Source organism: Streptomyces lavendulae subsp. lavendulae (genome assembly GCF_002803845.1).
In the GTDB taxonomy this organism is placed as follows: domain Bacteria; phylum Actinomycetota; class Actinomycetes; order Streptomycetales; family Streptomycetaceae; genus Streptomyces; species Streptomyces lavendulae.
The window spans coordinates 3376791-3488285 of the sequence record NZ_CP024985.1; the positions used below are offsets into that span (position 1 = coordinate 3376791).

Below are 111495 nucleotides of genomic sequence, written 5' to 3' on the forward strand. Positions count from 1 at the left end.
CTGCGCGATCGCTTCCCGCTCCCCGCGCGTCCTGCGCGAGCTGGAGCCGGAGGCGAAGGCGGCCCTGTCGCCCGAGGCGTACACCGCCGCCAAGTCCGCCGCGGCGATCATGGCGATGAACAACGTCTTCTACCGCACGCGCCACCTGCTCTCCGACCCGGAGTACGGGACGCTGCGCGCGGGCCTGCGGATGAACGTCATCGGCAACCCCGGCGTGGAGAAGATCGACTTCGAGCTGTGGTCGCTCGCGGTCTCCGCGGTCAACGGCTGCGGCCAGTGCCTGGACTCGCACGAGCAGGTCCTGCGCAAGGCCGGCGTCGACCGCGAGACCGTCCAGGAGGCCTTCAAGATCGCCTCGGTGATCCAGGCCGTCGCCGTCACCCTCGACGCCGAAGCGGCCCTGGCCGCCGAGTAGTCACCCGCGCGTAGTCACCCGCGCGAACGACAGGGCCCCCACAGCCGTCACCGGCCGTGGGGGCCCTCCGCGTTCACCTGCGCAGCCGGGCCATCAGGGCGCGCATGTCCTCGATCATCGCGGCCTTGACCGCGTCCTCGTCCGGCTCCTGCGCGCTGTCCGGACCGTCCACGCCGTACCAGCGGGTGGTCAGGGTGAAGACCGCCCCGCCGTCGAGCACCTGGAGCTGGGGCCAGCCCACCGCCGTGCTCATCAGCGCCCGTTCCCCGAGCCCGGGGACCTGCTCCACCTCGGCGCTCACCGGCCGCATGCCGGGCTCCAGCCCCGGACCGGCGCCGAACTCCGGCTCCGGATCGAGCTTCTTGTGGAGCTCGACCAGGACCTGGTGCTCGTAGGCGAGCCGTCCCTCGCCGCCGCTCGTGCCGATCGAGCAGTAGGCCCAGTCCTGCGCGGGGCTCTCGCCGTGCTTGGGCCTGCGCCCGTCGATCGAGCCGCCCATCGCGGCGAGCATCTTCAGGGGCGTCTCGTCGCAGAGGTTCTCGGCGTGCCGGTAGCGGACCGGCGGACCGGCCGCGGCGGAACGGTCCTGCACCGCCAGGGCGCCCGCCCACACCACCGAGGCCAGCGCCGCCCCGCCCAGCGCCCACCACCACGGCGCGCGCCCGCCGCCCCGGGACGGGGGCGGGGGCGCGGGGTCCGGTCCGGCCTCCTCGGCGGGCCGGCCCGCGGACCACTCCCCCACGAGCTCAGGCTCGCTGATCATCGCCCGCCCCCGGCCCCGTCACGGCCACGGACGTCGCCGTGGCGCCGTGCGGAGCCGGACCCATCGCGACGGACGGCAGGTGCCGCTCGCGGGCGTGGGCCCGCAGGTAGCCGACGACCGTGTTCGTGACGGCGACCAGCGGTACGGCGACCACCGCGCCGCCGATCCCCGCGATCAGGCCGCCGGCCGCGACCGAGAGCACCACCGCGAGCGGGTGGACCCGTACCGCGCGGCCCAGGATGAAGGGCTGGAGCACGTGCCCCTCGATCTGCTGCACCGCCAGCACCACCAGCAGCACCATCAGGGCGATGAACGGCCCCTGCGTCACCAGCGCCACGACCACGGCCAGCGCCCCGGAGACCACGGCACCGACCAGCGGGATGAAGGCGAACAGGAAGATGAACACGGCCAGCGGCACGGCCATCGTCACGTCGAGGAAGTACAGCCCGAGGCCGATGAAGACGGCGTCGATGAGCGCGACCAGGACGGTGCCGCGCACGTACGCGGTGAGCGTGCGCCAGGCGCGCGGACCGGCGCCCGCGAGCCCGGGGCGGGCTGCGGCCGGGACCAGGCCGAGCACCCAGTTCCAGATCTTCGCGCCGTCGTAGAGCAGGAAGAGCGTCGAGAACATCGCGAGCAGCATGCCCGTCAGCACCTCGACGAGGACCGTCACGCCCTGGAGCCCGGCGGAGGTGATCTCCTCGGTGTTGGTGCCGATCGTCTCGCTGAGGTTCTTCGCGATGTCGTTGATCTGCTTCTCGGTCACGTGGAACGGACTGTCCAGCGCCCAGCTCTTGAGCTCGTTGATGCCCTCGCGCAGCCGGTTGGAGAGGTCGTCGAGGTTCTCCATGACCTGCCAGACCACGAACCAGCCGACCAGTCCGATGACGACGAAGCCGAGGATCGCCGTGACGGCGGTGGCCAGCCCCCTCGGCAGCCCGAGCCTGCGCAGCCGGACCACGAAGGGCTGGAGCAGTGCGGTCACCAGCAGGGCGGCCGCGAAGGCGAGGACGACCAGCCGGACTTCACTGATCACCTTCATCAGCACCCAGAGCATCCCGGCGAGCAGCAGCAGCCGCCAGGAGGCCTCGGCGGCCACGCGCATGCCCCAAGGGATGACGGTCACCGGATCGGGCCTGCCCGGGGCCGGCAACGCCCCTGCGGGGGCCTGCGGTACGGGGAGCGGCGCCTCGACGGCGGCGGGCGCCACCGGCTCCCCGGTGGCCTCGGCCTCGACTTCGGCCCGCCGTTCGTCGAGGCGCGCCTCCATCCGGCTCAGTCTGCTGCCGAGCCGGCCGAGCCAGCCTGCCCTCTTCGACATCTCGTTCCCTTCCCCCGCCCTGCGGTCACACCTCTCACGACCGTACACGCGAGGGGCCCCGCACCGTAGGACGGTGCGGGGCCCCTCAAGGTTGAACCGGCCCGGAGGCGGATCCGCTAGTACCAGCCGTTGGCCTGGTGGAAGCTCCAGGCGCTGCACGGGCTGCCGTAGCGCTCGTTCATGTAGCCCAGGCCCCACTTGATCTGGGTGGCCGGGTTGGTGCGCCAGTCCGAGCCGGCCGAGGCCATCTTCGAACCGGGGAGCGCCTGGACCAGGCCGTAGGCGCCCGAGGAGGAGTTGACCGCCTGGTAGTTCCAGGTGGACTCCTCGTTGATGATGTTCGAGAAGCACTGGAACTGGCCCGAGGGGACCAGCTGCTGGGCGATCGCCTTGACCTGGGAGACCGTGTAGGAGCCCTGGAGCGGGAAGTCGCCGGCGTCGCGCGTGGCGGACCGGCTCGCGACCTCGTCCTTCTCCTCGCGCTCCTTCTTGAGCTTGGCGTCGGCCTCGTCCTTCTTGGCCTTCTCCGCCTTCTCGGCGTCGGCCTTCTTGGACTTGGCGTCCTCGGCGGCCTGGATGCGGGCAGCCTCTTCCGCCGAGCGCTTGGCGTCGGTGTCGGCGGCGTGGGCGATGGCGTCGGCCTGCTGCGTCAGGGACGCGCTCTGGACCTGGGCCTGCTCGCCGACCGGGATTTCGCTGAGGAGAGTCGCACCCGATGCGGTGGTCTCGATGTCGTTCGAGGTGGCGGCGTCGCCGGTGGCGACTCCGACGACTGCGCCGACGGTGGTGACCGCGGTGGCCGAAGCCACTGCGAACCCCCGGACCGAGATCCGGCTCACACGGTGTCCTTCCAGCAGCGTCCGCAGTGACCGCACGGGCGCGAGAGTGCCCCCTCGACACTGGTCTCCGTGGTGGTGCGGTCACTGGAGACGCGGGCCCGTGGGCAACTCCCCTGCGGGAGCTGCCGCGTGAAACCGGGCGGCATACGGACATCGGCTGTGGAGTTGTGGTGCTGCGCGTATCCCGCGAGAGATACAGGTGTGCCGTATGCGGGGCCTGACGGAAAACAGACTCTGCCGGACCGCGACGCCGCAGGGCAATTCCACGTTGCGTGGGAAAGGTCACACCTGGCATGTTGCCGTTGTTTTCGACAAAGCCCTGTGCAGCACGGCGCCGCCCGGCTAGGCTCCTGGGCCTTTGCCGGGCGGCGCCAACTCGCCTTCCCGCTATGGGGTTTTTGACCCTTTCGGGCCGGGTGGGCGATCGGTGCCGGTCAGAGCGTTTCGAGCATCTCGGTGACCAGGGCCGCGATCGGGGAGCGCTCGGAACGGGTCAGCGTGACGTGGGCGAAGAGCGGATGCCCCTTCAGCTTCTCAACGACGGCGACCACTCCGTCGTACCGGCCGACCCGCAGATTGTCCCGCTGGGCCACGTCGTGGGTCAGGACCACCCGCGAATTGGCCCCGATCCGGGACAGAACGGTCAGCAGGACGTTGCGCTCCAGCGACTGCGCCTCGTCCACGATCACGAAGGAGTCGTGGAGCGAGCGTCCGCGGATGTGCGTGAGCGGCAGGACCTCCAGCATCCCGCGGCCCAGCACCTCCTCGATGACCTCGCGCCCGGCCACCGCCGAGAGGGTGTCGAAGACCGCCTGCGCCCAGGGGCTCATCTTCTCGGACGCGTCGCCGGGCAGGTACCCGAGGTCCTGGCCGCCGACCGCGTACAGCGGCCGGAAGACCATCACCTTCTTGTGCTGCCTGCGCTCCAGGACCGCCTCCAGGCCCGCGCAGAGGGCCAGCGCCGACTTGCCGGTGCCGGCCCGGCCGCCCATCGACATGATCCCGATCTCCGGGTCGAGGAGCAGGTCGAGGGCGATGCGCTGTTCGGCGCTGCGGCCGTGCAGCCCGAAGGCCTCCCGGTCGCCCCGGACGAGCTTCACGTTCCCGTCGGCCGTGACCCGGCCGAGGGCCTTGCCCCGCTCGGACTGGAGGACCAGTCCGGTGTGCACGGGCAGCTCCGCGGCCTCCGGTACGTAGAGCCGCTCCTCCGAGTAGAGGAGGTCCACCTGCTCCCCGGAGAGGGCGAGCTCGCTCATGCCGGTCCAGCCGGCGCCGGTGATCGCGAGTTCCGCGCGGTACTCCTCCGCGAGCAGCCCCACGGAGGAGGCCTTGATGCGTAGGGGAAGGTCCTTCGAGACGACCGTGACGTCGTAGCCCTCGGCCTGGAGGTTGCGGGCGACCGCGAGGATGCGCGAGTCGTTGTCCCCCAGCCGGAAGCCGGCGGGCAGGACGCCCGGGTCGGAGTGGTTGAGCTCGACGCGCAGGGTGCCGCCCAGATCGCCCAGCGGGATGGGGGCGTCGAGGCGACCGTAGCGGACCCGGAAGTCGTCGAGCAGGCGCAGGGCCTGACGCGCGAAGTAGCCGAGTTCGGGATGGTGCCTCTTTGCCTCCAGCTCGGTGATCACCACGATCGGGAGCACGACCTCGTGCTCGTCGAAGCGGGAGAACGCGTTGGGGTCTGCCAGCAGGACGCTGGTGTCGAGGACGTAGGTCCGCCTGTCGGGCAGGCGGCGCTTTGTGCTGGTCACCACGGAAGGACGTACCCCCTCGGAAGAGGTCGGGCCATGAAGACCGGACCGGTCAACGGCACCCATGCCAGGGCCGAATTCCGGCCCTCCAATCCGTCCGTGCGAACCGCACGCGCGTCCTGGTGCAAAGGGCCTCCCGGGCGGACGGCCCTGTGCCGTCCGCTGAGACTCGACACCCGTGGATCGGGCGTCGACCTGCCTGGCTTATGCCCTCGAACGTGCGCCGTCATGCCATGGCATATGACGGACGCTCGGTGAATCCCTGGTGAAGGCTGCGCGAGGGGGCGGGAGGGGCCGAAGGGGCGTCAGATCCGCGGGGTCAGGTGCCGTAGCGCCGGTGGCGGGCGGCGTAGTCGCGCAGGGCGCGCAGGAAGTCGACCTTGCGGAAGGCCGGCCAGAAGACCTCGCAGAAGTAGTACTCCGAGTGGGCGCTCTGCCACAGCATGAATCCGGACAGCCGCTGCTCGCCGCTGGTGCGGATCACGAGGTCCGGATCGGGCTGGCCGCGCGTGTAGAGGTGCTCGGCGATGTGGTCGATGTCGAGGACCTCGGCGAGCTCCTCGAAGGAGGTGCCCTTCTCGGCGTGCTCCAGGAGCAGCGAGCGCACGGCGTCGGCGATCTCCTGGCGGCCGCCGTAGCCCACGGCGACGTTGACGAGTATCCCGTCGACGTCGTGCGTGGCCTGCTCGGCCTCCTTGAGCACGGACTGGGTCTGTGCGGGCAGGATGTCGAGGTTGCCCACGTGGTGGACGCGCCAGCGGCCGTCCGCGGCGAGGCCCCGGACCGTGTTCTCGATGATGTTGAGCAGTGGGCGGAGTTCCACCTCCGGCCGGTCCAGGTTGTCCGTGGACAGCATCCACAGGGTGACGACCTCGACGTCCGTCTCGGTGCACCAGCCCAGCATCTCGGAGATCTTGTCGGCGCCGGCCTGATGGCCCTGCACCGTGGAGCTCCCCGACGCCTTGGCCCAGCGCCGGTTCCCGTCCAGGATGACGCCGATGTGCTTGGGCGACGCGTCGTGGTCCAGACGGCCTTCCACCCGGCGTGCATAGAGCCTGTACACCAGGTCGCGCAGCTTCACGATCTTCCAGCCCCTCCGTGCAATGCCCCCGTGCGGATTGCGGTCTCCCCCGAGGCGGCCACATTACTGCGCGGCGGGATCGGGTACCCAACTCGGTCGGTCACAAGTCCGTGATAGGGAGGACATCGTGACTGATAACAATCCCTATCGGGCAGAGCCCTCGCGCTACGACTCCATGCAGTACCGGCGCACCGGCCACAGCGGCCTCAAGCTTCCGGCCATCTCCCTCGGCCTCTGGCACAACTTCGGCGACGACAGGTCCCTGGAGTCCCAGCGGGCCATCCTCCGCCGCGCCTTCGACCTCGGCGTCACCCACTTCGACCTGGCCAACAACTACGGCCCGCCGCCCGGCTCGGCCGAGCTGAACTTCGGCAAGATCTTCGCGCAGGACTTCGCGTCCTACCGCGAGGAGCTGGTGCTCTCCACCAAGGCCGGCTACCTGATGCACCCGGGCCCCTACGGTGAGTGGGGCAGCCGCAAGTACCTCCTCGGCTCGCTCGACGCCTCGCTGAAGCGGATGGGCGTGGACTACGTCGACGTCTTCTACTCGCACCGCTTCGACCCGGAGACCCCGCTGGAGGAGACCATGGGCGCGCTCGCGTCCGCGGTCCAGCAGGGCAAGGCGCTCTACGTCGGCGTGTCCTCGTACACGGCGGAGCAGACGGCCGAGGCCGCGCGGATCCTGCGCGGGATGGGCGTGCGGCCGCTGATCCACCAGCCCTCGTACTCCATGATCAACCGCTGGACGGAGGAGGACGGGCTGCTGGACACCCTGGAGGAGGCCGGCATGGGCTGCATCTCCTTCGCGCCGCTCGCGCAGGGCCTGCTGACCGGCAAGTACCTGGGCGGCATCCCGGAGGGCTCGCGGGCCTCCCAGGGCAAGTCCCTCAACCCGGACCTGCTCTCCGAGGACGTGCGCGGCCGCCTCGCCGGCCTGAACGAGATCGCCGCGCGGCGCGGGCAGTCGCTGGCGCAGCTGGCGCTGACGTGGGTGCTGCGCGACGAGCGGATGACCTCCGCGCTGATCGGCGCGTCGAGCGTCCGGCAGCTGGAGGAGAACGTGGCCGCACTGGCCGGGGCGCCGCTGTCCGCGGAGGAGCTGAAGGAGATCGACTCCTTCGCCGTCTCCACCCCCGGCACCAACATCTGGGCCCAGCGCGGCTGACCTGCGCTTTTGCCCGGAAGGGGCTGAAAGAAAAAAACGGGCCGGTCCGTGGGGGGGATACGGACCGGCCCGAGGGGGGGGTTCCACCATAACCCTTCGTAAAGCGTGATGCGTGCATTGCCGCGAAACGATTACGCTCCGAATCCGCCCAGCAGCACTCCGGTGAGGGCTCCGGCGGCCATGAAGGGGCCGAAGGCGAAGCCCGTCGTACGGGTCGCCCGGCCCCTGAGCAGCAGGCCGAGGCCGTACAGGGCCCCGTAGAGCAGCCCCAGGAAGGCTCCGGCGAGCCATACCCCCCACCCGTACCACCCAAGAGCGACCCCGAGCGGGAGCGCCAGCTTGACGTCGCCCAGGCCCATCCCGGCGGGGTTGATCAGGAACAGCAGGAGGTACGCGGCCCCGAGCGCGCCCCCGCCCAGGAGCGCGAGCCGCCACGACCCGGCGGCGCCGGGCAGCAGCGCGGCGGCGCCGAGGAGCGCGGCGGTGGCGGCGGCCAGCGGCAGGGTGAGCACGTCGGGCAGCCGGTGCACGGCGAGGTCGACGAGGGCCAGCAGCACCAGCGCCGGGGCGAGCAGTACGTACGCCGCCGCCTCGGGGCGCGGGCCCACGGCGGCGGCGAGCGCCCCGCAGACGGCTCCGGAGGCCGCCCAGGCCCCCGCGGGCCCGTAGCGGCGCCCGGCGCAGCGGGCGGGGCCGAGCCACCCGGCGAGCGGATGCCCCCGGGGGCAGCTGCGCCGCCAGGGCTCCCCGGGCTCCACGGACAGCCGGTACGCGGCGCGCGGCAGCCCCAGCCCGGCGGCGGCGCCGTACGCGACGGCGAGCAGGACGATCACGGCGTGACCCATCCGCCGACGGTAGACCGCGGCGCACCGGCCCCGCGGCCGTTTCCCCTTCCCCGGTTCCCCCGGGCCGAGGGCTGGAGGGCCGTGCGCGTGACCCCTAGGGTGGCCGCCATGACGCGGTGGGAGGACGGGTACGGGATCCTGCGGGTCGGCGGGGTGGAGGTGCCGCTGGAGGTGGCCGCCTCGTACCGGGCCCGGACGCGCGGGCTCCTGGGGCGGGACGGCGTCGAGGGGGCCCTGCTGCTGACCCCGGCGGCGAGCGTGCACACCTTCCGGATGCGGTTCGCGATCGACGTGGCCTACCTGGACCGGAGCCTGCGGGTCCGGGCCGTGGTGACGATGCCGCCGGGCCGTCTGGGCCTGCCCCGCCCGCTGTCCCGGCACGTCCTGGAGGCGGAGGCGGGCGCGATGGCGGGCTGGGGGCTGCGCCCCGGGGTCCTGGTCGGGGTGCTGCCGCGGGGCCGTCTCGACAGCCCTTAGGTCCGCGGGCGCTCGGGCGGTAGGTTGAGGCGGTTGAGCTGGGGCGCGCAGGGGAGCGGCATGACGGAGAACGCGCGGATCAAGGCGCTGGAGCAGATCATGCCGGCGACGCACGGCGCCGACGAGGACGTCGACTGGCAGGCGGCCGAGGCCGTCTGGGGCACCCGGTTCCCGGCCGACTTCGTGGCCTTCATGGGGCGTTACGGGGCCGGTTCCATCAACGGCGAGGCCAGCATCCTGCTGCCGCTGCCCAAGCCCGGACTCCAGTGGGACCCGGCGGAGATGTCGGAGGAGACCGCCAACGCCCGGCAGGCCTGGGAGGACGGGGGCGGCCGGGCCGCCTTCGACGTGGACCCGGAGTCGATCGTCGCGTGGGGCGTCACCGGCGGCGCCGACATCCTGTGCTGGCTGACCACCGACCCGGACCCGGACCGGTGGCCGGTCCTCGTCGTCGGACGGCACACCGCCGACGCCTTCGCGGTGTACCCGTACGGCATGGCGGAGTTCCTGCTGCTGCTGTGCTCCGACGAGTTCGACGTGAGCCCCGTCGGCATCACCTTCTGGGACGGCGGCCACCTCAGCTTCGTGCACTGGCGCAAGGCCCAGCGCCGCTGGCAGGAGGGCCGCAACCCCGAGACGGGCGAGCCCGACCCCTACGCGGGCGAGTTCGCCGACTAGCCGGCCGGCCGCCCGCCACCCGCACCGCCCTTCAGCCCGTTTCCCCACCGGAAACGGGCTTTTCGGCATGTCTACGCAGGTCTACGCGCGTCCGATTCACGGACCCCACATCGGAAAACACGAATGGGAATTGCTGAATTTGGAGCATTGAACACAACTGCCCACCCAATGGAATCGACCCCGCCACCCTCAGGAGAGAATTCCGGCCAACGGGCCACGGAGGGACACCCCAGCCCGGAGCAACTCATAAGTAATATCCGGCCTCAAAAGAAAATCAGGGGTACCCACCCGTGCGACGAAGAATGTTCGGCGCTGCCGCCACGGCGGCCGTGTTCGGCCTGTTGATACCGCTGTCCGGCTGCGGAAGTTCCGCGGCCGGGTCGAGTGGCAGCGGAACCCTGCGCCTGGTCGCGGCCGAATACGGCGACAATGCGGGCAACAGTTCCAAGGCTTTCTGGGACCAGGTGACGAAGGATTTCACCGCGGCCAACCCGGACATCAAGGTCGAGGTCCAGCTGCTTCCCTGGGCCGACATCGACCGCGAGGTCTCCCGTATGGTCAAGGCCGGCAAGGCCCCCGACATGGCCCTGATGGGCTCGTACTCGGACTTCGCGGCCCAGGGCAAGCTGTATTCCGCGGACGAGCTCCTCTCCATCACCGCCGAATCGAACTTCCTCCAGCCCCTCGCCGAGGCGGGCTCGGTCGGGAACACCCTCTACGGCCTGCCCTTCGTGGCGAGCAGCCGTCTGCTCTTCTACAACCAGAAGCTGCTCGCCGACGCCGGGGTCATCCCCAAGGACCCCACGGCGACCTGGCAGCCGAAGAACTGGTCCGACCTGAAGGCCGCCGCCAAAGCGCTCAAGGACAAGGGCGTGAAGTACCCCTACGCCCTTCCGCTGGGTCCCGAGGAGGCGCACGCCGAGACGCTGATCTGGGAGCTGAGCAACGGCGGCGGCTACGCCGACAGCAGCGGCAACTACGCCCTGGCCTCCGACGCGAACATCTACACCCTGCGCTGGCTCAGGGACCAGCTGGTCGCCCCCGGCCTGACCGGCCCGACGCCGCCCTCGCAGTTCAACCGCGCGGACGCCTTCGCCGCCTTCCTGCGCGGCGAGGTCGGGATGCTCAACGGCTACCCCTCGCTCTCCCACGAGGCCCGGGCCAAGGGCATCACCGTCGGCGCCGTGGCCATGCCGGTCTCGGACAGCCTGGGTGCGGGCGAGACCCCGCCGACCGTGGGCGTGGCCGACTGGATGATCGCCTTCAAGCAGAACGACCACCGCGTCGAGATCGGCAAGTTCCTCGACTTCGTCTACGCGGACAAGTACCTGTCGGACTTCGCGGGCCGCTACCACCTGCTGCCCTCGACGGTCTCGGCCTCCCGCACCCCCTCGGGCGGGGGTCTCGACAGGACCGACGAGCAGTTCCTGACCGCCCTGCGCGGCGCCCAGCTCTACCCCGTCAACGACCCGACGTGGGTGACGGTCAGCGACACCATCAAGCGCGGCATCGGGCGGGCCGTGGAACCGGGCGGCGACCCGAAGGCCGTCCTGGAGGGCATGGCCGCGAAGGCCGCCGAGGCCGGGAAGAAGCACTGAAGCACCTCCCGATCCGGGACCTTCGACCCACCGCCCGCACCCATCCCGTGCGGCACAATGACCGTGACGGCCTTGATCAAAGGCCCCGGCCCGGTCGCCCGCCGAGCACCCACAAGGTGCCGGGGCGCCAGGCCTCCCCTCACCTCCCCCCCTCCGCCCCCTCCGCTCCGCTCCGCGCGGCTAGTGCGCCCCGTTCTCCGCGGCGAACGCCGTCCGGTACTGCTCGCAGCTGGAGTCCCAGGGCAGGCTGCCCGTCAGCGTCCCGTAGCCGGTCCGGGTGACCGACCACTCCACCGTGTACCGACCGGTGTCGCACGCGATCCGCTTGTTCCCCGCCACCTTCTGACGCCCGGTCGCCGGCTGCCCCGACAGCTCCTTGCGCACCTCGCCCGCCACGGCCCCCTTCGCGTCGCGCAGCACCGCGTGGAGCACGATCGGCTGGTTGCCGTCCTTGGTGGTCAGGGCCTTCTTCACGAGCGCCGAGTCGGAGACCGCCCAGGCGAACTCGTACGAGGGCTGCCAGGCCAGCGTCTTGGGGTCGCCCACCTGGCGCTTCCACTCGGGTGCCTCCGGCGGACCGGAGCGGGTCACCGTCTTGTACTGCACTCCCGGGTGGAACCGGAGCTGTCCCTCCACCTTGTGCATGTCGTCCTTGGTCCACATGGACTTCATCGCGTGCTCGTCCCCTGCCGGGTCCTGGAGGTAGGCCGTGCCCGGCGCGGCGGTGGCGGCGGCCTGCCCGAGGGCGGGCGCGAGGGCCGCGACGGTGGCGGCGAGGCTGAGGGCGACGGTGCGGGTGCGGTTCATGCACGGTCCAACGGGGGCCCGCGGCGGGCCGGAACGACGCCGCGGGCGCGTTCACCCGTAAGGGAGCGGACCGGGTCCGCGCAGGTGACACATTCCCGGATACGACAGGAATACGATCCCACCGCCTCTGGTTGGCTGCCACGGACACGGCGGAAAGATCCGCGTGCCGACCAAACGGGGGATGTCATGAGCGTGACCGTGAACGGAACGGTGGCGGCGGGCTGGGAGCCGGTGCGGGAGGAGTTCGAGGCCTTCGTGACCGGCGAACACGTCTCGCCCGAGGCACAGCTGTCGGTGCGTCACCACGGGCGCGTCGTCGTCGACCTGTGGGGTGGCGAGGACACCGAGGGGGACACCCTGACCGGGGTCTACTCGATCACCAAGGGTGCGGCGCACCTGGTGGTGGCCCTGCTGGCGCAGGAGGGCGTACTGGACCTGGAGCGTCCGGTGTCCTCGTACTGGCCGGAGTTCACGGGGCACGGCAAGGAGCGGCTGACGGTGCGGCAGCTGGTCGCGCACGGCTCCGGGCTGATCAACACCCCGGAGGGCTTCTCGTACGAGGAGATCGCGGACGACGCCCTGGTCGCGGCGCGGCTGGCGGAGGCGAAGCCCTACTGGGAGCCCGGGACGGCGTACGGCTACCACGCCTTCGTGATCGGCGCCCTGACGGGCGAGGTGGTGCGGCGGGTGACCGGCCGCTCCCTGCAGGAGGTCTACGAGGAGCGGGTGCGGGCCCCGTACGGGCTGGACCTGTACATGGGGCTGCCGGCCTCCGAGGAGGGCCGCTGGAAGCCGGTGCTGGAGATGGTGCCGACCCCGGCCCAGCTGGAGCTGCTGGCCGCGGGCGAGCCGCTGCCGGAGCTGATGAAGATCGCCTTCAACTGGCACCGGGAGCCCGCCATGGACCTGGTCGCCTACGCCAACCACCCGCAGGTCAAGGGCCGGGGCCCGGCCTCCGCGGGCGGCGTCGGCACGGCGCGCGCGGTGGCGGACCTGTACGCGGCGGCGATCGGCGGGCTGGGCGGCCTCCCGGCGCTGCTGAAGCCGGACACGCTGGCGGACGTGGCGCGGCCGCACACCCCGGGCGCGGACTCGGTCGTCCCGGAGGCCGACCACTTCGGCCTGGGCTTCGAGCGGCAGCACGCGGTGGGCCCGGAGGCCTTCGGGCACTGCGCCGCGTCGGGCGGGCTGGGCTTCGCCGACCCGGTCACGGGCATCGCGTACGGGTACACGCGCCGCCGCTTCGGCTTCCCGGGCGGCACGGCCCCGGAGAACGGCCCGCTGACGGCGGCGGTGCTGAAGGTGGCGCGGGGGCTGTAGCCCCGCGGCCCGGGGGCTCCGGGCCCCGGGATCAGGCCTGGCCGGTCTCGAAACGGACGACGTGGCCGTCGGCGACCTCGAACCGCCAGGCGGTGCGCATCTCGCCCCAGGTGTCGTTGCGGTAGTCGACGACCAGGGAGCGGCCCCCGTCGGCTTCGGAGTCGACCGACATGTGGCCGTGGCAGGACCAGATCTCCCGCTCCGTCCAGTCGTCGACGTCGCGGTCCGAGCCGTCGTCGGACATGGTCGCGCCGGGGGTCAGGACCGCGTGGAAGGCGGTGCGGTCCCCGGCGTTGACGGCGGTGACGAAGGCGCGGACGGTGGGGTCGGTCAGCTGGGTGGGGTCGATCACGGGGGCTCCTGGGCGGGTGCGGGCGGCGTACGGTGCTGCGTGCGCGACCAGGGAACACCGTGGCGGCCGCGGACGCGGCGACCCTCACCCGTTCGCCGCCGGGCGGCGTGTCAGGGGCGGTTCCAGGGGGCGGTTCCAGGGCGCGGTCTCAGGGCGCGGTGCGGACCGGGAAGCCGGTCGGCCGGCCCTGCTCCTTCAGCCAGGTCAGCACCTGGTCCAAGGCCTCGACGGTCTGCCGGCGGTCGCCGCCCCCGTCGTGGAAGAGCACCGTGGGGCCGTTGCCGATCTCGCGCTTGACGGCGTCGACGATGGCGGCGGTCCCGGGCCTGCCGAAGTCCTTGGTGTCGACGTTCCAGCCGAGCGGGCGCATGCCGTGGGCGGCGGCGATCCGCCGGCTGTCGGGGGTGAAGGCCCCGCCGGGGGCCCGGTAGTACTCGACCTTCGCGCCGCCGCCCGCCGCCTCCTCGATCAGCTTCTTCGCGTCGAGGATCTGCGCCTCCTGGTACGCGGCGGGCTTCTTGTCCATGGCCGTGTCGTGGTTCATGGTGTGGTCGCAGAGCCGGTGACCGGCCGCGACGACCTGCCTGACCAGCTCGGGGTGGGCCTTGGCCTGCGGGCCGATCATACAGAAGACGGCCTTCACGCCGTGGCGGGCCAGGACGTCGAGGACCTGGGGGGTCCAGCGGGGGTCGGGGCCGTCGTCGATGGTGATGTTGACGGTGTTGCCGCCGCCCTCCGAGGCGTGGGCGATGGTGTCGGGCAGTCCCGCCGGTGCGGCGGGCGCGCCCCCGGCACCGGCACCGGTGGGGGCTCCGGCACCGCCGCCCTCGTCCGGCCCGCCGCCCCCCTCGTCCGGCCCTCCGCCCGCTTCGCCCGGGCGCGCGGCGTTCTCCTGCCGGTGGGTGGTGTGGTCGTCCGTGGCGACCAGGGCCGTCACGCCCCAGATGGTCGCGGCGACGGCCACGGCCGAGGCCCCGACCGCCATCCGGGCCCGCAGGCCCGGCTTCTGCGTACGCGTCATGTGTCCACTCCCCATCCGGACCCGCGGGGGTCCTTGTGGGTCATGACGCCTTGGAACCGGGCCGGGTTCCGCCCGATTGCCCTATAAATTCCAGGTAATAAGGACTTTGGTCCTTTATTGCCCCCTACGCCCCTCCTGCCTCACGGCATACGGAACGGGTCCGGCCCGGGGATCGCTCCCCGGGCCGGACCCGTGCGTGGTGTGCGTACCTGCGCCGCGCGGCTCAGTGCGCGAGGGAGTCCTGCGGAGCCGGGGCGGCCTTGGCGCCCTCGCCTCCTGCCTGGGCCGGACCGGCGCCCCGCAGCGGGACCTCCTTGACGAACCAGGCGAGCGCGAAGCCCAGTACGGCGACGCACGCGCCCAGCAGGAACGCCGAGTGCGTACCGGCGGCCACCGCGTGCTGGTAGGCGTCGCGGACGGCCTCGGGCAGCTTCTCCAGGCTCGCGGCGTCCAGCTGGGCGGAGCCCGCGGCCTTCGCGGCCTGCGGGCCGAGCCGCTCCGCCATGGTGTCCGTGACCTGGGTGGTGAAGAGCGAGCCCATCAGGGCCACGCCGAAGGAGCCGCCCAGGGTGCGGAAGAGGGTCGCCGAGGAGGAGGCGACGCCCATGTCCTTCATGTCGACGCTGTTCTGCGCGACCAGCATGGTGATCTGCATCAGGAAGCCGAGACCGGCGCCGAGGACGGCCATGTAGAGGCCGGAGACCAGGCGGGTGGTGCCGGTGTCCATGGAGGCGAGCAGGAAGAGCCCGACGACCATCAGCGCGCCGCCGATGATCGGGAACATCTTGTACTTGCCGCTGCTGGTGGTGATCCGGCCCGCGATGAGGGAGACGACCATCATCGAGAGCAGCATCGGCAGCAGGAGCAGGCCCGAGTTGGTGGCGGAGGCGCCCTGCACCGACTGCTGGAAGAGCGGCAGGTAGAGCACGCCGCCGAACATCGCGAAGCCGACCAGGAAGCCGATCACGGACATCAGCGTGAAGTTGCGGCTGCGGAAGATGTGCAGCGGCATGACCGGCTCGGCGGCCTTGGTCTCGGCGTAGAGGAAGGCGGCGAGCGAGAGCACGCCGACGACGATCAGGCCGATGATCTCACCGGAACCCCAGGCGTACTCGGTGCCGCCCCAGGTGGTGACGAGGACGGTCGAGGTGATGGCGACGGTCAGCAGGGCCGCGCCCAGGTAGTCGATCTTCCCCTTGGCCTTCTTCTTGGGGAGGTGCAGCACGGCGGTGACCATCGCGAGGGCGACGGCGCCGAGCGGGAGGTTGATGTAGAAGGCCCAGCGCCAGCCGAGGTGGTCGGTGATGGTGCCGCCGACGAGCGGGCCGCCGATCATGGCGAGGGCCATCACGCCGGCCATCATGCCCTGGTACTTGCCGCGCTCGCGGGGCGGGATCAGGTCGCCGATGATCGCCATGACGCCGACCATCAGACCGCCGGCGCCCAGACCCTGGATCGCGCGGAAGCCGATGAGCTGGCCCATGTCCTGGGCCATGCCGCTGAGCACGGAGCCGATGAGGAAGATGACGATCGAGGTGAGGAACGAGCCCTTGCGCCCGTACATGTCACCGATCTTGCCCCAGATCGGCGTGGAGGCCGCGGTCGCCAGGGTGTAGGCGGTGACCACCCAGGAGAGGTGTTCGAGACCACCGAGCTCACCGACGATGGTCGGCATCGCGGTCCCGATGATCATGTTGTCTAGCATGGCGAGCAGCATGGCGATCATGAGTGCCATGAGCACGACGCGCACGCTGCGCGGCTTCACCTCCCCCGAGGCGTCCGCCTGCTTGACCGTCTCACTCATGTCCACTCCCCTGGTACTGACACTTCTTCATTCGGTCGGGCACTTACTTGCCGCCCGGCTAGTTCACTACACTGGGGAAGGTAGCCCTGCCACTAGCCGGGCGTCAAGTAAGTTCTCGTGGGGAGAGTCATGTCCAGCAGTTCCAGCGGAAGCGCTCCGCAGGCCAAGCGCGGAAACACGCGCCAGCGCATCCAGGACGTCGCGCTGGAACTCTTCGCCGAGCAGGGGTACGAGAAGACCTCCCTGCGGGAGATCGCTGAGCGGCTGGACGTCACCAAGGCGGCGCTCTACTACCACTTCAAGACCAAGGAAGACATCATCATCAGTGTCTTCGAGGACTCGACGCGGCCCATCGACGAGCTGATCGAGTGGGCGCAGGGGCAGCCCCGGACGCTGGAGACCAAGCGGGAGGTGCTGCGCCGCTACAGCGAGGCGATGGCCTCGGGCGCGCAGCTGTACCGCTTCATGCAGGAGAACCAGGCCACGATGCGGGAGCTCAGCATCGGCGAGACCGTCAAGAAGCGGCTCTTCACCCTGGTGGAACTGCTGCGCACGGAAGAGGGGCCGCTGGCGGACCAGGTGCGCTGCGTGAGCGCCCTGTTCACCCTGCACGCGGGGATGATGTTCCTCCAGCACGTGGAGGGCGACCCGGAGGAGACCCGCCAGGCCGCCCTGGAGGTGGCCACCGATCTGATCACCCGCGCCCACCAGGCGCAGTAGCCGTCGCGGGGGCGGCCGGCTCCACGACGTCCGTACCCGCGACCGGCGCGCCGGGGGCGATGCGGAAGCCGAGGTCGCAGGGCAGGAGCGGGGCGAGGTGGCGGGCCGCGTCGGCGGCGAGGGCGGCCAGCGGCTGCGCGCTGCCGGGCGGCACCCCCTCGCCCGCCACCGGGCTCTCCCTCCGGTACACGGTGACCGCGAGCCAGCGGGCCTCGGCACCGGCGGGGGCCCGGCAGGGCAGGTAGAGGACCCCCGCATAAGCGTTCGCGTACCCCTCGACCTCCGCCAGCCGGACGGGGGCGTTGCCCCGCACCCGGCTGCGGGCGTCGTCGGGGGTGAGCCAGTAGTGGCCGACCGAGAGGGCGCCGCCCCCGGCGGTCATCCGGCACCAGGTACCGCTGTCGGCGGGCTCCCGGGACTCCGCGTACCCCTCGCCCCGCGTCTTCGACGGCAACAGCACGGCGACCTCCCTGCCCGGCAGCACACCCCCACAGGTCCGTGCGGGCACCCGCACGGCATCGGGGAGCGACACCCACCAGAGCGCGGCCCCCATCAGCACGACGGCGAAGACCGCACCGGCGAGGTTCCGTCTGACATCCACCACCATGCCCGCATCCTGACCGGCCACCGGAGCCCCCACACCCCGAACAGCCGTCCCGTCAGGGGATGTTCACCCACCGGAGACCCGCATCCCCCTCACCACTTGAGCAGCACGCCCCGCCAGGTCCACCCGGCGGCGAGGACGGCGTCCCGCAGGGGGTCCTTCATGTCCCGCGAGCTGTACCGAAACGTCTCGACGAACCGGCGACGGCCGTCGGGGCCCTTCTCGAACTTCCACTCCCTGGCGACCAGGGTCGCGCCCCCACGGCCGTACTGCCAGTCGGAGTACTCGTGCGACACGTTGCCCCACTGCTCTTCGAGCACACGCACCTCACGGGCCGCCGGAACCAACCGCATCCGGATCTTGACGGTCAGCTTCAGCTCCGGAATCCGACGCTCCGCCACCAGATCGGCCTTCTCCTTCGGAAAGCCGTGGCGCAACTGGAACGGCACGTCGGGCCCGTTGAGTGCGAGCAGCGCCTCCCGCACCTCCATGGTCGGCAGGGGCCTGACCCCGGCGGCGGGATGCTTCGTACCGGTCCACCTGTCCCAAAGACGCCCCATCGTCAGACCCCCGCTCAGGACTTCGGGCGCACGATGCACACGAAGTCCTGAGATTCAACCAGGACGCCGAGGCAACTCCCCACGACGGAGGTCAGGGCAGGTCGGACCCTTGGCAACGGAGATACCCGGCGGCCCCGGCGTGGGGCAGGGTCGCCCAGGTTCGGGTGCCGCCTCCGGGTTCCCGGGACTCCCCGAACCCCCACGCCCCGCCGCAGTCCCGCACGACGGCCGCCATCACCCGCAGCCCCGCACGCCGCCGGGCCTCGCAGTGGGCGGCCAGGCGGGGGTGGGAGTGGGGGGCGTGGCCGTCGTAGACGCTGAGGCGCAGCGCGTCCTCGCGGTAGCGGACGGAGAGGTAGAGGCTCCGGCCGGGCTCCAAGTGCCAGGTGGCGGCGATGAGTTCCCCGGTGACCTGTACGGCGGCGGGGGCGAGGGGGTCGAGCCGGTAGGTGTGCAGCACGGCCCGTACGGCGCCGCGCGCGATCTGGGCGCTGTACGGGGCCCCGGGCACGGTGAGGCTGCACGCGAGCCCATCGGGCTCGGGCGGCCGGCACTCACCCTCGACAGGCCGGGGCGGAGGGCAGGAGGGAAAGGGGCTGGACATGACGGACTCCCTGAAGTCGGCTGTGACAGAGGCGAGTTCGACGCGCACGGATGGCTGACGCGGAGTGGGGGGCGTGGCTCGTCGCCGAGGCCCGAGGCATGCTGCGGCGATGCACTTCAACTCCCCTGCGTGAGCGGTGCAGTACTAAACGTAGCGCGCTCGGGGGTCTTTTCACCACCCGCCCGTGGTGATTACACCCCCGGTAGATCGGGCGCCTGTTGCACGGCAGACTGCACCCATGCCGCCACGCACCGCACCGACCGAACGGCAGAAGCGACTTGGCACCGAGCTGCGTCGCATGAGGCTCGCCGCTGACGTCTCGGCCGAGTCCGCGGCCGGGCTCCTCGGAGTCGACCGTTCCAAGGTCTCAGCCATCGAGCAGGGCATCCGCGCCATCAGCGAAGAGCGGCTGCGCTCCCTCGCCTGCCATTGCGACTGCGCCGACGAGAAATACGTCGAAGCGCTCGTCGCCATGACCCAAACACGCAAGCGTGGCTGGTGGGAGCGCTACCGGGGTTCGTTGTCGGCCCCGATACTCGACATCGCCGAGCTGGAGGCGCACGCGACACGCATGCGATGCGCCCACTCGGTCCACATCCCCGGGCTGTTGCAGACAAGCGATCACGCGCTGGCCCTCTTCCGGTTCGTCGTACCGGCCCTGCCGGAAGCGGAGGTCGCCCTGCGACTGGCCTATCGCCTGGAGCGCCAGCAGGTACTGGCGCACGACTCGGCGCCCGAATACGTCGCGATCGTCCACGAGGCGGCGCTGCGTATGCAGTTCGGCGGAGCCGAGGTCTCCAGGGCGCAGCTGGAACACCTGAACCACATGTCCGAGCGCGACAACGTCATCCTGCGCGTGCTTACCTTTGAGGCGGGCGGATTCCCGGGCGCCGGCCAGACCGTCAACTACTCGGAAGGGCCGGTCCCCCAGCTCGACACCGTGCAGGTGGACAGCACGCACGGCCCGGACTTCCTGCACACCGAAGCCCAACTGGCCAAGTACCGGGCCCAGCTGGACTGGATGGAGAGCCTCAGCCTCTCCCCCGAGGCCTCTCGGGACTTCATCCATCGCCTGGCCCGCCACGTCTGAGAGGACGACCGATGCCCGACATCACCTGGGAAGACGCCTTCTGCGGCGAGGGCGCGAGCTGCTACCGGATCGGGGTCGACGGGGAAGGCAACAGCTACATCGCCGTCGCCGGGGCCGAAGCCGCCTACCTCACCGACTCGGCCGAGTCGCTGCGCCAGCTGATCCGCGACATCAAGGCCGGGAAGGCGGACCATCTGCTGGGCGGCGGGTGAGGCGACCCGGGCGGCCTAGGCCTCGGACTGTCGTTCGCCCCCGATAACTCCGGGTGTCGTACTCTGCACGTAGTGATTCAGAGGGTGGAACCGCATGGAGTGGTGTCAATGGTGAGACGGAACGACCAGCGCAGGACGGCCCTCGTCGACGCCGCGATCGAGGTGCTGGCCAAGGAGGGCGCGCGGGGCCTGACCTTCCGTGCGGTGGACAACGAGGCCGCCGTACCGATCGGGACCGCGTCCAACTACTTCCGCAACCGCGACGAACTGCTCACGCAGGCCGGCGCCCGGGTGTACGAACGCCTCCGGCCCGACGAGGAGACGATCGCCCGCCAGCAGACGGCCGGGCGCGACCGCGAGACGTACGTGACGCTGATGCGCGAACTCGTCGGCCGCGTCGCCTCCTTCCGCACCGGCTACCTCGCGCTGCTCGAACTCCGCCTCGAAGCCACCCGCCGCCCCGAACTGCGCGAGATCCTCACCACCCGGGTCCGGGCCGACGTCGACGCCAACGTCTCCTACCACGAGGCCTCCGGCCTGCCCGGCGACGCCATGGCCGTGAAGCTGCTCATCCTGACGCTGAACTGGCTGATCGTGGAGCAGCTCACCCTCCCCGACGTCTTCTCCGAGGCGGAGCGCGAGGAGCTGGTGACGGCGGCGGTCGAGCGCATCGTGGGGGCCCGGTAGCGGGCGCAGGGGTCAGGCGAGGCGGCGCTCGGCGGCGGTGATCGGGACGTCGTTGATGCTGGCCTCGCGGCGGCGCATCAGGCCGTCGGGGTCGAACTCCCACTGCTCGTTGCCGTGGCTGCGCCACCACTGACCTGCGGCGTCGTGCCACTCGTACTCGAAGCGGACGGAAATGCGGTTGCCGGTGTACGCCCACAGCTCCTTGCGGAGCCGGTAGTCCAGCTCGCGCTCCCACTTGTCGGCGAGGAAGGCGCGGATCTCGGTGCGCCCGGTGAGGAAGCGGTCGCGGTTGCGCCAGACGGAATTCTCCGTGTAGGCGAGGGCGACGCGTTCGGGGTCGCGGCTGTTCCAGGCGTCCTCGGCGGCCTGGACCTTGGCGCGGGCGGATTCCTCGGTGAAGGGCGGAAGCGGCGGTCGGACGGAAGCGGACATGCGGGGACCTCACGATCGGTCTGAAACGATGGAGAACGGTCGTTCTCAACCTTAGAGAACGACCGTTCTCACGGCAAGGCCGACTGAGCTACGCTGCCCCCATGGACGAGGAAGAGGCCCGCACCCGACTGCTCGACGCGGCGGAGGAGCTGTTCTACGCACACGGCATCCAGGCCGTCGGCATGGACCGCATCCGCGCGGGCTCGGGGGTGCCGCTGAAGCGGCTGTACCGGATCTTCCCGGCGAAGGAAGCGCTGGTCACGGCCTACCTGGAGCGGCGGGACCGGCGCTGGACCGGGAGCCTGCGGGAGGCGGTCACGGGGGCCCCGGAGCCGGTCGGCGCGGTCTTCGACTGGCTGGAACGGTGGTTCTCGGAGCCGGACTTCCGGGGCTGCGCCTTCCAGAACGCGTACGGGGAACTGGGCGCCGGGGGCCCGGCCGGGGTCCTCGACGCCGTACGCCGCCACAAGGCGGAACTGCGCGCACTGCTGGCGGAACTCGTCCCGGACTCCCCCGCCACGGCCGACGAGCTGCTGATCCTGGTCGAGGGCGCGATCACGGTGGCCACCCTCTCCCCGGGCCCGGAGCCGGCGCGCAGGGCGCGCGCGATGGCGGAACGCCTGACCGGCGACGGGCCGCCGCCCGGCTAGCCGCCGGTGCTGCGGGGGAAGGTGATCTCGACGCGCCGGTTCTTCTTGCGGCCCTCCTCGGTGCTGTTGTCGGCGATCGGGTAGTCCTCGCTGTAGCCGCGGACGTCGTAGGTGACCCCGGGGGCGGTGACGGTCTTGGCCAGCTCCGCCTGCACGGCGTCGGCGCGCTGCTTGCTGAGCTCCTTGCCGTGCTCGTAGCTGCCCTGGTCGTCGGTGAAGCCGAAGACGCGGACGCGGGTGGCCTTCTGGGTGTTGATCTCGTTGGCGATGGCCTGGATGCGGGCGGCGGCCTGGGCGTTGAAGACGGCGCTGTTCTCGGGGAAGAGCACCTCGGACTGCAGGGCCATCATCACGGTCTGATTGGTCTCCTGCCGCCGCTGCTCCCCGCCGAGGTCCTCGACGACCTCGGCGATGTCGAGCACCTTGGCGGGGGCGAGGGTGCCGCCCTGGGGGATCTTGAGCCCGGGCGAGGCGGAGTCGATCGGCACGGGCGCCGAGGCGGACGGCTCGGTACCGGGCGGCGTGGACGGCTTGACGTCGTCGGCGTGGGCGGCGGTGGCACCGATCAGATGGGCCCCGGCGATGATCAGGGCCGAGACGGCTGTGGCGGCGGCTGCGCGGTGGCGTGTGGTCATGGCGTCACCCGGAGAGTTTGACGGTGGCCGTGGCGAAGGTGGGGAGGCTGAAGTCCACCTCGGTGGTCGAAGCGGGAGGTGCGGGGAATTGTGCGAAGAACGGCACCGTGGCGCCCGCGGCGATGCCGGCCACCCCCGTGGTGCACAGGCACCTGCCGTCCGTATCGCGCAGCACGTAGTAGCGTTTCTTGCCGACCTTGTCGACGAGTGTCGCACCGGCCACGGACTCGCCGCTTCCGTTGAGATCGCGCTCGCTGCCGCGCCAGGCCGATGTCTTGACGAACTGCTGGCCGGTGGTGTTCTTGATCTGGCCGTTGATCGTCACGAAGCCGCCCGCGTCACGGGTGACGGAGTTGATCGTCAGAACGATCCCGGTCTCGCCGTTCACCGACGCCAGGATCTGGGGCGGCGCGGAGCTGCCGCCGCCCGCGGGGGCCGAAGCGGATGAGCCGCCCTGCGGCTGCGGTGACGAGGAGGTGTGCACGTCCTTCGCCTTCGGCTTCTCCCCGCCGCCGCCACAGCCGGCCAGCGCGAGTGCCAGGACCGCCACGACCGCCGTGGCCGCTCCCCCGCGGACCTTCACCGTGTGCCGAATGCTCATGTATGCCGCTTCCTTGTCTCTCATTCGCTCTCACTCGACCAATCGCACACTGAACAGGGACCGCGCCAGATCGCGCAGGGATCCCGGATTCAACGGGTCGATGTCAATGGACTTTCCCCCTTTGCACCGCAACTTGACCCGGGCCGGCACCGGCGTGGCGGTCGGCCCCGGAGACGCGGTGGCGGTGGGGTCGGGCCGGGGCGTCGCAGTGGGGGCGGGGGCGGGGGCGGATCCCAACGTGCAGAGGGGCTCGATGACGGCTGCGGCGCGCGCCTCGCCATGCATGCCGTCCGTGCCCGGAACCACCGACTTGCCCACCGTACGGTTCGTCTCCACCGTGACGGCGAAGCGCGGAGGCGACGCCTCGCACGTGGCACTGGAATCGTTCCTCGCCGCGAAGTCGACCGCGGCGTCGCACGCCCCCTTGCCGATGAGGAGGTCACCCGCCAGGAACTTCACCCATTCCTCCGGCTTCAGGGAGACGAGGTCCAGAGCCCCCAGGCTCCCCTCCCCCGCTTCTCGGGCCGCTGCCAGCGCGGCTGCGTCCGCCGCACCCTGCGCGTCGCTGCGTGTCACCGAGGCCTGTCCGACGACGAAGAAGACGAACGCCGCGAAGAGCAGGCCCACCACCGCCACGACGTAGATGGGGAAGGCCTGCCCTCGGTCAGTCGACCCGCTGCTGCGCACGCGCCGTATCAGCCCGCCTTGATCAGGCCGACCTGCTCCTTGATCTTGTCGACGATCGACTGGCCGATCCCTGTGCCGATCATCGCCCCGATGATCACCACGACCACCAGGATGATGCCCAGGTACTCGAACGCCGTCTGCCCTCGGTCCTGATGCTCGTAGCGCTTGCGGATGCGGATGACTGCCGTCTCCGCCCAGCCGTTGATCCGGATCTTGGCGTCCACTGCGGTCTTCAGTAGCGGGTTCTGTGACATGGAGGTCCCCTCCCGGGCCGGTGTCACCGTTGATGGCCGGACGGTACGGGGAGTTACCGGTGATAACCAAGGGTCCCGGGGCCCAAATACGGACCCACTGCGTACTGCGTCTACCCATGGCCGGTCACCCCTGGACGGGCGGTTCCCAGCCAGCGGGCTATTGCCTCGCTGCGGGAGGTGCTGCGGAGTTTGGCGAAGATGCGGTTGATGTGGTTCTTGACCGTCTTCTCGCTGATGAAGCAGGCGCCGGCGATCTGCTGGTTGTTCATGCCGGACGCGATCAGGTCCATGATCTCCACCTCCCGCGAACTCAGCCCGAAAGCAACGGAGTTGTGCACGCGCTCCGTAGACTGTCCCACACTTCGTTGCTGTTGCGAAGAGGACCGGAGTTCCGTGAGCACCGCCGTCGCCGCCGTCGGGGTGAAGTGGGCGCGGCCGGCGCGGGTGTCGCGGACCGCGCGCAGGAGGTCGTCGGGCGTGAACTCGCCGTGGACGAGGTAGCCGCCCGCGCCCAGCAGCAGCGCCTCGCGGACGACCTCGGCCTCCTGGCTGTACGTCAGCATCAGCACCGGCGCCAGGCACACCAGGTGCGGCAGGGCCGAGATGCCGTCGACCCCCGGCATGCGGACGTCCAGCAGGATCACGTCCGGGCGGTGCAGCCGGGTCAGGTGGAGGGCCTCGTGGCCGTCCCGGGCCTCCGCCACCACCACGAGGTCCTCGGTGGTGGCCAGCAGGCTGCTCAGGCCCGCGCGGACGACCGGGTTGTCGTCGGCGATCAGGACGCGCAGGGCGGTCACGGACGGCCCCCCGTCGGCAGGGTCAGGCGGACCCGGGTGCCGGGGCCCGTGGTGCGGGGGCCGAGTTCGAAGGCGGCGCCGATGGCCTGCGCGCGTTCCCTCATGCCGAGGAGCCCGTAGTGCCCGGCGGGCAGTACGGGGGGCAGGCCGACGCCGTCGTCCTCGACCGTCACCGTGAGGGTGGACGGCCCCGCACACACCGACATCTCCACGCGCGAGGCCCCCGCGTGGCGGCGGGCGTTCTCCACCGCCTCCCCGGCAACGGCAAGGAGCTGGTGGACCACCCCCGGGGGAAGGACGGGCAGCGTGCCCGTGGTGCGCAGCTCCGCGTCCAGGGCGCGCAGGCCCGGCAGCAGGGCGGCGCCGGGCACGCGCAGCTCCGTCAGCAGGGCCCGGGACTCCGCGGAGGCGCGACGGGCCGCGTCCGCGACCAGTTCGGCCTGGCGGCGGATGGCCGCCGGGTCGGAGGTCCGGGCCAGGGCGTCGGCCGCCAGGGCCAGGCCGTGCAGGGTCTTGGCCACCGAGTCGTGCATCTCCCGGGCCATCCGCTCCCGCTCCGCCCGGACCGCCTCGGCCGCCGCCAGGCTCCGTACGGCCGTCCCGAAGCGCAGCAGCAGCTCCCGCAGCCCGGATCCGGCGGCCCCCGCCACCACGCACAGCAGGCACAGCACGAAGCCGCCGCCCAGCGCGGCCACCGCCACCGCCTGCGCGGCCGCGTACACCGCCGAGCCCCGCCATCCGTAGACCAGCCCGGCCAGCAGCGGGGTGCACAGGGCCACCAGAGCGACCGGGGAGGTGGGGGTGGCCACGATCAGGAGGAGCCCGCTCAGGACCATGTCCACCGCCAGCAGCCAGCGGTGGCGCAGCAGCAGCGGCCCGAAGCGCTCCCAGTCGCGGAAGAGGACGTAGGACAGCATGAAGGTGGCCAGCAGCGCGCCGGACACCAGGTACGTGGGTCCCCCGGCCGCCGTCCGGCCCAGGGAGAAGGGGGCGCCGAGGCCGGTCATCACCAGCCGGAAGGCCATGACCTGCCGGCACAGGCTCTGGAGGGCGTTCGCCTGGACCGCGAGGGAGGGGGCGGGAGCCGTGTCCCGTCCGGGTGCGGTGTCGCGTGCGGGAGCCGTGTCCCGTCCCCGGGCCGTGCGCAGTAACGGCAGGTGCAGTGCGGTCATGGCGGCTCACCCGCCCCCGAGCAGGGCGCCGAAGTCCACGTTGGCCCCGTAGACGAACCCGCAGACGAGCAGGATCAGGGTGCCCGGCAGCATGAACATGGTGACGGCGAAGGTGGCCTTCGGGACGGCGCGGGCCGCGCGGCGGCGGGCGTTCTGCGCGTCGGTGCGGCGCATGTCCTCGGCGATGGCGATGAGGGTGTCCACGATCGGGGAGCCGAGTTCCTCGCCCTGCTGGAGGGCGGTGACGAACTGGGCGACCTGTTCGGAGTCGTTGCGCCTGCGCAGTTCGTCGAAGGCCTGGCGGCGGCTGACGCCCATGTCCATCTGCTGCAGGGTGATCCGGATCTCGTCGGACCAGGGGCCGGTGTACTTGTCCGCGACGCGTTCCAGGGCCTGGCGGAAGCCGAGTCCGGCGCTGACCACGACGGCGAGGACGTCGAGGAAGTCGGGGAGGATCCGCTCGATGTGGTCGCGGCGGACCCTGATGGCCGACCACAGGCCGGCCTCGATCCAGAACAGGCCGAAGGCCACCATGAGGAGGGCGAGGACGAGCTGCCCGTTCATCAGCATCGACAGGGCCCCGAGCCCGCCCAGGAACCCGTAGACCGCCCGCCGGGCGGCGTAGCGGTCTATGGTCAGGCCCGCCGGGTTGCCCGCCATGTCGATCTGGCGGCGCTTGCGGGCCACCTGCTTGGGGCCCATCAGGCGCAGGACGAGCGGCGCCCAGCGGATGCCGAGGCGGTCCACGAGGGAGCCGACGGCGGTGGTGCGGGTGGCGCCGACCTCCAGGGCGAGGGCGAGGTCGGTCGGGAGTTTGACGTCGGCGCGGTAGAGGCGGATGCCGTGCAGGATGCCCAGCACCGACAGGGCCAGGCCCAGGGCCAGCAGGAACGGGAGGTAGGGGGTCACCGGGGCCTCACACGTCGATCTTCGACAGCCGGCGGATCAGGACGAAGCCCAGCGCGAAGAGCCCCAGTGCCACGATCACCGCGACCTGGCCCACCAGCGCGCCGGTCATCCGGTCCAGGGCGCCCGGCATCATCGTGTTCACCAGGAGCAGCGAGCCCAGTCCGATGGCCGGGACCAGGTACGCCGTCACCGTCACCTGGGAGAGCTGCGTACGGATCTCCCGGCGCGTCTCCTTGCGCTGCTCCAGGGTCACCGTGAGGTTGCGCAGGCTGCCCACGATGGCGCCGCCCGCGCGGGCGGAGAGGACCAGGGTGGAGACGAGGACGACCAGTTCCCGGGAGGGGAGCCGGTCGACGATCTCCCCGAGGGACTCCTCGATGGAGTGTCCGACGGCGAGGCGGTCCGCGACCCGGGCCAGTTCCTCGCCCGCCGGGGCCTCCAGTTCCTCCGCCGCCATGCCGATGGCGGTGCGCAGGGCCAGGCCGGCCTGGGTGGCGTTGGCGAGGATCCGGGCCAGTTCGGGGAGCTGGTTGATGAACCGTTCGGTGCGGCGGGCGCGCTGCCAGTTCAGGAAGGCGTTGGCGGCCCAGAGGCCGATCAGTCCGGCCACCGGGCCGAAGAACGGGGCCAGCAGGGAGGAGCAGACCAGCCAGGTCCCGGCGACGGCCAGCAGCATGTAGACGAAGAACTCGCCCGGGGTCAGGTCGAGTCCCGTGGTCGCCAGTTTCATTTCGATGCGGCGGCCCAGGGCGGTCCTGCGCAGGCGGCGGTCGACGCCGCGGAAGCGGCGCCTGCGGCCGGTCGGCGGGGGTTCGCCGCTCGCCGAGAGGCGTTCGATGAGGGCGGCGCGCTGGGCGAGCCCGGCCGAGTACGCGTGCACCCCGAGGGCCGTGAACAGCCCGGCGAGCAGGGTGGCACCGAGGGTGAGGAGGACGAGGTCGTTCACAGGACGGTCCGGGGGGTGAGCGGGTCGAGGAGGGCGTCGGGCTGCGCGACGCCGAAGGCCTGGGGGATCGGCTGGCTGTTCATGTAGAGGCGCTCCGCGATCCGGCGGGGCAGGGGGGCGTACGCGAAGTAGCCGTGCACGCGCCCGTCGGGCCCCATCGGCTGGGCCACGTAGCGGCAGACGGTGGTGATCCGGAAGGGCTCGCGGCCGTGGGATTCGAGGATGGAGATCTCCGTGATGCGGCGCGAGCCGTCGCCGAAGCGGGTGAGCTGCACGATGACGTTGACGGCGCTGTTGATCTGGTCCTGGAGCGCCTCGAAGGGGATCTCCACCTCCGACATGGAGGCGAGGGTCTGCAGGCGGGTGAGCGCGTCCGAGGAGCTGTTGGCGTGGACGGTGGCGAGGGAGCCGTCGTGGCCGGTGGACATGGCCTGGAGCATGTCGAGGGTCTCGCCGCCGCGGACCTCGCCGACGATGATCCGGTCGGGGCGCATGCGCAGGGAGTTGCGCACGAGGTCGCGGATGGTGATCTGGCCCTTGCCCTCCACGTTCGCGGGGCGGGATTCGAGGCGGATCACGTGTGCCTGCTGGAGCTGGAGTTCGGCGGAGTCCTCGATGGTGATGATGCGCTCGCCCTCCGGGATGAGTCCGGAGAGGGCGTTGAGGAGGGTGGTCTTGCCGGTGCCGGTGGCGCCGGACACGATCAGGTTCAGCTTCGCCTGGACCAGCCCCGACAGGAGCAGCAGCATCTGCTCGTCGAGGGAGCCGAGGGCGATCATCTCGGGCAGGGTGAAGGCGCGCGGGAACCGGCGGATGGTGAGGGTGGCGCCGGTGAGGGAGAGCGGCGGGATGATGACGTTGACGCGCTCGCCGCTGGGCAGGCGGGCGTCGACCATCGGATTGGCCTCGTCCACGCGGCGGTTGACGGTGGAGACGATGCGCTCGATGGTCTGCATCAGCTGCTCGTGCGAGGCGAAGCGGAGGGGGAGCTGCTCCACCCGGCCGGAGCGCTCGACGAAGATCTGGTCGGGGCCGTTGACCATGATCTCGGAGATCGAGGCGTCTTCGAGGAGCGGTTCGAGGACGCCGAGCCCGAGGGCCTCGTCGACGACGCGGCGGATCAGCTGGGCGCGCTCGGCGGTGGACAGGACCGGGCCCTCGCGGCTGATGATGTGCCCGAGTACGCGCTCCAGGCGGGCGCGGCGCTCGGCGGGCGCGAGCGCGGACATCTCGGCGAGGTCGATCTCTTCGAGGAGTTTGGCCCGGTACGAGGAGACCAGGCGGCCGTCCTCGCGGGGGCCGTGGCGGTCGTCGGGGGTGGTGACCCGGGAACGCAGGCTCATGGTCGGGCTCCGTCCGGGTCGGTGTTGGGCATGACGGCCGTTGCGGTGGCGTCCGGGAGGTCGAGGCCGGGGATGATGGAGTTGACCTTGATGGTCACGGTCGCGGTGATCGCGTCCCCGCCGCCGGGCACGGAGACCGTCGCCGGAAGGCCCGACCGGATCGCGGCGAGCCCCGCCGCCTCGCCCCGGCCGCGGTGCTGGGCCTCCACGCGCGCCGCCGTCCGCGCGGCGGTGTCGGCCTGCTCGTGGACGTACGCGATCCAGCCCAGCTGGATCCCGCAGAGCGCGACGAACAGCAGGATCGGGACGAAGCCGATGTATTCGATGGCCACTTGGCCGCGGTCGGAGCGGATGCGACGCCTTCTCATGTCACTCCTCCCGTTCCATCGCCGCGCCGGCCGTGCCGTCGATCCCCCCGAAGCCGAGACCGGGGAAGAGGACGGGGATCTGCAGGCTGACCTTCGCCTTGTAGAGGTCCCCGGCCGGACCGCAGTCGACGGTCATGTTCCAGGCATCCCCCACGTACTTGCGGGCCGCCGTGTCGCACTCCCCGCCCCCCTTCACCGCCCCCGCCCGCGCCCCCTGGTCCGCCGCGTTCCCGGCCAGGGAGAAGGCGTAGCCGATCAGTACGCACTCCCACACCGCCGCCACGAGCAGCAGGATCAGCGGGACCATGCCGACGAACTCGACGGCCACCTGCCCCCGGTCCCGCGACCGCGATGGCGGCCGCCCCCCGCCTACGGATCCCCGCCCGGCCACGGTTCAGCCCTCCCGGCCGCGCCGCAGCCGGGCCACCGGGCCGGCCGCGCGCAGGGCGAGGGCCGAGCCGGATCCGGAGCCGGAGGCGGGGGCCGGGGATCCCGCCGGGGCGTCGGGGGCGGCGAGGAGGCCCAGTTCGCCGGCCAGGGTCCACAGGGCCTGCTTGACCGTCGAGCGGTTGTCGAGGTCCTGCACCCGGCCCGCGTCCACCACCGCCTGGAGTTCCTTGAATGCGGCGGGGACCGGGGTGCGGGTGGGCCGGGTCTTGGTGATCTTCTCGATGAGGGAGGGCTGTATCTCGGTGTGCCTGCTCCAGCGGTTCACCACCATCGTGGTGTCCTCGGCCTTGCGCACCTGGAGCCGCTCCCACATGCGGACCGTCCGCTTCGCCGCCCGCACGGCGACCACGTCCGGGGTGGTGACCATGACGGCCAGGTCCGCGAGTTCCACGGCGGTGGCGTTCGCGCCCGTCACCTGGCTGCCGCAGTCGATGACGACGAGCTCGTAGCGTGCGCGCAGGGCGCCGATGACGTGCCGGGCGGCCCGTTCGTCGACCTCCTCGCCCCGCTCCCCCTCCGCCGGGGCCAGCAGCAGGGCCAGGCCGGTGCGGTCCTCGTAGACGGCGTCCTGGAGGACGCGCGGGGAGATGTCCTGGATGCCGGCGAGGTCGGCGATGGAGCGCCGGAACTGCACGTCGAGGTACGAGCCCACGTCCCCGGCCTGGAGGTCCAGGTCCACCAGGGCGGTGCGCCGGCCCGCCGCGGCGGCGGCCAGCGCGAACTGGACCGCGGTGAAGGTGGCGCCCACGCCCCCCTTGGCGCCGGTGACGGTGACCACCCGGCCGCCCGGCCCGGCGGGCGCCTCGGGGCCGCGGCCCAGGTGGCGGCGTACGCCCGCGGACCACTGGGCGGCGGCCTGGACGCGGGCGGCGAGTTCCTCGTAGGCGAGGGGGAGGCCGATCAGGCCGCGCGCGCCGGAGTCCATGGCGGCGGAGAAGAGGGCGGGCCCGGCGTCGGAGGAGATCAGCACCACGCCGACCGCGGGGAAGCGCAGGGCGACCTCGCGGATCAGCTCCAGGGCGGGGACGGGTCCGATCCGCTCGTGGACGAGGACCACCTCGGGCAGTTCGTCGAGGGAGTCCGCGGCGAGGCGGAACAGGGTGTCGAGGAGGGTCGTGGAATCGGGGACGGGAGCGGCGGGCTCGGCGTCCGGGAGCTGGCTGAGCAGCGCCACGATGGCGCGGGCGGCGTCCGGGTCGCCGGCCGCGGGGAGGATTCGGGTGGTCATCCGGGCCTCACTTGTCCCCGTCGAGGGTGTACGTGCGGTCGCTCGGTCCGGGGGTCGAGTCGGTGCCGGGGGCCACCAGGGCCAGGCGGACGTGCTCGGCGAAGGACTCGGCGTACGCGACGCGCTGGGTGTCCTTGGTGTTCAGGGCGAAGGTGATCGGGACGGCCTCGGCGGGGCCCTTCTTGTCGCTGTCCTTGTCGAGGGCGGTGAGCTTGCCGACGCCCAGAACGCGGGCGTTGGCGACGATGATGACCGAGCGGGCGGGGTCGCCCTCCTTGGCGCCCTTGAAGGTGGCCAGGATGTTGACCTTGGCGCCGGAGGTGATCTTGCCGGCCACGCCCGTGGCCGCGTCGATCATGATGGCGATCTCCTGCTCCCCGGCCTGGAGCTGCGGCTTGTCGACGAACATGTCGCTCTGGAGCAGCGAGCCCCGCTTCAGGGTGGTGAGCGCGATCTTGCCCTGGAGTGCGCCCAGGTCGGTGACGGCGGTGTCGGAGAGCCACCGTTTGGGGACCTTGGTCTCCTCGAACTGGCCGGCCGTGAGCGGGCTGTACGGGGCGATGTCGCCCTTGACGCGGTAGGCGACGACCTCGGCCCCGACCTTGGAGTTGACGTCGCCGATCACGACCAGGACCCCGGCGAAGGCCGCGAGGGCGCACAGGACCGACAGGAGCAGCAGGATGACGCCGCGGCGCTGGCGTGAGTTCATGGGCCGTACTACCTCGCCGTTCTTCGTTCGGTCGGGCCGGTCAGGTTCTGGAGCGGGAGCGGGTGCCGGTACGGGCGGGGGCCTCGGGCGGGGGTGCGGCCAGTGGCGCGGCGCAGAATCCGCAGCGGTCGCCGATGAGCTCGAAGCCGCACCAGCGGCACTCCTCCCGGCGGACCGAGGCGACCAGCTGGTAGAGCACGGACAGGTCGGGGATGGCGGCGGCGAACTCGACGAGCTTCGGGGTCGCCCACCAGCCGGCGGAGTCGGCGGGCAGCGGGTTCTCCATGACGCCCTGCACCTGCCAGGCGGGGGCCAGTTCGGCCGTCACCCAGTCGGAGGACAGGGATCCGCGCGCGAAGGTGAGGTGGGTGGCGAAGCCGGGTCCCGGCGGCAGCGCGCCCCTGCCCCCCGCCGAGCCGGCGGGGCCGAGCCTGGCCAGGTGCGGCGTCGGGTGGGCCAGTACGGCGAACTGGGCGCTCGGTGACCAGGACCGGGCGTGGGCCTTGAGCCCGACGGGGACCCGGTCCAGCTTTGCGACCGTACCCAGCAGCGCGCCGGCGTGGATGTAGTGGGACAGCAGCCGCGCGGCGGAGGCGATCACGCCGGGGCTGAAGTCGGTGACGGTGAGCTGGCGCAGCTGACGGACCAGCACGGCGGTTCCCAGGGGCGGCAGATCGACGTCGAGGAGCGCGATCCGGTCGGTTTCCAGGATGGCCCGGACGGTGTGCAGCCGGCGCACGGTGGCGGGCGGGAGCCAGGGCGGTACGACGGCCACGAGGTGGCCGTGCCGCTCCAGCAGGGCGGAGGTCTCGGCGAGCGCGCCCTCCAGGTCGGCCTCGCCGGGCGGGCGCAGGACGGCGGCGCCGGGGGTGTGCCGGTCGGGGGCGGGCAGCACCAGGTCGGCGCTGGTGACAGCGATGGCGGTCGGCACGCGAATCCCCCCGTTCAGCCTGTACGCGACGCCTGTTCGCACGGCCGTCACGTACGCGCACATGCTGCGCGACCGCAAACGACCGACGCGCTCCCCCCTTGCCCCAGCACCATAACCGCGCCGCCCCTGGCTGGTCAGGGGCTTGGTGATTCCCGTGCCGGACGGGCCTGTCACAGGTGGCGGAAAACCCGGACAACAGGGATCGGAAGTCCGAACAGTTCAAGCCACTTCGCAAAGACCCTTGACACGGGGATTGGTCTGGACCAACTTGGCTGCGCCGGCAGTTCGTTGCGGGGGACCCCCACTCCCCCTCCTTCCGCTTCCCCCCTTCCTCCCCCCACGGAGCCCACGTGAACCGCATACGCTCCCTCGCCCTGCTGGGCGCCGCCACCCTCGCCGCGGGCGGGCTGACCGCCCTCGCCACGGGCACCGCACAGGCCGCCGACGTCAACGTCGCCCGCAACGGCGGCTTCGAGTCCGGCCTCGCCAACTGGTCCTGCACCGGCGGCAGCGGGGCCGTCGTCTCCTCTCCGGTCTACTCCGGTGCGGGCGCCCTGCGCGCCACCCCGGCGGGCTCGGACAACGCGCAGTGCAGCCAGACCGTCACGGTCAAGCCGAATTCCACGTACACGCTGAGCACCCAGGTGCAGGGCTCGTACGTCTACCTCGGCGCGACCGGCACCGGCACCCAGGACGTCTCCACCTGGACCCCCGGCTCGGGCTCCGGCTGGCAGAAGCTGTCGACCACCTTCACCACCGGCCCGAACACCACCCAGGTCACCGTCTGGACCCACGGCTGGTACGGCCAGCCCGCCTACACGGTCGACGAGTTCAGCGTCTTCGGCCCGGACGGGGGCGGCGGCACCGATCCCGGCCCGAGCGTGCCGGGCGCCCCCTCGGGGACCGCCGTTTCCGGCCAGAGCGCGAGCGGGCTCACCCTTTCGTGGAACGCGGTCAGCGGTGCCACGGGCTACTACGTCTACCAGGACGGCGTCCGCGTCCAGACGGTGTCCGGCGCCTCCGCCCAGATCACCGGACTGGCCGCCGCCACCTCGTACGCCTTCCAGGTGAGCGCGTACAACGCGGCGGGCGAGGGGCCGAAGTCGGCGGCGGTCACCGGTACCACGACCGGGGGCGGCGGCCCGAACCCCAACCCGTCGGTGCCCAAGCACGCCCTGACCGGCTACTGGCAGAACTTCAACAACGGCGCGACCGTCCAGAAGCTCTCCGACGTCTCCCCGCAGTACGACATCATCGCCGTCTCCTTCGCCGACGCCACGACCACGCCCGGGGCCATCGCCTTCAACCTCGACTCGGCGGGGCTGGGCGGGTACACGGTGGACCGGTTCAAGGCCGACGTCGCGGCGAAGAAGGCGGCCGGGAAGTCCGTCATCCTCTCCGTCGGCGGCGAGAAGGGCACCATCTCGGTGAACGACTCCGCCTCCGCCAACAACCTGGCGAACTCGGCGTACGCGCTGATGCAGGAGTACGGCTTCAGCGGCATCGACATCGACCTGGAGAACGGCCTCAACCCGACGTACATGACCCAGGCGCTGCGCGCCCTGGCGGCCAAGGCGGGTCCCTCGCTCGTCCTGACGATGGCTCCGCAGACCATCGACATGCAGTCCACCCAGGGTGGCTACTTCAAGACGGCGCTGGCGGTCAAGGACATCCTGACCGTGGTGAACATGCAGTACTACAACAGCGGCGCGATGAACGGCTGCGACGGCAAGGTCTACTCCCAGGGCTCGGTGGACTTCCTGACCGCCCTGGCCTGCATCCAGCTGGAGGGCGGGCTCGACCCCTCGCAGGTGGGCATCGGCGTCCCGGCCTCCCCCAGCGGCGCGGGCAGCGGCTACGTCTCCCCGACGGTCGTCAACAACGCCCTGGACTGCCTGACCCGGGGCACGGGCTGCGGCTCCTTCAAGCCGTCGAAGACGTACCCGGGACTGCGCGGCGCGATGACCTGGTCGACCAACTGGGACGCCAAGGCGGGTAGTGCCTGGTCCAACGCGGTGGGTCCCAAGGTCCACGGGCTCCCGTAGGCGGTAGGTGTGGGGGTGGCCGGTTCGGGTTCCCCGGAAAGACGGGGTTCTTGACCGGAACATGCCATGAGAGCACGCTGTGCGCGTCCGCACGGCTACCCCCACACTCCCACCCAGGAGAACGCATGCGGCTCCACCACCGCGGAAGGGCCGCCGTCACGGCGGCCCTCCTGGCGCTCGCGCTCGGCGCGCCCGCCTACGGCATGAGCGCGACGGCGGCACCGCCGCCCACCCCGTCCACCGCGACACAGGACGAGGCGATCGTCCAGTACGAGATCCGGGGCCCGTCCACCGCCGCCGAACGCACCGCCCTGCTGAGCTCGGGCGTCTCGATCGACGAGGTGGACGCCCGCTCGGTCGTGGTCAGCGCCGACCCCGCGCAGGCCAAGGACCTGCGGGCCCGCGGCTACCGGCTCACCGCCCTGCCCGGCCCGCCGGACCGGAACGAGCGCGGCGCGGCGGCGAAGCCGATGGACTTCCCCTCGGCGGACTCCAACTACCACAACTACGCCGAGGCGAACGCGGAGATCGACCAGCGCATCGCCCAGTACCCCGGGATCATGAGCAAGCAGGTCATCGGGAAGTCGTACGAGGGCCGCAACCTCTACGCCATCAAGATCAGTGACAACGTCGGCACCGACGAGGCCGAGCCCGAGGTCCTCTTCACCGCCCACCAGCACGCCCGTGAGCACCTCACGGTGGAGATGGCCCTCTACCTGCTCAAGGAGTTCGGCTCCAAGTACGGCACCGAACCCCGGATCACCAACATGGTCGACAACCGCGAGATCTGGATCGTCCCGGACCTCAACCCGGACGGCGGCGAGTACGACATCGCCACCGGCTCCTACCGCTCCTGGCGCAAGAACCGGCAGCCCAACAGCGGCTCCTCCGCCGTCGGCACCGACCTCAACCGCAACTGGGACTACAAGTGGGGCTGCTGCGGCGGCTCCAGCTCCAGCAAGAGCTCCGAGACCTACCGCGGCCCCGCCGCCGCCTCCGCCCCCGAGGTCAAGGTGGTCTCCGACTTCGTCCGCAGCCGCGTCGTCGGCGGCAAGCAGCAGATCAAGGCCGCCATCGACTTCCACACGTACAGCCAGCTGGTCCTGTGGCCCTTCGGCTGGACGTACAACGACACGGCGCCCGGCATGACCGCCGACGACCTCGCCGCCTACAAGAAGATCGGCACGGGCATGGCGGCCAGCAACGGCTACACGCCCGAGCAGTCGAGCGACCTGTACATCACCGACGGCACGATCGACGACTGGCTGTGGGGCAACCAGAAGGTCTTCGCCTACACCTTCGAGATGTACCCGTCCGAATCCGGCAGCGGCGGCGGCTTCTACCCGCCCGACGAGGTCATCGACCGCGAGACCTCGCGCAACAAGGAGGCCGTGCTCCAGCTCCTGGAGAACGCCGACTGCATGTACCGCTCGATCGGCAAGGAAGCCCAGTACTGCTCCTAGCCCGACCGGACGCGCGGCCCGGCCGGACGCGGCCCGCGCGGCCGCGCGAGGGGGTCGCCCCACCGCCAGGGGGGCGCCCCGCCCGTCCGCTCAGCCCAGGACGGCGAGCGCGTCGATCTCGATCAGCAGCCCGGCCGGCAGCCCCACGTACACCGTGGTGCGGGCGGCCGGGGCCTCCTTGAGGCCCTGCTCCTCGAAGTAGGTGTTGTAGATCCCGTTCATCTCGGCGAAGTGGGCGGTGTCGGTCAGGTACACGCGGATCATCATCACGTCGTCCCAGCCCGCGCCGCCCGCCTCCAGTACGGAGCGGACGTTCTCCAGCGTCTGCAGGGTCTGCTCGCGCAGCGTCGGCCCGGCCGGCGTCGGCGGCTGCCCCTCCACGTGCGGGAGGAAGCCGACCTGGCCGGCGACCTGGAGGATGTTGCCCTTGCGCACGCCGTGCGAGAACCTCGCGGGCGGCGCGGTGTGGGTGTCGGGGGTGATGGCGGTCTTCTCGCTCACGGAAGGTCCTCGTCTTCTGGCTCTCGGTCCGGCTCCGGCGCGGTGCCGGAGTACTCCCGGCTGATGATGTCGGCAGTACGGCGCACGAGGGGCAACAGCTCCAGCAGTTCTCCGGCGCCCACCACCACGGCGGGCGCCGAGACGGACATCGCCGCCACCACCCGGCCGTCCGCCCCGCGCACCGGCGCGCCCACGCAGTTCAGGGCCTCCTCGTGACCGCCCAGGTCGGCGGCCCAGCCCTGCTCCCGTACGAGGGCCAGCTCGGCCAGGAACGCCTGTGCGTCCGGGGTCGAGCGGGAGGTGTAGCGCGGGTAGTCGATCCGCCCCGCGAGCGCGCGCCGGTCGTCCTCCGGCAGGTCGGCCAGGAGCAGCTTGGCGACGGCGGCGACGGTGAGGGGGACGGGGCGGCCGATGCGCGAGTACATCCGCACCGGGTAGCGGCTGTCGACCTTGTCCACGTAGACGACCTCGTCGTCCTGGTGGAGGGCGAGGTGGACGGTGTGCCCGGTGCGCCGGTTCAGCTCGACCAGGTGCGGATGGGCGACGTCACGGACGTCGAGGTTCTCGACGGCCTCGGCGGCCAGCGCGAACAGGCGGGCCCCCAGCCGGTAGCGGCCGTCCGGCTGCCGGTAGGCGAGGCCGTGCGCCTGGAGGGTGCGCAGCAGGCGCAGGGCGGTGCTCTTGTGCACGCCGAGTCCGTCGGCCACCTCGCCGAGGCCCGCCGGTCCCTTCGCCAGCGCGGGCAGGATCCGCAGCGCCCGTTCCACCGACTGGCTCATGCCGCGCCCCCGTCCGCCCGTCCGCCGGTGCGTCGCCCCGCTCCGGAACCGGGCGCCGTTGACCCGTCGTCATCGGGGATGTTAGACACCACAAGCACCACCCGCAACGCTCGTTGCGCATCACGCAACGATACGAGGAGGCACCCGCATGGCCAGCGACGCAGTCCGACGGCTCGCCGACGAACCGGTCGACCACCGGTTCAAGGGGCTCCCCCCGGACGCCCAGACCGCGGGCCTCACCGTCGGCGGACTCGCCACCCAGGCCCGCGGCCTGTACGACGGCGGATTCACCACCCCCGTCCTGACCCTGGACGCGGACGCCCTGGAGCACAACCTCACCGCCCTCGGCGAGTACGCCCGCCGCCACGACCTGGCCTTCGCGCCCCACGGCAAGACCTGCATGGCCCCGCAGCTCTTCGAGCGCCAGCTGGAACACGGCGCGTGGGGCATCACCGCCGCCGTCCCGCACCAGGCCCGCGTCTACCGCGCCTTCGGCATCGGGCGGATCTTCCTCGCCAACGAGCTCGTCGACCCCGCGGCCCTGCACTGGGTCGCCGACGAACTCGCCGCCGACCCCGGCTTCCGCTTCGTCTGCTACGTCGACTCCGTCCGCGGGGTCCAGCTCATGGACCGCGCCCTCCAGGGCCGCGGCGCCGTCGTCGACGTGGTCGTCGAACTCGGTGCCGGCGAGGGCGCCCGCACCGGCGCCCGCACCGACGAGGACTGCCGCGCCGTCGCCGACGCCGTCGCCGCCACCACCACCCTGCGCCTGACCGGCATCGCCGGCTACGAGGCCGAGGTGCCCGGCGCCGACCCGGACTCCGTCCACGCCTACCTGCGCCGCCTCACCGGCCTCGCCGTCGAGTTCGACAAGGCCGGACGGTTCGCCCCCGACCTGGAGGAGATCGTCGTCAGCGCGGGCGGCTCCGCCTGGTTCGACGCCGTCGCCGACGTCTTCGCCGCGATCCCGCCGCTGTCCCGCCCCGTACTGCGGCTGCTGCGCTCCGGCGCGTACGTCTCCCACGACCACGGCTGGTACACCCGGCTGACCCCCTTCAACCGGGTCCCCGAGGAGGGCGGCCTGCGCCCCGCCTTCCGGCTGTGGACCCAGGTCGTCTCCCGCCCCTCCCCCACCCAGGCCTTCGTCAACGCCGGCAAGCGCGACATCGCCTACGACCTCGGCCTGCCCGAGGCCGAACTGGTCCGTGACGCGCTCACCGGCGAGGAGCGCCCCGCCACCGGGATCCGCGTCGTCAAACTGTCCGACCAGCACGCCTGGCTGGAGACCGGCTCCGCCGACGACGTGCAGGTCGGCGACTGGGTGGCCCTCGGCATGTCGCACCCCTGCACCATCTTCGAGAAGTGGCCGCTGATCCCGCTGGTGCAGTCCGACGGCACCGTCACCGACTTCGTCCGCACCTTCTTCTGACGGTGGACCTCGTCATCCGCGGCGCCCGCGTCGCCGACGGCACCGGCGGACCCTCCTACACCGCCGACGTCGCCGTGCACGAGGGCCGCATCGCCGCGATCGGCAAGGTCCCGGGCGGCGGACGGCGCACGCTCGACGCCCGGGGGCTGGTCCTGGCCCCCGGGTTCGTCGACATGCACGCCCACAGCGACCTCGCGCTGCTGCGCGACCCCGACCACAGCGCGAAGGCCGCCCAGGGCGTCACCCTCGAAGTCCTGGGCCAGGACGGGCTCTCGTACGCCCCCGCCGACGAGCGGACCCTCACCGGGGTGCGCACCGCCATCGCCGGCTGGAACGGCACCGGCGAGGACGTCGACTTCGACTGGCGCACCGTCGGCGGCTACCTCGACCGCCTCGACCACGGCTTCGACGGACGGGGCATCGCCGTCAACGCCGCCTACCTCGTCCCCCAGGGCACCGTCCGCGCGTACGCCCTCGGCTGGGACGACCGTCCCGCCACCCCCGCCGAACTCGACCGGATGCGCTCCCTCGTCGCCGAGGGCCTGGAGCAGGGCGCCGTCGGTCTGTCCTCGGGGCTCACCTACACCCCCGGCATGTACGCCTCCGGGTCCGAACTCACCGAACTGTGCCGGGTCGTGGCCCGCTACGGTGGCTACTACTGCCCGCACCACCGCTCGTACGGCCGCGGCGCCCTCGACGCCTACGCCGAGATGCTCGACCTGACCCGCGAGGCCGGCTGCGCCCTCCACCTCGCCCACGCCACCATGAACTTCGCCGAGAACGAGGGCCGGGCCGGCGAACTGCTGGACCTCCTCGACACCGCCCTCGCCGGGGGCGCCGACCTCACGCTCGACAGCTACCCGTACACCCCCGGCTGCACCACCCTGGTCGCCCTGCTGCCGAGCTGGGCCAACGAGGGCGGCCCCGAGGCGGTCCTGGCCCGGCTGCGCGACGACGCCACCGCCGAGCGGATCCGCCACGCCCTGGAGGTGGAGGGCGCCGACGGCTGTCACGGGGTGCCGGTGGACTGGTCGGCGATCGAGGTGTCCGGCACCGCCTCGGCCGCCCTCGCCGGCCACGTCGGCACCCGCCTCGACGGCTGGGACACCGCCCGGCGGCTGCTGCTGGCGGACGGGCTCGGGCCGACCGTCCTGCAGCACGTCGGCCACGAGGACAACGTCCGCGCGATCATGCGCCACCGGGCCCACACCGGCGGCTCCGACGGCATCCTGCACGGCGCCAAGCCCCACCCCCGCGCGTACGGCACCTTCCCGCACTACCTCGGCCGCTACGTCCGCGAACTCGGCGTGCTCTCCCTGGAGGAATGCGTCGCCCACCTCTCCGGCCGCCCCGCGGCACGGCTGCGCCTGCCCGACCGGGGCCTGGTGCGCGAGGGGTTCCGGGCCGACCTTGTTCTCTTCGACCCGGAGACGGTCGCGGCCGGATCCACCTTCGAGGCACCGCGCGCACTGCCGCACGGCATCCCGCACGTACTGATCGGCGGCCTTCCCGTCATCCGCGACGGGCGCCGCACGGACGTCCTGGCGGGCCGCTCCGTGCGCCGGACTCCCGTTCACCGTCGGCCCATACGATGAACGCCATGGTCGCCGCCTTCGTCCTCCCCGCCCTCCTCTTCCTCGTCTTCTGCGTCAGCGCCTGGAAGGACCGCCGCCGCTTCCGCAACGCGGTCCTGCTCGGACTGACCTTCGTCTCCCTCTCGTTCGTGATGCTCCTGCAGCTGACGGCGCTGCCGCCGTGGGCCGCGCTGACCCTGTTCGCGCTCGTCTTCTTCGTGCCCGCGGTCGGCGTGGTGGCCCTCGGCGTCTTCCTCGTCCGCAACGGCGTGACCATGGTCCGCAAGGAGGGCGGCCGGCCGGCCAACCTGCTGTCCCTGCTGGCGGGACTCGGGATCTTCGCGATGATCGCCCTGCTGGTCGCGGTCGCCTGGACCGGCTCCAAGACCCTCGCCGGCATCGCGGCGACCCTCACCCTGGTCGTCGGCTACGTCTCCTTCATCTTCGTGTGCTTCTTCGGCTACGCCTTCCTCTACGGCCGCATCAAGGTGCGCGGCGACGTCGACCACGTGGTCATGCTGGGCTCCGGCCTGATCGGCGGCGAGCGGGTGCCGCCCCTGCTGGCCTCGCGCCTGCGCAAGGGCCAGGAGATCTACGCGGCCCAGATCGCCCGGGGCAGCCGCCCGCCGGTGCTGCTCCCCTCGGGCGGCAAGGGCACCGACGAGAAGGTCGCCGAGGCGCGGGCGATGGCGGACTGGCTGATCGCCGAGGGGGTTCCGGCGGAGCACATCGTGCTGGAGGACCGGTCCACCACCACCGAGGAGAACATGCTGTTCTCCCGGCAGATCATGGAGGCGGCCGACCCGGGCTACCGGTGCGTGGTCGTCACCAACAACTTCCACGCCTTCCGCGCCGCGATGATGGCCCGCAAGGCCGGGGTCAACGGACAGGTGCTGGGCTCGCCGACGGCGCGGTACTTCCTGCCCAGCGCGACGCTGCGCGAGTTCGTCGCGGTGTTCTGGGAGCACCGGGTGGTCAACCTGTGGATCTGCGGACTGCTGACCGCCCTCGGCGCCCTGGCCACCCTCACCGCCGCCGCCTGATCCGGGGCCTCGTCCGGGGCCCGGCACCGCGTCCCCGTCCCGACGTGCGTTCATGGGGCCGGGGCCGGAGTATGGGGGCCTGAGGGGGCACGAGGAGGTACCGATGGACAGTGAAGCGGACCAGCAGCCCACCCGGTCGGACCGGCTCTTCACGGGCGGGGAGCGACCGTACGACCCCGAGGACCTGGTGATGGCGACCGGGCAGGACGTGACACCGGAGCGGGTCGAGAAGGCGCGCCAACTGATGGAGAAGGAGGGGCCGCAGGTCATCGAGCGCTATCTGCCCTAGCGGCCGCTCGAAGCACCTGCCGACGGTCCGGCCCGGGGCCGCACCCCGGGCCGTGGTCCCCCGGTGACCCTCTGCGAAGCTGACAGGCACGTTTCAGCGCCGGAAGGGACCGGAACCGCCATGCCACAGGTGAAGCTGACCACCAGCCTCGGCACCATCGTCATCGACCTCCACGAGGAGCAGGCCCCGGCATCGGTGGCCAACTTCCTCGGCTACGTGGAGAGCGGCCACTACGACGGCACCGTCTTCCACCGGGTGATCCCCGGCTTCATGAACCAGGGCGGCGGCTTCACCGCCGACATGCGCCAGAAGCCCACCCGGGAGCCGGTCCGCAACGAGGCGGACAACGGGCTGAAGAACACCCGGTACGCGGTGGCGATGGCCCGGACCAGCGTGCCGCACTCGGCGACCTCGCAGTTCTTCGTGAACACCGCCGACAACCCGGCCCTGGACCACACGGCCCCGACGCCCGCCGGGTACGGGTACGCGGTCTTCGGCGTGGTCAGCGACGGCCGGGACGTGGTCGACTCCATCGCCGCCGTCCGCACCGGCCGGGCGGGCGGGCACGGAGACGTGCCGCTGGTTCCCGTCGTGATCGAGCGGGCCGCCGTGGTGGTGGCGGACTCGGACTGACCGCCCGGGCCCGGTGCGCGGGCGGTGCGCCGCATCCAGAACCGACGGGGGTCGTTAGCCGTCCGGGGGCCGCGCCACGGAGGTCAGATGAACAGCGTCGTCGTCACCGTCGACTGGGACCGCCCCACGGACCCGCACCCCGGACCGCGCCTGGACCACGTCCGGACGTATGTCGCGAGCGAGGGTGCCGACGGCCACCTGTGGCACGGCGTCCCCACCCTGCTGCTCACCACCCTCGACCGGGCGACCGGCCGTACGGTGCGTACGCCGCTGATCTACGGGCGGGACGCCGGCCGCCACCTGGTGGTGGCCGTCGGCTCGGGCGGCCCCCGCCACCCGGCCTGGTACCGCAACCTCACCGCCCACCCGGAGGTCCGCCTCCAGGTGGGCGCCGACGTCTTCCCGGCCCGGGCACGTACGGCGACGGCGCTGGAGCGGGAAACGTACTGGGAGGCCATGACGGCCCTGTGGCCGCCGTTCGACGACTACCGGGAGGCGTCCCGGCCGCGGGAGGTCCCGCTGGTGATCATCGAGGCATGAGGCGGAGGCTGGGGCGCTCGGTGGTGAACTTCACCGAGCGGACCTTCATGTCGTCCGTGGCGCGCTGGCCCTCGGGCTTCAGGACCTCCGTGGGGCTGTCCTCGTTGCAGTCGGCGCCGAGGTAGAGGATCACGTAGGAGTCGGTGGAGTTCTGCGGACCGTAGCCGGCCGGGATCTCGTCGGCGCCGGCGCCGAAGAGGTTGACGCACGTGTCGTTGGCCGGGTTGCTGAGGGCGCCCTCGCGCACCTGCCCGTCCTCCTCCTTGTACGTGTAGTGGAACTCGCCTTCGGCGGCGAAGGCCGAGCCGGACATCGACAGCGTGAGCGCGAGGGCGCCGAGGGTGGCGGCGACGGCGTTGCGGAGCTTCATGCGGGGAGTGATCCCTTCTCGAAGATGATCAAGTGGGACTGCGGGGCCGACCCTAGGAGGCCCGCGCGGGGCGAATCGATCCTGCACGGACCGCCGATCCGGCGTGTCCGGCACGATCACCCCTTCGGCCGTCCGCGGCGGACTGTTCGTGGGGTCCGAACCCCCTGGCGATCAGCCATCCGGCGAACCCCAGCTCCCAGGCGAACACCGGGAGCGCGGCGAGGGAGCCGGGCACCGAGAGCTGCGCGTAGAGCCCGAACATCACGGCGACGGCCGAAGCGCAGATCAGCGGCCCCCCGACCAGCCCGAGCAGGGCGAGCGGGCGGGGCACGAGCCGCGCCCGGTAGGCCAGCCAGGCGAGCAGGACGGTGTTCGCCCCGAGGGCGATGTTCGGCCCGAGCAGGAACGTCCAGTCGTGGACGGCCACCAACGCGGCGTCGGCCGCGCCGCCCGCCGCGCCCGCGGACACCCGCCGCAGGGTGACGAGCCCCAGCACGGCGACGATCCCGACGGCGATGAGGGCCGCCTCCAGCAGCCTCCCGCAGACGTACCCCAGCGCCATCCCCTCGCCGCGCCGCCGCAGCACGGGGAACAGCGCCGCCCCGGTACCGGTCACCGCCGCCACCAGGACGAGCTCGCACAGGGCCCCGAGCAGCGCCCTCGTGTCGGCGCCCGGCGCGAGCCGGCCCTCCGCCGCGCCCAGCAGCGGGCGGTACAGCACGGCCCCCGCGATCGCGGCGACCTCGGTCAGCAGGAACAGCACCCCGGCGGCCACCGCGGTTCTCCGGTCCGGACCCCTCATCGATTCCCCTTCCCCGGTGTACGCCGTACACCTGTTGATGGGTGTACGCCGTACACCTGTCGCTGACCATAGGTGTACGGCGTACACTCGTCAAGGCCGAACGAGGGAAGGGGCCTGGAATGACACGGCAGGAAGCCACGCAGCGCGCCACGCAGCGATCCACGCAACGGACGCCCCTGAACAGGGAGCGCGTCCTGCGGGCCGCCGTCGCGCTGGCCGACACCACCGGCATCGACGCGCTCAGCATGCGCAGGCTCGCGCAGGAGCTCGACGTCGTGCCGATGGCGCTCTACAAGCACGTGGCCAACAAGGAGGAGTTGCTCGACGGCATGACCGACGCCGTCGTCGGCGAGATCGACCCGCCGGGCGCGGGCCCCGACTGGCGGCACGTGGTCCGCGCCCGGATCCTCTCGGCCCGGCGGGTCCTGCTGCGCCACCCCTGGGCGGCCCGGGTCATCGAGTCACGGACCGGGCCGACCCCGGCGGTGCTGGAGTACCTGGACTCGACGGCGGGGATCTTCCGGGAGGGCGGCCTCTCCGCCGACCTCACGCACCACGTCATGCACGCGATGGGCAGCCGGCTGCTGGGCTTCAGCCAGGAACTGTTCGCCACGCCGGGGTCGGGGGGGTCGGGGGAGTCGGCGGATCCTGCGGGGTCGGCGGATTCCGTGGCGGCGTCCGGCCCGCCGGACCCGGGGCTCGCGGAGCGCTACCCGTACATCGCGGAGCTGGCGGCCGCGTCGCACGACGGGGACTCCGTCGTCGGCGGCGGCTGCGACGACCAGTTCGAGTTCGAGTTCGCGCTGGACCTCCTCCTCGACGGCTTCGAGAGGCTCCGCGACCAGGGCTGGACGTCCGCGCGGTGAGCGCGGGTGCGTGTGGCGGGGAGCTGTTCTAGCGTCGAAGGGGGGAAGGGAGCGCGAGGGAGCGCGCGGGGGAACCCTCGCATCCGCCCGTTCCCGACCTTCCTCCGCGGATCCGGGACACCCGGTTCCCCGGCCGCGCGATTCCGGAGAGCAGGTGCCTCCCATGCGCACGTCGACCCGTATCGCCGCCGTCCTCACCGGCCTCACCCTCAGCCTCGGCGGCGCCGCCCTGGCCGCCCCCACCGCGCACGCGGACATCCCGGCCTGCACGAGCACGGTCGAGATGTCCGGCGTCACGGTCACCGACGCCGTCAGGGCCGCGTGCGCCCGTGGCGTGGTCAACGACCTGGCGGGATGCGTGAACGGGCTGACCGCGGCCGGCGTCGCCGGCGGCGCCGCGAACGGCGCCTGCCGTCAGGCGGCGCACGAGCCGCGGTAGCCGCTGGAGCGGCGGTAGCCGCGTCGGCCGCCCCGAGCGCGCTCCGCCCTACGGAGCGGCCGGCACCGCGACCGCCACCGCCGTGTAGGTCCGGCCCGCGACGACGTACTCCCCGAGCGGGGTCATCCCGAAGGCATCGACGTGCACCTTCCACGAAGGGGCGTTCCCGGCTTCGATGAAGGCCACCAGCAGCTCGGCCCGCCCCACCGCCGCGTCGAGCGCCGTCCCGAACAGCCCCCGGGCCACCCCGTGTCCACGGAACGCGGCGTCGACCACGACCGGCCCGTACAGCAGCCACGGGACCCCGCCGAGCGGGCGGCCCTGCCAGTCGAGGCCGTCCTGCGCGTGCAGCAGTCCGAGTACCGCGGCCGGCGGATCGCCCATGTCCCGGGCCACCGACAGCGCGAGCAGGCCGGCGATCCGCCCCTGCCCGGCATCGGCGACCAACAGCTCCCGGTCCCGGGCCATCCCGCGCAGGGTCTCGGCCCCGAAGGCCCCCTGCACGAAGCCCTGGCCGGCCCGCTGCTCCTCGGTCAGGGCGTCGTGGTGGTTGGCGGCGAACAGCCCGGCGAGGGCGGGCGCGTCGGCTTCGACGGCGTATCGGTAGCGCATGACCCCGATGCTGCCACGGGGGTACCGGTGCGGGGCTCAACTCCGGTCGTAGACCGTCACCTCCACGTCCTTGGCGCACAGGTTGTCGCTGATCAGCGGTTCGATACGGGACCACTTGCCGCCGGCGAGCCCGCAGCCTATCCGGGGCATGTGGACGCCGGCCCCCAACTCGACGGCGTGGTCGGCCAGGGCCGCGAGGCAGCGCGCGACGGCGTCGTACCGGATCGGCGGCCCGCCGCTGCCGGTCCGGATCCCGCGCTGGCCGACCATGTTGGCCACCCACACGTCGGGCCGTACCCGCACCACCTGCACGGCCCCGAGCCCGAAGTCGTTCCCGCTCCTGCCCCGGTGCCAGGCCCGGAACTCGGCCTCCGGCTCCGGCCACCGCCGCGACACGGCGACCACGAAGCCCTTGCCCCAGCCCCCGATGTCGTTGCAGACGTGGGCGATCAGCTTCGGACCTTTGGCCTGCGGACTCGTGGCATCTCCGGCGATGATCCTGAGCGGCTTCATGCCTCCACGCTAGGCGGTGGCACCGACAGCCTCACTGGATGCTCCAGCGGTGCGGGTGGCGGGGGTCCGACGCGCAGGCGAAGACGTTGAGTTCGCCCCAGCGGCCCACGACGGCCTCGGTGGGCGTGGAGGACACCCCGACGCCGGGGACCCGGTCCTCCAGCGGCCGCCAACCGGCGCTTGCGCCGGCCACAGCATCGGCCCGACTGACGGAACTGTCCCCCACCCCCGGGTCGCCGGGCCTCGGATGCAGCCGGGTGGTCGTCCCCCGGTGGGCGGTGGGCGGTGCACCCTTGGTCGGGATCGGGGGAGGGCCGGGGGCGGCCAGACCGCCCGACACGGCGACGAGAGCGTCCGGCGGACGCCCTGCGCGTCAGATCGCTACGCGCTTCACTCGGCTTGGCGTCCGGCGGCCGTCTGGGGCTGGGAATGGCGGGCTGGAGGCTTACGGAGTGAGGGAGTTCAGGAGGGCGCGTTCGCGGGCGGCGCTCAGGCCCGCTCGGCGCGGCCGGGTCAGGCCTGCTTCCCGCTCCCAGCGCAGGGTGTCCTTCAGCAGGTCGGCCCGGGGGCGGTGGTGGAGGCCGGCCGCGATCGCTGCTGCTCCGCTGCGGGCTCCGAAGCCGGCCCATTCCCGGTCGGGCATCCACATGGCCAGTGATTCCGGCCCCATGAACCGCTCCACGCCCTGCGCGAGCAGCCAGTCGGGGTCGGCCTGCACGACCGGACCGGTATGCCCGCCCACTTCCCGGGACAGGGCGACCCACTCGGCGAAGGGGACGACCGGGCCCACCGCGTCGTAGGTGCCGGTCGTGCCGTTCTCGGCGCAGTCCAGCAGCCAGGCCGCGAGGTCCCGGGCGTCGATCGCCTGCGTCAGGAGGTCCGGGGAGTCCGGGACCAGGAGGGGCGCCAGCGGGTCGCGGGCGGCGCGGGCCACCCAGTAGCCGGTGCGGCCGCTCCCGTCGCCGGGACCGCCGATCAGCCCGGCCCGCGCGATCAGCAGCCGGTCCCCCACCGCGGTCGTGGAGGCCTCCTCGCAGGCCACCTTCGCCTCCCCGTACAGCTCACGGCCGACCTCGGCCTCCTCGGCCGCCGGAAGCAGCGTGGTCGACTCGTCCGCGCCCGGCCGCCCGTGATCGGCGTACGCGCTGACCGACGACACGTACGACCAGTGCCGGGCGCGGCCGCCGAGGGCCGCCAGCGCGTCGCGCACGAAGCCGGGCTGCCAGGACACTTCCACCACCGCGTCCCAGTCGCGGCCCGCCAGGGCCTCGTACGCCGTGGGGTCGCGCCGGTCGGCGGCCACCAGGCGCGCGCCCTCGGCCACCCCGCCGCTCTCCCCGCGGGCCAGGCAGGTCACCTGGTGCCCCCGCCCGTATGCCTGCCGCGAGATCTCGCGGCCCACCCATGCCGTTCCACCCAGTACCAAGATCTCCATCGGCCCACTGGACCACGGCCCGCGGGTCCGGTGCAGGCCCCTTCGCCCAGAGCGGAGCGCCCCGTGTGGTGGGCCTCACGGTCTTGGGTGGTGGACGCGGATTGACGGAGAAGAGCCTTTAGGTAAGCCTTACCTTGCCTCACGCGGCAGCTGGTGCCGTGGCTTTTTTTCCGGAGTCCGCTCATGTCGTCCCCTGCCGTCAGACTTCCCGCACGCCCTGTCCGCCTGTTCGATTCCTGGTGGACGGTGGCGGCGGGAGCGCTGTGCGCGATGGTCGTGCTGGCGGGCGGCCTGTGGTTCTCGCTCCACGTGCAGACCGACGAGACGCTGCATTCCGCCGTGCTCTTCGCGCACCTCGCCTCCCTCGTGCTCGGCTTCGGAGCGGTCCTGTCGGCCGACTACTACGGGCTCCTCTGGGCCACCGGGCGCTGCACCCTCGCCGAGGTGATCGGCGCGACCGCGCGGCTGCACGTGCCCATCTGGGCCGGCCTCGGGGGGCTCGTGGCGAGCGGCATGATGCTGCACCCCGACGTGCACTCCCCGCTGACCCTCACGAAGCTCGGGCTGGTCGCCGCACTCACCCTCAACGGGCTCCAGGCGGGCCTGCTGGGCCGTCGCATGGAGGAGGCGTCCCAGCCGGTCGGCGGCCGGCTCCTGCTCTGGGGCGGCGCGACCGCCCTCGTGTCGCAGGCGTGCTGGTGGGGCTCCGTCGTCATCGGCTTCCTCAACACCAACAGCTGATTCAGCGCGGTGCGACCGCTTCCAGCTCGTCGACGGTGCCGGACATGATGACGCGGACGTGCGCGGTGATGTGCTCGACCGGCCAGTCCCACCAGGCCACCCCCAGCAGGCGGGCGACGTCGGCCTCGTCGTGGCGCGTGCGGATGAGGCGCGCCGGGTTCCCGCCGACGATGCCGTAGTCGGGAACGTCGTCGACGACGACGGCCCCCGAACCGATGACCGCCCCGTGACCGATGCGCACCCCGGGCATCACCGTCGTGTCGTACCCGAACCAGACGTCGTTGCCGACCACGGTGTCCCCCCGGCCGGGCAGCCCGGTGAGCAGGTCGAAGTGCGCGGCCCAGGACCCGCCCATGATGGGGAACGGGAAGGTCGAGGGCCCGTCCATCCGGTGGTTGGCGCCGTTCATGATGAACCGGACCCCGGTGCCGAGGGCGCAGAACTTCCCGATCACCAGCTTCTCCGGCCCGTAGTGGTAGAGCACGTTGCGGGTCTCGAAGGCGGTCGGATCGTCCGGATCGTCGTAGTACGAGTACTCCCCGACCTCGATCAGCGCGGACGTCACGAGCGGCTTGAGCAGCACCACGCGCGGCTGATCGGGAAACGGGTGCAACACCGTCGGATCCGCAGGCAACAGGTTCATGGTGGAAACCAAGCTAGTTGATGCCTATGTCCAGCCCCAGACGGCCGCCGGACGCCAAGCCGAGTGAAGCGCGTAGCGATCCGATGCGCAGGGCGTCCGCCGGACGCTCTCGTCGCCGTGTCGGGCGGTCTGGCCGCCCCCGGCCCGGAATCCGATGAAAGTGGGCCCGCATCTCGGGTCCACCCAGACGGGGACGGCGTGGACGTCTCTGAGACACCCCCATCCGCTCGGTTTCCTCCCGGCCGTTTCCCTGGGGGCTTCCCGACAGTCTTTGGCATTCCGTGGCGGGACGGTCGGTCAAGGGTGGCCGAAGGCCATCGCGAAGCGACGCGACGAAGGAGCGCCCTTGAGGGACCGGCCCGACACGGAAGGACAGTGGACTGGCGGGACGCCCCCAGCCCTCCCCCGATCCCGACCAAGGGTGCACCGCCCACCGCCCACCCCCGACCCCGCCCAACACCCCCCACCCCCCACCCCCCACCCCCCAAGTGACGAGCGCAACACCCCCCCGCCCCGACCCGGCACCCACTCATTCCGCAGGTCACGGTGGCGGCGGGCCGCCGTTTCAAAGGGTGGACGGGGTTGCCACCCACCCATCGCGCGAAACGGGGCATTTCATCCACCATGTTCAGCCGAAATGACCAGGCGGCCGGTCCCCGGGGCCCGTAAGCTCCCGTCATGCAGGTGATCCAGTCAACGAAACTCGCCAATGTCTGCTACGAGATCCGCGGCCCCGTCCTCGAAGAGGCGATGCGGCTCGAAGCTGCAGGTCATCGCATCCTCAAGCTCAACACCGGCAACCCCGCGGCCTTCGGCTTCGAGTGCCCGCCGGAGATCCTTGAGGACATGCTCCGCAACCTGGGCAACGCCCACGGCTACGGGGACGCGAAGGGGCTGCTGTCGGCGCGCCGCGCGGTCATGCAGCACTACCAGACCAAGGGCATCGAGCTGGACGTCGAGGACATCTACCTCGGCAACGGCGTCTCCGAGCTGATCCAGATGTCGATGCAGGCGCTGCTCGACGACGGCGACGAGGTGCTGGTCCCGGCACCGGACTACCCGCTGTGGACCGCCTCCGTCAGCCTGGCCGGCGGTACCGCCGTGCACTACCGCTGCGACGAGCAGTCCGACTGGATGCCCGACCTCGCCGACATCGAGCGCAAGATCACCGACCGCACCCGTGCCATCGTGATCATCAACCCGAACAACCCGACCGGCGCCGTCTACGACGACGAGATGCTCCGCGGGCTGACGGACATCGCGCGCCGCCACAACCTGGTCGTCTGCTCCGACGAGATCTACGACCGGATCCTGTACGACGGCACCACCCACACCAACACCGCCGCGATCGCCCCCGACCTGCTGACGCTGACCTTCAACGGGCTGTCGAAGAACTACCGCGTCGCGGGCTACCGGGCCGGCTGGATGGCCGTCTGCGGCCCGAAGAAGCAGGCCGCCTCGTACATCGAGGGCCTGACGATCCTCGCCAACATGCGCCTGTGCGCGAACATGCCCTCGCAGCACGCCGTCGCCACCGCGCTCGGCGGCCGGCAGTCGATCGAGGACCTGGTGCTGCCGGGCGGCCGGATCCTGGAGCAGCGCAACGTCGCGTACGACCTGCTCACCCAGATCCCGGGCGTCACCTGCGTGAAGCCGAAGGGTGCGCTCTACGCCTTCCCGCGGCTCGACCCGTCGGTCTACAAGATCAAGGACGACCGGCAGATGGTCCTCGACCTGCTGCGCGCCGAGAAGATCATGGTCGTGCACGGCACGGGCTTCAACTGGCCCGAGCCCGATCACTTCCGCATCGTGACGCTGCCCAACGCGAAGGACCTCGCGGACGCGGTCACCCGGATCGGCAACTTCCTGGACGGCTACAGCCAGCCCTGAGCAGGCGGGGCGCACCCGGCGGAACCCCACCCGGGGGCCGTTCCAGTCGCACTCCACCAGGATTCAACTCAACTTTAGACCGGTTCCAATGTAGGATGGTCTCCTGACCCAGCAGGAGGCCTCCTCATGTACGAGCCGATCCGCACGAAGCCGGTCGTCCACCATCGCGAGGGCGGCCACCACGGCGCATCCGACTACCCGCGCCGCAGCCGCGGCGAGGAGCTGGACATCCAGCTCGCCGGGCACCTGTCGGCCCTGCTCACCCTGACCGACGAGCTCGGGCTCGACGAGGCCGCCGAGCAGATCGCCGCCCAGGTGACCCGGCTGCGCGGGGTCCGCCCGGCCCGCGCCGCGGGACGCTCGGACGAGGACCCGGCGGCGCTGCACCGCCGCGCCCACGACCTCGCCGCCCGCGCCCTCCTCGTCGCCGCGTCCCGCGCCGACACCGCCGCCGCGATCCTCGCCGCCGAGCGCATGGACGCGCACGCCGCCGCCCTCGACTCCGTCGACCTGGCCGGCGCCCACTGACGGCCCCGGTCCGGGGCCGCGGAGGCTCCGGACCGGGTGCCACGAACCTACGACGGGCCCGCACCGCGCACACGCGCGGTGCGGGCCCGTCGTTTCGGTGCTCGTCGCCCGGGCCGCCGGCCGGTCGGTTCAGCCGGTCCCGCGGAGGTTCCAGGTCGTCAGTTCGCCTTCGATCAGCCCGTAGGTGCCGTCGTCGTAATGGGTCGCGGTGACCTTCAGGACGGCGATCGGAGACTTCTCGTTCACCAGGCAGACGCTGTCGCCCTCGGCCACGACGACCTCGGAGCGGGACTGCGTGGCCAGGAGGTCCCGGCAGCCCTGCGGTGTCGGCGCCGAGGCGTCCGTCCAGAGGGCGGCGGTGCCCTTGACCGTCATCGAGCTGGACCCGCTGCGGGCGGCCGCCGGGCGGTAGCCGAAAGTGGAGCCGTCGCCCCTCCGGGGCGGGTTCTGGGTCAGGTCGACCCCTTCCAGGCCGAGGACGATCTTGCCCGACCAGCGGACGGAGGCCGGGGCCGCACCCGTGCCGGTGCCCGTACCCGCACTCGATCCCGCACCCGCACCCGCACCCGGAGTCGAAGCGGCCTGCGGAGCCGGGAGGGTGACCGCGGTGGGGGGTGGAACGGCCGCAGGGGAGGGCGAGTTGTTGGAGAAGGCGGCGATGGCGCTCGCCACACCTGCGATGGCGCTCACCACGGCGGCCCCGGCCGCCCAGAGCTTGGCCCGGGAAGGTCCCGCGGGAGCCGGCGGTACGGCCGCCGGCGGTACGGGCGGTGGCGAGGCCGGCTGCTGCAACGGGTCCGACATGTTTCCCCCTGGTCTCCCTCAACGACCCCGAGACGATAGCAATCACGGGGCAAGGGGAGGAACACGATCCGGCCCGCCCGCGGCTCAGCGGGGCGGGGGCGCCGACGCCGCGCCGGCGATGCCGCACCAGGGGGTCGTGGACGGGGGCCAGACCGGGCCGATGGCCTCCGCCTGGGCCGGGGCGGCCGGGGTGAGGCCCGGCACGGCGATCAGGGCGCGGGCCGTGCGGGCGCCGGGGGCGGGGGGTTCGCGGTCGCGGAACTCGACGGTGACCACGTACGAGCCCGTGCCCCGCGCCTCCACCGCCGCCACCACGCGCCGGCTCGCCGGGTCGACGCGGCAGGCGGTGACCCGTACGTCCGGCGGGGGCGGGGTCGCCGCGGGGCCGTCGCCGCCGCTGGCCCATACGTAGAGGCCCAGGGGGGCGAACACCAGCAGGCCCGCCACTCCCACCAGGCCGACGAGCCAGCCCTGCCACTTCAACGCGCTCACGCCCATGGCACGATCCTCCTCGGCCCCCGCCCGGCCCACCAGCACCCACGGGCCCACACAGCATTTCGAAGTGGGACCGCCTGGCCACCCGGCGTTCACCGGACGCGCCGCGGAATGTGGGTTTCCGCGAGCACGCTGCACCCGTGAGACGCATCCTGGGAATCGCTCTGGCGGTCCTCCTGATCGGCGGCGTGATCGCCGTCATCGTCATCGGGGGCCAAGGGCCAGACCACACGCCAACGAAGAGCGTGCGCGGCGTCATCGGGTCGGAGAAGTCCGAGTTCTTCCGCGACCCCGACGTCACCAAGGCCCTCGCGGCCAAGGGCTACACCGTGAAGACCGAAACATCGGGTTCCTGGGCCATGGACCAGCTCGCCCTCAAGGAGTACGACTTCGCCTTCCCCAGCAGCAGTGAGCCGGCGCAGGAGATCGAGACCGCCGCCGGGGTCAAGGGCGCACAGACCACCAAGCCCTTCTTCTCCCCGCTCGTCGTGATCGCCCGCGCCAACGCGGCCAAGGTGCTCGCCGACAACGGGCTCGTGAGGATGTCGGGGAAGAACTCCGGCACCCTGCTGATGGGGCCCTACCTCAAGGCCGCCGAGGAGGACCGCAACTGGCAGCAGCTGACGGGGGCGAACGCCTTCACCGAGCTGGCCGGACGGGTCTTCATCAAGACCACCGACCCCGCCACCTCCAACTCCGGCGCCCTGTTCATCGCCGCCACCTCCAACGTCGCCAACAGCGGCACCGTCGTCTCCGACGACGCCGGCATCGCCCGTACCGCTCCCCTGCTCCGCAAGCTGATCTCGGTCCAGGGGGCGCTGGAGCCCAGCACCGACGACCCCTTCCGGGCGTTCATCAGCGGCAGCGGCGAACCGCTGATCCTCGCCTACGAGTCCCAGGTGGCCTCGCTCCTGATCCAGAAGCAGGCCACCGGGGAGGCCGCCGACATGGTCGTGCTGTACCCGGACACCACCGTCAACTCCCCGCACACCTTCGTACCGATCAGCGAGAAGGCCAGGGAGCTCGGCACCCTCCTCGCCACCGATCCGAAGCTGCGCGAGCTGGCCGTACGCCACGGCTTCCGCCCGCAGGAGGGCGTCGCCGAGTTCACCGCCGCCACCGCGCCGTACCCGGGCTACCTCAATCCCGGGCTGACCGGGATCCGCCAGGTCGGCGCACCGACCGTCAAGGTCCTGATGGCGCTGGCCGCACGCGCCAAGGGGCAGGGGGACACGCCATGACACCGACACCGCCCGAGGACGCCCCGCTCATCCTCACCGCACCGGAGCCCGTCGCCCCCGTCCGCCGGGAGCAGGCCTCCGGGCTGGTCCCGCTGGAGGACGGGGTACGGGAGGAGATGAACCGCCGGGCCGGGGAGTACGTGGGACAGCTCGCCGGGATCGACGTCCGCTCGCCCGAGTTCGCCACCCGGATCGGCGAGATCGCCGCGCTGGGGTCGTCCGACATGCGCGAGGCCTCCCAGCAGTCGAACCGGATGCTGGACCGGGCCGTGCGCTCGCTGGGCACCGGGGGCGGCGACGCGCAGGACCGGGTCGCCGGCTCGCTCGTCGAGCTGCGGCGCACCGTCGAGGACCTCGATCCGCGGGACGCGCCCGCCAAGGGGGCGCGCCGGCTGCTCGCGAAGCTGCCCGGCGGGAACCGGCTGCGCGACCACGTGGCCCGGTACGCCTCCTCGCAGGCCACCCTCAACCGGATCGTCGGCGCGCTGCGCGGCGGTCAGGACGAGCTGCGCCGCGACAACGCCGCCCTGCACACCGAACGGGCCCGCCTGTGGGAGACCATGGGCCGGCTCCAGGAGTACGCGGTGCTCACGGAGGCGCTGGACGGCGCCGTCGGGCAGCGGATCGCCGAGGCGGAGCGGACGGATCCGCAGGCGGCGGACGCGATGCGCGCGGACGTGCTGTTCCCGGTGCGGCAGAAGCACCAGGACCTGCTGACGCAGCTGGCGGTCTGCGCCCAGGGCTATCTGGCGATGGACGTGGTGCGCCGCAACAACGACGAGCTGATCAAGGGCGTCGACCGGGCCGCGACGACCACGGTGTCGGCGCTGCGGATCGCGGTGATGCTGGCCTCGGCGCTGGACCACCAGCGCAAGGTGGTCGAGCAGGTCAACGCGCTGAAGGGGACCACGGAGGAGCTGATCCGGGGGAACGCGCAGATGCTGGCCACCCAGAGCGGGGAGATCCAGCGGATCGCGGCGGACCCGGCGGTGGGGGCGGAGACGCTGCGGACGGCGTTCGCGCAGATCTACGAGACCCTCGACGCGATCGACTCCTTCAAGGTGCAGGCCACGGAGAACATGGCGGCCACGGTGGAGTCCCTGACGGGCGAGCTGCGGTCGGCCTCGGCCCACCTGGCCCGGACGCGGACCGCGGGCGCGCTGGAAGGCGGGGAGCGATGAGCCCGCGTACGGCGCGCACGCGCGCGCGGCTGATGGCGGCCGTGGCCCTGGCCGCGACCCTGCTGGGGGCCGCCGGCTGCACCTCCGACGGCCCGTCGGCGGCTTCCGGCGGTTCGGGGGCGTCGGGATCCTCGGGATCCTCGGGATCCTCGGGCGGCGGGCCCAAGCAGCAGGAGTACAAGGAGGGCAGGCTGCGGGTGCTGGCCTCCAGTGAGCTCACCGACATGGAGCCGGTGCTGAAGGCGGCGAAGGCCGCGACCGGAGTCTCGGTCGACTTCACCTGGTCGGGAACGCTGGACGCGGCGGAGCAGGTGGCCTCGGGCAAGGCCGACGGCCGGTACGACGCGATCTGGCTGTCGTCCAACGACTACCTGCGGCTGCGCCCGGAAGCGGCGTCGAAGCTGGCCAACGAGACGCCGGTGATGTCCTCGCCGGTGGCCGTCGGGGTGAAGCCGCAGGCGCTGGCCCGGCTGGGCTGGAAGCCGCAGGAGGTGACCTGGTCGGCGGTCGAGGAGGCCGTCGCCGCCGGGAAGCTGACGTACGGGATGACGGACCCGGTGCACTCCAACTCCGGTTTCTCCGCACTGGTGTCGGTGGCCTCGGGCCTGTCGGGCGCACAGTCGGCGCTGACCGACGCCGACGTGCGCACGGCGCAGCCGCGGCTGCGGGAGTTCTTCAAGGGGCAGAAGCTGACCTCGGGTTCCTCGGGCTGGCTGGTGACGGCGTACGCGAAGCGCGGCGACGTGGACGCGCTGGTCAACTACGAGTCGGTGCTGCTGTCGATGAACGACCGGGCGAAGGAGCCGCTGACGGTGATCCGGCCGAAGGACGGGGTGGTGACGGCGCACTATCCGCTGACGCTGCTGACCTCGGCCCCGGCCGGTGCGCGCGAGTCGGGCCGGCTGCTGACGGAGTACCTGCGCGGTGACGCCGCGCAGAAGGCCATCACGGAGAAGACCTTCCGGCGGCCGGTGGCTGCCGGGGTGGCCCCGGCGGCCGGGCTGGACGGGGAGCGGCGGCGCGAGCTTCCGTTCCCGGGCTCGCGGTCGGTGGCGGACGGTCTGCTGGCCTCGTACGAGAACGAGCTGCGCCGGCCGTCGCGCACGGTGTACGTGCTGGACACCTCGGGTTCGATGGCGGAGCAGGATCGGATCGGCCGGCTGAAGTCGGCGCTCACCGACCTTACGGGGAGCGGGAGTTCGGGGACGGGCGAGCGGTTCAGGGACCGCGAGGAGGTGACTCTGCTGCCCTTCGGTGACAAGGTGAAGCAGGTGCTGACGCACGTCGTCGAACCGGGGAATCCCGGGCCGGCCCTGGAGGCGATCCGGGGTGACGTGGGGTCCCTCCGACCGGAGGGGGGCACGGCCGTGTACGGGAGTCTGAAGGCCGCGTACCAGCACCTGGGGCAGGGGAACGCCGATGCGTTCACCTCGATCGTGCTCATGACGGACGGGCAGAGCGGGGACAAGGTGCAGGACTTCGATTCCTTCTACGCGGGGCTGCCGGAAGGGCAGAAGCACACTCCGGTCTTCGCGGTGCTGTTCGGGGACTCGGACCGCAAGGAGCTCACGCACATCACGGAGCTGACCGGCGGCCGTCTCTTCGACGCCACCGACGGGAACGGTTCGCTGGACGGGGCCTTCGAGGAGATCCGTGGCTACCAGTAGGGCGTCCGGGGGCGCGGGGGCCGGGTCCAGGGTGCTCGGGTACCTGGAGTCGCGCAAGAACCTGGCGGGCAGCGCCGGCGGGCTGCTCGGGCTGGGGCTGACGCTGGCCGGGGCGGCGGGTGCGTACTGGCCGGCGGTGGTCGCGGGCCTGTACGCGGCGGGCGCGCTGATCGCTCCGCCGGAGCGGGCGGACACCCCGTACTTCCCTGATCCGGCGGAGCAGTTGGGCGTCGTACGGGAGGACCTGGGCCGGCTGCGGGAGTACGTGGCGGAGGTGGAGCTGCCGCCGGCCGCCGAGGGCAAGCTGAGCGAGCTGCTGGACCTGTACGCGGCGCTGCTCGATCCGGGCTGGGTGGCGGACGTGCTGGCCACGGAGCCGGAGGCGGTGCACACGCTGTCGCGGGCGATCCGGCTGGACGTGCCGGAGTGCGTGGACACGTACAACCGGACCCGCTGGTGGACCCGGCTGACGCCGGGCGGGGAATCACCGGAGCGGCACCTGGAGCGGCAGCTGTCGGTGCTGTTCGAGGAGGCGGAACGCGTGACGGCGGGCCTCCACGATGTGGAGGCCCGCCGTCAGCAGACGCACACGACCTATTTGGAAGGTCGCAGGGAGTCCTAGGTCGGGGAATCCCGCGTCAGCCCTCGGCCGGGGACAGCCGGCCTCGGTTCTTGGGGGTGGTGCCGGGGACTAGCCCAGGCGCTCGACGAGCGCGTGGTACTGGTCCCACAGCTCCTTGGGGGTGTGGTCGCCGTAGGTGTTCAGGTGCTCGGGGACCAGGGCGGCCTCCTCGCGCCAGACCTCCTTGTCGACCGTGAGGAGGAAGTCGAGGTCCTCGGCCGGGAGGTCGAGGCCGTCCAGGTCGAGGGAGTCCTTGGTCGGCAGGACGCCGATGGGGGTCTCCACGCCCTCGGCAGTGCCGTCGAGGCGGCCGACGATCCACTTCAGGACGCGGCTGTTCTCGCCGAAGCCGGGCCACACGAACTTGCCCGCGTCGTTCTTGCGGAACCAGTTCACGTAGTAGATCTTCGGGAGCTTGGTCTGGTCCTTGTCGGCCGCGACCTTGACCCAGTGGGCCATGTAGTCGCCCATGTTGTAGCCGCAGAAGGGCAGCATGGCGAAGGGGTCGCGGCGCAGCTCGCCGACCTTGCCCTCGGCGGCGGCGGTCTTCTCGGAGGCGATGTTCGAACCGATGAAGACGCCGTGGTTCCAGTCGAAGGACTCGGTGACCAGCGGGACCGCGGAGGCGCGGCGGCCGCCGAAGAGGATCGCGGAGATCGGGACGCCCTTGGGGTCCTCCCACTCGGGGGCGATCGTCGGGCACTGCGAGGCCGGGACGGCGAAGCGGGCGTTGGGGTGCGCGGCCGGGGTCCCGGACTCCGGGGTCCAGGCGTTGCCCTTCCAGTCGATCAGGTGCGCGGGCGCCTCTTCGGTCATGCCCTCCCACCAGACGTCGGAGCCGTCGGGGGTGAGCGCGACGTTGGTGAAGACGGTGTTGGCGTACATGGTCTTCATGGCGTTGGCGTTGGTGTGCTCGCCGGTGCCGGGGGCGACGCCGAAGAAGCCGGCCTCGGGGTTGATCGCGTAGAGGCGGCCGTCCTCGCCGAAGCGCATCCAGGCGATGTCGTCGCCGATGGTCTCGACCGTCCAGCCGGGGATCGTGGGCTCCAGCATGGCGAGGTTGGTCTTGCCGCAGGCCGACGGGAACGCCGCCGCCACGTACTTCGCCTCGCCCTCGCCCTGCGGCGGGGTGAGCTTGAGCACGAGCATGTGCTCGGCGAGCCAGCCCTCGTCACGCGCCATGACGGAGGCGATGCGCAGCGCGTAGCACTTCTTGCCGAGCAGGGCGTTGCCGCCGTAGCCGGAGCCGAAGGACCAGATCTCGCGGGTCTCGGGGAAGTGCGAGATGTACTTGGTGGTGTTGCACGGCCACGGCACGTCCTCCTGGCCCTCGGCGAGCGGAGCGCCGAGGGTGTGGACGGCCTTGACGAAGAAGCCGTCGGTGCCGAGCTCGTCGAGGACGGCCTTGCCCATGCGGGTCATGGTGCGCATGGCGACCGCGACGTAGGCGGAGTCGGTGATCTCGACGCCGATCGCGGAGAGCTCGGAGCCGAGGGGGCCCATGCAGAAGGGGACGACGTACATCGTGCGGCCCTTCATGGAGCCGCGGAATATGCCCTGCTCGCCCGAGAAGATCTCCTTCATCTCGGAAGGAGCCTTCCAGTGGTTCGTCGGGCCCGCGTCCTCGGCCTTCTCGGAGCAGATGAAGGTCCGGTCCTCGACGCGCGCGACGTCGGAGGGGTCGGAGGCGGCGTAGTAGGAGTTCGGGCGCTTGGCCTCGTCCAGCTTCTTGAACGTTCCCTTGGAGACGAGCTCCTCGCACAGGCGCTCGTACTCGGCCTCGGAGCCGTCGCACCAGACGACGCGGTCCGGCTGGGTGAGGGCTGCGATCTCGTCCACCCAGGAGACGAGCTCCGCATGCTGGGTGGGGACGGTCGATCCGGAAGTGGGAGCCGCGTTGTCGCGCGCCACGATTGCTCCTTGTTGAGGGGTTTGTTTGGTGTTGGCCCCGTGGGGGCTGCGACCCGGATGCTTCGCGCTCCGCTCATCCGGTGTCGACCGCACTCATCTGATCATCCGGTGGATGTGCGCATATGTCCAGAGGGCCTCTCACGTGAGCATCGACACGTCCGTCAATCTTCCGTAAAGAGGGCTGACCGAAACTTACGGACCCGTAGGTAGCATGTCGCTCATGACTTCTGACGCCGCCGCCGTAGCGGCCTCACCGGCAGCGCCGGGGGTGGAGACCGAGGCCAAGCCGCTGATGCGCGGCTGGCTGCACACCGGAATGTTCCCCGCCGTGGTGATCGCGGGCCTGGTGCTGATGGCCTTCACCGACTCCACCCGGGCACGCGTGGCCTGCGGCGTGTACGTCCTCACGGCCTGCCTGCTCTTCGGCGTCAGCGCCGTCTACCACCGCGGCACCTGGGGGCCGCGCGGCGAAGCGATCCTGCGCCGCCTCGACCACGCCAACATCTTCCTGATCATCGCGGGCACCTACACCCCGCTCACCGTCCTGCTGCTGCCGGCCTCCACCGGGCGGACCCTGCTGTGGGCGGTGTGGATCGCGGCGGCGGCCGGGATCGCCTTCCGCGTCTTCTGGGTCGGCGCCCCGCGCTGGCTCTACACCCCCTGCTACATCGCGATGGGCTGGGCCGCGGTCTTCTTCCTGCCCGACTTCCTGCACACCGGCGGCATCGCGGTCCTGGTACTGGTGATCGTGGGCGGCCTGCTCTACAGCGTGGGCGGTGTGATCTACGGCATCAAGCGGCCCAACCCCTCCCCGCGCTTCTTCGGTTTCCACGAGGTCTTCCACTCCCTGACGCTGGCGGCCTTCGTGGCCCACTACGTCGGCATCTCCCTGGCCGCCTACTCGCACCGGGGCTGACGGCGCGGAGGGTCAGCGCAGCAGCTCGCGGGCGAGGGCGGTCAGTACGGCCCGGGTCTTCGTGTCGCCCGCCTGCGGCGGGGTGAGGCCCCGGTCGCGCAGGCCCTGCCCGAGCAGGTCCTGGACCCGGGGCGCATCGGCGGCGTCCGCGCGGACCGACACCTCCAGGAACCGCAGTCCGCCGTCGGTGGTCCACTCCTCGATCGCCACGGATCCGGGCAGCCCGTCCCAGTCCTGCTTCCACTTGACGGCGTGCACGGGGCCCAGCGCCGTCAGGGCGTCGAGGTCCTCCCCGTCCGCGTCGGCCGCCTCCAGCAGTTCCAGCTGCGGCTTGGTGACCAGGTCGCCCAGGGAGCCCCGCTCGGCGTCGAGGGCCTCGTCGAACTTCCGGTCGACCTCCAGCGAGGCCGCCAGGACCGCGGCGAAGTCGGGCCCGGCCCGGTCCTCCTCGATCCGGTACTCCCAGTTCTCCTCCTCGCGCTCCTCCTGCCAGGGCCCCGGGAGCGGGGTGCACGGGCGCAGCTTGACCGTCAGGTCCGCCTTGTGTTTGGAGCCGGGTCCGGCCTCGTCCCGGCGCAGGCGCAGGATGAGCCCGTGCTTCAGCAGGGGGAGCCCGATCGCGCCGTCGGCCGACTTCACCGGCCGGTCCCAGAAGTGGACGACCCGGGCGCGGCCCTCCTCGCGGTCCAGCTCCAGCGCGTCGAACGCGGTCCCGGCCTCCGCTCCGACGAAGCTGATCTTGAGTTCTGCGGCCGTGGCCGTCGGGAGCTGCTTCATGGTGCCGTTATCGCACGGCGGACCGGGACCCGCATTCCGGGCGACGGGCCCGCCCCGCCCCCGTACCGGGCGGGTACGGGGGCGGGGCGGGCGGGCGAAGACGGGTGGCGGGGACCGCTAGCAGGTGCGGCCGTCGCCGTCGGGGTCGAGGCGCAGCGGGTCGCTGCCGTTGACCTTCATCCCCTTCGGGAACCGGTGGGAGGCCAGCCAGTCGCAGCGCGCCCGGGTGGTCCTGTCGACCTCCGCCGGGAAGTTCGCCGGGACGCACAGGCTCGCCGTCCCGTAGTGGCGGTCGCAGCCGGCCACGGTCGGGGCGACCGGGGCGGCGTCGCGCTGCTGCGGGTTGGGCTTCGGGGCGGCCAGCGCGTCCGCGAAGGCGTGCTCGTGGGCCGTCGGCTGCTGCCCCTGGGCGGCCGCGAGCGCGGGGGCTCCGCCGAGGTGGACCCAGGTGGCGACCGAGGGGACGCCGTTGGCGTCGACGCCGAAGAGCATGTACCAGCCGGGCGGCGCCAGGTTGGGGTTGCTGGTGACGTTGAGGTCGATGGTGGTGTTGTTGACGACGGTCATGGGCAGGTCCACGAACCGCTGGTTGGGGTCGGAGGAGTGGGTGACGGCCGCCGGGCGGATCAGTTCCGCCTTGGCGATCGGCCGGTCGACGGTGATCCGCTGCGTGTCGCCGTAGATCCACTCGGTGTCGATCACCGAGGTGAGCCGGGGGCGCGGGCCCTTGAACAGGTACGGCGGGGTGTAGATCGACACCGCGTGGTTGTACGTGCCGTTGCCCGGGTTGTCCCCGACCGACATGACCCGGCCGTCGGGCAGCAGGAAGGCGCCCGAGTGGTAGGTGCGCGGGATCGGGTCGGTGGCCAGGCCCGGCTGGTAGCTGTTGTTCGCGGGGTCGAAGAAGGAGGCCTCGAAGACCGGGTCGGCCCGGTCGTGCAGCCCGCCGCCCGTCTCCAGGACCTTGCCGTCGGGCAGCAGTACGGCGGACACGTACATCTTGCCCTCGGCGCCGGTCTGCGGGCGCTTGCCCGCACCGACGTCGACGAGGCCCTGCGGGAGGTCGGGGCCCGCGGTGTAGCCGGGGCTCGGCTTCTTGAGGTCGATGATGTCGGTGAGGCGGTTCGCGGCCGGGTTGCTCTCGTTGTTGCCGCCGCCGACGGTCAGCACCCGCTGGTCCTGGGCCGGGGGCAGCAGCACGCTCGCCGACTCGTCGCGCTCGTCCTTCCTGCGCAGTCCGGGCACGTCGGTGACGGTGTTGGCGGCGTAGTCGTAGACCGAGGAGCCGGATCCGGCCGTGCCGTTGCCGAAGGTGTGGCTGCCGGAGTAGAAGAGCCGGCCGTCCTGCATCAGGATCATCGAGGGGTACAGGCCCCAGTACGACCAGGTCTGGTTGACCTGGTTCATCGGCAGCCACCGGCCCTGCGCCGCCGAGAACTTCTCCGCCGTGACGTTGCCGGTGGAGTCCTCCTTCAGACCGCCGAAGGAGATCACGTCGCCGTTGCCGAGGACGGTGGCGGACGGGTACCAGTGGCCGCCGTTCATGTCGTTGGTCTTCGTGTACGTCTCGGTCGCCGGGTCGAAGACGTACGAGTCCTTCAGCCCCTGGTAGCCGATCTTGCCGTCGGCGGACGGGTAGCCCTTGTTCCCGCTCATCACCAGCACCCGGCCGTCGGCCAGTTGCACGTGCCCGGAGCAGAACATGTCCACCGGCGTCGGGATCGTCCTGACCGAACCGGCCACCGGGTCGTACACGGCGGAGGTGAAGGTCCCCGCGTTGAACTGGGATATGTCGTTGCCCGAGCCCGCGATCAGCAGCACCTTGCCGTTCCTGAGGACCACGGCGTGCATCGAGCGGACCGGGTTCTGGGCGGCCATCACCTCCCACGCGCCCTTGGCGCACTGGTCGGGCGTGCCCGTGCAGGCGGGCTGGGGCGGGACGGCCCCGACCTCCTCCACCGCGTAGTCGTCGGTGGTGAGGGTGCCGACGCCGTAGACCGACAGCCCCCAGGTGATCTTGTCGGTGTTCGGCGGGACGGCGGGCGTACGGACCTCCGTACGCGCCCACGCGGCGCTGACCGGCGGGTTCTGCAGGTCGGTCCAGTACTGCCAGCCGGCGGTGGTGTCGTGGCGGAAGACGGTCACGGAGACGTCGGGGGTGTTCGACCTGTACCAGGCGGACAGGTCGTACTGCCGGCCCGGTGTGACGGTGGGGGCGCAGGTGGCGTTCTCGGTGATCAGGGCCTTGCGGTCGCCGTCGACGCGGCGGGTGACGGAGACCTTCATGGCCTTGGTGCCGCCGTGCGCGTCGGCGACGGTGGCGAAGGTGAAGTCGTTGTCGCCCCAGCCGGACTTCTCCCAGCAGGCGGGCATGTCGGCGCCGGCCGGACCGGCGGTCTCGAAACCGGGGTTGGTGAGCAGGTTGGGCGGTCCGGCCGTGGCCTGCTGCGGTGCGGTGAGCAGCAGGCCGGCGGTCATCGCCCCGACGGCGAGGAGGGCGGCCCGGCGCCCCGCCCTCCGTCGGATCTTCCTCTGCATGCGGGGTGTCCTTTCGGTGCGGCTCAACTCCTGCGTGAGGTCGCCGCACGTGGCCCGCGCGGCAGGTAGACGAGGGCTTCGGTGGCGGCGAAGCGAAGGACGAAGGTGGTCACGAGCGCGAGGGCCGTCGCGGGCAGGACGCCGAGGCCGAGCCGGGCGACGAACAGCGCGATGAGCGGGATCCGCAGGAGCAGGTCGGCGTTGGCGAGGAGCGCGAAACGGCCGATCCGGTCCGCCCAGTGCCGGTGGCGGCGCCGGTCGCGGAAGAGCAGGGTCTCGATGAGGAGGAAGTTCCACAGCACGCCGGCCTGGTTGGCGAGGACCTCGGCGGCCAGGTACTGCACCCCGGCGTGCGTCAGCAGCCACAGGGCCAGCAGGTTCGGGGCGAAGCCGGACAGGCCGATCAGGCCGAAGCCGATCATCCGGGCGAGCGGGCTCGCGGAGCGCAGGGCGGCCAGGTGCGCGAGGAAGCGGATCCCCTCGCGGGCACCGGACTTGGACTCCCCGGCGAAGCGGTCCTGGAAGACGAAGGGGACCTCGGCGGTCTTCGCGGGGCGGCAGCGGACGGCCAGCTCCAGCAGGATCTTGTAGCCGAGGGGTTTGAGGGCGTCGGCGCTCACCGCCGAGCGGCGCATCGCGAAGAAGCCGCTCATCGGGTCGCTGATGCCGCGCAGGGCGCGCGGGAAGAGGCCTTTGGCCAGCCAGGTGGCGCCGCGCGAGACGGCGACGCGGTAGCTCCCGGCGAGGCCCGCCCGGCTGCCGCCGGCGATGTAGCGGGACGCGACGACCAGGTCGGCGCCGGTGCGGGTGCTCTCGCCGACCAGTTCGGGGACGAGGTGGGGAGGGTGCTGGAGGTCGGCGTCCATGACGACGATCCACTCGGAGCCGGCCCGCTTGACCCCCTCGACGACGGCCCCGCCCAGGCCGCCCTCGGCCACCTGCCGGTGCAGGACGGCCACCGGGAAGGGGCAGTCCGCGGCGGCCTTCTCGATCACGGCCGGGGTGTCGTCGGTGGAGTCGTCGACGAAGAGCACCTCACAGGGCGCTGCGGCGGGCAGCGAGGTACGGAGCCGGCTCAGCAACTCCCCCACGTTCGCCGCCTCGTTGAAGGTCGGGATGATCACGGTGACGCTGCCGGGGGCGGGCGCCCGCCCCGCGGCGGCCTCCGGCGCGTCCAGGGCGCGCGGGGGCCACAGGTCCTCGCTCATGGTGGTTCAGCTCCCACTCTCGCGGTCGGTGCGGCGGATCTCGACACGGTCCTCGCCCGTACCGAAGACGGCGACCGCGGTCGAATGCTCAAGTGCAGCCTTCACGTTGGGCAGGTCCGCCGCATCACGACGCACGGTGGGCGAGGAGACGACGTAGTCGATGTCCCGCCACCCGCGCGGCAGGGTCTTGGTGACGGCCGGGTCGAGGTCCGCCTTGTAGAACCAGATGGCGCCCGTTCCGGGTGCAAAACCGTGGTGAACAGCGTCGAGCCACAGTGCGTCGTCCACGAGGACGCGGGTGTTCGCCGGTTCGGGGACCGTGCCGAGCCAGGCGGCGGCCTGCCGGTAGGGGGCGTTCGCGTCGACGGTGAGGGCGGTGCGGTTGCCGTCGTACCAGCGCGGCAGGACGTAGACGGCGGCGGAGGCGGCGAGGACGACGGTCAGCGCCCAGCGCGCGCACACCAGGGCGCGGCGCTCCCCCGGGGTGCGGCGGCGGCGCAGGACGGCGTGGGTGACACTGGCCGCGGCGGCGGCGAGGACCAGGGCGAGGAAGGGCAGGGCCTGGATCACGTACATGGCGGGCAGGTAGCCGGAGGGCCGCAGGGCGACGAGCGCGAGGATCACGGCGGCCAGGGCCGGTCCGGCCAGGGCCCGTGCGGTGACCGACCAGCGGGTGGTGGCCAGCAGCAGGACGGCGCCCGCGAGCCCGCCGAGCGGCAGGACGGTGTCGTAGTAGAGCCAGGACCGGAACACGCCGTACGAGCCGGAGCCGGGGTCGAGGATGAATCCGGAGCCGGGGCGGCCCATCTGGTAGGTGATGCCGTCGATGAGGGAGACGTGCCCGGCGCCGGGCAGCAGTTCGCCGTTGAGCAGGGCGTACAGCGGGTACGAGAGCCCGATCAGGGCGCAGGCGGTGATGGCCCCGGTGACGGCGAACTTACGGGTGTCGCGGTGGCTGTGGCGCCACATCGTCACCAGCAGCGCCGGGAGCACCACCAGCATCGTCTCCTTGGTCAGGACGGCGGTGGCGGCGGCCAGGCCGGAGCCGAAGTGGTGCCAGAGGTGGCGGCTGGGCGACGCGGCGAGGCAGAAGGCCAGCAGCATCCACATCACGGCGAGGTTGTCGAGGAAGATCTCCCGCTGGAGCACGACGGAGAGCGGGGAGAGCCCGAAGAGGGCCATCGCGAGTCCGGCCGCCCAGCGCGGCAGCCAGAGCCGGCGGGCGAGCACGTAGATCAGCACCGAGCTGACGCCGGAGACGGCGAGCATCGAGAACCGCATCGGCGCGACCGTCATCCAGTCGGGCACGAAGAGGGAGGGCAGGTACGTCAGCCCGGCCACCTGGATCCAGCCGAGCGGCGGGTGGTCGTACCAGTAGGTGTAGTGGGCGAGGCCCTTGCCCTGCTGGACGGCCCAGGCCTGCGCGAGGTACGTGCCCTCGTCGTCGCTCAGGGTGGGGAAGTGGGTGATGTTCCAGCCCTGGACGAGGAGGATCGCCAGCAGCAGGGTGGCGCAGAGCAGCAGGTCGGGGCGGGAGGAACGGAAGCGGACCAAGGGCCGGGCGGGCGCGGGCGGACGGACGCCGAGGCCGCCGGTGGTTCCACCGGGGCCGCCGGGGCCGCCGGGGCCGCCGGGGCTGCCGGGGCTGCCGGGGCTGCCGGGGCGGCGTTGGGCGGGGACTCTGGGCTCGGTGTCGGTGGCGGTGTCGGTGGCGGTGCCCGCGCCGGCCCGGGGGCGGACGGGCAGGGTGGCGGAGGCCGTAATGGCGGTGGCTTCGCCGGGTCCGGGCTGGGGCTGGGGATCAGTGGCCGTGGGCAGGGTGGCGGTCACCGGTGGCTGTCCTCTCGGATCGCGGTGGAAGCGGTGGAGGCCGTCGCCCCGGAGAGGTGGGCGCCGGTGTGGCTGGTCAGTTCCCACTCGTTGCGGCCGCGCTGCTCGCGCCAGACCGCGCGGATCGCGGCGCCCGCCAGCATCACCTGGTAGAAGGGGCCGCCGACGACGAGCTTGACGTAGTGCACGAAACGGACCCGCAGGCCGTACTGGCGGCCGAAGTCGTGCAGGCCGACGATCTCGAAGACGAAGGTCACCAGCGCCGTGATCATGGGCAGGAAGGTGATGATCGCGATGCCGACGGGGACGTCGAGGAAGACGGCCACGGCGCAGTTGACCGGGATGATCACCCCGGAGGCCGCCTGCATGAAGGGGGTCATCAGCGTGTAGCGGGCCAGCCAGCGCTGGCCGCGGCCCGGCAGCTGCCGCCAGTCCTTCTTCCGGTAGACCTGCAGGAAGCCCTGGTTCCAGCGGGTGCGCTGCTTGAGCAGGCTCATCAGCGAGCCGGGCGTCTCCTCGCGGGTGACCATGTCGGAGTCGTAGGCGACGACCACCTTCTTGCCGACGGAGGAGAGCCGCACGCCCAGGTCGCAGTCCTCGGCGAGGCAGTTCTGGTCCCAGCCGCCCGCCTCGCGCAGCACCTCGGTGCGCACGAAGACGGTGTTGCCGCCGAGCGGGATGAAGCCCTTCTCCGCGTGCAGGTGGAGCCGGGAGCGGAACCAGAAGAAGTACTCCAGGCAGTTGCGCAGGCTGTACCAGCTGGAGTGGAAGTTGATCAGCTGTACGCCGCCCTGCACCACGTCCGCGCCGGTGGCCCGGAAGGCGTGGTCGACGTGGGCGAGGAGCTCCGGGTGGACCTGGTCCTCGGCGTCGAAGACGCCCACGATGTCGCCCCGGCAGTGCGGGAGCGCGGTGTTGAGGGCCTTCGGCTTGTTCTTCGCCTCGTGGTGGTCGGTGACGACGCGGACCCGCTCGGGCGCACGGGCGGCGGCGCGTTCGGCGACGGCCGCCGTCCCGGGGTCGTCGTGACCGACGATCACGATGATCTCGTAGTCGGTGTGGCTCGATTCGAGGAGCCGGTCGATCGTGTGCTCCAGGACGGCCTGCTCGTGGCGGGCGGGCAGGAGCAGCGAGAAGGCCAGCCGACCGCCGCCGTCGGGGCGGTCGAACCGGGTCGACGCGAGCGTCTCCGGTGTGCGCCACGCGTGCATCTGCCACCACAGGGTGAAGGCGGCCATCCAGAAGAGCGCCAGCGAAATGGCAGCAATGAACACAGAAGTGTACAAACTGTCCCCCACAGACATGCCGCAACCCCAGGCGGCGATCGAAACCCCCCGGAGGCGGACCACGGGCCCCCCGGCCCACCGCCTCCGCTTCCCCCTCGTGCGCACCCCCCAGTGCGCGGCTCGGCGAATCCCGAAGCCATGAGATTAGGCAGGCAACGTGAAGCGGAGGCGCCGCCCAGATAAAAACCACGTTTCGGAGTTGATGTACAACAACCGGAACTGACGGTACTCCGGGTACTTCAGGGACGAACCACACCCAACTGATCGGCCAACTCGACGAGTTCGGTCGTAGGCCGCGCGCAGACGAAGTGCCGGCACACGTACGCCGTCGGAAGGTCGCGAACAAGTGTGCGCTCGGCCAGAAGGGGGAACTCCCCGCCGCTCCCGTCCTCCGCACGCGGCAGGCCCACCGCCACGACCGCCCCGGGAGCCGTCCCCAGCAACGCCGTCCGGTGCAGCGCGGCCGTCGCCGGGTCGTCCGGATGCCCTACGACGGCCACTTCGCGCGGCCCGTCCACGAGCGCCTCCGCCACCGCCAGACCGTGCCCGATGAAGCGCGGGGCGCGCGGCCCGAGGGCCTGCACCACGCCCAGCGCCCGCTCGGCCGCCGTACGGTGGGGCTCGGAACCGGTGTGCGCGGCGTACGAGAGCAACGCCCCGGCGGCGGCCGTCCAGCCGGAGGGAGCGGCCGTGTCGGTCGGGTCCTGCGGCCGCCTGATCAGCTGCTCGGCGTCGTGCGCGGTGTCGTAGAGCGAGCCGTCCTCGGCGGTGAAGCGGGTCATCACCAGGTCCACCAGGAACCCGGCGAACTCCAGCCACACTCCCTCACCGGTGACGGAGGCCAGCGCCAGGAAGCCCTCGGCGACGTCACCGTAGTCCTCCAGCACCCCGGCGTTGGGGCCGACCCGGCCGTCGCGGCTGGTGCGGGCCAGGCGGGCGGAACCGTCCATGTGGACCCGGACGAGCAGGTCGGCGGCCTCGGTGGCCCGCTCGACCAGGTCCGGGCGCTCGAAGTACGCCCCGCACTCGGCGAGCGCCGCGATGGCCAGCCCGTTCCAGGCGGCGACCACCTTGTCGTCCCGGCCGGGCGCCGGACGCCGCCCGCGCGCGGCGAGCAGCCGCTCCTTGATCCCGGCGAGGCGCTCGGCGTCGAGGGCGGGGCCGTCCTGGGGCAGTTGCAGCACCGAGGTGCCGTGCTCGAAGGTGCCCTCCCGGGTCACCCCGAAGTACGCCTGCGCCAAGGCCCCGTCGGCCTCGCCGAGCACCTCGGCGAACTGCTCCGGGGTCCACGCGTAGTAGGCCCCCTCGACGTGCTTCCCGCTGACCGGGTCCTCACTGTCGGCGTCGAGGGCGGAGGCGAACCCGCCCTGCTCGGTGCGCAGTTCACGGACCATGAAGTCGGCGGTCTCCAGCGCGACCCGGCGCGCGAGGTCCGATCCGGTGGTCCGCCACAGGTGGGCGTAGACCCGGCAGAGCAGCGCGTTGTCGTAGAGCATCTTCTCGAAGTGGGGTACCACCCACTCCCGGTCCACGGAGTACCGGGCGAACCCGCCGCCCAGCTGGTCGTAGATCCCGCCCCGGGCCATCGCCTCGCAGGTGTCGACGGCCATCTGGAGGGCACCCTCGGAGCCGGTGCGGGCGTGGTGGCGCAGCAGGAACTCCAGCACCATGGACGGCGGGAACTTCGGCGCCCCGCCGAAGCCGCCGCGCACGGCGTCGTACTCCCGCGTCAGCCCGAGCAGCGCCCCGGCCAGCTCCTCGGGCCCGGGCACGCCGGCCTTGCCGTAGTCCAACTGCCGCCCGGCCAGGTCCCGCACGATCCGCTGCGCGACCTCGGCGACCTCCTCGGGCCGCCCGACCCAGGCGGTCCGCACGCCTTCGAGCACCTGCATGAAGGAGGGCATCCCGTGGCGGGGCTCGGGCGGGAAGTAGGTCCCGAAGTAGAAGGGCTCGGCGTCCGGCGTCAGGAACACGGTCATGGGCCATCCACCCTGCCCGGTCGCGGCCTGCACGGCCTCCATGTACACGGCGTCGATGTCGGGCCGCTCCTCGCGGTCCACCTTGACGTTGACGAAGTGCTCGTTCATGAAGGCGGCGGTCGCTTCCCCCTCGAAGGACTCGTGCGCCATGACGTGGCACCAGTGGCAACTCGAATACCCCACGCTGAGCAGCACCGGCACCCCCCGCTCCCGCGCCTCGGCGAAGGCCTCCGGGGACCAGGGCCACCAGTCGACGGGGTTGTCCGCGTGCTGGAGGAGGTAGGGGGAGGTCTCGTTCGCGAGGTGGTTCGGCATACGCCCATCCTGCCGCACCACCCGGCTCCCGCCCCGCGACTGGGCCATCGGACCGCCGGTTCGGCCGATCGGAACCCGCCCGGCCCGGCGTCGGCGGAGGAAGGGGGTGAGGGCGGGCGGGGCGTGAGGAGGGCGGCGGCACCAGGGCCGCGGGGCGGAGGGGGCCGGGCGGCGGTGTGGGGGGGGGCGGCCGGGCGGCGGTGTGGGGGCATCCGTCGAGGCGGGGGCGGGGTGGTCGGGGGGTGCATTTATGCGTGGTCGTGACCGGGGAGTCGTCAACTCCCTCTGAAATAGCTCAGATTCCTCGCGCGCGCGGTGGTGCCGCCGCACACTTGGGCCACGTTGCACGGAACGCTCCGAGGAGGACGCCGATGCGGGACAGCCATCGTGTCGAGGCCGAGCGGCTGCTGGTGCGGGCCGTCGAGGAGGAGGTCCGGCGGGCGGGCGCCCCGGTCGGCCGGGAGGCCCTGCTGGCGCGGGGACGGGAGGCCCTGGACGGGCTCGCGGCGGCGGCAGCCGAGGAGTACGGGGCGTACGTGGCGGCCCTGGACGAGGCCGCGGCCGGGCAGGAGTCGCTCGGCGAGGCGTTCCGGCGCGGTAACACCTCGACGGCCCTGCTGGTGACGGCGGTCGCGGCCGCCGCCGCGGCCGGGGCGGACCTGGCGCTGGGCGTCCCCGTCGGTACGGCGCTCAGCGCGGGCGTCGTCGTCGGCATCGCGGGGGCGGCGGCGACGGTGGCCAAGGTGACCGCCGTGCACCTGCCCGCGGCGAACCGCCGGGCCGGGGCCGCTGGGCGCCCGGGCGGCCCGGAGCAGCTGAGGCTCCAGTGGCTGACGGCGCTGGAGGTGCGGGGGATACGGCCCTTCCTGGAGCAGCAGCGTGCAGTGCGCACGCCGCCGCGCGGCATCCGCAACGGGACGGCGGCCGGGGGCACGGGCGCCGGGGGCGGTGCCGGGGCCGGGGCGGCGCAGCAGCTGCGCGGGGCGGACCGCAGCGCGGAGGCCCGGCGGCGCAGCATGCTGGAGCAGTCGTTCGCGCAACTCCCGGACGCCGGGGAGCAGTTCACGGGGAGGCGGACGGAGTTGACCCGGATCGCCCAGTGGGTGCAGGCCGCCCGGGCCAGCACCGAGACGCGTCCCGTGGTCGTGGTGCTGCACGGCGAGCCGGGGGTGGGCCGCACCGCCCTGGCGCTGCGGGCGGCGCACGCGCTGCGCGACCAGTTCCGCGGGGCCTGCCTGGTCGACCTGCGCGGTGGTTCCGCTCCGGGTGAGCCCTTGCTGTCGACGCGGGAGGCTCTGTTGCACCTGCTGAACCGGCTGGGTGCCCCGCGCGAGCAGCTCCTCTTCCGGGAGGGGGCCACGGCGGAGCAGCAGGTGCGCCGGCTCGGGGAGCTGTACCACCAGCACCTCCAGGGGTTCCCGGTGACGGTGGTGCTGGACGACGCGGTGGACGTGGCGCAGGTGCGCGCGCTGGTGCCGGAGCGGACCGAGAGCCTGGTGCTGGTGACGGCCCGGGAGCCGCTGGAGCTGCCCGGCGAGCTGCAGGCGTGGGTGCACCAGCTGCCGGTGGTGCGGCTGGCCGGTGCGGAGGCGGCCGAGGTGCTGGCCGCCGGGGCGCGGGCGGCGGGCGGGGCGGCGCCGGCGGCCGGGGCGGCGGCCGGGCTGCTGGAGCTCGGCGCGGGGCTGCCGCTGGCGCTGCGGGTGCTGGCGCCGCTGGGGTCGGCGCGGGCCTCGGACGCGGGGGACGGCTCGCTGGAGCACGCCCTGGACCTGGCGTACGCCCGTCTGCCGGAGGAGCGGCGGCGGCTGCTGCGGCTGCTGCCGCTGGCGGGGCGGGCCTCGCTGGGCGCCGCGGCGGCGGCGGCGCTGGCGGGCGCGGACCGGGTGGAGGCCGGGCGGCTGCTGCGCGAGCTGGCCGGGGCGGGGCTGCTGGACCTCGTACGCGGGGAGCGGTACCGGATGCACGACGCGGTGCGCGCGTACGCGGCGGCGCGGCTGGCGGCGGACGAGGACCGGGCGGAGGTGGCGGCCGCTCACGAGCGGCTGGTGCGTGACTACGCGCAGCTCGCGGACTCGGTGATCCGGATGGTCGACGGGAAGATGTCGACGCGCGCCCACCACTTCGGCGGGCACGGTTTCGGCTCGCTCGACGCGGCGCTGCGCTGGCTGGACGAGGAGTCGAGCTTCATCACGGCGGCGCTGCGGCATTCGGACGGGGTGGACCAGCAGGCGGTGCTGGACCTGCTGGGGGCGCTGTGCGACTTCTGTCTGCTGCGCGGGGACCTGTACCGGCTCGGTGAGATCAACGAGCTGACGCGGGCGGTGGACCAGGGGCGGCTGAACCGTTCGGTGCAGTGGCGTACGGGGATCGCGGCGCGCCAGCTCGGTGAGCTGGACAAGTCGCGTACGACGCTGACCTCGCTGGTGGACCAGTACAAGGAGGCGGAGCAGGAGGCGGGGGCGGGGATGGCGCTGGTGTCGCTCGGCATCACGCTGCACCACCAGGGGAACCTGCCGGAGGCGGCGGCGCGGATCCGGGAGGCGCTGGCGCTCCAGGGGTCGCCGGAGCTGGCGGGTGACCGGGCGTGGGGGCTGCACGCGCTGGCGGCGGTGGAGCGGGACCGGGCGCGGCTGGCGGAAGCGCTGGAGCTGCTGGAGGAGTCCTTGGCGCTGCACCGGGAGAGCGAGAGCGTGCACGGTGAGGCGTGGGCGCACTTCCAGCTGGGGCAGGTCCACCTGCGGCTGGGGGACGTGCCGGGGGCGGAGGCGGAGCTGGGGCTGGCGCTGGAGCTGTACGGGCGTACGCGGGACGACCGGGGTCAGGCGTGGGCGCTGACGCAGCTGGGCCGGGCGCGGGTGGTGGACGGGGATCCGGAGCCGGCGCTGGAGCGGCTGCGGGACGCGCTGGCGCGGCACCGGCTGGCGGAGGACGCGCGTGGTGAGGCGTGGACGCTGTACTACCTGGGGCAGGCGCTGGAGGAGAACGGGGAGCGGGACCGGGCGGTGCGGGAGCTGGAGCGGGCGCGGACGATGTTCTCGCGGATGCGGGACGTGTACGGGCTGGCGCACGCCCGCTACCAGTCGGGGCGGGTCACGCGTGACCAGCGGGCGGCGCAGACGGGGAACCTGCGGAATTCGGGTTTCGCCCGTCAGCTGCTGGTGGACGCGCGGGCGGATTTCCGGCGGATCGGGCTGGCCCACGGGGAGGGGTGGACCTGCCTGGAGCTGGCGGTGGTCGACGCGGGGAACGGGCGGGTGCCGCAGGCGGTGGGGCTGTGCGAGGAGGCGGCCGGGCTGTTCGTCTCGTACGGGGACCGGCGCGGCGAGGACTGGGCGCGGTTCCTGCGCTGCACGCTCCTGCCGTATGCCGTGCCGGCGGCCGCGGAGGAGGCGGGGGTCGAGCTGGCCCGGCTGGCGGCCGCCGGGCACCCGCTGCGGGACGCGCGGCTGGCGGACTGCCTGGAGACGTACGCGGTGGTCCTGGCGCGGGGCGTGGACCCGGCGGAGGGCTGGCAGGCGTGGCGCCTGGGCATGATCCCGGACCTCCGGGCCCGCGAAATCATGGGCGTACCGACTCCGGCGCCCACACCGGAGTAACCCCCACCACCCCACGCGCGACCGACGCCTACGCATCCCGCCCGCGGGCCCGGGGGCCGGGAAGCCCATGGGCCCGCGGGGCCCGGAAACTCGGGCCCCCGCGAGGCCCGGGGGCCCGTGTGCTCGTTAGCGTCCGGGAACCTGCGGGGCCCGGAAGCCCGTGGGCCCGGAAACCCGCCGGGGCCTGGGGCCCGCCGGGGCCCGGAAACCCGTCGGGGGCTACGGGGTGGTCGGGGCCTCCGTGGCCGGGGTGGCCAGGGCCGGGTCCGGGGCTTCCTGGAAGTTGACCCGGCCCATGTGCCGGCTCATGGACTTCATCAGGCCCCACACGCCGATGGCGAGGGCCGCGAACACGATGAAGCCCAGGATTCCGGGGGTCACCTTGTTCTTGTCGAAGGTGTCGGCGGCCAGCGGAAGGAGCTGGGTGACTGCTGCCTGCGTAGCGCTCATAGCTACGCATTCTCCCGGATGCCCGCGAAGAGGTCGGACTCGGGGAGGGAAGTGTCGACGAGCGACTTCGCCAGCTCGTACTCCTCCGTGGGCCAGACCTCCTTCTGGATCTCCATGGGCACGCGGAACCAGCCGCCGTCGGGGTCGATCTGCGTGGCGTGCGCGATGAGCGCCTTGTCGCGGATCTCGAAGAAGTCGGCGCAGGGCACGTGGGTGGTCAGGGTCCGCTCCTTGCGCTCGAACTCCTTCCACCGCTCCAGCCACTCGCCGTAGGGGGATTCCAGGCCGCGCGCGAGGAGCGCCTCGTGCAGGGCGATGGTGCGCGGCTTGTTGAAGCCCTGGTTGTAGTAGAGCTTCTGCGGCTGGTACGCGGCGCCGTACTCGGCCTCCGGGAACTTCTCGGTGTCGGCCGCGCCGTCGAAGGCGACCATCGTGACCTTGTGGGTCATGATGTGGTCGGGGTGCGGGTAGCCGCCGTTCTCGTCGTAGGTGGTGATGACCTGCGGCTTGAAGGCGCGGATCTTCTTCACCAGCTCACCGGCGGCCTCCTCGACGTCCGCGAGCGCGAAGCAGCCCTCGGGCAGCGGGGGCAGCGGGTCGCCCTCGGGCAGGCCGGAGTCGACGTAGCCGAGCCACTCCTGCTCGATGCCGAGGATCTCGCGGGCCTCGTCCATCTCCTTGGCGCGGACCTCGTGGATGTTCTCCTCGATGTACTTGTCCCCCTGGAGCTTGGGGTTCAGCACGGAGCCGCGCTCACCGCCGGTGCAGGTCACCACCAGCACGGGGACGCCCTCGGACACGTACTTGGCCATGGTGGCCGCGCCCTTGCTCGACTCGTCGTCGGGGTGGGCGTGGACGGCCATCAGTCGAAGCTGCTCGGTCAAGACAGGATCCTCTGTGATTCGGCGCGGCGGACAACTTCTATAGTGACCGAATCGGGGGACGGAAAATTCCAGGGTGCCTCACCCTCCCCAGCGAGAGGAACGATCATGAGCGCGGTGCGCGAAGGGCTCCCCGAGGGCCGGTACGGCCGGTCGGCGGACGAGCGTGCGGACCGGAAGCTCAAGGTCGTCGGGTCGGTGCTCGGGGTCGGGCTGCTGGCCGTCGTCGGCTGGATCGGCTGGGACTACGTCGGCGGGCAGGCCGTCAGCGCCGAGGTGATCAAGTTCCAGATCGTGTCGGACTCCGAGGTCAAGGTGCACCTGGAGGTCCGCAAGGACGCCTCGGTCACCGGTGTCTGCACCCTCAGCTCCCAGGACAAGGAGCACGGCGAGGTGGGCCGGGCGGACTTCACCTTCGCGCAGCGCGCCGGGCGGGTGGACGAGATGGTGACGCTGAAGACCACCGGCCGGGCCACGATGATCGAGCTCGTCGGCTGCCAGGCGACGGCCTCCGCCGGCTGAACCGCTCCCGCGCCGTCCCGGCGACGCGCGGTGCAGGTCCCAGGGCATGATCGCCTGTCTGTTTAGCATGTGCACGCCACCCCCCGTGCCCTGTTGAGCCGACGGAAGAACCCCATGCGCTTCAAGCGGATCCTGACCGCGACCGCAGCCCTCGTCCCCCTGATCACCCTCGCCACCGCCTGCGAGGACCCGGACCGGGCGGCCCCGCGCCCCGCCGGTCCCGCCGCGGCCGGAGCGGCCCCGGCCCCGGCCGCTCCCGGGGGTACCGACCGCGCGCCGGCCTCACTGGCCGAGGTGCAGGCCTACCTCCAGAAGTTCACCTCCTGCGAACGCCTGGGCACGGACCCGAACGACTCCCGGCTGCCGGCCACCGACGACACGAAGGACGGGGACTGGGCCGTCACCGGCCGCGGCGTCTGCACGGACGTCAAACGGCACGGCGAGATCCTCATCTACCTGGTCTCGGACATGAAGACCTTCCAGCAGGCCTACTACGACCACACCATGAAGGAGATCGGCGAGGGCAACGGCGAGTTCGGGATCTTCAGCCGGACGATCGTCGGCAAGGGCTTCGTGGCCGTGCCGGCGAAGACCGGGACCGCCGTGGACCTGGTCGCCTCCGACCTGCGCGTCCTGACCTGCAACCCGGGCTTCTCCGTGCCGGCCGGCTACAAGAAGGAGAAGCCCCTGGTCGACCACTGCGGGCTCACCGACTTCGTCAGCAGCAAGGACGGCGAGGGCAGCCGAAACCTGGAGGTCCCGCACGACCCCTCCACCGAGGGCGCCGAGAAGCCGGGCCAGCCGGCCACCGGCAGCCTGGGCCTGGCCTCCGCGGGCAGCCTCGCCGAGCTGAAGAAGCTCGTCAGCCCGCACACGGTGGACTGCACGAGCATGGCCGTCACCGACGAGCACGTGGAGTCGATCGACTACCAGCCGGTCGTCGGACGCGAGGGCCCGCGCGCCTGGGGGGTCCGGGAGCGGGCGGTCTGCGGGCAGCTCGGCGGGGCGCAGCGCGCGCACGACCTGAACTGGCTGGACACCGTCAGTGACATGAAGACCCTCCAGAGCAGGGCCAAGGCGGCGCAGCTGGCCGACCTGGCGGACGACGGACGGCTGCGGGCCACCGCGAGCAAGCTGCTGGTGGGAACGGACGTGGCCGTGGAGTCCAACAACAAGGACGTGCGGTTCGGGCTCTACCAGCTGCAGTTCCTGTACCTGAACTGCGAGACCGGTTTCACCGCCCCGGCGGGCTACCGGCTGGAGCGGGCGCAGGTCGAGGGGTGCGTCCTGACCAATTTCGAACGCTGACACCACGGCGCCCCCGGCGGCGGCCACGGCCGGGCCGTCCGGACGGCGCATGACTCCCACGGGGTCAATGACACACTTCATACACAGGGTGTCCTCCCCCTTTTCTTCCCGAATTGTTAGGCTCGTGGTTTCGCCCGCCGCTGGCGGCCTTGTAGTCCCCTGTACCAACGAGGAGCACCCGTGACCCAGACGAGCGAGAGCGTCACCTGGCTGACCCAGGCGGCGTACGACCAGCTGAAGGCGGAGCTGGACTACCTCTCTGGTCCTGCCCGCACGGAGATCGCGATGAAGATCGCGGCCGCCCGGGAAGAGGGGGACCTCCGCGAGAACGGTGGTTACCACGCGGCCAAGGAGGAGCAGGGCAAGCAGGAGCTGCGCGTCCGCCAGCTCACCCAGCTCCTGGAGAACGCGAAGGTCGGGACCGCGCCCGCCGCGGAGGGTGTGGTCGCCCCCGGCACGCTGGTGACGATCGCGTTCGACGGCGACGAGGACGACACGCTGGAGTTCCTGCTGGCCTCCCGCGAGTACGCGTCCTCGGACTTCGAGACCTACTCGCCGCAGTCCCCGCTGGGCAGCGGCGTGATGGGCAAGAAGGTCGGCGAGGACGCCGAGTACGAGCTCCCGAACGGCAAGAAGGCGGCGGTCAGGATCCTGGCCGTCAAGCCCTTCACCGGCTGATCCGGCCCCTGCGCGCACGTGAGCCCCCTGCGGACCCGGTCCGCAGGGGGCTCACGCGTGTACGGGGCCGGGCGGGCGCCCGCCACCGCGGCTCCGGCGGTCGCCGAGCGGTACGTGCGGACCGGCACCGCGCTGCGCCGCGGGCGTGACCGCACCGCCTCGCGGCGCCCGCCCGCCCGCCTGCCCGCCCGCTGCCCCGGGCCCGCCCGCTGCCCCGGCCCGGCGCGTCAGCCGATGACCGTGTAGCCCGCGCCGTGCAGGGTGCGGGCGACCTGTGTGCAGTGCTCGGGCCCCTTGGTCTCCAGGTGCAGTTCCACCTCGACCTCGGTGAGCCCCAGGCGCGGGTCGGTGCGCACGTGGCTGACGTCCAGGACGTTGGCGTCCACCGTGGTCAGCACCCCCAGCAGGCCCGCCAGGGCGCCCGGCCGGTCGCTGACGCGCAGCCGCAGCGACAGGTACCGTCCGGCCGCCGCCATCCCGAACTGCAGGATCCGCTGGAGCAGCAGCGGGTCGATGTTGCCGCCCGACAGGACGGCGACGACCGGGCCGCCCCCGTAGCGCTCGGGCTCGCTCAGCAGGGCGGCCACCGGGCTGCAGCCGGCCGGCTCGACGACCAGCTTGGCCCGCTCCAGACAGAGCAGCAGGGCCGAGGAGAGGGCGTCCTCCGACACCGTCCGCACGTCGTCCAGCAGTTCCCCGATGATCGCGAAGGGGACGTCGCCGGGGCGGCCGACCTTGATGCCGTCCGCCATCGTCGTCGGGTGGTCGATGGACACCGGGTGCCCGGCCCGCAGCGAGGGCGGGTAGGCGGCCGCGCCCGCCGCCTGCACCCCGATGACCTTCACGTCCGGGCGCAGGGCCTTGACCGCGACGGCGACGCCGGCGGCGAGCCCGCCGCCGCCGATGCCGACGAGGATGGTGCGCACCTCGGGGCACTGCTCCAGGATCTCCAGGCCGACCGTGCCCTGGCCCGCGATGATGTCGCGGTGGTCGAAGGGGTGGATGAACACCGCCCCGGTGCGGTCCGCGTACTCCTGCGCCGCGGCGAGGGTCTCGTCGACGACCTGGCCGTGCAGGCGCACCTCCGCGCCGTACTCCTCGGTCGCGGCCACCTTCGGCAGCGGGGCGCCGACCGGCATGAACACGGTGGAGCGGACCCCGAGCAGGGAGGAGGCGAGGGCCACGCCCTGCGCGTGGTTGCCCGCGCTGGCGGCGACGACGCCCGCCGCGCGCTGTTCGGGGCGCAGGCCCGCGATGCGCACGTACGCGCCGCGCAGTTTGAAGGACCCGGTCCGCTGGAGGTTCTCGCACTTGAGGTGGACCGGGGAGCCGGTGAGGGCCGAGAGGTGCCGGCTGCCCTCCATCGCGGTCACCCGGGAGACGCCCGAGAGCATCTTCTGGGCCCCCCTGACGTCGTCGAGGATGACCTGCGGGACGGGACGGGGCACGCGGTAGTTCATGCGGCCAGTCTCGCAGCCCGCGGTCCTCCCGGCGCATGGGCGAAATCTCGCCATCCGGGACGACCGCGGGGCGCCCGGAGCCACGGGCCGTATCAGTTCTCGTACGCGGCGTACGAGCCGCCGTACAGCCGGTTACTCTGTCCCCCAACCTTGTCGGACCCAGCGAAGAGAGCCCACGGCCATGCCCTCCATCCCGGCCAGTTCCGACCTGCCCGCGGCGGCCGAAGCGCCCGCCGGATCCGGTCTCCTCGACGCGCTCCAGCACCAGGTGGCCGTCTTCGCCCGGCGGGCCGAGCAGACCCGCCTGGGCGGCGTCGGCCAGGCCCGCAACTCGATGGACCGGGCCGCGTACCTGCTGCTGAACCGGCTCGACCTGGAGGGCCCGATGGGCGTGAAGGCGCTGGCGGGCGGGATGGGCATCGACTCGTCCACCGTGACCCGGCAGGTCGCCCCGCTCGTCGACACCGGCCTGGTCAAGCGGACCTCGCACCCCGAGGACGGCCGGGCCGTCGTGCTCGCGCTGTCGGCGCGGGGCCTGGCGCGGCTGGAGGAGGTCCGCTCCTCGCGGCGCGAGCTGATGGCGCGGGTGACCGAGGGGTGGGCGGAGGAGGAGCGCGAGGCCTTCACCACGCTGCTGACCCGCTTCAACCTGTCGCTGTCGGAGCTGATGGCCGCGGCGGCCGAGGGCGGCCCGGCCTCCTGAACCGGCGCCCGAGCACCGCCGGGGCCGCCCGCGCGGCGGACTCCCCGATCCGGCGGCGTCCGACCCCTTGACCGGGGTGGTGGCACCGGCCCCACCATGGGTGCCGTGGACCGGCGTTCGGGGCGCGACCCGGAGTTCGAGGCCTTCGTCGCGGGCGCGGCGGGGCGGCTCCTGCACGTCGCGGTCCTGCTGACGGCCGAACCCCTGTACGGAGCACCGGCCGGGGCCTCCGGCGGGGCGTCCGGCCCGACGCCCGCGTCCACGGCCGCGCCCGCCGCCCGCCGGATCCTGGCCGGCGCGCTGGCCCGTACGTACGCGCACTGGGAGCGGCTGCGCGGCGACGACCCGTACGACCACACCCGCCAGGAGCTGTGCGCCGCGTACGCCCGCACCGCCCGGCGGCTGCCCCCGGGCACGGGGGTGCTCGCCCGCCTGGGCCCGCTGGAGCGGCTCGTCCTGGTGATGCGGGTCTACGAGGGCGTCGCCGAGGAGGTCACGGCCGCGCAGCTGGGGCTGACGCCGGAGCGGGTCGAGGCCGTCTGCAACCGGGCGGTGGCCACCATGCGGGCCCCCGCGCAGGAGGCCGCATGAGCCCCTTCGACCGTAAGGAAGCCCAGGTCAGGGCGCTGCTGGAGGGACCGCACCCGGCGGTCCCGGCCGGTCTGGCGGCGGCTGCGGCGGCGCACGGCCGGCGGATGCTGCGCCGCCGCCGGGCGCTGCGCCGGTTCGGCTGGACGGTGCTCTGCGCGGCGGCGCTGGCCTTCGCGGTGTGGGCGGCGCTCACCCACCCCTGGGTCACTCCGCCCGCCGACGTGTCGCCGCCCCTGGAGGGCTGGTAGGCCTCCGGGGGCGGCGGGCAGCGACGGCACCGGGGCCGGGGGCCCCGGGACGGGCCTAGCCCAGGGCCTGGGTGAGGTCCGCGATGAGGTCGTCGGCGTTCTCGATGCCGACGGAGACGCGGATCAGGTCCGCCGGGACCTCCAGGGCCGAGCCGGCCACCGAGGCGTGGGTCATCCGGCCCGGGTGCTCGATGAGGGACTCGACGCCGCCGAGGGACTCCGCCAGGGTGAAGATCCTGGTCCGGCCGCAGACCGCGACGGCCTCCTCCTCGCCGCCGGCGACCTGGAAGGAGACCATGCCGCCGAAGTTGCGCATCTGCTTGGCGGCGATCTCGTGGCCCGGGTGCTCGGGCAGGCCCGGGTAGAGGACCTTGGTGACCTTCGGGTGGCGCTTGAGCACCTCGACGATCTTCGCGGCGTTCTCCGCGTGCCGGTCCATGCGCACGGCGAGGGTCTTGATGCCGCGCAGCACGACCCAGGAGTCGAAGGGCCCGGCGACCGCGCCCATCGCGTTCTGGTGGTAGGCGAGTTCCTCGCCGAGGGCCTCGTCGGCGGTGACGAGGGCGCCGCCGACGACGTCGGAGTGGCCGCCCATGTACTTGGTCAGCGAGTGCACGACCACGTCGGCGCCGAGCGCCAGGGGCTGCTGGAGGTAGGGGGACGCGAAGGTGTTGTCCACGACCAGCTTGGCGCCCGCCGAGCGCGCGATGTCGGCGATCATCGCGATGTCGGTGATGCCGAGCAGCGGGTTCGAGGGGGTCTCGACCCAGATGAGCTTGGTCTTGGGGGTCAGGGCCGCCCGCACGGAGTCCGCGTCGGAGGTGTCGGCCACCGACCACTCCACGCCCCAGCGGGAGACGACCTTCGCGAAGAGGCGGAAGGTGCCGCCGTAGGCGTCGTTGGGGATGACCACGTGGTCGCCCGGGGAGAGGAGCGTGCGCAGCAGGCAGTCCTCGGCGGCGAGCCCGGACGCGAAGGCGAGGCCGCGCCGGCCGCCCTCCAGCGCCGCGAGGTTCTCCTCCAGGGCGGTACGGGTGGGGTTGCCGCTGCGGCTGTACTCGTAGCCTTCGCGCAGTCCGCCCACACCGTCCTGCTTGTACGTGGACACCTGGTAGATCGGGGGCACGACCGCGCCGGTCCGCGGGTCCGCCGTGTTGCCCGCGTGGATCGCGCGGGTCTCGAAGCTCTGGTGCTCGTGGCTGTCGTCGCTCATGGGGCAGATGCTATGCCCCGTCCGGGCCGCGGTCCTCTTCCGGCCTGACGGTGCGCCGACGGGACGCTGACCGCGGCGGGCCCGGGGGCATTCGCGTTTCCCCCGCCCCGTCTGGTTCGCTGGAGGACATGCAGATGATCTGGGTCCTGATGGGGCTCGCCCTGGTTGCGGCCATGACGTTCCAGTTCGTACGGGCCAGGCGCGGCGGTGGCGGCCCGCGGCTGGTCGCGCCCGGCAGCCCCGACGCCGCCGACCCCGCGGACTACGGCTTCGCGCGCCAGGAGGACCTGGACATCCGGGTGCCGGGGCCGGACCGGGACCTGATGGACGCGCTGGAGAACGTCCAGCGCACCGGCAGCTGGAAGGCCGCCTCGGCGCTGCTCGGCGGCACCCCCAAGGACGGCGAACGGCGCTGGCAGCGGGTGCAGGCCTTCGGCGGGGCCGCGGCGCTGGAGCTCGTGCGCCAGCCCGGGACCGGCGCGATGTGGCTCAAGGCGTGGCGGCTGGAGCAGGAGAAGGACCCGGGCGGCGCGCAGGTGCACGCGGAGCTGCTGGTGCAGCAGGCGTGGCGGCATTCGGGCGGGGTGGGCGCCGACGACCACCGGATCATCCTGGAGGAGGCCCGCGACGCCTGCCGCAAGGCGGCCCTGCTGGCCCCGGGCGACCCGGTCCCCTTCATCACGGAGCTGGCGGTCGCGCGGGCGCTGGGCTACTCGGAGGCCGAGTTCGACGCGCTGTGGGCCAAGGTGATGGACGTGGCCCCCACGCACATGGGCGCGCACCTGGCGGCCCTGCACTACTGGTGCGAGAAGTGGCACGGTTCGCGCGAGAAGGCCGACGCCTTCTCCCACGCGGCGGCGGCCCGCGCGCCGCAGGGCTCGCTCCTGGCGGCGCTCCCGCTGTTCGCGGTGTACGAGCACCTGCCCGAGGTGGTCCTGGTGAACAGCTTCTGGCAGAGCGCCGTCGTCACGCGGGCGGTGGAGGGCGCGCTGTACGCGGTGCACTCGGCGCGGCCCGACGACCCGATGCTGGCGCACGTACGGCACCTGCTGCTGCTGTTCCTGGTGAACATGGAGCGGTGGGCGGAGGCGATGGAGCAGGTCCGGCACGTGGACGGCTGCGTGGGCGCGCTGCCCTGGTCGGCCTCCCCCGACCCGGCGGCCTCGTACGCGGTCTGCCGGGCGATGGCGGTGGCCGGCTACGAGGCCAACGGCGGCTCCCCGGCGACGCTCCCGCACTGAGCGGGCGGGCCGCCCACCCCCGTCACCAGGAAGGATCCCCCGACAATAAGGTTGCCGTAAGTGAGCACCGGGCCGCATGATGCGGCGGTGGTGGCGCGGGGACGCATGCGCGCCAGGCACTTCTGCACCGCTTTTCATCCCGTGGGGGGATCTGTCCATATGGGCGCTTCACTGCGCGCCTTGCGCGCGCTCGTCCTGCTGTCCGGCTTCTATCTGCTCGGCGTGGTCCTGCTGGCCGTCCTGGCCGGCCTCGACTACGCCGCCTTCACGGCCGGCCTGCACGGCCCGGCCCTGTTCAAGCTCGCCATCGTCTCCGTGGTCCTCGCCGTCCCGATCGTGCGCGGCATGCTCATGCTGCGCACCCCCAAGGGCGAGCCGCCGGCCGGCGTACCGGTCACCGAGGCGCAGGAGCCGCAGCTCTGGCAGACGGTCCGTGACACGGCACGGCAGGTGGGCACCCGCGCCCCGGACGAGATCGTGCTGATCGGCGAGGTCAACGCCGCCGTCAGCGAGGACGCCCGCCTGCTCGGGCTGCGGGCCGGCACCCGCCGCCTCTACGTCGGCCTGCCCCTGATGGCCGGCCTGGACGAGATGCAGCTGCGCGCCGTACTCGCCCACGAGATGGGCCACTACGCCAACCTCGACACCCGCCTCACCCCGCTGATCGCCCGCGGCCGCGCCCAACTGATCCGCACGATCGGCCACTTCCACGAGCGCGCGGACCACAAGGTGGCCACCGAGCGCGCGAAGCAGGAGAAGAAGGCCGAGGTGCGGATCGCCAAGGGCAAGAAAGCCAAGGCCGTCGACACCACGGGCCAGGGCGCGCTGTACCGCGGCATGGCCAGGATCTACACGGCGTACGGCAAGCTCTACATGCGCGCCACCCTCTCCTCGGCCCGCCGCCAGGAGCTCGCCGCCGACCTCGCCTCGGTGCGGGTCGCCGGCCGCGACTCCACCGCCTCCGCGCTGCGCGAACTGAACGCCCTCGACTCGGCGCACGACTTCTACATGGGCTCCTACGCCACCCTCGGCGTCGGCGCCGGGCTGCTGCCCCGCCCCGGCGAGGTCTTCGGCGGCCTGCGCAGGCTGCTCGACGCCCGCTCGGACGAGCTGGAGGACCTGCGCCGGGAGCTGTCCACCGAGCCCACCTCCCCGTACGACTCCCACCCGGCGCTCGCCGAGCGCGTGGCCCGCATCGAGGCCCTGCCGGACGACGGCCGCGCCGGCCAGGCGGCCCGTCCGGCCCTGGAACTGCTCTCCGCCCCCGGGGACGCGCTGGCCACCCTGGAACAGGCGGTCCTCACCCCGCAGGCCCTCGCGCTGGAGCGGGTGGACTGGGACGACCTCGTCCACACGTCGATGACCCACTACGTCGGCCAGGGCGCGCAGGACGTCCGCGAGGCCCTCACCGCCGAGGGCGCGGGCCCGGAGCTCGCCACCCTGCTGGACGCCGTCGACGCCGACCCGGCGGTGCGCTGGCGGATCACCGACCGCTTCCCGAAGTCGGAGCAGGCGAGTGCCGCCACCGGCCGCGCGGCCCGCGAGTTCGCCCGCCCGGTCCTGCGGCGCGCCCTGAGCCAGCTGGTCACCGCCGACCTGACGGCCCGCGGCGCCGCACGCTGGCAGCTGTCCTGGTCGGAGTCGGCCACCCTGCGCTACGCCTCGGAAGACTTCGAGGAGCGCCTCGGCCTGGCCCTGGACGCGGCCGTGGCGGACCTGCCCGATACCGAACCCCTGCGGAAGCTGGTGCTCGCCCCGTGATCGGACTCGTCATCCTCGCCGTCATGCTGCTCGGCGGCGGCTTCAAGTGGGCCAAGGCCCGCCGGGGCGCCGGCAAGCGGGAGGAGAGCGGCCACGGCGGCGCCGCCGCCCGGGCCGCCGTCGAGCGGGGCTTCGTACCCGCCGACCGGCTGGACACGGAACACCGGGCCCCGGTGACCGCCGACGAGCGGGCCGCCGTGGCCGCCGCCGGGACGGGCGACTGGCAGGCCTGCGCCGCCTGGCTGGAGGCGGCCGGAAAGGACTGGGACGAGCGCATCCGGCGCGTCCAGGTCCTGTCCGAACTGGCCGCGGTCGAGGACCAGTGGCTGCTCGCCTGGCGGTCGGCAAAGCCTCAGGACCCGACGGCCGCGGTGGTGCACGCCGACACCGCGGTGCAGGTGGCGTGGAACGTCCGCGGGTCGCTGAGCGCGAGCCAGACCACGCAGGAGCAGTTCCGGATCTTCCACCGGCTCATCGCGCAGGCGCAGGAGGCCGCGCACGAGGCGCAGCGCCTCGCCGATCCGGCCGACCCGGTCCCGTACATGGTCGAGCAGCCGATCGCCATGGCCCTGGGGTACTCGCACGAGCGGTACCGGGAGCTGTGGACGCAGATCACCGAGCGCGACCCGAAGGTGCTGGCGGCCCACACGGGCGCGCTCCAGTACTGGTGCCGCAAGTGGCGCGGCTCGCACGAGGAGGCCCGGGAGTTCGCGCGGGCCTCGGCGGCCGCGGGCGGGCCGGGCGACCTGCTGACGCTGCTGCCGCTGTACGCGCACCTGGAGCAGGAAATGGCCACCGGGGACGCGGACCCGGACGTCTACTACAAGCAGCCGGAGGTCGTCGCGGCCGCGGACGCGGCGCTGGCGGACCTGGCGGCGGCCCGGCCCGACGACCCGCGGGCGGGACGGCTGCGGCACGTGCTGGCGTGGGTCCTGTACTGGCAGGACCGGTACGAGGAGGCGCTGGAGCAGTTCCGGATCGTCGACGGGTACATCGGCGCGGCGCCGTGGACGTACGTGGCGGACCGCAAGGCCCGCTACCTCCGGGTGCGGGACTACTGCGTGAGCCGGGTGCCGGAGAAGGCGTAGCGCCCGCGGCGTGGCGCAAGGAAGGGGCCGGCCGGGGAATCCCGGCCGGCCCCGTTCCGTTGTCCCTTCCACAAGAAGGGAATCGATTCCATGTTCTCGTACCGTCGCACGCCCGAGCTGCCCACCCGCGAGGAGGCCCTCAAGGGCCGCCCGCACCCGCAGTTCTCCCTGCCCGAGCGCCACACGGTCCTCGGCAACCCGCTCGCCGGCCCCTACCCCGCGCACCTGGAGGTCGCCGACTTCGGCCTCGGCTGCTTCTGGGGCGCGGAGCGCAAGTTCTGGCAGACCCCGGGGGTGTGGACCACCCTGGCCGGCTACCAGGGCGGCTACACCGAGAACCCGGAGTACGAGGAGGTGTGCTCGGGCCGGACCGGCCACACCGAGGTCGTCCGCGTGGTCTTCGACCCGGCACTCGTCTCCTACGAGACCCTCCTGAAGCTGTTCTGGGAGTCCCACGACCCCACCCAGGGCTTCCGCCAGGGCAACGACGTCGGCACCCAGTACCGCTCGGCGCTCTACACCCACTCCCCCGCCCAGCAGGCCACGGCGGAGGCCTCCCGCGCCGCCTACCAGGAGGTCCTGACGGCCTCGGGCTACGGCGAGATCACCACGGCCGTCCTCCCGGCGGCGGAGCGCCCCTTCTGGCCGGCGGAGCCGTACCACCAGCAGTACCTCGACAAGAACCCCGCGGGCTACTGCGGCATCGGCGGCACGGGCGTCTCCTGCCCGATCGGCATCGCCGCGGCGCCCGGCGAGTGAGCGTCCCCCTCGCCGACCCCGCGCACGAGCGGCTCGCCCGGCTCTGGCAGGGGCAACGGCCCCCCGGGCCGTGGCTGCCGTGGGACCTGAAGGGCGTGTACCAGGACCGCTGGGTGCGCTTCCACAGCCTGCCGGAGTCCAAGCGCTACCCGGAGGACGAGGCCGAGTACGCCGTCGTCCTCGACCGGTACAACACGGTCCTCGACGAGCTCTTCGCGGGCGGCGAGGTGTACGTGGTGTCGCTCGACTGGGCCGACCCGGCCGAGCCGACGCAGTGGTCGCACCACCGCCGTGCCCTCCATCCGCAGGGCACGGTGTGGACCACCCTGGACGAGACCGACGACCCGGATCCGGAGTACCACAACCGCTGGTACTTCTACGCCGACCGCCGCCCCTGGCAGCGCGGCTGCGCCGACGCGCTGCTGCGCGCCGTCGCCGACGACGCCCTGTCCGGCGTCTTCTTCACGGACCCGGACCTCACCCGCATCCACCACCCGTACGACGGCGGCGCCGACGTCATCCTCCCCACCCCCAAGGAACGCGACCACCTGCGCGACCGGCACGCCTCCTGGCTGTCCGAGCACCCGCGGGGCCTGTGACCGCCGCCGGTGCGGCGGCGGTCAGCGGACCGTGACGTGGGCGCGGGCCCAGGAGGTGTGGTCGAAGGCGGAGTTGCCGTTCGCGTCCTCGACCAGGAGGTGGAGGAGGCGGACGCCGCGGACGTCAAGGTCCAGGGCCACCGGGCCGGTGGCCGCGGTCAGCGTGCCGGTCGTGAGGAGGGTGCGGCCGTCGGCGCGGACCACGGCGCGGGTGGCGCCGGCCGCCGACTGGTTCTTCGAGAAGTCGTCGATGCCGACCAGCGCCGTGAAGCGGTCCGCGCGGCCGCCCAGGTGGTAGACGACCTCCGACGGGGCGTGCACGCCCAGGCCCTTGGGGTACGTGACGCCGCCGAAGGCGATCGGGGTGCCGTCGCCCGCCTCCTTGCGGCCGTTGGAGCGGTCCCGTTCGACGGGGCCCCAGCCGTTGGCGGCCGATACCCAGGGCAGGTCGCTGAGGTAGGAGTCGGCCGTGGGCGGGGCCGGGAGGGGGGTGAAGCGGGTCGCGGCCGTGAAGCGGAACTCCGAGGTGGTCGCGGTGGCGCTCACCGGACCGGCCGCCGTCCCGGGGGCGGTGACCGTCCAGACCGTGGTCAGCGTGGCCCCCGGGGCCAGGGAGGCCGCCGTGGCCGGGCCGGCGGGGACCGCCGTCCAGCCCGCCGGGACGGCCGGCTCGACGCGTACGTCCGTCCAGGCGCGGGCGGTGCCGTTGGCCAGCCGGGTGGTGAGGGTGACCCCGTCCGAGGTCAGCGTCAGGCCCCAGGCGCGGCGCGGGTAGGCGTCCGCCCAGGAGGACCGCAGCAGGGTGGTCAGGGAGGCGACCACCGAGGGGTTGGCCGCCGCCACGTCGTGCTGCTCCCCGGGGTCCGCCGCGAGGTCGTAGAGCTCGAACTGCCACTGCGCGTCGGGGACCGAGCGGTCCCGTGCCGGGGCGAACCGTACGCCCTTCCAGCGGTCCTGGCGGACCGCCTCCGCCACCCGCTTCGCCCGGCCCGCGTCCTGCGCGTTGGCGCGGGCGGTGACTCCCTGCTCGTCCCGGTACCAGTACAGGTGCCCGTGGAGCGGGGCGAGCGCGGGCGTGCCGGCGAGGACCGGGGCGGCGGAGAGGCCGTCGGTGTCCGAGGGGGCGGGGGCGCCCGCCAGGTCGGCGAGGGTGGGCAGGAGGTCGTAGAGGGGGGTGGGGCGGGAGCTGGTGGTGCCCGCCGCGATCCGCCCGGGGGCCCAGGCGATCAGCGGGACCCGTACGCCGCCCTCGTAGAGGTTGCGCTTGTAGCCGCGCAGCGGGCCGTTGGCGTCGAACAGGTCGGGGTCCACCCCGCCCTCCTCGTGCGGGCCGTTGTCCGAGGCCACCAGCACCACCGTGCGCTCCGCGATCCCGTGCGCCCGCAGCCGGTCCACGACCGCGCCGACCTGCGCGTCGAGGAGGCTGATCTGGGCCGCGTGCGCCTTGTTGGACGCCGACCAGCTCCGGGAGGCGTACGGGCCGACGTCGGGGATGTCGCTGGGCGCGTGCGGGAGGTTGGGGGTGAGGAAGAGCAGGAACGGGTCGGGGCCCGCGGCGTGCGCGTCGATGAAGTCCAGGGCGCGGGCGGCGATGGTCTCGGGGGCGAAGGTGCCCGCCGCCACCGGTTCCTTGGCGGCGTTGTGCCAGAGGTAGGCGGGGTAGTACTCGTGGGCGTGCCCGTGGTCGATGTACCCGTAGAACTCCTCGAAGCCGCGCGCCCCCGGGTGGCTGGGCTGGTCGGCGGCCTCGGGGCCGAAGCCCCACTTGCCGAACAGGCCCGTGCGGTAGCCGCGTGCGCGCAGCACTTCCGCGACGGTGGTGTCCCCGTCGCGCAGGGCGCCCTGGCCGCCGCTGTCGGGGTTGGCCCGGACGGCGGCGTGGCCGGTGTGCAGGCCGGTCAGGAGCGCGGCGCGGGAGGGGGCGCAGACGGCGGCCGCGGCGTAGGCGTCGGTGAAGCGCAGGCCCTCGGCGGCGAGGCGGTCGATGCGCGGGGTGGTGATCAGCTTCTGGCCGTACGCGCCGAGGTCTCCGTAGCCCAGGTCGTCGGCCAGGACCACCACGAGGTTCGGGGGCCGCTGCGCGGCGCCCTCGGCGCCCTCGGCGGCGGCGGCCGGCGCGGCCACCGGGAGCTGGGGCAGGGCCGCGAGGCCGGCGGCGGCCGCGGACCCGGCGAGGAAGTGACGGCGGCTGGGCATCTCGAACTCCAGGGCTGCGGACGGTCGGTGACCAGATCATCGGCAGCGGGGGTCCGTGAGGGCCATGCACGGGGCATGAAGAACGTGTGACACCGGCCCCCGCCGTGCGGCGGGGGCCGGTGTCACCGTGGGACCGTGCGTCAGATCGTCGCGGCGTCGATGACGAAGCGGTAGCGGACGTCGCTGGCCAGCACCCGCTCGTACGCCTCGTTGACCTGCTCGGCGGCGATCACCTCGATCTCCGAGCCCAGCCCGTGCTCGGCGCAGAAGTCCAGCATCTCCTGGGTCTCGGCGATGCCGCCGATCATCGATCCGGCGAGGGTCTTGCGGCCGCCGATGACGGAGAACAGGTTCAGCGCGACCGGCTCCTCCGGGGCGCCGACGTTCACGAACGCGCCGTCGACCTTCAGCAGGCGCAGGTACGCGTCCAGCGGGAGCGGTGCCGAGACGGTGGAGACGATCAGGTCGAAGCTCCCGGCCAGCTTCTCGAAGGTGGTCTCGTCGCTGGTCGCGTAGTAGTGGGAGGCGCCCAGCCGCAGGCCGTCCTCCTTCTTGCGCAGGCTCTGCGACAGGACGGTGACCTCCGCGCCGAGCGCGTGGGCGATCTTCACGCCCATGTGGCCGAGGCCGCCGAGGCCGACGACGGCGACCTTCTTGCCGGGGCCCGCCTGCCAGTGGCGCAGCGGGGAGTACAGGGTGATGCCGGCGCACAGCAGCGGCGCGGCGACGTCGAGGGCGAGGCCGTCGGGGATGCGGACGGTGTAGTTCTCGTCGACGACGATGTGGGTGGAGTAACCGCCGTACGTGGGCTGGCCGTTCTTGTCGAGGGCGTTGTACGTGCCGGTGATGCCCTTGGCGCAGTACTGCTCCTGGTCGGCCAGGCACTGCTCGCACTCCCGGCAGCTGTCGACGATGCAGCCGACGCCCACGCGGTCCCCGACCGCGAACCGGGTGACGCCCGGGCCGACTTCGGCGACGACGCCGGCGATCTCGTGGCCCGGGACCATCGGGAAGATGCCCTCGCCCCAGCCGTCGCGGGCCTGGTGGATGTCGGAGTGGCAGATGCCGGAGTACTTGATGTCGATGAGGACGTCGTGCTCGCCCACCGGGCGGCGCGGCACGGTGGTGCGCTCCAGCGGGGCCTTGGGGGCGGGGGCGGCGTAGGCGGCGACCTGGGTGACGGACATGGGGGTGCTCTCTCCTCGGACGAGGACGCCGGTCCGGCCCGGTCGGGGCCGGGCGGTGGCGTCCGTGCTGCGATGGGAACCACGATGCCGTGCCGCGGGCGGCCCACCCAGCCCCCTGCGGAACCTAGGACTGGCGAGCCTACCCCTGGCGGGGTCAGGCTCAGCCCCGCGCCGGGACCTCCCGACGGGGATACTTTCGGTATGGACCACCTTGATCAGCGTGCCGAACTGGGAGAGTTCCTGCGCAGCCGCCGGGCCCGTCTGCGCCCCGACGACGTGGGGCTGCCCGACTACGGGCGCCACCGCCGGGTGCCCGGGCTGCGCCGCGAGGAGCTGGCCCAGCTGGCCGGGGTGTCGGTGGCGTACTACACGCGCCTGGAGCAGGGCCACGGCCAGAACGTGTCCGCCGAGGTGCTGGACGCCATCGCGCGGGCGCTGCGCCTGGACGGCACGGAGTCGGCGCACCTGAACCACCTGGCGAGCCCGCGCATCCGCAACCGGCGCAGCCGGGCCCGGCGCCCGCAGCAGGTGCGGCCGGGGCTGCGGTCGCTGCTGGAGGCGATGGACGGGGTGCCGGCGTACCTGGTGGGGCGGCGGCAGGACGTCATCGGCTGGAACCCGCTCGCCGCGGCCGTCTTCGGGGACTTCGGGGCGATGCCGCCGGCCGAGCGGAACCTGGTGCGGCTGGTGTTCCTGGACCCGGCCACGGCGGAGCTGTACGCGGAGTGGGAGTGCAGGGCGTGCGAGGTGGTCAGCAACCTGCGCATGTACGCCGGACAGTTCCCGGACGACGAGCAGCTCTCCGCGCTCGTGGGGGAGCTGTCGGTGAAGAACGAGGAGTTCCGGCGGCTGTGGGCGGCGCACACGGTGGCGGACAACAAGACGCACGGGGTGAAGCGGCTGCGGCACCCGCTGGTGGGTGAGCTGTCGCTGTCCTTCGAGACGCTGACGCTGCCCGACGACCCGGCGCAGTTCCTGGTCACCTACCACGCCGAGCCGGGGTCGCCGTCGGCGGACGCGCTGCGGATGCTGTCGTCCTGGACGGCTCCCTCCCCGGCCGCCGCACCGCCGGCATCCCCGTCGCCGCCTTCGTCGGCTTCCGCTCAGACCTCCGCGTCCGCGTCCGCCGAGCAGCAGGGCTGACGGGCCGGGCGTCAGAGCGGCGCGGACGTCAGAGCGGCGCCGGCGTCACAGCTTGAGCTGGAAGAGCCCCGCGTCGCGTTCGTGCCGGTAGCCGAGGGCCTCGTTCACGGCGCGCATCGGGGCGTTCTCGTCGGCCACGGTGGTGGCGATGCGGCGCAGCCCCGGGTGGCGGGCGGCGGCCTCGCCGAGCATCCGCAGCTTCACCGCCCGTCCCAGGCCGTGTCCCCGGTGCGCCGGGACGACGACGGTGTCGTACTGGAGGGCGCGGGTGCCCTGCGGGTCCGGCAGCACGAGCACGGTGTACGCGGCGACCTCCCCGGCGGGGGTGACGGCCGCGACGACGGTGATCTCCCCGCCCCGGTCCAGGACCAGCTGCTGCGCGGCGCGCACCCGCTCGGGCGTCCAGGTCAGGAACTGCTCGTCGCTGTCCCCGCTCGGGGCGTCCTCCATCGCCGCGTGGGCGACGGCGGTGGCCTGGGCCCAGGCGTCGGGGACCAGGCCGGGCCAGGTCAGGAGCTCGTAGCCGGGGGTGTCGGGGACCTCGGGGGCGGCCTGCGGCACTTCCTGGACGTACCAGCCGATCGGCAGCACGTTCTCGAAGCCGAGGGACTCGGCGAAGGCCTGCCCGGGGCCTCCGGTGTCGGCGATGGTGGCGACGGAGGTGCGGCCCTGCTCCCGCAGCTCCTCGCGGATGCGCTGCCACAGGGCCGTGCCCACCCCGTGCCGGCGCGCGTCGGGCCGTACGGTCAGCTCCTCCAGGAACGCGGTGTGCGTGTTGCCGGGCTCGGTGAAGAGCAGCAGGGCCGCGTGCCCGTCGCCGTCCTCGGTGACCCAGTGCCGCAGGCGGCCGCGGGCGGGTTCCACCCGCAGCCGCCCGGCGGCCTCCACCCGGGCGGGCGGCGGCAGGCCGGGCAGGGCCGCGGCGTCGGCGGCGTGCGCGGCGACCTGGACCGCCCACCAGGCGTCCACCTCGTCGTCGGTCGGGGGCACGGACAGCATGTGGATCTTCGTCATACCCGGACCTTAAGCCGTGCCCCACCGGGGGGGTCAGGGGTTTTCGGTGATGGTCACCCGGCCGTGCCGGATGGTCGCCAGGCGGGGCGCCCGGCGGGCGAGCGCGCTGTCGTGGGTGACCATCACGAAGGTCAGGCCGTGTTCCTTCCAGAGCCCTTCCAGCAGGTCCATGATCTCGTCGCGCATGGATTCGTCGAGGTTGCCGGTGGGCTCGTCGGCGAGCAGCACCTTGGGCTTCTTGACGAGGGCCCGCGCGATGGCGACGCGCTGCTGCTGGCCGCCGGACATCTCGCCGGGCAGGTGGCCCATGCGTTCGCCCAGCCCCACCGACTCCAGGGCCTCGGCGGCCCGTGCGCGCCGCTCGCCGGCCTTCGGTCCGAGGGGGACGAGGGCCGTCTCGACGTTCTCCTGGGCGGTGAGCGTCGGGATGAGGTTGAAGGACTGGAAGACGAAGCCGATGCTCTCGGCGCGGACCCGGGTCAGGCGGGCCTCGGAGACGGTGGCCAGGTCGAGTCCGTCGAGGACGACCTGTCCCGCCGTGGGGCGGTCGAGCGCGCCGAGCATCTGGAGCAGGGTGGACTTGCCGCCGCCGGTGGGGCCCTGGATGACGAGCCGGCCGCCGTCCTCGATGGTCAGGTCGACGCCGGCGAGCGCGTCGATGGTTTCCTTGCCGCGCCGGTAGCGCTTGGTGACTCCGGTGAGCTGGTACATCTGGTTCCCTCGGTTGCTGTGGAGGTACGCGGCCACGTGCGTGGCCCGTACGGACGGGCGCGGACCCGGCGGGGGGGGCCGCCGTACGGGCTACTCGACGCGGCGCAGGGCGTCCGCGGGCCGCAGCCGCGAGGCGCGCCAGCCGCCGAAGCCGCCCGCGACGAGTCCTCCGGCCACCGCGAGGGCGACGGCCAGGCCGATGGTGGCGAGCGAGACGGGAGCGGTGAGCGCCACGTCCACGGCCTTGCCGGCCGTGTGGCGGGCGGCGCCGAACATCCGGCCCCCGCCCCCGGGACCGCCCGCGCCGCGGCCGCCGCCGCCCGCGAGGTGCGCGGTGAGGCTGGGGCTGATCGCGGTGATCGCGTACGCGGCGGCGAGTCCGACGCCGATCCCGAGGACCCCGCCGATCAGACCGTTGACCAGGGCCTCTCCGGCGACCTGGCGGGTGACGCGGCCGCTCTTCCAGCCGAGTGCCTTGAGGGTGCCGAACTCCCTGACCCGGCGGGAGACGGCGGAGGAGGTGAGCAGTCCGGCGACGAGGAAGGCGGCGGCGAGGACGGCGTAGGAGAGCCACGTGCCGACGGTGGAGGCCAGCGAGGAGGCCGTGGAGAGGGAGCCGGAGACGGTGTCGGCGAGGTCGGCGGAGGTGGTGACGGTGGTGTCGGGGACGTTCTTCTGGATGGCCTGCTTGACGGAGCCGATGGCCTGGGAGTCCTTGGCCTGGACGTAGACCGTGGTGATCTTGTCGGCGGTCCCGGCGAGGGTCTGGGCCTGCTTGAGCGGGACGTAGACGTTGGCGGTGGCGTCGCCGCTGTCGGCGGTGGCGATGCCGATGACCTTGAACGGGGTGTTCTTGATGGTCAGCGTGGAGTCCACGGCGAGCTTGTTCTGGGTGGCGTAGGCGCTGTCCACGACGGCGACGGCGGTGTCGGCCTCGCCTGTCTGGAATCCGCGACCGGAGGTGATCTTGGAGGTGGTGAGCGGGCCGAGCGCGGGGTGCGCCACGTCCGCGCCGTAGACGGAGAAGGAGTTGACGTCGAAGTTGGCGCCGCCGCCCTCGACCGTCCCGCCCTGGCCGCCGCCCGCACCGCCCGCGCCGCCGGCGCCGCCCCGGCCTCCGCCGGTGCCCTTGCCGCCCTGGGCGCCGCGGAACTCGCCGCGCTTGAACTGGCCGTTGACCTTCATCACCTGGAGGCTGAGGCCGCCCACCGCCTGCGCGACCCCGTCCTGGCCGGACACCTTGCCGACCGTGGCCGCGTCGAGGGTCTGGAAGCCCTGCGGCATCACGATGTCGTGGCTCTGCTCGGCGTCCGCGTTGGCGTCGCCCTCGCCCTTGGCGTCGAACTGGAAGCGGGGCCTGGAGGGTTGTCCGTTCTCGCCCGGCGGGGTCTGCGCCTTGGTGACGGTCATGTCCGTGCCGAGGCCGTAGAGCGACTGGAGGACCTTGTCCTGGGCGGCGCTCATGCCCGCCGAGACGGAGGTGACCACGATGACGAGGGCGATGCCGAGCGCGAGCCCGGAGGCGACGACGAACGCGGCCTTCCGGCGGCGGCGCAACTCGCGCCGGAGGTAGGTGAAGAACATGCGGCCGAAAGTAGGCGGGTGCTCTGATGGCCGGATAAGTCCAGGGTAAGAGTCCGATGAGAAGAAAAGACGGACGGCGGGGAGCCCGTGTGGGGCTCCCCGCCGTCCGTCTCTACGCCTGTGGGGTCGGTCCGGCTCAGGCCGAGGGACCGGCCTTCCACTCGGCCCAGCTCATGTTCCAGCCGTTGAGGCCGTTGTCGGGCTTGATGGTCTTGTCCGGGGAGTTCGTCACGGTGACCACGTCGCCGATGAGCGAGTTGTCGAAGAACCAGGCACCGGCGGTGTCCGGGTCGTTGGCGCCCTTGGTGTCGTTCAGACCGACACAGCCGTGGCTGGTGTTCACGCTGCCGAAGATCGAGTCCGACCCCCAGTAGTTGCCGTGGATGAAGGTGCCGGAGGTGGACAGCCGCATCGCGTGCGGGACGTCCTTGATGTCGTACTCGCCCTTGCCCTCACTGTTCTTGAAGCCGACAGTGGAGCCGTCCATCCGGGTCTCCTTGAACTTCTCGGAGATCACCATCTGACCGTTGTAGGTCGGGTTGTCCGGGGAGCCCGCCGAGATCGGGATGGTCTTGAGGACCTGGCCGTCCCGGGTGACCGTCATCTTCTTGGTCTTGGTGTCGACCGTGGAGACCTGGCTCCGGCCGATCTTGAAGGTGACGGTCTTGTTCTGGACGCCCTGGATGCCGGGAGCGCCCTGGACGCCCTCCAGCGCCAGCTTCAGCGTGACGGTGGAGTTCGCCTGCCAGTACTGCTCCGGACGGAAGTCCAGACGCTGGTTGCCGAACCAGTGGCCGACGACTTCCTGGTTGCTGGTCGAGGACACCGTGATGGCCGCCTGCACGGCCTTCATGTCCTTGATCGGCTTGTTGAAGGTGATCGACACCGGCATGCCCACGCCGACCGTCTCGCCCTCGTCCGGGATGAACGAGCCGACGAAGCTGTTCTCCGGGGAGACCGTCGTGAAGGAGGTGTTCTCGTGCGCCTCGCGCCCGGCGTCGTCCTTCGCGGTCGCGGCGAGGGAGTACTTGGTCGAGCGCTTCAGCGCGCCGTCCGGCTTCCAGCTCTTGCCGTCGGCGGAGATCTTGCCCGCGACGGCCCCGCCCTCCGTGGACTTGAGCTCGACCTTGGTGAGCTTCCCGTCGCTGACGGTGACGTTCGTGGCGTCGTTCAGACCGACGTTGGTCGCGCCGTCCTTGGGCGTGATGGCTATTCGGGCCTTGGAGGTGTCCTTGGCCGCCGCAGCGTCCACGTCCGCCTGCGACTTGCCCGTTTCCGCGCCGCCCTTCGCCTTCTCGTCGCCCGCGTCGTTACAGGCCGAAAGCATCAGTACGCCACCGAGCACGGCGGACACGGCCACCAGGGACCTTCGCCGCCGCTTGCTGTACGTCCTCACACGTCACTCCATCGTTGCCGGAAACCCCGAGGCTGCATTCCCGGGATCGGGCCGGGCAGGGGAGATCAACCCCCCTGCTCGTCCTGACAACGCGTTACGACGCGGAACGGTTCCACATTCCGTTCGGATGTGTGCAACCCCACGGTCAGGCGTTGTCGGCCTCTTCCTCGAAGTCACCATCTTCCTCGCCCAGGTCCCACTCCAGCGAATCGGGGTCGTATTCGACCGGTTCGCTGCTCCAAGAGGCCTGCGCGAGCTCGACTCCCGCCAGTTCCGCGACCAGGTCGGTGGGGTCCACCAGGTAGGCCAGCGCCTCGGATTCGTCCTCGCGCACCGCCGACTCGGCGTGGCCGCGCTCCTCGTCCGGCATGAACTCGTCGGCCTTGATGTGGGAGAGGGCGGCGCCGATCAGGGCGTCCGAGTCGGAGACTTCCAGGACCAAATCCACCCGAAGCCGTACGTATCGTGATGTCTCAGAAGGGTTCATACGACGGAGAGTAAGCCCGCGACAGCCTCGACTTTCCCACGACCCGCCCCTTTCACTAGCATCTGCCCACACGGCCAATTCGCTGCTTCCGCAAGGGGGATCGCACCGTGTCCGCACCTCGACCGCTGCTCACCGCTCTCGGAGCGACCACCCTCCTCGCCGCCCTCTGGTTCGTCCCCTCGGCGAACGCCACGGCTCCCGGACACCCGGCGGGCTCCTCCGGCACGCCCGTCGCCGCCAACACGGGCACCGTCACCGCCTCCGGCACCGGCACCGGCACCGGCACCGGCACGGTCACCAGTACCGGCACCGGCGCGGGTACCGACACCGCTGCCGCCCCCGACACCGGTACCGGCACCGCCGCCGATACCGGCACCGGCAGCATCGCCGGGGTCAACGAGGCGGAGACGGCCTCCGTCGTCACCCTCTCGCTCGCCGACACCGGCAGCGTCGACACCACCCCGTACGTGGTGGGCGGGACGCTCTGCCTCGGCCTCGGGGCCGGCTTCGTGGCCTTCTCCGTACGCCGCTCCCGCAGCCTGTAGGACTGCGCGTACGGCCCCGTACGCGAAAGGGCCGCGCCCCCGGGGATCGGATCCCCGGGGGCGCGGCCCTCGTACGACTGCGGCGGCGGACCGCCGGATCAGGCCAGCGGGCCCGTCACCGGCTCCACGGCCGCCACGAGACCGCCCGCGCGCACGAAGGCGTCGGCGGCGGCCAGGTCGGGGGCGAGGAAACGATCCGGCCCGGGACCCTCCACGCCCGCCTCCCGCGCCGCGGCGATCGCGGCCCGGCTGGCCGGCGCCGGGGTGAGGCCGTGGCGCAGCTCGATGGCCCGGGTGGCCGCGTAGAGCTCGATGGCGATGATCCGGGTCAGGTTGTCGATCGCGGTGCGCAGCTTGCGCGCGGCCGACCACCCCATGGAGACGTGGTCCTCCTGCATGGCGGAGGAGGGGATCGAGTCGGCGGAGGCCGGAACGGCCAGCCGCTTCATCTCGCTGACCAGGGCGGCCTGCGTGTACTGGGCGATCATCAGGCCGGAGTCCACGCCGGCGTCGTCCGCCAGGAACGGCGGCAGGCCGTGGCTGCGGTTCTTGTCGAGGAGGCGGTCGGTGCGCCGCTCGGCGATGGAGCCGAGGTCGGCGGCGGCGATGGCCAGGAAGTCCAGCACGTAGGCGACGGGCGCGCCGTGGAAGTTGCCGTTGGACTCCACGCGGCCGTCGGGCAGCACCACCGGGTTGTCGACGGCGGAGGCCAGTTCGCGGGAGGCGACCAGGGCGGCGTGCGCCATGGTGTCGCGGCCCGCGCCGGCGACCTGCGGGGCGCAGCGCACGGAGTAGGCGTCCTGGACGCGCGGGGCGGACTCCTCCTGGAAGTGCCCGGTGAGACCGGAGCCCTTGAGCACGGCGGCCATGTTGGCGGCGGAGGCTCCCTGGCCGGGGTGCGGGCGGATGGCGTGGAGCTCGGGCTGGAGCACCTTCTCGGTGCCGAGCAGCGCCTCCAGGGTGAGCGCGGCGGTGATGTCGGCCGACTTGTAGAGCCGGTCGAGGTCGGCGAGGGCCATGACCAGCATGCCGAGCATGCCGTCGGTGCCGTTGAGGAGGGCGAGGCCCTCCTTCTCCCGCAGCTCCACGGGCTCGATGCCGTGCTCGGCGAGCAGTTCCCCGGCGGGGCGGACGGTGCCGTCGGGGCCCTCGGCGTCACCCTCGCCCATCAGCGCGAGCGCGCAGTGCGAGAGGGGGGCCAGGTCGCCGGAGCAGCCCAGGGAGCCGTACTCGTGCACGACGGGGGTGATCCCGGCGTTGAGCACGTCGGCCATGGTCTGCGCGACGGAGGGGCGCACCCCGGTGTGCCCGGAGGCCACCGTCTTCAGGCGCAGGAACATCAGGGCGCGCACGACCTCCCGCTCGACGCGCGGGCCCATGCCGGCGGCGTGCGAGCGGACGATGTTGCGCTGGAGCTGCGCGCGCAGCTCGGGGCTGATGTGCCGGGAGGCGAGGGCGCCGAACCCGGTGGAGACCCCGTAGACGGGTTCGGGCTTGGCGGCGAGCGCGTCGACGATCTCCCGAGCGCGGGCGAGGGCGTCCAGGGCCTCGCCGGACAGCTCGACCCGCGCGTTGCCTCGGGCGACTGCGATGACGTCCTCGGCGGTGGTCCCGGACGTTCCCACCACGACAGTGTGCATATCCATATTCAGCACCCTACGGATTGAATCGCTTCATGTCACTAGGGGAAATTGTCACGATCGCGCTCACCCGGCGCCCCTTACCCGCCACGGCCTCGCCCCGCGCCTCTCACTGCCGCCCGCGGAAGCGGCGCCGCTCGCCCGGGGCCTCGCGCGCGGCGGCGTCGGCGAGCCGCACCACGGCCGTGTCCCGGCCCGCCACCACCGGCTGCGCGGAGCGCGCGGCCTTCGCCTTGTACTGGGCGGCGTCGGCCAGGCGGAAGAGCCGGCGCGAGGACCTGACCGCCCCGATCGGGTCCCCGGTCGAGGCGACCCCGCAGGCCACCCCCTCGCCCAGCTCCAGTTCGGCGGCGCGCGCGCACACCTCCTCGGCCACCCGGACCACCTCGTCGGCCGACGGCCCCACGCTCACCAGGCAGAACTCGTCGCCGCCCAGCCGGGCGACCAGCGTGCCCGTCAGCATGGCCCCGCACAGGCTCAGCACCGAGCCGAACCGCTCCAGCAGCCGGTCGCCCATGGCGTGCCCGAGGGTGTCGTTGACCTTCTTGAGGCCGTTGAGGTCACAGACGACCAGGCTCACCACCGCCCCGGCCCGCCGGTGTTCCTCCAGGGCCTCGTCGAGCCGCATGTCGACGGCCCGCCGGTTCGCGAGCCCGGTCAGCGGGTCGGTGAAGGCCAGCCTGCGCGCCTCCTCCAGCCTCTCGTTCTGCGCGAGTCCGGCCGCGACCACCGCCGCGAGGACCCCGGCGAACTCGGCGTCGTCCTCGCCGAAGTCCGCCAGCCCCTCGTCCCGGGCGACGTACAGCTCGCCCCAGGCCCGCCCGCTGAGCACGATGGGCGCGACCACGCAGCTGCCGCGCCCGCGCCGGCGCAGGGCCTCGCCCCGGCGGCCCGGCCGGTTCCCGGCCGCGCTCTCGACCCAGGCGTGCGGCCCGCTGCCGCCGACCCAGCGTTCGTGCAGGAACTCGGTGATCTCCGGGAAGTCGTGCACGGGATAGGACTCGTCCTCGGGGAACTCCTCTTCCCCGTCCCGCCGTTCCCCCTCGTTGACGAGCACCCGCAGCCGTCCCCGCTCGCGCTCCCAGGCGGAGATGGCGGCGAAGGAGCCGTCCATCGCCACCCGTGCGCCCCGGGCGGCGGCCCGGACGCTGTCCCGCGGCGCGCAGGCAGCCGCCATGGCCTGCGCGAGGCCCACGACGGCCCGAAGCCGCCCGTCAACTCCCATCACACCAGGTTAGGGGGTTTGTCTGATTTAGTGACAATTGGCGCGCATATCCGCAGCTCTACGGGCACACCGCGTGACGGCGACGGGCGGGCGCGGCCCTGCTCCCCCGAGGCCTACTCCCCCGGCCAGTTCGGCTTGCGCTTCTCGTTGAACGCCGCCACGCCCTCGGCCCGGTCCCCGGAGAAGGCCACCGTGCGCCAGGCCGCGTCCTCGATCTCCAGCCCGGCCGCCAGGTCCATCCCGTGGCCCAGCCGCAGCGCCCGCTTGGCCGCGCGCAGGCCGACCGGGGAGTTCGCCGCCATCGCGGCCGCCAGCTCCAGGGCCTGCGCACGGTCCTCGCCCGCCGGGGCCACCGAGTCCACCAGGCCCAGGGAGAGCGCTTCCGCGGCCTCCACCCGCCGGGCCGTGAAGATCAGCTCGGCCGCGCGGGCCGCCCCGACCCGCCGGGGCAGCAGCTGCGTACCGCCGCCGCCCGGGATCACGCCGACCGACACCTCGGGCAGGCCCACCACCGCGGTCTCGTCGGCCACGATCACGTCGCAGGCCAGCGCCAGCTCGAAGCCGCCGCCCAGCGCGAAGCCGTGCACCGCGGCGACGGTCGGCATCGGCAGTTCCAGCACGCCGCCGTAGGCCCCCCGGGTGGTCGGGCGCTGGCGCACCAGCTCGGCGTCGGAGAAGGAGTTGCGCTCCTTGAGGTCCGCGCCCACGCAGAAGGCCCGCTCATGGGTGGAGGAGAGCACGACCACCCGTACCGAGGCGTCGGCCGCGAGCGCCGCGCAGGCCGCCCCGATGGACCGCGCCATCTCCGTGGAAACGGCGTTCATCGCCTTGGGCCGGTCCAGCACCAGCTCGGCGACGGCCCCGCCGTCGCCATGGCGCCGCACCGCGACGAACTCCCCGTACCGGACCTCGTCCACAGCCACGCCACCCTCCCGGTTAACGAACGTTACCCGGGGATCTTAGGCGTCCTGCGCGTCAGCGACCAGGGCTCCACGACACCCAGACCGCGGACCGGCCGCTGCCACATCGGCTGGAGCGCGAAACGGTACGAGCCGCCGCCCTCCTCGGCCTCGGCGCCCTTCTCCGACTTCGGCGCGGCTCCGGTCCGGCTCAGCTCCTCGGCCATCGCCCCGTCCACCAGCACGGCGTCCTTCGGGGCTATGGAGGTCAGCCGCGAGGCGAGGTTCACCGTCGTCCCGAACACGTCGCCCATCCGGGTCGTCACGGTCCCGAAGGCGATCCCGACCCGCAGCTCCGGCATCTGCGGATCGGCCTCCATCGTCTCGATCAGCCGCAGCGCGATCTCCGCCGCCGTCGCCGCGTCGTCGGCGCAGTACAGCACCTCGTCACCGAGCGTCTTGATGAGCCGGCCGCCGTGCGCCGCCACCAGGTCCGCGGCCGTGGTCTCGAAGGCCTCGACCAGCTCACCGAGCTCCTCCTCCTCCAGCCGCCGCGTCAGCCGGGTGAAGCCCACCAGGTCCGCGAAGCCCACCGCGAGCCTGCGGTCGACCATCTCCTCGTCGTCCGCGACCTGCACGACCCGGCCGGTGGCCGCCGCGAGCTGGCGGCGCCACACGTAGACCAGGAACTCCTCCAGCTCCGGCAGCAGCAGCTCGACCAGCGGGTACGTGACCTCCGTACGGGTCATGCCGGGCTCGGGCGGCTCCGTCAGCCCCTCCAGGAAGGAATCGATCTGCCACTCCGCCAACCGGGCGGTGGTCTGCCCGGTGGACCGGGCCACCTGCACCGCCATCGGCTCGCTGAGCAGCCCCGCCTCGACCAGACCGGCCAGGCGGCGCAGCGCCAGTACGTCGGCCTCCGTCAGCGCCCTCGCCTGCCCGATGTCGGCGAAGCCCATGGCCCGCCAGAACCGGGAGGCCAGCTCCATCGACACCCCGGCGCTGCGGGCGGCCTGAAACGGCGTGTAGCGCCGCTCGGCGCCCAGGATCAGCTGCTCCAGCCGGATGGCGAGCGGGTCAGCCGTGGGCTGGGCGGTGTGGTCCACCTCGTGCATCGGGGTGTGCTGGTCACGCCCGATCGGCGTCCCCGGCCCCGAACCGGAGCCGGTTCCCGGGCCCGGACCGGACCCGGACGCGCTGGACGTAGGGTCGTCGACGGTCAAGGGCCGCCTCCTGTCCATTCCGTGCGCACTGCGAAACCGGGTGATCACCGCGGGACCGGGATCGCCTAAACCATACGGCAGGTGTGCCGTAGCTCACTCCCCCTCCCATTCTGGGGCTTCTTCGCCTCCGGGGCGCTGGATGCCGTACTCCCGGACCGTCCGTGCGGGCTGCGGGCTGCGGGGGCGGGAGCTGCGGGCGAGGCAAAGGGCGGGAGGCCGCAACCGGGGGCAAATCCAGCCCCGCCGGCGCTTGAGGCGCGGCGGTCCGGGGGCGGAGCCCCCGGAATCGCAGCCGCACCCGCGCGGCCGGAGCGGCCCTCGGGGCCCCGGAGCGGGGCCCCGAGGGGGCAGAGCCCCCGCCGCACCCACCCCAGCGGCCGGCGTCAGCGGACGGAGCGCAGGTGGACCACGTCGCCCGCGCCCACCGCCTCCCGCTCCTCCTCCGGCGTCCGGATCACCAGCCGCCCGTCGGCATCCACCGCTTCGGCCGTTCCGGTGAGCGCGCGCCCGCCGGGCAGCTCCGCGCGGACGTGGCGGCCCAGGGTCGCGCAGCTCGCCGCGTACGCCTCCTGCAGGCCGCTCTCCGCCGGGTCCCCGCCCGCGTCGCGCCAGCGCCCGTACCACTCCTCCAGCGTCCGCAGCACCGCCTTGAGCAGCGGCTCCCGGTCCGTCACCGCCGCCTTCGCCAGCAGCAGCGACCCCGCCGCCGGCACCGGCAGCTCGTCCTCGGTCAGCGTGACGTTGAGCCCGATGCCGACCACGACCCCGTCCGCGACCCGCTCCGCGAGGATCCCGGCGGCCTTGCGCTCCTCCCCGTCCACCGTGACCAGCAGGTCGTTGGGCCACTTCAGGGAGGTGTCCACGCCCGCCGCCCGGGACAGGCCCTGCGCGGCGGCCACCCCGGCCAGCAGGGTCAGCCAGCCCCAGCGCTCCTGCGGAACCCCCTCCCCCGGCTTGAGCAGCACGGAGAAGAACAGCCCCGACCGCGCCGGAGCCGTCCAGCTGCGGTCCAGGCGGCCCCGCCCGGCGGTCTGCTCCTCGGCGACCAGCACGGCCCCCTCCGCCAGGTCCGCGGACCCGGCGGCGAGATCGGTGTTGGTGGACCCGGTGGCGGGCACCACCTCCAGGGAGGTCCACAGGCCGCCCTCGGTGACGAGGGCCCGGCGCAGGGCGGCGGCGTTGAGGGGAGGCCGGTCCAGGCTCGACCAGCGTCCCGCGGAGGGTCCGGCTGCTGCATCTGATGGCGTCATGCAAGCCACATTAGGTGTGTCAAACGCCGCACTGCCGAGCGCCATGCCCGCCGATACGCTACGCACCAGTAGCCAGCAGCAGTCAATCAATTGACCAGGCAGTTGACACCACACAGGGAGCCGCGACCCCGATGTCCCAACCCTCAGAGCCGATCGACATGCACACGACCGCGGGCAAGCTCGCGGACCTGCGGCGCCGTGTCGAGGAAGCCACCCACGCCGGTTCCGCGCGGGCCGTCGAGAAGCAGCACGCCAAGGGCAAGCTGACGGCGCGTGAGCGCGTCGCGCTGCTGTTGGACGAGGGGTCCTTCGTAGAGCTGGACGAGTTCGCCCGGCACCGCTCCACCAACTTCGGCCTGGAGAAGACCCGCCCCTACGGCGACGGCGTCGTCACCGGCTACGGCACGGTGGACGGCCGCCCGGTGGCCGTGTTCTCGCAGGACTTCACCGTCTTCGGCGGGGCGCTCGGCGAGGTCTACGGCCAGAAGATCATCAAGGTGATGGACTTCGCGCTGAAGACCGGCTGCCCGGTCATCGGCATCAACGACTCCGGTGGCGCCCGCATCCAGGAGGGCGTCAGCGCCCTCGGCATGTACGGCGAGATCTTCCGCCGCAACGTGCACGCCTCCGGTGTGATCCCGCAGATCAGCCTGGTCGTCGGCCCCTGCGCCGGCGGCGCCGTGTACTCCCCGGCGATCACCGACTTCACCGTCATGGTCGACCAGACCTCGCACATGTTCATCACCGGCCCGGACGTCATCAAGACGGTCACCGGCGAGGACGTCGGCTTCGAGGAGCTGGGCGGTGCGCGCACCCACAACTCCACCTCGGGCGTGGCGCACCACATGGCGGGCGACGAGAAGGACGCCATCGAGTACGTCAAGTCCCTGCTGGCGTACCTGCCGTCGAACAACCTCTCCGAGCCGCCCTCCTTCCCGGAGGAGGCGGACACCGAGGTCTCGGACTCCGACCTCGAACTCGACACGCTGATCCCCGACAGCGCGAACCAGCCGTACGACATGCACACCGTGATCGAGCACGTGCTGGACGACGGCGAGTTCCTGGAGACGCAGTCGCTGTTCGCCCCGAACATCCTCACCGGCTTCGGCCGCGTCGAGGGCCACCCGGTGGGCATCGTCGCCAACCAGCCGATGCAGTTCGCCGGCTGCCTGGACATCAACGCCTCCGAGAAGGCGGCGCGGTTCGTGCGGACCTGCGACGCCTTCAACGTGCCGGTGCTGACGTTCGTCGACGTCCCGGGCTTCCTGCCGGGCACCGACCAGGAGTACAACGGGATCATCCGGCGCGGCGCGAAGCTGATCTACGCCTACGCCGAGGCCACCGTCCCCCTGATCACCGTCATCACCCGCAAGGCCTTCGGCGGCGCCTACGACGTCATGGGCTCCAAGCACCTGGGCGCCGACCTGAACCTGGCCTGGCCCACCGCGCAGATCGCCGTCATGGGCGCGCAGGGCGCGGTGAACATCCTGCACCGGCGCGCGATCGCCGAAGCGGGGGAGAATGAGGTCGAGGAGGTGCGCGCCCGCCTGATCGGCGAGTACGAGGACGCGCTGCTCAACCCCTACACGGCCGCCGAGCGGGGTTACATCGACGCGGTGACCATGCCGTCCGAGACCCGCGCCCACGTGGTCAAGGGGCTGCGCCAGCTGCGGACCAAGCGGGAGTCCCTGCCCCCGAAGAAGCACGGCAACATCCCCCTCTAGGCCCCCGAGGAGCTCACAGTGATGATCAAGGTCGTCAAGGGCAACCCGACCCCCGAGGAGCTGGCCGCCGCACTGGCGGTGGTCAGGGCGCGCGCGGCGGCGCTGGCCTCGGCCCCGTCGGGCGCGCCCCGGGTCCCGGACGAGTGGGCCGCTCCGCGCCGGGTGGCGCGGCACCGGGTGCCGCAGCCCGGTCCGCGCGCGTGGGGCCGTACGTACTGGCCCGGCCAGCGCTGACGCGACCGGCCGCGGAAGGACCGGGCGCCCGCAAGATGGCGCGAACGGACGGTGGCGCCTGAGTACGGGTACTCAGGCGCCACCGGCGTCCCGGGGCAAGGATCGGAGCATGCTCTGGTCAGACCCGAAGAACGAGCCGCCGAAGGACATGCGCGACGCCCAGGCGATGCTCAGGCGGCTGCTCGTGGTGCTCGCCCTCGCGATGGTCGTCGGGGTGTACGTGCTCGGCATCGCCCCCTTCTAGGGGGACGGCCCGGTGGCGGGTCCGCGGCCGCCCTACGATGACCCCCATGACCGTAGAGCCACAGCGCACGCTCGTCCTCGCCTCCGCCTCCCCCGCCCGGCTGAACCTGCTGCGGCAGGCCGGGCTGGCCCCGCACGTGATCGTCAGCGGGTTCGACGAGGACACGCTCGACCACGACGAACCGGCCGCCCTGGCCCTGGCCCTGGCCGAGGCCAAGGCGGGCGTGGTGGCGGGCCTGGCGGAGGCCGCGGGCGCGCTGGTGATCGGCTGCGACTCGGTGCTGGAGCTGGACGGCGAGGCCCTGGGCAAGCCGGCCGACGCGGCAGAGGCCACGGCCCGCTGGAAGGCGATGCGCGGACGCGCCGGGGTGCTGCGCACGGGTCACTGCGTGATCGACACCGCGACCGGGCGTCAGGTTTCGGCCACCGCCTCGACGACGGTCCGCTTCGGCGAACCGTCGGACGCGGAGGTGGCGGCGTACGTGGCGAGCGGCGAGCCGCTGCACGTGGCCGGGGCGTTCACCCTGGACGGACTGTCGTCGCCGTTCATCGACGGCATCGACGGGGACCACGGCAACGTCATCGGCCTGTCGATGCCCCTGCTGCGCTCCCTGCTGGGCGAACTGGACGTGTCCATCACGGACTTGTGGGCCTGAGCCCCCTGGCGCCCGTCGGCTCGTCCCGGCCCCCGGCGTAGAGCGTCAGGGTCAGGACGAGCAGGCACAGGATCACCATCGTCACCGCGAAGGCGCTCCAGGTGACGAGCCCCGCGGCGATGGCCCCGAGCAGGACGTGGGTGAGGGCGACGGCGACGAGCACGACGCGGGCGAAGCGGCCGGGCGCCCGGTCCCGCAGGGCCGTCAGGGCGAGCAGGACGGCGCCCAGCAGGAGGAAGGCGCCGATGGCCGCCCCCAGCCCGTAGGTCAGCCGGCTCATGAGCTGCGGGTCGCTGCCGGCGATGGACATCGACTGGTTCGCGGTGGTCCGCCCGAGCACGAGGTGGACGAGGACCAGGACCGCGGCTTCCGCGACGAGCGCGAGCGCGCCCAGCCCGGCCACGAGTCTGCGCAGCACGACGCCCCCATCCCCCGCACACCACAAGTGTGTTCGACGCACTGGAGGCTACTAACGAGTAAACCTGCGGACAAGAGGTCGGGGCGGCTTCGTTACGGGAGCCCTCCGTGACGGCTCTCACTCAAAGAATGCATAGGCCGTTCGTAGGGACTCGACAAAGAATCAGCGGGGGCCGCTGACCCGCCGAACAGAGACCTGCACTGTGCAACGGGGTTACTGTGCAGTCGGGGATCTCCCTGACCTGGGGCGACACAAGGGCTTTCGCGCCAGAGGGACGCTCGCATCACGCTCTGTGTGGGCAAGCTCACCACCGGGGAAGGGTCGAAAGGCCGTGTCGGCTGTCCCTAAACTCAGCTTGTTTCAAGGAGGGAGCCATCGTGCGCAAGGTGCTCATCGCCAACCGTGGCGAAATCGCTGTCCGCGTTGCTCGGGCCTGCCGGGATGCCGGGATCGCGAGCGTAGCCGTCTACGCCGATCCGGACCGGGACGCCCTGCACGTCCGCGCGGCAGACGAAGCTTTCGCGTTGGGCGGTGACACCCCGGCCACCAGCTACCTCGACATCGCGAAGGTCCTGCAGGCCGCCGCCGACTCCGGAGCGGACGCCATCCACCCCGGATACGGCTTCCTGTCCGAGAACGCGGACTTCGCCCAGGCCGTCATCGACGCGGGCCTGACCTGGATCGGCCCGCCGCCGCAGGCCATCCGCGACCTCGGTGACAAGGTCGCCGCCCGCCACATCGCCCAGCGCGCCGGCGCCCCGCTGGTCGCCGGCACCCCCGACCCGGTGTCCGGGTCGGACGAGGTCGTCGCCTTCGCCCAGGAGCACGGCCTGCCCATCGCGATCAAGGCCGCCTTCGGCGGCGGCGGTCGCGGTCTGAAGGTCGCCCGCACCCTCGAAGAGGTGCCGGAGCTCTACGACTCCGCCGTCCGCGAGGCCGTCGCCGCCTTCGGCCGCGGCGAGTGCTTCGTCGAGCGCTACCTCGACAAGCCGCGCCACGTGGAGACCCAGTGCCTGGCCGACAGCCACGGCAACGTGGTCGTCGTCTCCACCCGCGACTGCTCCCTGCAGCGGCGTCACCAGAAGCTCGTCGAGGAGGCCCCCGCGCCGTTCCTGAGCGAGGCCCAGAACGCCGAGCTGTACGCCGCGTCGAAGGCCATCCTCAAGGAAGCCGGCTACGTCGGCGCCGGCACGGTCGAGTTCCTCGTCTCCGCCGACGGCCTGATCTCCTTCCTGGAGGTCAACACCCGCCTCCAGGTGGAGCACCCGGTCACCGAAGAGGTCTCCGGCATCGACCTGGTCCGCGAGATGTTCCGCATCGCCGACGGCGAGGAACTCGGCTACGGCGACCCCGTGCTGCGCGGCCACTCCTTCGAGTTCCGCATCAACGGCGAGGACCCGGGCCGCGGCTTCCTGCCCGCGCCGGGCACCGTCACGAAGTTCGCCCCGCCGACCGGTCCCGGCGTCCGCCTGGACACCGGCGTCGAGTCCGGCTCGGTCATCGGCCCTGCCTGGGACTCCCTGCTGGCCAAGCTGATCGTCACCGGCGCCACCCGCGAGCAGGCCCTGCAGCGGGCCGCCCGCGCCCTGGCCGAGTTCGAGGTCGAGGGCATGGCCACCGCCATCCCCTTCCACCGCGCGGTCGTCACCGACCCCGCCTTCGCGCCCACCGACGGCAGCCCGTTCACGGTCTTCACCCGCTGGATCGAGACCGAGTTCGTCAACGAGATCCCGGCCTTCGTCGCCCCGGCGGCCGAGGACACCGAGGACGAGCCGGGCCGCGAGACCGTGGTCGTCGAGGTCGGCGGCAAGCGCCTTGAGGTCTCCCTCCCGTCCTCGCTGGGCATGACCCTGGCCCGCACCGCCGCCGCCGGCGGGGCGAAGCCCAAGCGCCGCGCCGCCAAGAAGTCCGGCCCGGCCGCCTCGGGCGACACCCTCGCCTCCCCGATGCAGGGCACCATCGTCAAGGTGGCCGTCGAGGAGGGCCAGCAGGTCAACGAGGGCGACCTCGTCGTCGTCCTGGAGGCCATGAAGATGGAGCAGCCCCTCAACGCCCACCGTTCGGGCACCATCGTGGGCCTGAGCGCCGAGGTCGGCGCCTCCCTCACCTCCGGCGCCACCATCTGCGAGATCAAGGACTGACGTCCGGGACCGCACCGCGGCAACGTGACGAGGCCCCGCCCGGCTGACCGGGCGGGGCCTCGTCGTGGTCCGGAGCTGCCGGAGGGTCCGTACGGTCCGGACGCTCCGGACCGTACGGGCGGTGTACGGCGGGCCACCCTGGCGGGAGCCGCCCGACGGACACCGTCCCGGAGCGGTCCGGGGTCAGCGGCGGCGCATGTCCGCGACGCGCGCCCGCTCGCCGGCCTGCTGCTCCAGCATCGAGGCCGGGGCGCTGCGCAGCTGGGCGGTGGGGCCGCCGCGCCGCTGGACCGGCAGGGGGGACTCCCGGCGGGGCCTGCGGCCCTGCATGCCGTCCCCGCCCGGGGCTCCGCCGTGGCCCCCGCCGGAGGCCGCCGAGGAGCCCGCCACGGTGATCTGCACGCCCTGGTCCGCCAGGGCCTGGAGTTCGGTGGCGGCCCGGTCGTCGTGGGGCGGGGGCTCGTCCGTCACCAGCCGCGTCATGATGTCCGTCGGCACGGTCTGGAACATGGTGTCGGTGCCGAGCTTCGTGTGGTCGGCGAGCACCACCACCTCGGCCGCGGCCTGCACCAGCGCCCGGTCCACGCTCGCGCTGAGCATGTTGGACGTGGACAGCCCCCGCTCGGCGGTCAGACCGCTCCCGGACAGGAAGGCCCGGGACACCCGCAGCCCCTGGAGGGACTGCTCGGCCCCGCTGCCGACGAGGGCGTAGTTGGACCCGCGCAGGGTGCCGCCGGTCATCACCACCTCGACCCGGTTGGCGTGCGCCAGCGCCTGGGCGACGAGCAGCGAGTTGGTGACGACGGTGAGACCGGGCACCCGGGCGAGCCGGCGGGCCAGCTCCTGGGTGGTCGTCCCCGCGCCGACGACCACGGCCTCGCCCTCTTCGACGAGGCCGGCCGCGATATCGGCGATGGCGGTCTTCTCCGCCGTGGCGAGGTGGGACTTTTGCGGAAAGCCGGACTCCCGCGTGAAACCGCCCGGCAGTACCGCACCGCCGTGCCGGCGGTCGAGGAGTCCTTCTGCCTCCAGTGCCCGCACGTCCCGCCGTACGGTCACTTCGGAGGTCTGGACGACGCGGGCGAGCTCCCGGAGCGATACCGCTCCGTTGGCCCGCACCATTTCGAGGATCAATTGGCGACGTTCTGCAGCGAACACGAAACTGACAGTAACCCCAGCGACCGACTGCTTTCAGCTCTTTGCGCCGGAATACCGAAGTTGTCCATACGGCGGGTCGACTGGTGGTATACGCGGTCCGACTGCCGGGCGCACCGCCGGGGCCGATCCGCCCCCCACCTCGGCAACCGCCCCAAACCCCTTGCGGGAAGGGGCGGTTGGCCGAAGCCTACGCCTCGCCGGCCGTCTTGCGGGTGTGCAACTGGCGTGCCACTTCCGCGATCGAACCGGACAGGGAGGGGTACACGGTGAACGCGTTTGCGATCTGCTCGACCGTCAGGTTGTTGTCGACGGCGATCGAGATCGGGTGGATGAGCTCGCTCGCGCGCGGCGAGACGACCACGCCGCCGACCACGATGCCGGTGCCCGGACGGCAGAACATCTTCACGAAGCCGTCCCGGATGCCCTGCATCTTCGCGCGCGGGTTGCGCAGCAGCGGCAGCTTCACCACACGGGCGTCGATCTTGCCCGCGTCCACGTCGGCCTGGGTGTAGCCGACGGTGGCGATCTCCGGGTCGGTGAAGACGTTGGAGGAGACCGTCTTCAGGTTCAGCGGGGTCACCGCGTCGCCGAGGAA

General features: G+C 72.5%; 114 protein-coding genes (2 of these 114 running past the window's edge). 49 read left to right on the forward strand and 65 right to left on the reverse strand.

Annotated elements, in window-relative coordinates; all coding sequences use genetic code 11:
• Positions 1–415, forward strand: the 3' portion of a protein-coding gene (locus SLAV_RS14240; protein WP_030226238.1) for an alkyl hydroperoxide reductase. It extends 125 nt beyond the left edge of the window; only the last 415 of its 540 coding nucleotides appear in the window; the start codon falls outside the window, past its left edge; it ends in the stop codon at positions 413–415.
• 73 nt (positions 416–488) lie between these two features.
• On the opposite strand, the gene SLAV_RS14245 is transcribed toward SLAV_RS14240, so the two are convergent.
• The 5 genes from SLAV_RS14245 to SLAV_RS14265 all read right to left on the reverse strand — a co-directional run bounded on the left by SLAV_RS14245 (position 489) and on the right by SLAV_RS14265 (position 6167).
• Complete coding sequence (locus SLAV_RS14245; RefSeq protein WP_030226240.1) at positions 489–1178, reverse strand: hypothetical protein; 690 nt, start codon at positions 1176–1178, stop codon at positions 489–491.
• The gene (locus tag SLAV_RS14250) at positions 1162–2499 is read right to left on the reverse strand and encodes an AI-2E family transporter (protein ID WP_037686316.1); all 1338 of its coding nucleotides are present in this window, start codon (positions 2497–2499) and stop codon (positions 1162–1164) included. The genes SLAV_RS14245 and SLAV_RS14250 overlap by 17 nt, the downstream gene beginning before the upstream one ends.
• Positions 2500–2615: 116 nt before the next feature.
• Positions 2616–3338 carry an aggregation-promoting factor C-terminal-like domain-containing protein gene (locus tag SLAV_RS14255; RefSeq protein WP_030226243.1) on the reverse strand — a complete coding sequence of 241 codons (723 nt, stop codon included), beginning with the start codon at positions 3336–3338 and terminating at the stop codon, positions 2616–2618.
• 434 nt (positions 3339–3772) lie between these two features.
• Positions 3773–5089, reverse strand: coding sequence for an RNA 5'-3' helicase PhoH2 (gene phoH2, locus SLAV_RS14260; protein WP_030226246.1), 1317 nt, complete (start codon positions 5087–5089; stop codon positions 3773–3775).
• Between the two features lie 316 nt (positions 5090–5405).
• The gene (locus SLAV_RS14265) at positions 5406–6167 is read right to left on the reverse strand and encodes an isoprenyl transferase (protein WP_030226248.1); all 762 of its coding nucleotides are present in this window, start codon (positions 6165–6167) and stop codon (positions 5406–5408) included.
• 127 nt (positions 6168–6294) lie between these two features.
• Between SLAV_RS14265 and mgrA the strand changes: the two genes are divergently transcribed.
• Complete coding sequence (mgrA, locus tag SLAV_RS14270) at positions 6295–7332, forward strand: L-glyceraldehyde 3-phosphate reductase (RefSeq protein ID WP_030226251.1); 1038 nt, start codon at positions 6295–6297, stop codon at positions 7330–7332.
• A gap of 131 nt (positions 7333–7463) precedes the next feature.
• On the opposite strand, the gene SLAV_RS14275 is transcribed toward mgrA, so the two are convergent.
• Complete coding sequence (locus SLAV_RS14275; protein ID WP_030226253.1) at positions 7464–8177, reverse strand: prepilin peptidase; 714 nt, start codon at positions 8175–8177, stop codon at positions 7464–7466.
• Positions 8178–8285: 108 nt separating this feature from the next.
• Between SLAV_RS14275 and SLAV_RS14280 the strand changes: the two genes are divergently transcribed.
• The 3 genes from SLAV_RS14280 to SLAV_RS14290 all read left to right on the forward strand — a co-directional run bounded on the left by SLAV_RS14280 (position 8286) and on the right by SLAV_RS14290 (position 10930).
• The gene (locus tag SLAV_RS14280; protein ID WP_030226254.1) at positions 8286–8654 is read left to right on the forward strand and encodes a DUF192 domain-containing protein; all 369 of its coding nucleotides are present in this window, start codon (positions 8286–8288) and stop codon (positions 8652–8654) included.
• A gap of 60 nt (positions 8655–8714) precedes the next feature.
• Positions 8715–9332 carry an SMI1/KNR4 family protein gene (locus SLAV_RS14285; RefSeq protein WP_030226256.1) on the forward strand — a complete coding sequence of 206 codons (618 nt, stop codon included), beginning with the start codon at positions 8715–8717 and terminating at the stop codon, positions 9330–9332.
• Positions 9333–9622: 290 nt separating this feature from the next.
• Positions 9623–10930 (forward strand): extracellular solute-binding protein, encoded by a 1308-nt coding sequence (locus tag SLAV_RS14290; RefSeq protein WP_449489005.1) that lies wholly within the window; start codon positions 9623–9625, stop codon positions 10928–10930.
• Between the two features lie 180 nt (positions 10931–11110).
• Here the strand turns inward: SLAV_RS14290 and SLAV_RS14295 are convergent, their stop codons facing one another.
• Positions 11111–11737: a hypothetical protein gene (locus SLAV_RS14295; protein ID WP_030226260.1), complete on the reverse strand. Its 627-nt coding sequence runs from the start codon at positions 11735–11737 to the stop codon at positions 11111–11113.
• Between the two features lie 186 nt (positions 11738–11923).
• Here SLAV_RS14295 and SLAV_RS14300 point away from each other — a divergent pair, with 186 nt between their 5' ends.
• Complete coding sequence (locus tag SLAV_RS14300; protein WP_030226263.1) at positions 11924–13057, forward strand: EstA family serine hydrolase; 1134 nt, start codon at positions 11924–11926, stop codon at positions 13055–13057.
• A 31-nt stretch (positions 13058–13088) separates the two neighbouring features.
• Here SLAV_RS14300 and SLAV_RS14305 read toward each other — a convergent pair whose 3' ends face one another.
• The 3 genes from SLAV_RS14305 to SLAV_RS14315 all read right to left on the reverse strand — a co-directional run bounded on the left by SLAV_RS14305 (position 13089) and on the right by SLAV_RS14315 (position 16234).
• Positions 13089–13409 carry a hypothetical protein gene (locus SLAV_RS14305; RefSeq protein WP_030226266.1) on the reverse strand — a complete coding sequence of 107 codons (321 nt, stop codon included), beginning with the start codon at positions 13407–13409 and terminating at the stop codon, positions 13089–13091.
• 148 nt (positions 13410–13557) lie between these two features.
• Positions 13558–14430: a polysaccharide deacetylase family protein gene (locus SLAV_RS14310; RefSeq protein ID WP_030226268.1), complete on the reverse strand. Its 873-nt coding sequence runs from the start codon at positions 14428–14430 to the stop codon at positions 13558–13560.
• Positions 14431–14653: 223 nt separating this feature from the next.
• Positions 14654–16234 (reverse strand): MDR family MFS transporter, encoded by a 1581-nt coding sequence (locus SLAV_RS14315; protein ID WP_030226272.1) that lies wholly within the window; start codon positions 16232–16234, stop codon positions 14654–14656.
• Positions 16235–16363: 129 nt separating this feature from the next.
• Between SLAV_RS14315 and SLAV_RS14320 the strand changes: the two genes are divergently transcribed.
• On the forward strand, positions 16364–16954 hold the full coding sequence (locus SLAV_RS14320; protein WP_030226274.1) for a TetR/AcrR family transcriptional regulator: 591 nt from the start codon (positions 16364–16366) through the stop codon (positions 16952–16954).
• Here SLAV_RS14320 and SLAV_RS41010 read toward each other — a convergent pair.
• The 3 genes from SLAV_RS41010 to SLAV_RS14335 all read right to left on the reverse strand — a co-directional run bounded on the left by SLAV_RS41010 (position 16929) and on the right by SLAV_RS14335 (position 18629).
• Complete coding sequence (locus SLAV_RS41010; RefSeq protein WP_030226275.1) at positions 16929–17561, reverse strand: hypothetical protein; 633 nt, start codon at positions 17559–17561, stop codon at positions 16929–16931. The two genes, SLAV_RS14320 and SLAV_RS41010, sit on opposite strands and share 26 nt — an antisense overlap.
• An 89-nt stretch (positions 17562–17650) precedes the next feature.
• Positions 17651–18049, reverse strand: coding sequence for a hypothetical protein (locus tag SLAV_RS14330; protein ID WP_335341780.1), 399 nt, complete (start codon positions 18047–18049; stop codon positions 17651–17653).
• 160 nt (positions 18050–18209) lie between these two features.
• Positions 18210–18629 carry an ATP-binding protein gene (locus SLAV_RS14335; protein ID WP_335341781.1) on the reverse strand — a complete coding sequence of 140 codons (420 nt, stop codon included), beginning with the start codon at positions 18627–18629 and terminating at the stop codon, positions 18210–18212.
• Positions 18630–18960: 331 nt separating this feature from the next.
• Here SLAV_RS14335 and SLAV_RS14340 point away from each other — a divergent pair, with 331 nt between their 5' ends.
• From SLAV_RS14340 to SLAV_RS14350, 3 genes are all read left to right on the forward strand, one after another.
• Positions 18961–19812, forward strand: coding sequence for a helix-turn-helix domain-containing protein (locus SLAV_RS14340; protein WP_030226281.1), 852 nt, complete (start codon positions 18961–18963; stop codon positions 19810–19812).
• 11 nt (positions 19813–19823) lie between these two features.
• The gene (locus SLAV_RS14345) at positions 19824–20024 is read left to right on the forward strand and encodes a hypothetical protein (protein ID WP_030226285.1); all 201 of its coding nucleotides are present in this window, start codon (positions 19824–19826) and stop codon (positions 20022–20024) included.
• Between the two features lie 108 nt (positions 20025–20132).
• On the forward strand, positions 20133–20711 hold the full coding sequence (locus SLAV_RS14350; protein WP_030226288.1) for a TetR/AcrR family transcriptional regulator: 579 nt from the start codon (positions 20133–20135) through the stop codon (positions 20709–20711).
• A gap of 12 nt (positions 20712–20723) precedes the next feature.
• Here the strand turns inward: SLAV_RS14350 and SLAV_RS14355 are convergent, their stop codons facing one another.
• Entirely contained in the window at positions 20724–21143 is a 420-nt protein-coding gene (locus SLAV_RS14355) for a nuclear transport factor 2 family protein (RefSeq protein ID WP_030226290.1), read from the reverse strand.
• A 101-nt stretch (positions 21144–21244) separates the two neighbouring features.
• Here SLAV_RS14355 and SLAV_RS14360 point away from each other — a divergent pair, with 101 nt between their 5' ends.
• On the forward strand, positions 21245–21793 hold the full coding sequence (locus SLAV_RS14360) for a TetR/AcrR family transcriptional regulator (RefSeq protein ID WP_030226291.1): 549 nt from the start codon (positions 21245–21247) through the stop codon (positions 21791–21793).
• On the opposite strand, the gene SLAV_RS14365 is transcribed toward SLAV_RS14360, so the two are convergent.
• The 14 genes from SLAV_RS14365 to SLAV_RS14430 all read right to left on the reverse strand — a co-directional run bounded on the left by SLAV_RS14365 (position 21790) and on the right by SLAV_RS14430 (position 32823).
• Positions 21790–22428, reverse strand: a complete 639-nt coding sequence (locus SLAV_RS14365; protein WP_030226294.1) for an OmpA family protein — start codon at positions 22426–22428, stop codon at positions 21790–21792. The two genes, SLAV_RS14360 and SLAV_RS14365, sit on opposite strands and share 4 nt — an antisense overlap.
• 4 nt (positions 22429–22432) lie before the next feature.
• Positions 22433–23029: a hypothetical protein gene (locus SLAV_RS14370; RefSeq protein ID WP_030226297.1), complete on the reverse strand. Its 597-nt coding sequence runs from the start codon at positions 23027–23029 to the stop codon at positions 22433–22435.
• 30 nt (positions 23030–23059) lie between these two features.
• Entirely contained in the window at positions 23060–23716 is a 657-nt protein-coding gene (locus SLAV_RS14375) for a pilus assembly protein TadG-related protein (protein ID WP_030226299.1), read from the reverse strand.
• Positions 23717–23724: 8 nt separating this feature from the next.
• The gene (locus tag SLAV_RS14380) at positions 23725–23970 is read right to left on the reverse strand and encodes a hypothetical protein (protein ID WP_030226302.1); all 246 of its coding nucleotides are present in this window, start codon (positions 23968–23970) and stop codon (positions 23725–23727) included.
• A gap of 110 nt (positions 23971–24080) precedes the next feature.
• Entirely contained in the window at positions 24081–24767 is a 687-nt protein-coding gene (locus SLAV_RS14385) for a response regulator (RefSeq protein WP_030226303.1), read from the reverse strand.
• On the reverse strand, positions 24764–25939 hold the full coding sequence (locus SLAV_RS14390) for a sensor histidine kinase (protein ID WP_051840340.1): 1176 nt from the start codon (positions 25937–25939) through the stop codon (positions 24764–24766). The genes SLAV_RS14385 and SLAV_RS14390 overlap by 4 nt, the downstream gene beginning before the upstream one ends.
• 6 nt (positions 25940–25945) lie before the next feature.
• Positions 25946–26848 (reverse strand): DUF5936 domain-containing protein, encoded by a 903-nt coding sequence (locus tag SLAV_RS14395; protein WP_100660882.1) that lies wholly within the window; start codon positions 26846–26848, stop codon positions 25946–25948.
• A 7-nt stretch (positions 26849–26855) separates the two neighbouring features.
• Complete coding sequence (locus SLAV_RS14400; RefSeq protein WP_030226311.1) at positions 26856–27794, reverse strand: type II secretion system F family protein; 939 nt, start codon at positions 27792–27794, stop codon at positions 26856–26858.
• Positions 27791–29137: a TadA family conjugal transfer-associated ATPase gene (locus SLAV_RS14405; protein WP_030226314.1), complete on the reverse strand. Its 1347-nt coding sequence runs from the start codon at positions 29135–29137 to the stop codon at positions 27791–27793. Before SLAV_RS14405 ends, SLAV_RS14400 begins: the two co-directional genes overlap by 4 nt.
• Entirely contained in the window at positions 29134–29505 is a 372-nt protein-coding gene (locus SLAV_RS14410; protein ID WP_030226315.1) for a TadE/TadG family type IV pilus assembly protein, read from the reverse strand. Before SLAV_RS14410 ends, SLAV_RS14405 begins: the two co-directional genes overlap by 4 nt.
• 1 nt (position 29506) lies before the next feature.
• Positions 29507–29833, reverse strand: a complete 327-nt coding sequence (locus SLAV_RS14415; protein ID WP_037686325.1) for a TadE family protein — start codon at positions 29831–29833, stop codon at positions 29507–29509.
• 66 nt (positions 29834–29899) lie between these two features.
• Positions 29900–31183 carry a CpaE/TadZ family protein gene (locus SLAV_RS14420; protein WP_051840344.1) on the reverse strand — a complete coding sequence of 428 codons (1284 nt, stop codon included), beginning with the start codon at positions 31181–31183 and terminating at the stop codon, positions 29900–29902.
• Between the two features lie 7 nt (positions 31184–31190).
• Complete coding sequence (gene cpaB / locus SLAV_RS14425) at positions 31191–31892, reverse strand: Flp pilus assembly protein CpaB (RefSeq protein ID WP_030226321.1); 702 nt, start codon at positions 31890–31892, stop codon at positions 31191–31193.
• Positions 31893–31932: 40 nt separating this feature from the next.
• Entirely contained in the window at positions 31933–32823 is an 891-nt protein-coding gene (locus tag SLAV_RS14430) for a hypothetical protein (RefSeq protein WP_030226324.1), read from the reverse strand.
• Positions 32824–33173: 350 nt separating this feature from the next.
• Between SLAV_RS14430 and SLAV_RS14435 the strand changes: the two genes are divergently transcribed.
• Positions 33174–34868 carry a chitinase gene (locus SLAV_RS14435; protein ID WP_051840346.1) on the forward strand — a complete coding sequence of 565 codons (1695 nt, stop codon included), beginning with the start codon at positions 33174–33176 and terminating at the stop codon, positions 34866–34868.
• Positions 34869–34993: 125 nt separating this feature from the next.
• On the forward strand, positions 34994–36331 hold the full coding sequence (locus SLAV_RS14440; protein ID WP_030226329.1) for a M14 family metallopeptidase: 1338 nt from the start codon (positions 34994–34996) through the stop codon (positions 36329–36331).
• 90 nt (positions 36332–36421) lie between these two features.
• Here the strand turns inward: SLAV_RS14440 and SLAV_RS14445 are convergent, their stop codons facing one another.
• Positions 36422–36832, reverse strand: coding sequence for a RidA family protein (locus tag SLAV_RS14445; RefSeq protein ID WP_030226332.1), 411 nt, complete (start codon positions 36830–36832; stop codon positions 36422–36424).
• Entirely contained in the window at positions 36829–37611 is a 783-nt protein-coding gene (locus tag SLAV_RS14450) for an IclR family transcriptional regulator (protein ID WP_030226334.1), read from the reverse strand. The genes SLAV_RS14445 and SLAV_RS14450 overlap by 4 nt, the downstream gene beginning before the upstream one ends.
• A 148-nt stretch (positions 37612–37759) precedes the next feature.
• Between SLAV_RS14450 and SLAV_RS14455 the strand changes: the two genes are divergently transcribed.
• The 6 genes from SLAV_RS14455 (at position 37760) to SLAV_RS14480 (ending at position 43119) form a co-directional block, all read left to right on the forward strand.
• On the forward strand, positions 37760–39040 hold the full coding sequence (locus tag SLAV_RS14455; protein ID WP_030226338.1) for an alanine racemase: 1281 nt from the start codon (positions 37760–37762) through the stop codon (positions 39038–39040).
• Positions 39041–39042: 2 nt separating this feature from the next.
• Complete coding sequence (locus SLAV_RS14460; RefSeq protein WP_030226339.1) at positions 39043–40635, forward strand: N-acyl-D-amino-acid deacylase family protein; 1593 nt, start codon at positions 39043–39045, stop codon at positions 40633–40635.
• Positions 40632–41657, forward strand: a complete 1026-nt coding sequence (locus SLAV_RS14465) for a YdcF family protein (RefSeq protein ID WP_030226342.1) — start codon at positions 40632–40634, stop codon at positions 41655–41657. Before SLAV_RS14460 ends, SLAV_RS14465 begins: the two co-directional genes overlap by 4 nt.
• A gap of 103 nt (positions 41658–41760) precedes the next feature.
• The gene (locus SLAV_RS14470; protein WP_030226344.1) at positions 41761–41946 is read left to right on the forward strand and encodes a hypothetical protein; all 186 of its coding nucleotides are present in this window, start codon (positions 41761–41763) and stop codon (positions 41944–41946) included.
• A 120-nt stretch (positions 41947–42066) separates the two neighbouring features.
• Complete coding sequence (locus tag SLAV_RS14475) at positions 42067–42579, forward strand: peptidylprolyl isomerase (protein WP_030226346.1); 513 nt, start codon at positions 42067–42069, stop codon at positions 42577–42579.
• Positions 42580–42666: 87 nt separating this feature from the next.
• Positions 42667–43119 carry a nitroreductase/quinone reductase family protein gene (locus SLAV_RS14480; protein ID WP_100660883.1) on the forward strand — a complete coding sequence of 151 codons (453 nt, stop codon included), beginning with the start codon at positions 42667–42669 and terminating at the stop codon, positions 43117–43119.
• On the opposite strand, the gene SLAV_RS14485 is transcribed toward SLAV_RS14480, so the two are convergent.
• The gene (locus tag SLAV_RS14485; protein ID WP_030226350.1) at positions 43106–43489 is read right to left on the reverse strand and encodes a hypothetical protein; all 384 of its coding nucleotides are present in this window, start codon (positions 43487–43489) and stop codon (positions 43106–43108) included. The two genes, SLAV_RS14480 and SLAV_RS14485, sit on opposite strands and share 14 nt — an antisense overlap.
• Before the next feature lie 52 nt (positions 43490–43541).
• A complete protein-coding gene (locus tag SLAV_RS14490) occupies positions 43542–44291 on the reverse strand; it encodes a DUF4386 domain-containing protein (RefSeq protein ID WP_030226351.1) in 750 nt (249 codons plus the stop codon).
• Between the two features lie 119 nt (positions 44292–44410).
• On the opposite strand from SLAV_RS14490, the gene SLAV_RS14495 reads away from it, so the two are divergent.
• Together SLAV_RS14495 and SLAV_RS14500 are read left to right on the forward strand one after the other, a co-directional pair.
• Positions 44411–45157, forward strand: coding sequence for a TetR/AcrR family transcriptional regulator (locus SLAV_RS14495; protein WP_030226354.1), 747 nt, complete (start codon positions 44411–44413; stop codon positions 45155–45157).
• 163 nt (positions 45158–45320) lie between these two features.
• Positions 45321–45596 (forward strand): hypothetical protein, encoded by a 276-nt coding sequence (locus SLAV_RS14500; RefSeq protein WP_030226357.1) that lies wholly within the window; start codon positions 45321–45323, stop codon positions 45594–45596.
• Between the two features lie 48 nt (positions 45597–45644).
• Here SLAV_RS14500 and SLAV_RS14505 read toward each other — a convergent pair whose 3' ends face one another.
• From SLAV_RS14505 to SLAV_RS14515, 4 genes are all read right to left on the reverse strand, one after another.
• The gene (locus SLAV_RS14505) at positions 45645–46208 is read right to left on the reverse strand and encodes a GNAT family N-acetyltransferase (RefSeq protein WP_030226359.1); all 564 of its coding nucleotides are present in this window, start codon (positions 46206–46208) and stop codon (positions 45645–45647) included.
• A 36-nt stretch (positions 46209–46244) separates the two neighbouring features.
• Positions 46245–46721, reverse strand: a complete 477-nt coding sequence (locus tag SLAV_RS41525) for a macro domain-containing protein (RefSeq protein WP_030226360.1) — start codon at positions 46719–46721, stop codon at positions 46245–46247.
• Positions 46722–46752: 31 nt separating this feature from the next.
• Positions 46753–46914 (reverse strand): hypothetical protein, encoded by a 162-nt coding sequence (locus tag SLAV_RS41015; protein WP_158740471.1) that lies wholly within the window; start codon positions 46912–46914, stop codon positions 46753–46755.
• Between the two features lie 252 nt (positions 46915–47166).
• Positions 47167–48156, reverse strand: a complete 990-nt coding sequence (locus tag SLAV_RS14515) for an NAD-dependent epimerase/dehydratase family protein (protein WP_030226363.1) — start codon at positions 48154–48156, stop codon at positions 47167–47169.
• 183 nt (positions 48157–48339) lie between these two features.
• On the opposite strand from SLAV_RS14515, the gene SLAV_RS14520 reads away from it, so the two are divergent.
• Positions 48340–48897 carry a hypothetical protein gene (locus SLAV_RS14520; protein ID WP_199922126.1) on the forward strand — a complete coding sequence of 186 codons (558 nt, stop codon included), beginning with the start codon at positions 48340–48342 and terminating at the stop codon, positions 48895–48897.
• A 1-nt stretch (position 48898) separates the two neighbouring features.
• Here SLAV_RS14520 and SLAV_RS14525 read toward each other — a convergent pair whose 3' ends face one another.
• Entirely contained in the window at positions 48899–49540 is a 642-nt protein-coding gene (locus SLAV_RS14525; RefSeq protein WP_030226368.1) for a CatB-related O-acetyltransferase, read from the reverse strand.
• A 678-nt stretch (positions 49541–50218) separates the two neighbouring features.
• Between SLAV_RS14525 and SLAV_RS14530 the strand changes: the two genes are divergently transcribed.
• The gene (locus SLAV_RS14530; RefSeq protein WP_030241814.1) at positions 50219–51430 is read left to right on the forward strand and encodes a pyridoxal phosphate-dependent aminotransferase; all 1212 of its coding nucleotides are present in this window, start codon (positions 50219–50221) and stop codon (positions 51428–51430) included.
• Between the two features lie 126 nt (positions 51431–51556).
• Entirely contained in the window at positions 51557–51958 is a 402-nt protein-coding gene (locus tag SLAV_RS14535; protein ID WP_030241817.1) for an SCO4983 family protein, read from the forward strand.
• Between the two features lie 129 nt (positions 51959–52087).
• Here SLAV_RS14535 and SLAV_RS14540 read toward each other — a convergent pair whose 3' ends face one another.
• Both SLAV_RS14540 and SLAV_RS14545 read right to left on the reverse strand, forming a co-directional pair.
• Positions 52088–52762, reverse strand: a complete 675-nt coding sequence (locus SLAV_RS14540; protein ID WP_030241820.1) for a hypothetical protein — start codon at positions 52760–52762, stop codon at positions 52088–52090.
• 84 nt (positions 52763–52846) lie between these two features.
• Entirely contained in the window at positions 52847–53254 is a 408-nt protein-coding gene (locus tag SLAV_RS14545) for a hypothetical protein (protein WP_158741032.1), read from the reverse strand.
• A gap of 143 nt (positions 53255–53397) precedes the next feature.
• On the opposite strand from SLAV_RS14545, the gene SLAV_RS14550 reads away from it, so the two are divergent.
• Genes SLAV_RS14550 through SLAV_RS14565 form a run of 4 tightly spaced genes read left to right on the forward strand, consistent with a single transcriptional unit; the run spans position 53398 to position 57968 of the window.
• Positions 53398–54498 (forward strand): substrate-binding domain-containing protein, encoded by a 1101-nt coding sequence (locus SLAV_RS14550; protein ID WP_030241825.1) that lies wholly within the window; start codon positions 53398–53400, stop codon positions 54496–54498.
• Positions 54495–55679, forward strand: a complete 1185-nt coding sequence (locus tag SLAV_RS14555) for a toxic anion resistance protein (RefSeq protein WP_030241826.1) — start codon at positions 54495–54497, stop codon at positions 55677–55679. The genes SLAV_RS14550 and SLAV_RS14555 overlap by 4 nt, the downstream gene beginning before the upstream one ends.
• On the forward strand, positions 55676–57346 hold the full coding sequence (locus SLAV_RS14560; RefSeq protein ID WP_234333980.1) for a substrate-binding and vWA domain-containing protein: 1671 nt from the start codon (positions 55676–55678) through the stop codon (positions 57344–57346). The genes SLAV_RS14555 and SLAV_RS14560 overlap by 4 nt, the downstream gene beginning before the upstream one ends.
• Complete coding sequence (locus SLAV_RS14565; protein WP_208754735.1) at positions 57333–57968, forward strand: hypothetical protein; 636 nt, start codon at positions 57333–57335, stop codon at positions 57966–57968. The genes SLAV_RS14560 and SLAV_RS14565 overlap by 14 nt, the downstream gene beginning before the upstream one ends.
• A gap of 69 nt (positions 57969–58037) precedes the next feature.
• On the opposite strand, the gene SLAV_RS14570 is transcribed toward SLAV_RS14565, so the two are convergent.
• Positions 58038–59879, reverse strand: a complete 1842-nt coding sequence (locus tag SLAV_RS14570) for a phosphoenolpyruvate carboxykinase (GTP) (protein ID WP_030241834.1) — start codon at positions 59877–59879, stop codon at positions 58038–58040.
• Between the two features lie 220 nt (positions 59880–60099).
• On the opposite strand from SLAV_RS14570, the gene trhA reads away from it, so the two are divergent.
• Positions 60100–60795 carry a PAQR family membrane homeostasis protein TrhA gene (trhA, locus tag SLAV_RS14575; RefSeq protein WP_030241837.1) on the forward strand — a complete coding sequence of 232 codons (696 nt, stop codon included), beginning with the start codon at positions 60100–60102 and terminating at the stop codon, positions 60793–60795.
• A 12-nt stretch (positions 60796–60807) separates the two neighbouring features.
• On the opposite strand, the gene SLAV_RS14580 is transcribed toward trhA, so the two are convergent.
• The 6 genes from SLAV_RS14580 to SLAV_RS14605 form a co-directional block, all read right to left on the reverse strand.
• Complete coding sequence (locus SLAV_RS14580) at positions 60808–61572, reverse strand: hypothetical protein (RefSeq protein ID WP_030241838.1); 765 nt, start codon at positions 61570–61572, stop codon at positions 60808–60810.
• Positions 61573–61689: 117 nt separating this feature from the next.
• Positions 61690–64110 carry a galactose oxidase family protein gene (locus tag SLAV_RS14585; protein WP_030241841.1) on the reverse strand — a complete coding sequence of 807 codons (2421 nt, stop codon included), beginning with the start codon at positions 64108–64110 and terminating at the stop codon, positions 61690–61692.
• 23 nt (positions 64111–64133) lie between these two features.
• Positions 64134–65318 (reverse strand): glycosyltransferase, encoded by a 1185-nt coding sequence (locus SLAV_RS14590; protein WP_030241843.1) that lies wholly within the window; start codon positions 65316–65318, stop codon positions 64134–64136.
• A 6-nt stretch (positions 65319–65324) separates the two neighbouring features.
• Positions 65325–66872 (reverse strand): ArnT family glycosyltransferase, encoded by a 1548-nt coding sequence (locus SLAV_RS14595; RefSeq protein WP_037689358.1) that lies wholly within the window; start codon positions 66870–66872, stop codon positions 65325–65327.
• Positions 66873–67144: 272 nt separating this feature from the next.
• Entirely contained in the window at positions 67145–68434 is a 1290-nt protein-coding gene (locus SLAV_RS14600) for a glycosyltransferase (RefSeq protein WP_051841564.1), read from the reverse strand.
• Positions 68435–68673: 239 nt separating this feature from the next.
• Positions 68674–70728, reverse strand: a complete 2055-nt coding sequence (locus SLAV_RS14605; protein ID WP_030241851.1) for a thioredoxin domain-containing protein — start codon at positions 70726–70728, stop codon at positions 68674–68676.
• A gap of 371 nt (positions 70729–71099) precedes the next feature.
• On the opposite strand from SLAV_RS14605, the gene SLAV_RS14610 reads away from it, so the two are divergent.
• Positions 71100–74324 carry a tetratricopeptide repeat protein gene (locus SLAV_RS14610; RefSeq protein WP_030231234.1) on the forward strand — a complete coding sequence of 1075 codons (3225 nt, stop codon included), beginning with the start codon at positions 71100–71102 and terminating at the stop codon, positions 74322–74324.
• Between the two features lie 219 nt (positions 74325–74543).
• Here SLAV_RS14610 and SLAV_RS14615 read toward each other — a convergent pair whose 3' ends face one another.
• The gene (locus SLAV_RS14615) at positions 74544–74774 is read right to left on the reverse strand and encodes a hypothetical protein (protein ID WP_030231232.1); all 231 of its coding nucleotides are present in this window, start codon (positions 74772–74774) and stop codon (positions 74544–74546) included.
• Between the two features lie 2 nt (positions 74775–74776).
• Positions 74777–75658: a mycothiol conjugate amidase Mca gene (gene mca / locus SLAV_RS14620; RefSeq protein ID WP_037687477.1), complete on the reverse strand. Its 882-nt coding sequence runs from the start codon at positions 75656–75658 to the stop codon at positions 74777–74779.
• A gap of 105 nt (positions 75659–75763) precedes the next feature.
• Here mca and SLAV_RS14625 point away from each other — a divergent pair, with 105 nt between their 5' ends.
• From SLAV_RS14625 to SLAV_RS14640, 4 genes are all read left to right on the forward strand, one after another.
• Complete coding sequence (locus tag SLAV_RS14625; protein WP_030231227.1) at positions 75764–76177, forward strand: DUF4307 domain-containing protein; 414 nt, start codon at positions 75764–75766, stop codon at positions 76175–76177.
• A gap of 114 nt (positions 76178–76291) precedes the next feature.
• Positions 76292–77485 (forward strand): hypothetical protein, encoded by a 1194-nt coding sequence (locus tag SLAV_RS41020; protein ID WP_037687476.1) that lies wholly within the window; start codon positions 76292–76294, stop codon positions 77483–77485.
• 180 nt (positions 77486–77665) lie between these two features.
• Positions 77666–78163: a transcription elongation factor GreA gene (gene greA / locus SLAV_RS14635; protein ID WP_030231223.1), complete on the forward strand. Its 498-nt coding sequence runs from the start codon at positions 77666–77668 to the stop codon at positions 78161–78163.
• A 57-nt stretch (positions 78164–78220) separates the two neighbouring features.
• On the forward strand, positions 78221–78409 hold the full coding sequence (locus SLAV_RS14640; RefSeq protein ID WP_030231221.1) for a hypothetical protein: 189 nt from the start codon (positions 78221–78223) through the stop codon (positions 78407–78409).
• On the opposite strand, the gene ilvA is transcribed toward SLAV_RS14640, so the two are convergent.
• Positions 78391–79623: a threonine ammonia-lyase gene (ilvA, locus tag SLAV_RS14645; protein ID WP_030231218.1), complete on the reverse strand. Its 1233-nt coding sequence runs from the start codon at positions 79621–79623 to the stop codon at positions 78391–78393. The two genes, SLAV_RS14640 and ilvA, sit on opposite strands and share 19 nt — an antisense overlap.
• A 181-nt stretch (positions 79624–79804) precedes the next feature.
• Here ilvA and SLAV_RS14650 point away from each other — a divergent pair, with 181 nt between their 5' ends.
• The 3 genes from SLAV_RS14650 (at position 79805) to SLAV_RS14660 (ending at position 81165) form a co-directional block, all read left to right on the forward strand.
• The gene (locus SLAV_RS14650) at positions 79805–80326 is read left to right on the forward strand and encodes a MarR family winged helix-turn-helix transcriptional regulator (RefSeq protein ID WP_030231211.1); all 522 of its coding nucleotides are present in this window, start codon (positions 79805–79807) and stop codon (positions 80324–80326) included.
• Positions 80327–80431: 105 nt separating this feature from the next.
• The gene (locus SLAV_RS14655; protein WP_234333642.1) at positions 80432–80917 is read left to right on the forward strand and encodes a sigma-70 RNA polymerase sigma factor region 4 domain-containing protein; all 486 of its coding nucleotides are present in this window, start codon (positions 80432–80434) and stop codon (positions 80915–80917) included.
• On the forward strand, positions 80914–81165 hold the full coding sequence (locus tag SLAV_RS14660) for a hypothetical protein (protein ID WP_030231206.1): 252 nt from the start codon (positions 80914–80916) through the stop codon (positions 81163–81165). The genes SLAV_RS14655 and SLAV_RS14660 overlap by 4 nt, the downstream gene beginning before the upstream one ends.
• A gap of 55 nt (positions 81166–81220) precedes the next feature.
• Here the strand turns inward: SLAV_RS14660 and SLAV_RS14665 are convergent, their stop codons facing one another.
• The gene (locus tag SLAV_RS14665) at positions 81221–82378 is read right to left on the reverse strand and encodes a cystathionine gamma-synthase (RefSeq protein ID WP_030231203.1); all 1158 of its coding nucleotides are present in this window, start codon (positions 82376–82378) and stop codon (positions 81221–81223) included.
• 128 nt (positions 82379–82506) lie between these two features.
• Between SLAV_RS14665 and SLAV_RS14670 the strand changes: the two genes are divergently transcribed.
• The 5 genes from SLAV_RS14670 to SLAV_RS14690 all read left to right on the forward strand — a co-directional run bounded on the left by SLAV_RS14670 (position 82507) and on the right by SLAV_RS14690 (position 87826).
• Complete coding sequence (locus tag SLAV_RS14670; protein ID WP_030231200.1) at positions 82507–83619, forward strand: hypothetical protein; 1113 nt, start codon at positions 82507–82509, stop codon at positions 83617–83619.
• Between the two features lie 159 nt (positions 83620–83778).
• A complete protein-coding gene (locus tag SLAV_RS14675) occupies positions 83779–85380 on the forward strand; it encodes a M48 family metallopeptidase (protein ID WP_030231198.1) in 1602 nt (533 codons plus the stop codon).
• A complete protein-coding gene (locus SLAV_RS14680; RefSeq protein ID WP_051841020.1) occupies positions 85377–86468 on the forward strand; it encodes a hypothetical protein in 1092 nt (363 codons plus the stop codon). Before SLAV_RS14675 ends, SLAV_RS14680 begins: the two co-directional genes overlap by 4 nt.
• A 90-nt stretch (positions 86469–86558) precedes the next feature.
• The gene (gene msrA, locus SLAV_RS14685) at positions 86559–87227 is read left to right on the forward strand and encodes a peptide-methionine (S)-S-oxide reductase MsrA (protein WP_030231187.1); all 669 of its coding nucleotides are present in this window, start codon (positions 86559–86561) and stop codon (positions 87225–87227) included.
• Complete coding sequence (locus SLAV_RS14690) at positions 87224–87826, forward strand: DUF3885 domain-containing protein (protein WP_234333641.1); 603 nt, start codon at positions 87224–87226, stop codon at positions 87824–87826. Before msrA ends, SLAV_RS14690 begins: the two co-directional genes overlap by 4 nt.
• Before the next feature lie 21 nt (positions 87827–87847).
• Here the strand turns inward: SLAV_RS14690 and SLAV_RS14695 are convergent, their stop codons facing one another.
• Together SLAV_RS14695 and SLAV_RS14700 are read right to left on the reverse strand one after the other, a co-directional pair.
• On the reverse strand, positions 87848–90022 hold the full coding sequence (locus tag SLAV_RS14695; protein WP_030231184.1) for a sulfatase family protein: 2175 nt from the start codon (positions 90020–90022) through the stop codon (positions 87848–87850).
• Between the two features lie 140 nt (positions 90023–90162).
• Positions 90163–91209, reverse strand: coding sequence for an NAD(P)-dependent alcohol dehydrogenase (locus tag SLAV_RS14700; RefSeq protein ID WP_030231183.1), 1047 nt, complete (start codon positions 91207–91209; stop codon positions 90163–90165).
• Positions 91210–91410: 201 nt separating this feature from the next.
• Here SLAV_RS14700 and SLAV_RS14705 point away from each other — a divergent pair, with 201 nt between their 5' ends.
• Positions 91411–92352 (forward strand): helix-turn-helix transcriptional regulator, encoded by a 942-nt coding sequence (locus SLAV_RS14705; protein WP_051841019.1) that lies wholly within the window; start codon positions 91411–91413, stop codon positions 92350–92352.
• 45 nt (positions 92353–92397) lie between these two features.
• On the opposite strand, the gene SLAV_RS14710 is transcribed toward SLAV_RS14705, so the two are convergent.
• From SLAV_RS14710 to SLAV_RS14730, 5 genes are all read right to left on the reverse strand, one after another.
• On the reverse strand, positions 92398–93366 hold the full coding sequence (locus SLAV_RS14710; protein ID WP_051841018.1) for a GNAT family N-acetyltransferase: 969 nt from the start codon (positions 93364–93366) through the stop codon (positions 92398–92400).
• 33 nt (positions 93367–93399) lie between these two features.
• Positions 93400–94077 carry an ABC transporter ATP-binding protein gene (locus tag SLAV_RS14715; protein ID WP_030231173.1) on the reverse strand — a complete coding sequence of 226 codons (678 nt, stop codon included), beginning with the start codon at positions 94075–94077 and terminating at the stop codon, positions 93400–93402.
• Between the two features lie 90 nt (positions 94078–94167).
• On the reverse strand, positions 94168–95661 hold the full coding sequence (locus SLAV_RS14720; protein WP_030231172.1) for an ABC transporter permease: 1494 nt from the start codon (positions 95659–95661) through the stop codon (positions 94168–94170).
• Positions 95662–95797: 136 nt separating this feature from the next.
• Positions 95798–97057 (reverse strand): L,D-transpeptidase, encoded by a 1260-nt coding sequence (locus tag SLAV_RS14725; protein WP_030231171.1) that lies wholly within the window; start codon positions 97055–97057, stop codon positions 95798–95800.
• A gap of 145 nt (positions 97058–97202) precedes the next feature.
• The gene (locus tag SLAV_RS14730; RefSeq protein WP_030231167.1) at positions 97203–97505 is read right to left on the reverse strand and encodes a hypothetical protein; all 303 of its coding nucleotides are present in this window, start codon (positions 97503–97505) and stop codon (positions 97203–97205) included.
• Positions 97506–97651: 146 nt separating this feature from the next.
• On the opposite strand from SLAV_RS14730, the gene SLAV_RS14735 reads away from it, so the two are divergent.
• Positions 97652–98089 carry a hypothetical protein gene (locus SLAV_RS14735; protein ID WP_030231166.1) on the forward strand — a complete coding sequence of 146 codons (438 nt, stop codon included), beginning with the start codon at positions 97652–97654 and terminating at the stop codon, positions 98087–98089.
• A 98-nt stretch (positions 98090–98187) separates the two neighbouring features.
• Here SLAV_RS14735 and hutH read toward each other — a convergent pair whose 3' ends face one another.
• From hutH to SLAV_RS14760, 5 genes are all read right to left on the reverse strand, one after another.
• Positions 98188–99729 carry a histidine ammonia-lyase gene (hutH, locus tag SLAV_RS14740; RefSeq protein ID WP_030231165.1) on the reverse strand — a complete coding sequence of 514 codons (1542 nt, stop codon included), beginning with the start codon at positions 99727–99729 and terminating at the stop codon, positions 98188–98190.
• A gap of 109 nt (positions 99730–99838) precedes the next feature.
• On the reverse strand, positions 99839–100954 hold the full coding sequence (locus SLAV_RS14745; RefSeq protein ID WP_030231164.1) for a GGDEF domain-containing protein: 1116 nt from the start codon (positions 100952–100954) through the stop codon (positions 99839–99841).
• Positions 100955–101067: 113 nt separating this feature from the next.
• Positions 101068–101871, reverse strand: a complete 804-nt coding sequence (locus SLAV_RS14750; protein ID WP_030231163.1) for an enoyl-CoA hydratase/isomerase family protein — start codon at positions 101869–101871, stop codon at positions 101068–101070.
• A gap of 29 nt (positions 101872–101900) precedes the next feature.
• Positions 101901–103076 carry an adenylate/guanylate cyclase domain-containing protein gene (locus tag SLAV_RS14755; RefSeq protein WP_030231162.1) on the reverse strand — a complete coding sequence of 392 codons (1176 nt, stop codon included), beginning with the start codon at positions 103074–103076 and terminating at the stop codon, positions 101901–101903.
• Between the two features lie 383 nt (positions 103077–103459).
• Positions 103460–104326 carry a biotin--[acetyl-CoA-carboxylase] ligase gene (locus SLAV_RS14760; RefSeq protein ID WP_030231160.1) on the reverse strand — a complete coding sequence of 289 codons (867 nt, stop codon included), beginning with the start codon at positions 104324–104326 and terminating at the stop codon, positions 103460–103462.
• A 131-nt stretch (positions 104327–104457) separates the two neighbouring features.
• On the opposite strand from SLAV_RS14760, the gene SLAV_RS14765 reads away from it, so the two are divergent.
• The 4 genes from SLAV_RS14765 (at position 104458) to SLAV_RS14775 (ending at position 107183) form a co-directional block, all read left to right on the forward strand.
• Positions 104458–106050: an acyl-CoA carboxylase subunit beta gene (locus tag SLAV_RS14765; protein ID WP_030231158.1), complete on the forward strand. Its 1593-nt coding sequence runs from the start codon at positions 104458–104460 to the stop codon at positions 106048–106050.
• Between the two features lie 18 nt (positions 106051–106068).
• Positions 106069–106284 (forward strand): acyl-CoA carboxylase epsilon subunit, encoded by a 216-nt coding sequence (locus SLAV_RS14770; protein WP_037687472.1) that lies wholly within the window; start codon positions 106069–106071, stop codon positions 106282–106284.
• Positions 106285–106393: 109 nt separating this feature from the next.
• On the forward strand, positions 106394–106528 hold the full coding sequence (gene mmpB / locus SLAV_RS43135; RefSeq protein ID WP_256462239.1) for a morphogenic membrane protein MmpB: 135 nt from the start codon (positions 106394–106396) through the stop codon (positions 106526–106528).
• 46 nt (positions 106529–106574) lie between these two features.
• The gene (locus tag SLAV_RS14775) at positions 106575–107183 is read left to right on the forward strand and encodes a Maf family protein (protein WP_037687470.1); all 609 of its coding nucleotides are present in this window, start codon (positions 106575–106577) and stop codon (positions 107181–107183) included.
• Here the strand turns inward: SLAV_RS14775 and SLAV_RS14780 are convergent.
• Entirely contained in the window at positions 107164–107601 is a 438-nt protein-coding gene (locus SLAV_RS14780; RefSeq protein ID WP_037687467.1) for a hypothetical protein, read from the reverse strand. The genes SLAV_RS14775 and SLAV_RS14780 overlap by 20 nt on opposite strands.
• A gap of 377 nt (positions 107602–107978) precedes the next feature.
• Here SLAV_RS14780 and SLAV_RS14785 point away from each other — a divergent pair, with 377 nt between their 5' ends.
• On the forward strand, positions 107979–109742 hold the full coding sequence (locus SLAV_RS14785; protein WP_030231151.1) for an acetyl/propionyl/methylcrotonyl-CoA carboxylase subunit alpha: 1764 nt from the start codon (positions 107979–107981) through the stop codon (positions 109740–109742).
• Positions 109743–109925: 183 nt separating this feature from the next.
• Here SLAV_RS14785 and SLAV_RS14790 read toward each other — a convergent pair whose 3' ends face one another.
• Positions 109926–110864, reverse strand: coding sequence for a DeoR/GlpR family DNA-binding transcription regulator (locus SLAV_RS14790; protein ID WP_030231149.1), 939 nt, complete (start codon positions 110862–110864; stop codon positions 109926–109928).
• Between the two features lie 223 nt (positions 110865–111087).
• Positions 111088–111495, reverse strand: the 3' portion of a protein-coding gene (locus tag SLAV_RS14795; RefSeq protein ID WP_030231147.1) for an NAD(P)H-quinone dehydrogenase. 1032 nt of this gene lie beyond the right edge of the window; the window shows 408 of its 1440 coding nt (coding positions 1033–1440); the start codon falls outside the window, past its right edge — the gene reads right to left on this strand; it ends in the stop codon at positions 111088–111090.

Bases quoted from the DNA above. Each gene is read 5' to 3' on its own strand.
- SLAV_RS14310 (WP_030226268.1), bottom strand. From the start codon at position 14,430: ATGACGCGTACGCAGAAGCCGGGCCTGCGGGCCCGGATGGCGGTCGGG.
- SLAV_RS14650 (WP_030231211.1), top strand. From the start codon at position 79,805: ATGCCCTCCATCCCGGCCAGTTCCGACCTGCCCGCGGCGGCCGAAGCG.
- SLAV_RS14380 (WP_030226302.1), bottom strand. From the start codon at position 23,970: ATGTCACAGAACCCGCTACTGAAGACCGCAGTGGACGCCAAGATCCGG.
- SLAV_RS14320 (WP_030226274.1), top strand. From the start codon at position 16,364: ATGTCCAGCAGTTCCAGCGGAAGCGCTCCGCAGGCCAAGCGCGGAAAC.
- SLAV_RS14475 (WP_030226346.1), top strand. From the start codon at position 42,067: ATGCCACAGGTGAAGCTGACCACCAGCCTCGGCACCATCGTCATCGAC.
- SLAV_RS14715 (WP_030231173.1), bottom strand. From the start codon at position 94,077: ATGTACCAGCTCACCGGAGTCACCAAGCGCTACCGGCGCGGCAAGGAA.
- cpaB (WP_030226321.1), bottom strand. From the start codon at position 31,892: ATGAACTCACGCCAGCGCCGCGGCGTCATCCTGCTGCTCCTGTCGGTC.
- SLAV_RS14275 (WP_030226253.1), bottom strand. From the start codon at position 8,177: ATGGGTCACGCCGTGATCGTCCTGCTCGCCGTCGCGTACGGCGCCGCC.
- SLAV_RS14365 (WP_030226294.1), bottom strand. From the start codon at position 22,428: ATGACCACACGCCACCGCGCAGCCGCCGCCACAGCCGTCTCGGCCCTG.
- SLAV_RS14775 (WP_037687470.1), top strand. From the start codon at position 106,575: ATGACCGTAGAGCCACAGCGCACGCTCGTCCTCGCCTCCGCCTCCCCC.
- SLAV_RS14555 (WP_030241826.1), top strand. From the start codon at position 54,495: ATGACACCGACACCGCCCGAGGACGCCCCGCTCATCCTCACCGCACCG.
- SLAV_RS14610 (WP_030231234.1), top strand. From the start codon at position 71,100: ATGCGGGACAGCCATCGTGTCGAGGCCGAGCGGCTGCTGGTGCGGGCC.
- SLAV_RS14500 (WP_030226357.1), top strand. From the start codon at position 45,321: ATGCGCACGTCGACCCGTATCGCCGCCGTCCTCACCGGCCTCACCCTC.
- SLAV_RS14605 (WP_030241851.1), bottom strand. From the start codon at position 70,728: ATGCCGAACCACCTCGCGAACGAGACCTCCCCCTACCTCCTCCAGCAC.
- ilvA (WP_030231218.1), bottom strand. From the start codon at position 79,623: ATGAACTACCGCGTGCCCCGTCCCGTCCCGCAGGTCATCCTCGACGAC.
- SLAV_RS14480 (WP_100660883.1), top strand. From the start codon at position 42,667: ATGAACAGCGTCGTCGTCACCGTCGACTGGGACCGCCCCACGGACCCG.
- SLAV_RS14490 (WP_030226351.1), bottom strand. From the start codon at position 44,291: ATGAGGGGTCCGGACCGGAGAACCGCGGTGGCCGCCGGGGTGCTGTTC.
- SLAV_RS14760 (WP_030231160.1), bottom strand. From the start codon at position 104,326: ATGACGCCATCAGATGCAGCAGCCGGACCCTCCGCGGGACGCTGGTCG.
- SLAV_RS14295 (WP_030226260.1), bottom strand. From the start codon at position 11,737: ATGAACCGCACCCGCACCGTCGCCCTCAGCCTCGCCGCCACCGTCGCG.
- SLAV_RS14505 (WP_030226359.1), bottom strand. From the start codon at position 46,208: ATGCGCTACCGATACGCCGTCGAAGCCGACGCGCCCGCCCTCGCCGGG.
- SLAV_RS14340 (WP_030226281.1), top strand. From the start codon at position 18,961: ATGCCGCCACGCACCGCACCGACCGAACGGCAGAAGCGACTTGGCACC.
- SLAV_RS14495 (WP_030226354.1), top strand. From the start codon at position 44,411: ATGACACGGCAGGAAGCCACGCAGCGCGCCACGCAGCGATCCACGCAA.
- SLAV_RS14520 (WP_199922126.1), top strand. From the start codon at position 48,340: ATGTCGTCCCCTGCCGTCAGACTTCCCGCACGCCCTGTCCGCCTGTTC.
- SLAV_RS14410 (WP_030226315.1), bottom strand. From the start codon at position 29,505: ATGAGAAGGCGTCGCATCCGCTCCGACCGCGGCCAAGTGGCCATCGAA.
- SLAV_RS14765 (WP_030231158.1), top strand. From the start codon at position 104,458: ATGTCCCAACCCTCAGAGCCGATCGACATGCACACGACCGCGGGCAAG.
- SLAV_RS14470 (WP_030226344.1), top strand. From the start codon at position 41,761: ATGGACAGTGAAGCGGACCAGCAGCCCACCCGGTCGGACCGGCTCTTC.
- trhA (WP_030241837.1), top strand. From the start codon at position 60,100: ATGACTTCTGACGCCGCCGCCGTAGCGGCCTCACCGGCAGCGCCGGGG.
- hutH (WP_030231165.1), bottom strand. From the start codon at position 99,729: ATGCACACTGTCGTGGTGGGAACGTCCGGGACCACCGCCGAGGACGTC.
- SLAV_RS14530 (WP_030241814.1), top strand. From the start codon at position 50,219: ATGCAGGTGATCCAGTCAACGAAACTCGCCAATGTCTGCTACGAGATC.
- SLAV_RS14390 (WP_051840340.1), bottom strand. From the start codon at position 25,939: ATGACCGCACTGCACCTGCCGTTACTGCGCACGGCCCGGGGACGGGAC.
- SLAV_RS14700 (WP_030231183.1), bottom strand. From the start codon at position 91,209: ATGTCCGTCACCCAGGTCGCCGCCTACGCCGCCCCCGCCCCCAAGGCC.
- SLAV_RS14560 (WP_234333980.1), top strand. From the start codon at position 55,676: ATGAGCCCGCGTACGGCGCGCACGCGCGCGCGGCTGATGGCGGCCGTG.
- msrA (WP_030231187.1), top strand. From the start codon at position 86,559: ATGTTCTCGTACCGTCGCACGCCCGAGCTGCCCACCCGCGAGGAGGCC.
- SLAV_RS14360 (WP_030226291.1), top strand. From the start codon at position 21,245: ATGGACGAGGAAGAGGCCCGCACCCGACTGCTCGACGCGGCGGAGGAG.
- SLAV_RS14540 (WP_030241820.1), bottom strand. From the start codon at position 52,762: ATGTCGGACCCGTTGCAGCAGCCGGCCTCGCCACCGCCCGTACCGCCG.
- SLAV_RS14345 (WP_030226285.1), top strand. From the start codon at position 19,824: ATGCCCGACATCACCTGGGAAGACGCCTTCTGCGGCGAGGGCGCGAGC.
- SLAV_RS14330 (WP_335341780.1), bottom strand. From the start codon at position 18,049: ATGGAGGTGCGGGAGGCGCTGCTCGCACTCAACGGGCCCGACGTGCCG.
- SLAV_RS14515 (WP_030226363.1), bottom strand. From the start codon at position 48,156: ATGGAGATCTTGGTACTGGGTGGAACGGCATGGGTGGGCCGCGAGATC.
- SLAV_RS14465 (WP_030226342.1), top strand. From the start codon at position 40,632: ATGAACGCCATGGTCGCCGCCTTCGTCCTCCCCGCCCTCCTCTTCCTC.
- SLAV_RS14745 (WP_030231164.1), bottom strand. From the start codon at position 100,954: ATGGGAGTTGACGGGCGGCTTCGGGCCGTCGTGGGCCTCGCGCAGGCC.
- SLAV_RS14450 (WP_030226334.1), bottom strand. From the start codon at position 37,611: ATGAGCCAGTCGGTGGAACGGGCGCTGCGGATCCTGCCCGCGCTGGCG.
- SLAV_RS14485 (WP_030226350.1), bottom strand. From the start codon at position 43,489: ATGAAGCTCCGCAACGCCGTCGCCGCCACCCTCGGCGCCCTCGCGCTC.
- SLAV_RS14455 (WP_030226338.1), top strand. From the start codon at position 37,760: ATGGCCAGCGACGCAGTCCGACGGCTCGCCGACGAACCGGTCGACCAC.
- SLAV_RS14525 (WP_030226368.1), bottom strand. From the start codon at position 49,540: ATGAACCTGTTGCCTGCGGATCCGACGGTGTTGCACCCGTTTCCCGAT.
- SLAV_RS14315 (WP_030226272.1), bottom strand. From the start codon at position 16,234: ATGAGTGAGACGGTCAAGCAGGCGGACGCCTCGGGGGAGGTGAAGCCG.
- SLAV_RS14405 (WP_030226314.1), bottom strand. From the start codon at position 29,137: ATGAGCCTGCGTTCCCGGGTCACCACCCCCGACGACCGCCACGGCCCC.
- SLAV_RS14675 (WP_030231198.1), top strand. From the start codon at position 83,779: ATGGGCGCTTCACTGCGCGCCTTGCGCGCGCTCGTCCTGCTGTCCGGC.
- SLAV_RS14660 (WP_030231206.1), top strand. From the start codon at position 80,914: ATGAGCCCCTTCGACCGTAAGGAAGCCCAGGTCAGGGCGCTGCTGGAG.
- SLAV_RS41525 (WP_030226360.1), bottom strand. From the start codon at position 46,721: ATGAAGCCGCTCAGGATCATCGCCGGAGATGCCACGAGTCCGCAGGCC.
- SLAV_RS14250 (WP_037686316.1), bottom strand. From the start codon at position 2,499: ATGTCGAAGAGGGCAGGCTGGCTCGGCCGGCTCGGCAGCAGACTGAGC.
- SLAV_RS14280 (WP_030226254.1), top strand. From the start codon at position 8,286: ATGACGCGGTGGGAGGACGGGTACGGGATCCTGCGGGTCGGCGGGGTG.
- mmpB (WP_256462239.1), top strand. From the start codon at position 106,394: ATGCTCTGGTCAGACCCGAAGAACGAGCCGCCGAAGGACATGCGCGAC.
- SLAV_RS14300 (WP_030226263.1), top strand. From the start codon at position 11,924: ATGAGCGTGACCGTGAACGGAACGGTGGCGGCGGGCTGGGAGCCGGTG.
- SLAV_RS14350 (WP_030226288.1), top strand. From the start codon at position 20,133: ATGGTGAGACGGAACGACCAGCGCAGGACGGCCCTCGTCGACGCCGCG.
- SLAV_RS14710 (WP_051841018.1), bottom strand. From the start codon at position 93,366: ATGACGAAGATCCACATGCTGTCCGTGCCCCCGACCGACGACGAGGTG.
- SLAV_RS41010 (WP_030226275.1), bottom strand. From the start codon at position 17,561: ATGGTGGTGGATGTCAGACGGAACCTCGCCGGTGCGGTCTTCGCCGTC.
- SLAV_RS14590 (WP_030241843.1), bottom strand. From the start codon at position 65,318: ATGAGCGAGGACCTGTGGCCCCCGCGCGCCCTGGACGCGCCGGAGGCC.
- SLAV_RS14705 (WP_051841019.1), top strand. From the start codon at position 91,411: ATGGACCACCTTGATCAGCGTGCCGAACTGGGAGAGTTCCTGCGCAGC.
- SLAV_RS14695 (WP_030231184.1), bottom strand. From the start codon at position 90,022: ATGCCCAGCCGCCGTCACTTCCTCGCCGGGTCCGCGGCCGCCGCCGGC.
- SLAV_RS14535 (WP_030241817.1), top strand. From the start codon at position 51,557: ATGTACGAGCCGATCCGCACGAAGCCGGTCGTCCACCATCGCGAGGGC.
- SLAV_RS14440 (WP_030226329.1), top strand. From the start codon at position 34,994: ATGCGGCTCCACCACCGCGGAAGGGCCGCCGTCACGGCGGCCCTCCTG.
- SLAV_RS14625 (WP_030231227.1), top strand. From the start codon at position 75,764: ATGAGCGCGGTGCGCGAAGGGCTCCCCGAGGGCCGGTACGGCCGGTCG.
- SLAV_RS14670 (WP_030231200.1), top strand. From the start codon at position 82,507: ATGCAGATGATCTGGGTCCTGATGGGGCTCGCCCTGGTTGCGGCCATG.
- SLAV_RS14665 (WP_030231203.1), bottom strand. From the start codon at position 82,378: ATGAGCGACGACAGCCACGAGCACCAGAGCTTCGAGACCCGCGCGATC.
- SLAV_RS14285 (WP_030226256.1), top strand. From the start codon at position 8,715: ATGACGGAGAACGCGCGGATCAAGGCGCTGGAGCAGATCATGCCGGCG.
- SLAV_RS41020 (WP_037687476.1), top strand. From the start codon at position 76,292: ATGCGCTTCAAGCGGATCCTGACCGCGACCGCAGCCCTCGTCCCCCTG.
- SLAV_RS14615 (WP_030231232.1), bottom strand. From the start codon at position 74,774: ATGAGCGCTACGCAGGCAGCAGTCACCCAGCTCCTTCCGCTGGCCGCC.
- SLAV_RS14355 (WP_030226290.1), bottom strand. From the start codon at position 21,143: ATGTCCGCTTCCGTCCGACCGCCGCTTCCGCCCTTCACCGAGGAATCC.
- SLAV_RS14580 (WP_030241838.1), bottom strand. From the start codon at position 61,572: ATGAAGCAGCTCCCGACGGCCACGGCCGCAGAACTCAAGATCAGCTTC.
- SLAV_RS14585 (WP_030241841.1), bottom strand. From the start codon at position 64,110: ATGCAGAGGAAGATCCGACGGAGGGCGGGGCGCCGGGCCGCCCTCCTC.
- SLAV_RS14720 (WP_030231172.1), bottom strand. From the start codon at position 95,661: ATGTTCTTCACCTACCTCCGGCGCGAGTTGCGCCGCCGCCGGAAGGCC.
- SLAV_RS14420 (WP_051840344.1), bottom strand. From the start codon at position 31,183: ATGACCACCCGAATCCTCCCCGCGGCCGGCGACCCGGACGCCGCCCGC.
- SLAV_RS14790 (WP_030231149.1), bottom strand. From the start codon at position 110,864: ATGGTGCGGGCCAACGGAGCGGTATCGCTCCGGGAGCTCGCCCGCGTC.
- SLAV_RS14245 (WP_030226240.1), bottom strand. From the start codon at position 1,178: ATGATCAGCGAGCCTGAGCTCGTGGGGGAGTGGTCCGCGGGCCGGCCC.
- SLAV_RS14370 (WP_030226297.1), bottom strand. From the start codon at position 23,029: ATGAGCATTCGGCACACGGTGAAGGTCCGCGGGGGAGCGGCCACGGCG.